The sequence below is a fragment of the Leifsonia sp. Root112D2 genome, assembly GCF_001424905.1.
Taxonomy (GTDB): Bacteria; Actinomycetota; Actinomycetes; order Actinomycetales; family Microbacteriaceae; genus Root112D2.
In genome coordinates, this window is the sequence record NZ_LMCU01000001.1 from 514,620 (window position 1) to 628,152 (window position 113,533).

Annotated in this window: 113 protein-coding genes, 3 tRNA genes and 1 pseudogene (2 of these 117 only partly in view); 43 read left to right on the forward strand and 74 right to left on the reverse strand. The window is 65.4% G+C overall.

Annotation, left to right across the window (positions count from 1 at the left end; translation table 11 throughout):
* The 4 genes from ASC63_RS02310 to ASC63_RS02325 all read right to left on the reverse strand — a co-directional run.
* Positions 1-54: the 5' end (the start) of an ATP-binding protein gene (locus ASC63_RS02310; RefSeq protein ID WP_055809385.1), read on the reverse strand. Its footprint begins 1,212 nt before the window's first position; 54 of the gene's 1,266 nt are visible here — the first part of the coding sequence; the start codon lies at positions 52-54; its stop codon lies beyond the left edge, outside the window.
* A 287-nt stretch (positions 55-341) separates the two neighbouring features.
* A tRNA-Met gene (locus ASC63_RS02315) sits at positions 342-415 on the reverse strand.
* Between the two features lie 28 nt (positions 416-443).
* Positions 444-515, reverse strand: a tRNA-Thr gene (locus ASC63_RS02320).
* Between the two features lie 89 nt (positions 516-604).
* Positions 605-1,066, reverse strand: coding sequence for a MarR family winged helix-turn-helix transcriptional regulator (locus ASC63_RS02325; RefSeq protein WP_055809389.1), 462 nt, complete (start codon positions 1,064-1,066; stop codon positions 605-607).
* Between the two features lie 85 nt (positions 1,067-1,151).
* Between ASC63_RS02325 and ASC63_RS02330 the strand changes: the two genes are divergently transcribed.
* Positions 1,152-1,367, forward strand: coding sequence for a hypothetical protein (locus ASC63_RS02330; RefSeq protein WP_055809392.1), 216 nt, complete (start codon positions 1,152-1,154; stop codon positions 1,365-1,367).
* A 42-nt stretch (positions 1,368-1,409) separates the two neighbouring features.
* On the opposite strand, the gene mdlC is transcribed toward ASC63_RS02330, so the two are convergent.
* The 7 genes from mdlC to ASC63_RS02365 form a co-directional block, all read right to left on the reverse strand.
* The gene (gene mdlC, locus ASC63_RS02335) at positions 1,410-3,014 is read right to left on the reverse strand and encodes a benzoylformate decarboxylase (RefSeq protein WP_055809395.1); all 1,605 of its coding nucleotides are present in this window, start codon (positions 3,012-3,014) and stop codon (positions 1,410-1,412) included.
* Between the two features lie 10 nt (positions 3,015-3,024).
* Positions 3,025-3,465, reverse strand: coding sequence for an aconitase X swivel domain-containing protein (locus tag ASC63_RS02340; RefSeq protein WP_200936729.1), 441 nt, complete (start codon positions 3,463-3,465; stop codon positions 3,025-3,027).
* Positions 3,462-4,745 (reverse strand): aconitase X, encoded by a 1,284-nt coding sequence (locus ASC63_RS02345; RefSeq protein ID WP_055809401.1) that lies wholly within the window; start codon positions 4,743-4,745, stop codon positions 3,462-3,464. Before ASC63_RS02345 ends, ASC63_RS02340 begins: the two co-directional genes overlap by 4 nt.
* Positions 4,746-4,779: 34 nt before the next feature.
* Positions 4,780-6,069 carry an FAD-dependent oxidoreductase gene (locus tag ASC63_RS02350; protein ID WP_055809404.1) on the reverse strand — a complete coding sequence of 430 codons (1,290 nt, stop codon included), beginning with the start codon at positions 6,067-6,069 and terminating at the stop codon, positions 4,780-4,782.
* Between the two features lie 56 nt (positions 6,070-6,125).
* On the reverse strand, positions 6,126-6,911 hold the full coding sequence (locus ASC63_RS02355; protein WP_055809406.1) for an ABC transporter permease: 786 nt from the start codon (positions 6,909-6,911) through the stop codon (positions 6,126-6,128).
* A gap of 7 nt (positions 6,912-6,918) precedes the next feature.
* Entirely contained in the window at positions 6,919-7,740 is an 822-nt protein-coding gene (locus ASC63_RS02360; protein WP_055809409.1) for an ABC transporter ATP-binding protein, read from the reverse strand.
* A 100-nt stretch (positions 7,741-7,840) separates the two neighbouring features.
* On the reverse strand, positions 7,841-8,902 hold the full coding sequence (locus ASC63_RS02365; protein WP_055809412.1) for an ABC transporter substrate-binding protein: 1,062 nt from the start codon (positions 8,900-8,902) through the stop codon (positions 7,841-7,843).
* A 231-nt stretch (positions 8,903-9,133) separates the two neighbouring features.
* Here ASC63_RS02365 and ASC63_RS02370 point away from each other — a divergent pair, with 231 nt between their 5' ends.
* Positions 9,134-9,895, forward strand: coding sequence for an IclR family transcriptional regulator (locus ASC63_RS02370; protein ID WP_055809415.1), 762 nt, complete (start codon positions 9,134-9,136; stop codon positions 9,893-9,895).
* 40 nt (positions 9,896-9,935) lie between these two features.
* Positions 9,936-11,414, forward strand: coding sequence for an aldehyde dehydrogenase family protein (locus tag ASC63_RS02375; protein WP_055809418.1), 1,479 nt, complete (start codon positions 9,936-9,938; stop codon positions 11,412-11,414).
* Here ASC63_RS02375 and ASC63_RS02380 read toward each other — a convergent pair whose 3' ends face one another.
* From ASC63_RS02380 to ASC63_RS02410, 7 genes are all read right to left on the reverse strand, one after another.
* Entirely contained in the window at positions 11,415-12,434 is a 1,020-nt protein-coding gene (locus ASC63_RS02380) for an amidohydrolase family protein (RefSeq protein ID WP_055809421.1), read from the reverse strand.
* Positions 12,431-13,990 (reverse strand): aldehyde dehydrogenase family protein, encoded by a 1,560-nt coding sequence (locus ASC63_RS02385; RefSeq protein ID WP_055809425.1) that lies wholly within the window; start codon positions 13,988-13,990, stop codon positions 12,431-12,433. Before ASC63_RS02385 ends, ASC63_RS02380 begins: the two co-directional genes overlap by 4 nt.
* Positions 13,991-14,022: 32 nt before the next feature.
* On the reverse strand, positions 14,023-15,651 hold the full coding sequence (locus tag ASC63_RS02390; protein WP_162242865.1) for a thiamine pyrophosphate-binding protein: 1,629 nt from the start codon (positions 15,649-15,651) through the stop codon (positions 14,023-14,025).
* 42 nt (positions 15,652-15,693) lie between these two features.
* A complete protein-coding gene (locus tag ASC63_RS02395; protein ID WP_235491737.1) occupies positions 15,694-16,533 on the reverse strand; it encodes an ABC transporter ATP-binding protein in 840 nt (279 codons plus the stop codon).
* A 9-nt stretch (positions 16,534-16,542) separates the two neighbouring features.
* The gene (locus tag ASC63_RS02400) at positions 16,543-17,379 is read right to left on the reverse strand and encodes an ABC transporter permease (protein ID WP_055809431.1); all 837 of its coding nucleotides are present in this window, start codon (positions 17,377-17,379) and stop codon (positions 16,543-16,545) included.
* Between the two features lie 3 nt (positions 17,380-17,382).
* On the reverse strand, positions 17,383-18,135 hold the full coding sequence (locus tag ASC63_RS02405; RefSeq protein WP_055809433.1) for an ABC transporter permease: 753 nt from the start codon (positions 18,133-18,135) through the stop codon (positions 17,383-17,385).
* A gap of 162 nt (positions 18,136-18,297) precedes the next feature.
* Positions 18,298-19,353, reverse strand: coding sequence for an ABC transporter substrate-binding protein (locus tag ASC63_RS02410; protein WP_157487550.1), 1,056 nt, complete (start codon positions 19,351-19,353; stop codon positions 18,298-18,300).
* 110 nt (positions 19,354-19,463) lie between these two features.
* Here ASC63_RS02410 and ASC63_RS02415 point away from each other — a divergent pair, with 110 nt between their 5' ends.
* The 3 genes from ASC63_RS02415 (at position 19,464) to ASC63_RS02425 (ending at position 22,654) form a co-directional block, all read left to right on the forward strand.
* Positions 19,464-20,240, forward strand: coding sequence for an IclR family transcriptional regulator (locus ASC63_RS02415; protein ID WP_055809441.1), 777 nt, complete (start codon positions 19,464-19,466; stop codon positions 20,238-20,240).
* Positions 20,241-20,380: 140 nt separating this feature from the next.
* Positions 20,381-21,469 carry an amidohydrolase family protein gene (locus tag ASC63_RS02420; protein ID WP_055809445.1) on the forward strand — a complete coding sequence of 363 codons (1,089 nt, stop codon included), beginning with the start codon at positions 20,381-20,383 and terminating at the stop codon, positions 21,467-21,469.
* A 36-nt stretch (positions 21,470-21,505) separates the two neighbouring features.
* Positions 21,506-22,654 (forward strand): FAD-dependent oxidoreductase, encoded by a 1,149-nt coding sequence (locus ASC63_RS02425; protein WP_055809447.1) that lies wholly within the window; start codon positions 21,506-21,508, stop codon positions 22,652-22,654.
* Between the two features lie 21 nt (positions 22,655-22,675).
* Here ASC63_RS02425 and ASC63_RS02430 read toward each other — a convergent pair whose 3' ends face one another.
* Both ASC63_RS02430 and ASC63_RS02435 read right to left on the reverse strand, forming a co-directional pair.
* Complete coding sequence (locus ASC63_RS02430) at positions 22,676-23,785, reverse strand: hypothetical protein (RefSeq protein WP_157487551.1); 1,110 nt, start codon at positions 23,783-23,785, stop codon at positions 22,676-22,678.
* Between the two features lie 13 nt (positions 23,786-23,798).
* Positions 23,799-24,338, reverse strand: coding sequence for a UGSC family (seleno)protein (locus tag ASC63_RS02435; RefSeq protein ID WP_055814686.1), 540 nt, complete (start codon positions 24,336-24,338; stop codon positions 23,799-23,801).
* Between the two features lie 184 nt (positions 24,339-24,522).
* Between ASC63_RS02435 and ASC63_RS02440 the strand changes: the two genes are divergently transcribed.
* The 3 genes from ASC63_RS02440 to ASC63_RS02450 are packed head-to-tail and all read left to right on the forward strand — an operon-like array spanning position 24,523 to position 27,775.
* Positions 24,523-24,984: a MaoC family dehydratase gene (locus ASC63_RS02440; protein ID WP_055809453.1), complete on the forward strand. Its 462-nt coding sequence runs from the start codon at positions 24,523-24,525 to the stop codon at positions 24,982-24,984.
* An 8-nt stretch (positions 24,985-24,992) separates the two neighbouring features.
* Positions 24,993-26,600, forward strand: a complete 1,608-nt coding sequence (locus ASC63_RS02445) for an AMP-binding protein (RefSeq protein WP_055809456.1) — start codon at positions 24,993-24,995, stop codon at positions 26,598-26,600.
* Positions 26,597-27,775, forward strand: a complete 1,179-nt coding sequence (locus tag ASC63_RS02450) for an acyl-CoA dehydrogenase family protein (protein WP_055809458.1) — start codon at positions 26,597-26,599, stop codon at positions 27,773-27,775. Before ASC63_RS02445 ends, ASC63_RS02450 begins: the two co-directional genes overlap by 4 nt.
* 6 nt (positions 27,776-27,781) lie before the next feature.
* On the opposite strand, the gene ASC63_RS02455 is transcribed toward ASC63_RS02450, so the two are convergent.
* From ASC63_RS02455 to ASC63_RS02475, 5 genes are all read right to left on the reverse strand, one after another.
* Entirely contained in the window at positions 27,782-28,588 is an 807-nt protein-coding gene (locus ASC63_RS02455; RefSeq protein WP_055814689.1) for an IclR family transcriptional regulator, read from the reverse strand.
* Between the two features lie 28 nt (positions 28,589-28,616).
* Positions 28,617-30,509, reverse strand: a complete 1,893-nt coding sequence (locus ASC63_RS02460) for a glycoside hydrolase family 13 protein (protein ID WP_055809462.1) — start codon at positions 30,507-30,509, stop codon at positions 28,617-28,619.
* A gap of 24 nt (positions 30,510-30,533) precedes the next feature.
* On the reverse strand, positions 30,534-31,466 hold the full coding sequence (locus ASC63_RS02465) for a sugar ABC transporter permease (RefSeq protein WP_055809465.1): 933 nt from the start codon (positions 31,464-31,466) through the stop codon (positions 30,534-30,536).
* Positions 31,466-33,094 (reverse strand): ABC transporter permease subunit, encoded by a 1,629-nt coding sequence (locus ASC63_RS02470; RefSeq protein ID WP_055809469.1) that lies wholly within the window; start codon positions 33,092-33,094, stop codon positions 31,466-31,468. Before ASC63_RS02470 ends, ASC63_RS02465 begins: the two co-directional genes overlap by 1 nt.
* 113 nt (positions 33,095-33,207) lie before the next feature.
* Positions 33,208-34,473: a sugar ABC transporter substrate-binding protein gene (locus ASC63_RS02475; protein ID WP_055809472.1), complete on the reverse strand. Its 1,266-nt coding sequence runs from the start codon at positions 34,471-34,473 to the stop codon at positions 33,208-33,210.
* 321 nt (positions 34,474-34,794) lie between these two features.
* On the opposite strand from ASC63_RS02475, the gene ASC63_RS02480 reads away from it, so the two are divergent.
* Positions 34,795-36,489, forward strand: coding sequence for a glycoside hydrolase family 13 protein (locus tag ASC63_RS02480; RefSeq protein WP_055809475.1), 1,695 nt, complete (start codon positions 34,795-34,797; stop codon positions 36,487-36,489).
* A 16-nt stretch (positions 36,490-36,505) separates the two neighbouring features.
* Here the strand turns inward: ASC63_RS02480 and ASC63_RS02485 are convergent, their stop codons facing one another.
* The 4 genes from ASC63_RS02485 to ASC63_RS02500 all read right to left on the reverse strand — a co-directional run bounded on the left by ASC63_RS02485 (position 36,506) and on the right by ASC63_RS02500 (position 40,544).
* Complete coding sequence (locus ASC63_RS02485) at positions 36,506-37,576, reverse strand: M23 family metallopeptidase (RefSeq protein ID WP_157487552.1); 1,071 nt, start codon at positions 37,574-37,576, stop codon at positions 36,506-36,508.
* A gap of 155 nt (positions 37,577-37,731) precedes the next feature.
* Positions 37,732-38,547 (reverse strand): inositol monophosphatase family protein, encoded by an 816-nt coding sequence (locus ASC63_RS02490; RefSeq protein ID WP_055809481.1) that lies wholly within the window; start codon positions 38,545-38,547, stop codon positions 37,732-37,734.
* A gap of 507 nt (positions 38,548-39,054) precedes the next feature.
* Positions 39,055-39,139 (reverse strand) — tRNA-Tyr (locus tag ASC63_RS02495).
* An 82-nt stretch (positions 39,140-39,221) separates the two neighbouring features.
* On the reverse strand, positions 39,222-40,544 hold the full coding sequence (locus tag ASC63_RS02500) for a hypothetical protein (protein ID WP_157487553.1): 1,323 nt from the start codon (positions 40,542-40,544) through the stop codon (positions 39,222-39,224).
* A gap of 108 nt (positions 40,545-40,652) precedes the next feature.
* Here ASC63_RS02500 and ASC63_RS02505 point away from each other — a divergent pair, with 108 nt between their 5' ends.
* Both ASC63_RS02505 and ASC63_RS02510 read left to right on the forward strand, forming a co-directional pair.
* On the forward strand, positions 40,653-41,669 hold the full coding sequence (locus tag ASC63_RS02505) for a LacI family DNA-binding transcriptional regulator (RefSeq protein ID WP_055809486.1): 1,017 nt from the start codon (positions 40,653-40,655) through the stop codon (positions 41,667-41,669).
* A 22-nt stretch (positions 41,670-41,691) separates the two neighbouring features.
* Positions 41,692-42,180, forward strand: a complete 489-nt coding sequence (locus tag ASC63_RS02510; protein WP_055809489.1) for a YajQ family cyclic di-GMP-binding protein — start codon at positions 41,692-41,694, stop codon at positions 42,178-42,180.
* 99 nt (positions 42,181-42,279) lie between these two features.
* Here ASC63_RS02510 and ASC63_RS02515 read toward each other — a convergent pair whose 3' ends face one another.
* Genes ASC63_RS02515 through ASC63_RS02525 form a run of 3 tightly spaced genes read right to left on the reverse strand, consistent with a single transcriptional unit; the run spans position 42,280 to position 45,534 of the window.
* Entirely contained in the window at positions 42,280-43,689 is a 1,410-nt protein-coding gene (locus tag ASC63_RS02515; protein WP_055809491.1) for an FAD-dependent oxidoreductase, read from the reverse strand.
* Positions 43,690-43,711: 22 nt separating this feature from the next.
* Positions 43,712-44,788 carry a polyprenyl synthetase family protein gene (locus ASC63_RS02520; protein ID WP_055809494.1) on the reverse strand — a complete coding sequence of 359 codons (1,077 nt, stop codon included), beginning with the start codon at positions 44,786-44,788 and terminating at the stop codon, positions 43,712-43,714.
* A complete protein-coding gene (locus ASC63_RS02525; protein WP_055809497.1) occupies positions 44,788-45,534 on the reverse strand; it encodes a class I SAM-dependent methyltransferase in 747 nt (248 codons plus the stop codon). Before ASC63_RS02525 ends, ASC63_RS02520 begins: the two co-directional genes overlap by 1 nt.
* A 132-nt stretch (positions 45,535-45,666) precedes the next feature.
* Here ASC63_RS02525 and ASC63_RS02530 point away from each other — a divergent pair, with 132 nt between their 5' ends.
* Positions 45,667-46,944 carry an isochorismate synthase gene (locus ASC63_RS02530; RefSeq protein WP_235491739.1) on the forward strand — a complete coding sequence of 426 codons (1,278 nt, stop codon included), beginning with the start codon at positions 45,667-45,669 and terminating at the stop codon, positions 46,942-46,944.
* A 10-nt stretch (positions 46,945-46,954) separates the two neighbouring features.
* Here ASC63_RS02530 and ASC63_RS02535 read toward each other — a convergent pair whose 3' ends face one another.
* Genes ASC63_RS02535 through ASC63_RS02545 form a run of 3 tightly spaced genes read right to left on the reverse strand, consistent with a single transcriptional unit; the run spans position 46,955 to position 49,983 of the window.
* The gene (locus tag ASC63_RS02535) at positions 46,955-47,815 is read right to left on the reverse strand and encodes a PPK2 family polyphosphate kinase (RefSeq protein WP_055809501.1); all 861 of its coding nucleotides are present in this window, start codon (positions 47,813-47,815) and stop codon (positions 46,955-46,957) included.
* A 58-nt stretch (positions 47,816-47,873) separates the two neighbouring features.
* Positions 47,874-49,634: a 2-succinyl-5-enolpyruvyl-6-hydroxy-3-cyclohexene-1-carboxylic-acid synthase gene (gene menD / locus ASC63_RS02540; RefSeq protein WP_055809503.1), complete on the reverse strand. Its 1,761-nt coding sequence runs from the start codon at positions 49,632-49,634 to the stop codon at positions 47,874-47,876.
* Complete coding sequence (locus ASC63_RS02545) at positions 49,627-49,983, reverse strand: PLD nuclease N-terminal domain-containing protein (RefSeq protein ID WP_055809506.1); 357 nt, start codon at positions 49,981-49,983, stop codon at positions 49,627-49,629. The genes menD and ASC63_RS02545 overlap by 8 nt, the downstream gene beginning before the upstream one ends.
* 43 nt (positions 49,984-50,026) lie before the next feature.
* Here ASC63_RS02545 and ASC63_RS02550 point away from each other — a divergent pair, with 43 nt between their 5' ends.
* The gene (locus tag ASC63_RS02550) at positions 50,027-50,326 is read left to right on the forward strand and encodes a DUF4229 domain-containing protein (protein ID WP_055809509.1); all 300 of its coding nucleotides are present in this window, start codon (positions 50,027-50,029) and stop codon (positions 50,324-50,326) included.
* Positions 50,327-50,333: 7 nt separating this feature from the next.
* Here ASC63_RS02550 and ASC63_RS02555 read toward each other — a convergent pair whose 3' ends face one another.
* Both ASC63_RS02555 and ASC63_RS02560 read right to left on the reverse strand, forming a co-directional pair.
* Positions 50,334-51,302 (reverse strand): 1,4-dihydroxy-2-naphthoate polyprenyltransferase, encoded by a 969-nt coding sequence (locus tag ASC63_RS02555; RefSeq protein WP_055809512.1) that lies wholly within the window; start codon positions 51,300-51,302, stop codon positions 50,334-50,336.
* A complete protein-coding gene (locus ASC63_RS02560; RefSeq protein WP_055809516.1) occupies positions 51,302-52,468 on the reverse strand; it encodes an AMP-binding protein in 1,167 nt (388 codons plus the stop codon). The genes ASC63_RS02555 and ASC63_RS02560 overlap by 1 nt, the downstream gene beginning before the upstream one ends.
* 269 nt (positions 52,469-52,737) lie before the next feature.
* On the opposite strand from ASC63_RS02560, the gene ASC63_RS02565 reads away from it, so the two are divergent.
* The 3 genes from ASC63_RS02565 to ASC63_RS02575 are packed head-to-tail and all read left to right on the forward strand — an operon-like array spanning position 52,738 to position 55,599.
* The gene (locus ASC63_RS02565; RefSeq protein ID WP_055814695.1) at positions 52,738-53,400 is read left to right on the forward strand and encodes a helix-turn-helix transcriptional regulator; all 663 of its coding nucleotides are present in this window, start codon (positions 52,738-52,740) and stop codon (positions 53,398-53,400) included.
* A complete protein-coding gene (locus tag ASC63_RS02570) occupies positions 53,397-54,608 on the forward strand; it encodes a sensor histidine kinase (RefSeq protein ID WP_055809519.1) in 1,212 nt (403 codons plus the stop codon). Before ASC63_RS02565 ends, ASC63_RS02570 begins: the two co-directional genes overlap by 4 nt.
* A complete protein-coding gene (locus tag ASC63_RS02575; RefSeq protein ID WP_055809522.1) occupies positions 54,598-55,599 on the forward strand; it encodes a hypothetical protein in 1,002 nt (333 codons plus the stop codon). Before ASC63_RS02570 ends, ASC63_RS02575 begins: the two co-directional genes overlap by 11 nt.
* Positions 55,600-55,605: 6 nt before the next feature.
* Here ASC63_RS02575 and ASC63_RS02580 read toward each other — a convergent pair whose 3' ends face one another.
* Complete coding sequence (locus ASC63_RS02580) at positions 55,606-56,607, reverse strand: 1,4-dihydroxy-2-naphthoyl-CoA synthase (RefSeq protein WP_055809526.1); 1,002 nt, start codon at positions 56,605-56,607, stop codon at positions 55,606-55,608.
* 72 nt (positions 56,608-56,679) lie between these two features.
* Here ASC63_RS02580 and ASC63_RS02585 point away from each other — a divergent pair, with 72 nt between their 5' ends.
* Positions 56,680-57,672, forward strand: a complete 993-nt coding sequence (locus tag ASC63_RS02585) for an o-succinylbenzoate synthase (RefSeq protein WP_055809528.1) — start codon at positions 56,680-56,682, stop codon at positions 57,670-57,672.
* Here the strand turns inward: ASC63_RS02585 and ASC63_RS02590 are convergent.
* The gene (locus ASC63_RS02590) at positions 57,639-58,181 is read right to left on the reverse strand and encodes a winged helix-turn-helix transcriptional regulator (RefSeq protein ID WP_327063321.1); all 543 of its coding nucleotides are present in this window, start codon (positions 58,179-58,181) and stop codon (positions 57,639-57,641) included. The two genes, ASC63_RS02585 and ASC63_RS02590, sit on opposite strands and share 34 nt — an antisense overlap.
* 92 nt (positions 58,182-58,273) lie before the next feature.
* Here ASC63_RS02590 and ASC63_RS02595 point away from each other — a divergent pair, with 92 nt between their 5' ends.
* Positions 58,274-59,497, forward strand: coding sequence for an MFS transporter (locus ASC63_RS02595; RefSeq protein ID WP_055809531.1), 1,224 nt, complete (start codon positions 58,274-58,276; stop codon positions 59,495-59,497).
* A gap of 110 nt (positions 59,498-59,607) precedes the next feature.
* On the opposite strand, the gene ccsB is transcribed toward ASC63_RS02595, so the two are convergent.
* From ccsB to ASC63_RS02620, 5 genes are read right to left on the reverse strand one after another with little or no spacing between them, the layout of a single operon-like run.
* Positions 59,608-60,636, reverse strand: coding sequence for a c-type cytochrome biogenesis protein CcsB (ccsB, locus tag ASC63_RS02600; RefSeq protein ID WP_235491745.1), 1,029 nt, complete (start codon positions 60,634-60,636; stop codon positions 59,608-59,610).
* A 4-nt stretch (positions 60,637-60,640) separates the two neighbouring features.
* Positions 60,641-62,305, reverse strand: a complete 1,665-nt coding sequence (gene resB / locus ASC63_RS02605) for a cytochrome c biogenesis protein ResB (RefSeq protein ID WP_055809534.1) — start codon at positions 62,303-62,305, stop codon at positions 60,641-60,643.
* A complete protein-coding gene (locus ASC63_RS02610; protein ID WP_055814704.1) occupies positions 62,289-63,041 on the reverse strand; it encodes a cytochrome c biogenesis CcdA family protein in 753 nt (250 codons plus the stop codon). The genes resB and ASC63_RS02610 overlap by 17 nt, the downstream gene beginning before the upstream one ends.
* An 11-nt stretch (positions 63,042-63,052) precedes the next feature.
* On the reverse strand, positions 63,053-63,643 hold the full coding sequence (locus ASC63_RS02615; RefSeq protein ID WP_055809537.1) for a TlpA family protein disulfide reductase: 591 nt from the start codon (positions 63,641-63,643) through the stop codon (positions 63,053-63,055).
* Entirely contained in the window at positions 63,643-64,293 is a 651-nt protein-coding gene (locus ASC63_RS02620; protein ID WP_055809540.1) for a histidine phosphatase family protein, read from the reverse strand. Before ASC63_RS02620 ends, ASC63_RS02615 begins: the two co-directional genes overlap by 1 nt.
* An 82-nt stretch (positions 64,294-64,375) precedes the next feature.
* Between ASC63_RS02620 and aspS the strand changes: the two genes are divergently transcribed.
* On the forward strand, positions 64,376-65,689 hold the full coding sequence (gene aspS, locus ASC63_RS02625) for an aspartate--tRNA(Asn) ligase (RefSeq protein ID WP_082487663.1): 1,314 nt from the start codon (positions 64,376-64,378) through the stop codon (positions 65,687-65,689).
* A gap of 181 nt (positions 65,690-65,870) precedes the next feature.
* Here the strand turns inward: aspS and ASC63_RS02630 are convergent, their stop codons facing one another.
* Positions 65,871-66,260, reverse strand: a complete 390-nt coding sequence (locus tag ASC63_RS02630) for a tautomerase family protein (RefSeq protein ID WP_055809547.1) — start codon at positions 66,258-66,260, stop codon at positions 65,871-65,873.
* 45 nt (positions 66,261-66,305) lie between these two features.
* Positions 66,306-68,249 (reverse strand): hypothetical protein, encoded by a 1,944-nt coding sequence (locus ASC63_RS02635; protein WP_055809550.1) that lies wholly within the window; start codon positions 68,247-68,249, stop codon positions 66,306-66,308.
* A gap of 110 nt (positions 68,250-68,359) precedes the next feature.
* On the opposite strand from ASC63_RS02635, the gene ASC63_RS15985 reads away from it, so the two are divergent.
* On the forward strand, positions 68,360-68,536 hold the full coding sequence (locus ASC63_RS15985; RefSeq protein WP_082487084.1) for a YegP family protein: 177 nt from the start codon (positions 68,360-68,362) through the stop codon (positions 68,534-68,536).
* 34 nt (positions 68,537-68,570) lie between these two features.
* Here the strand turns inward: ASC63_RS15985 and ASC63_RS02640 are convergent, their stop codons facing one another.
* The 5 genes from ASC63_RS02640 to ASC63_RS02655 all read right to left on the reverse strand — a co-directional run bounded on the left by ASC63_RS02640 (position 68,571) and on the right by ASC63_RS02655 (position 70,156).
* On the reverse strand, positions 68,571-68,888 hold the full coding sequence (locus tag ASC63_RS02640; protein ID WP_055809553.1) for a Dabb family protein: 318 nt from the start codon (positions 68,886-68,888) through the stop codon (positions 68,571-68,573).
* Complete coding sequence (locus ASC63_RS02645) at positions 68,885-69,154, reverse strand: glutaredoxin family protein (protein ID WP_055809556.1); 270 nt, start codon at positions 69,152-69,154, stop codon at positions 68,885-68,887. The genes ASC63_RS02640 and ASC63_RS02645 overlap by 4 nt, the downstream gene beginning before the upstream one ends.
* 96 nt (positions 69,155-69,250) lie before the next feature.
* Positions 69,251-69,349: a 30S ribosomal protein bS22 gene (locus tag ASC63_RS15990; RefSeq protein WP_003792170.1), complete on the reverse strand. Its 99-nt coding sequence runs from the start codon at positions 69,347-69,349 to the stop codon at positions 69,251-69,253.
* An 82-nt stretch (positions 69,350-69,431) separates the two neighbouring features.
* Positions 69,432-69,626 (reverse strand): helix-turn-helix domain-containing protein, encoded by a 195-nt coding sequence (locus ASC63_RS02650; RefSeq protein WP_055809559.1) that lies wholly within the window; start codon positions 69,624-69,626, stop codon positions 69,432-69,434.
* A 95-nt stretch (positions 69,627-69,721) separates the two neighbouring features.
* Complete coding sequence (locus ASC63_RS02655) at positions 69,722-70,156, reverse strand: ArsR/SmtB family transcription factor (RefSeq protein ID WP_055809562.1); 435 nt, start codon at positions 70,154-70,156, stop codon at positions 69,722-69,724.
* Positions 70,157-70,268: 112 nt separating this feature from the next.
* Here ASC63_RS02655 and ASC63_RS02660 point away from each other — a divergent pair, with 112 nt between their 5' ends.
* Positions 70,269-71,705 (forward strand): TrkH family potassium uptake protein, encoded by a 1,437-nt coding sequence (locus ASC63_RS02660; protein ID WP_055809565.1) that lies wholly within the window; start codon positions 70,269-70,271, stop codon positions 71,703-71,705.
* On the forward strand, positions 71,698-72,369 hold the full coding sequence (locus ASC63_RS02665) for a potassium channel family protein (RefSeq protein WP_055809568.1): 672 nt from the start codon (positions 71,698-71,700) through the stop codon (positions 72,367-72,369). The genes ASC63_RS02660 and ASC63_RS02665 overlap by 8 nt, the downstream gene beginning before the upstream one ends.
* 105 nt (positions 72,370-72,474) lie before the next feature.
* Here ASC63_RS02665 and proC read toward each other — a convergent pair whose 3' ends face one another.
* Positions 72,475-73,323, reverse strand: coding sequence for a pyrroline-5-carboxylate reductase (proC, locus tag ASC63_RS02670; protein WP_082487086.1), 849 nt, complete (start codon positions 73,321-73,323; stop codon positions 72,475-72,477).
* Positions 73,324-73,346: 23 nt separating this feature from the next.
* Here proC and ASC63_RS02675 point away from each other — a divergent pair, with 23 nt between their 5' ends.
* Positions 73,347-74,309, forward strand: a complete 963-nt coding sequence (locus ASC63_RS02675) for a cation diffusion facilitator family transporter (RefSeq protein ID WP_055809572.1) — start codon at positions 73,347-73,349, stop codon at positions 74,307-74,309.
* Positions 74,310-74,361: 52 nt separating this feature from the next.
* Here the strand turns inward: ASC63_RS02675 and tadA are convergent, their stop codons facing one another.
* A complete protein-coding gene (tadA, locus tag ASC63_RS02680; RefSeq protein ID WP_082487089.1) occupies positions 74,362-74,814 on the reverse strand; it encodes a tRNA adenosine(34) deaminase TadA in 453 nt (150 codons plus the stop codon).
* Between the two features lie 27 nt (positions 74,815-74,841).
* Here tadA and upp point away from each other — a divergent pair, with 27 nt between their 5' ends.
* The 7 genes from upp to ASC63_RS02715 all read left to right on the forward strand — a co-directional run bounded on the left by upp (position 74,842) and on the right by ASC63_RS02715 (position 82,901).
* Positions 74,842-75,474 (forward strand): uracil phosphoribosyltransferase, encoded by a 633-nt coding sequence (gene upp / locus ASC63_RS02685; protein WP_055809576.1) that lies wholly within the window; start codon positions 74,842-74,844, stop codon positions 75,472-75,474.
* 307 nt (positions 75,475-75,781) lie between these two features.
* Complete coding sequence (locus ASC63_RS02690; RefSeq protein WP_055809578.1) at positions 75,782-76,540, forward strand: winged helix family transcriptional regulator; 759 nt, start codon at positions 75,782-75,784, stop codon at positions 76,538-76,540.
* 282 nt (positions 76,541-76,822) lie between these two features.
* Positions 76,823-79,834, forward strand: a complete 3,012-nt coding sequence (locus tag ASC63_RS02695; protein WP_055809580.1) for an MGH1-like glycoside hydrolase domain-containing protein — start codon at positions 76,823-76,825, stop codon at positions 79,832-79,834.
* Positions 79,835-80,089: 255 nt separating this feature from the next.
* Positions 80,090-80,527: a MarR family winged helix-turn-helix transcriptional regulator gene (locus ASC63_RS02700; RefSeq protein ID WP_055809584.1), complete on the forward strand. Its 438-nt coding sequence runs from the start codon at positions 80,090-80,092 to the stop codon at positions 80,525-80,527.
* Positions 80,528-80,700: 173 nt separating this feature from the next.
* Positions 80,701-81,348, forward strand: a complete 648-nt coding sequence (locus ASC63_RS02705; protein WP_055809587.1) for a hypothetical protein — start codon at positions 80,701-80,703, stop codon at positions 81,346-81,348.
* A 157-nt stretch (positions 81,349-81,505) separates the two neighbouring features.
* Positions 81,506-81,832: a hypothetical protein gene (locus ASC63_RS02710; protein WP_055809590.1), complete on the forward strand. Its 327-nt coding sequence runs from the start codon at positions 81,506-81,508 to the stop codon at positions 81,830-81,832.
* 28 nt (positions 81,833-81,860) lie between these two features.
* The gene (locus ASC63_RS02715; RefSeq protein ID WP_055809593.1) at positions 81,861-82,901 is read left to right on the forward strand and encodes a lactonase family protein; all 1,041 of its coding nucleotides are present in this window, start codon (positions 81,861-81,863) and stop codon (positions 82,899-82,901) included.
* 30 nt (positions 82,902-82,931) lie between these two features.
* On the opposite strand, the gene ASC63_RS02720 is transcribed toward ASC63_RS02715, so the two are convergent.
* The 11 genes from ASC63_RS02720 to ASC63_RS16595 all read right to left on the reverse strand — a co-directional run bounded on the left by ASC63_RS02720 (position 82,932) and on the right by ASC63_RS16595 (position 94,782).
* The gene (locus ASC63_RS02720; RefSeq protein ID WP_055809596.1) at positions 82,932-84,215 is read right to left on the reverse strand and encodes a S1C family serine protease; all 1,284 of its coding nucleotides are present in this window, start codon (positions 84,213-84,215) and stop codon (positions 82,932-82,934) included.
* A gap of 205 nt (positions 84,216-84,420) precedes the next feature.
* A complete protein-coding gene (locus ASC63_RS02725; RefSeq protein WP_055809599.1) occupies positions 84,421-85,908 on the reverse strand; it encodes an NAD-dependent succinate-semialdehyde dehydrogenase in 1,488 nt (495 codons plus the stop codon).
* Positions 85,905-87,110, reverse strand: coding sequence for an iron-containing alcohol dehydrogenase family protein (locus ASC63_RS02730; protein WP_055809603.1), 1,206 nt, complete (start codon positions 87,108-87,110; stop codon positions 85,905-85,907). Before ASC63_RS02730 ends, ASC63_RS02725 begins: the two co-directional genes overlap by 4 nt.
* Positions 87,107-88,042: an NAD(P)-dependent oxidoreductase gene (locus tag ASC63_RS02735; protein WP_055809606.1), complete on the reverse strand. Its 936-nt coding sequence runs from the start codon at positions 88,040-88,042 to the stop codon at positions 87,107-87,109. Before ASC63_RS02735 ends, ASC63_RS02730 begins: the two co-directional genes overlap by 4 nt.
* Before the next feature lie 80 nt (positions 88,043-88,122).
* On the reverse strand, positions 88,123-89,622 hold the full coding sequence (locus tag ASC63_RS02740; protein ID WP_055809609.1) for an aldehyde dehydrogenase: 1,500 nt from the start codon (positions 89,620-89,622) through the stop codon (positions 88,123-88,125).
* Between the two features lie 42 nt (positions 89,623-89,664).
* Positions 89,665-90,768 (reverse strand): mandelate racemase/muconate lactonizing enzyme family protein, encoded by a 1,104-nt coding sequence (locus ASC63_RS02745; protein WP_055809612.1) that lies wholly within the window; start codon positions 90,766-90,768, stop codon positions 89,665-89,667.
* A gap of 2 nt (positions 90,769-90,770) precedes the next feature.
* Positions 90,771-91,283: a formaldehyde-activating enzyme gene (gene fae / locus ASC63_RS02750; protein ID WP_055809614.1), complete on the reverse strand. Its 513-nt coding sequence runs from the start codon at positions 91,281-91,283 to the stop codon at positions 90,771-90,773.
* On the reverse strand, positions 91,284-92,228 hold the full coding sequence (locus ASC63_RS02755; RefSeq protein WP_055809617.1) for a glycine betaine ABC transporter substrate-binding protein: 945 nt from the start codon (positions 92,226-92,228) through the stop codon (positions 91,284-91,286). It lies immediately after the preceding gene.
* A 68-nt stretch (positions 92,229-92,296) separates the two neighbouring features.
* Positions 92,297-93,082: an ABC transporter permease gene (locus tag ASC63_RS02760; protein ID WP_055809620.1), complete on the reverse strand. Its 786-nt coding sequence runs from the start codon at positions 93,080-93,082 to the stop codon at positions 92,297-92,299.
* A 1-nt stretch (position 93,083) separates the two neighbouring features.
* On the reverse strand, positions 93,084-94,124 hold the full coding sequence (locus ASC63_RS02765) for an ABC transporter ATP-binding protein (RefSeq protein ID WP_327063323.1): 1,041 nt from the start codon (positions 94,122-94,124) through the stop codon (positions 93,084-93,086).
* The gene (locus tag ASC63_RS16595) at positions 94,117-94,782 is read right to left on the reverse strand and encodes an ABC transporter permease (RefSeq protein WP_055809623.1); all 666 of its coding nucleotides are present in this window, start codon (positions 94,780-94,782) and stop codon (positions 94,117-94,119) included. The genes ASC63_RS02765 and ASC63_RS16595 overlap by 8 nt, the downstream gene beginning before the upstream one ends.
* Positions 94,783-94,916: 134 nt before the next feature.
* On the opposite strand from ASC63_RS16595, the gene ASC63_RS02775 reads away from it, so the two are divergent.
* Complete coding sequence (locus ASC63_RS02775) at positions 94,917-95,786, forward strand: IclR family transcriptional regulator (RefSeq protein WP_055809625.1); 870 nt, start codon at positions 94,917-94,919, stop codon at positions 95,784-95,786.
* Between the two features lie 73 nt (positions 95,787-95,859).
* On the opposite strand, the gene ASC63_RS02780 is transcribed toward ASC63_RS02775, so the two are convergent.
* The gene (locus ASC63_RS02780) at positions 95,860-96,144 is read right to left on the reverse strand and encodes an iron-sulfur cluster biosynthesis family protein (protein ID WP_055809628.1); all 285 of its coding nucleotides are present in this window, start codon (positions 96,142-96,144) and stop codon (positions 95,860-95,862) included.
* A gap of 335 nt (positions 96,145-96,479) precedes the next feature.
* Here ASC63_RS02780 and ASC63_RS02785 point away from each other — a divergent pair, with 335 nt between their 5' ends.
* From ASC63_RS02785 to ASC63_RS02800, 5 genes and pseudogenes are all read left to right on the forward strand, one after another.
* Entirely contained in the window at positions 96,480-97,490 is a 1,011-nt protein-coding gene (locus tag ASC63_RS02785) for an NYN domain-containing protein (RefSeq protein WP_055814717.1), read from the forward strand.
* A gap of 135 nt (positions 97,491-97,625) precedes the next feature.
* Positions 97,626-98,003, forward strand: a complete 378-nt coding sequence (locus ASC63_RS02790; protein WP_055809631.1) for a YciI family protein — start codon at positions 97,626-97,628, stop codon at positions 98,001-98,003.
* Positions 98,000-98,167, forward strand: a pseudogene (locus ASC63_RS16600) (RNA polymerase subunit sigma-70); the annotation flags it as partial. The gene ASC63_RS02790 and the pseudogene ASC63_RS16600, both read left to right, overlap by 4 nt.
* Before the next feature lie 194 nt (positions 98,168-98,361).
* Positions 98,362-99,297, forward strand: a complete 936-nt coding sequence (locus ASC63_RS02795; RefSeq protein ID WP_235492334.1) for an RNA polymerase sigma factor — start codon at positions 98,362-98,364, stop codon at positions 99,295-99,297.
* A 21-nt stretch (positions 99,298-99,318) separates the two neighbouring features.
* On the forward strand, positions 99,319-99,873 hold the full coding sequence (locus ASC63_RS02800; protein ID WP_055809634.1) for a DUF2127 domain-containing protein: 555 nt from the start codon (positions 99,319-99,321) through the stop codon (positions 99,871-99,873).
* On the opposite strand, the gene ASC63_RS02805 is transcribed toward ASC63_RS02800, so the two are convergent.
* From ASC63_RS02805 to ASC63_RS02825, 5 genes are all read right to left on the reverse strand, one after another.
* Positions 99,870-100,640 (reverse strand): alpha/beta fold hydrolase, encoded by a 771-nt coding sequence (locus tag ASC63_RS02805; RefSeq protein ID WP_055809636.1) that lies wholly within the window; start codon positions 100,638-100,640, stop codon positions 99,870-99,872. The two genes, ASC63_RS02800 and ASC63_RS02805, sit on opposite strands and share 4 nt — an antisense overlap.
* A gap of 62 nt (positions 100,641-100,702) precedes the next feature.
* Positions 100,703-101,239, reverse strand: coding sequence for a flavin reductase family protein (locus ASC63_RS02810; RefSeq protein ID WP_055809639.1), 537 nt, complete (start codon positions 101,237-101,239; stop codon positions 100,703-100,705).
* Positions 101,240-101,269: 30 nt separating this feature from the next.
* Complete coding sequence (locus ASC63_RS02815; RefSeq protein ID WP_055809642.1) at positions 101,270-102,484, reverse strand: acetyl-CoA C-acyltransferase; 1,215 nt, start codon at positions 102,482-102,484, stop codon at positions 101,270-101,272.
* Complete coding sequence (locus ASC63_RS02820) at positions 102,481-103,122, reverse strand: CoA transferase subunit B (RefSeq protein ID WP_055809645.1); 642 nt, start codon at positions 103,120-103,122, stop codon at positions 102,481-102,483. The genes ASC63_RS02815 and ASC63_RS02820 overlap by 4 nt, the downstream gene beginning before the upstream one ends.
* A 13-nt stretch (positions 103,123-103,135) precedes the next feature.
* Positions 103,136-103,840, reverse strand: a complete 705-nt coding sequence (locus ASC63_RS02825) for a CoA transferase subunit A (RefSeq protein ID WP_082487095.1) — start codon at positions 103,838-103,840, stop codon at positions 103,136-103,138.
* Between the two features lie 159 nt (positions 103,841-103,999).
* Here ASC63_RS02825 and ASC63_RS02830 point away from each other — a divergent pair, with 159 nt between their 5' ends.
* Positions 104,000-104,806, forward strand: coding sequence for an IclR family transcriptional regulator (locus ASC63_RS02830; RefSeq protein WP_055809648.1), 807 nt, complete (start codon positions 104,000-104,002; stop codon positions 104,804-104,806).
* Here the strand turns inward: ASC63_RS02830 and ASC63_RS16200 are convergent.
* Positions 104,787-105,548: an IclR family transcriptional regulator gene (locus ASC63_RS16200; RefSeq protein WP_162242867.1), complete on the reverse strand. Its 762-nt coding sequence runs from the start codon at positions 105,546-105,548 to the stop codon at positions 104,787-104,789. The genes ASC63_RS02830 and ASC63_RS16200 overlap by 20 nt on opposite strands.
* Before the next feature lie 61 nt (positions 105,549-105,609).
* Here ASC63_RS16200 and ASC63_RS02840 point away from each other — a divergent pair, with 61 nt between their 5' ends.
* The gene (locus ASC63_RS02840; protein WP_055809652.1) at positions 105,610-106,845 is read left to right on the forward strand and encodes an iron-containing alcohol dehydrogenase; all 1,236 of its coding nucleotides are present in this window, start codon (positions 105,610-105,612) and stop codon (positions 106,843-106,845) included.
* On the forward strand, positions 106,842-108,269 hold the full coding sequence (locus ASC63_RS02845; protein ID WP_055809655.1) for an NAD-dependent succinate-semialdehyde dehydrogenase: 1,428 nt from the start codon (positions 106,842-106,844) through the stop codon (positions 108,267-108,269). The genes ASC63_RS02840 and ASC63_RS02845 overlap by 4 nt, the downstream gene beginning before the upstream one ends.
* A 45-nt stretch (positions 108,270-108,314) precedes the next feature.
* On the opposite strand, the gene ASC63_RS02850 is transcribed toward ASC63_RS02845, so the two are convergent.
* The 3 genes from ASC63_RS02850 to ASC63_RS02860 form a co-directional block, all read right to left on the reverse strand.
* Positions 108,315-109,292, reverse strand: coding sequence for a cyclase family protein (locus tag ASC63_RS02850; RefSeq protein ID WP_055809659.1), 978 nt, complete (start codon positions 109,290-109,292; stop codon positions 108,315-108,317).
* Between the two features lies 1 nt (position 109,293).
* The gene (locus ASC63_RS02855; RefSeq protein WP_055814723.1) at positions 109,294-110,061 is read right to left on the reverse strand and encodes an IclR family transcriptional regulator; all 768 of its coding nucleotides are present in this window, start codon (positions 110,059-110,061) and stop codon (positions 109,294-109,296) included.
* Between the two features lie 242 nt (positions 110,062-110,303).
* Positions 110,304-111,089: an IclR family transcriptional regulator gene (locus ASC63_RS02860; RefSeq protein WP_055809662.1), complete on the reverse strand. Its 786-nt coding sequence runs from the start codon at positions 111,087-111,089 to the stop codon at positions 110,304-110,306.
* Between the two features lie 209 nt (positions 111,090-111,298).
* Between ASC63_RS02860 and ASC63_RS02865 the strand changes: the two genes are divergently transcribed.
* The 3 genes in view from ASC63_RS02865 to ASC63_RS02875 are tightly spaced (at most 16 nt apart) and all read left to right on the forward strand, a layout consistent with a single transcriptional unit that may run on beyond the window.
* A complete protein-coding gene (locus ASC63_RS02865) occupies positions 111,299-112,240 on the forward strand; it encodes a DUF6282 family protein (protein ID WP_055809664.1) in 942 nt (313 codons plus the stop codon).
* A complete protein-coding gene (locus tag ASC63_RS02870; protein ID WP_055809667.1) occupies positions 112,240-113,172 on the forward strand; it encodes a 3-keto-5-aminohexanoate cleavage protein in 933 nt (310 codons plus the stop codon). The genes ASC63_RS02865 and ASC63_RS02870 overlap by 1 nt, the downstream gene beginning before the upstream one ends.
* A 16-nt stretch (positions 113,173-113,188) precedes the next feature.
* On the forward strand, positions 113,189-113,533 hold the 5' portion of the coding sequence (locus ASC63_RS02875; RefSeq protein WP_200936735.1) for a hypothetical protein. It continues 567 nt past the right edge of the window; 345 of the gene's 912 nt are visible here — the first part of the coding sequence; its start codon is at positions 113,189-113,191; the stop codon falls past the right edge of the window.

A 113,533-nucleotide genomic window follows, 5' to 3' on the forward strand; every position in this document is an offset into this window, starting at 1 on the left:
CTGAATCTCTGCGTCGATAATTCGAGGTCTGTAGTCGCTGTTGATGGCTGCCACGATTTGATCCCATCTTTGCTTTCTCCGGTCACTTTACCCCGCTACTGATCTTTATCGGGAGATTTGTGGAACTATTAGCGGGAGATTTATGCCTATTTTATCGGGAGATTTGTGGACTATCCATCGGGAGATTTGTAGCAACGATAACCTCAACGACGTTGCGACCCAACTCGACGATGCAGCGCGATTTTCGAGCGTGTCCAAATTGCGTCCAGTTCGGCCGGTGGAGAGTGGCCAAGGCGCGCAGAAAAGCCCCCCGAAACTGGCGAGAGTTTCGAGGGGCTTCGTAGCGGGGGCGGGACTTGAACCCGCGACACCACGATTATGAGCCGTGTGCTCTAACCACCTGAGCTACCCCGCCGCGGCCAGCCGCGACATCCGGCTGGTCGAGCCCCCTGTGGGAATCGGACCCACTACCTCTTCCTTACCAAGGAAGTGCTCTACCAATGAGCTAAGGGGGCGAAGCCGCGCGGCATGATCTGCACACGCTTTTTGGCAACCGTACGAGGATATCATCTGCGCAGGCCCCGCAAATACCCGCATGACGGCGTCAGCGGGTCGCGGCGTCGATCACGCGGTGCAGCACGCCGCGCAACGCATCCAACTCGTCGAGGCTCATGCCCAGTCGCTCCACAATGCGGGGAGGAACGGTGAGCGCCTGCTCGCGCAGGGAGCGGCCGCTCGCCGTCAACTCGACCCGCAGCATCCGCTCGTCATCGGGGTCGCGCTCGCGCCTCACGTAGCCGGTGGATTCAAGCCGCTTCAGCAGCGGCGAGAGCGTCGCCGGCTCCAGCTGCAGTTCGGCGCCGAGGTCTTTGACCGAGCGAGGGCTGCGCTCCCAGAGCGCGAGCATCACCAGATACTGCGGATGCGTGAGCCCCATCGGCTCCAGAATCGGCCGGTAGATCGAGATCACGCTGCGCGAGGCCACCGCCAGGGCATAACAGACCTGATTGCCTATCGCGAGCATGTCCACCTCGGCGGTGGTCGACTGCGCACCGGTATTCGCCATGTCGTCCCCCTTCCCACGCGATGTTACTATTGACGCTAATCATTAGTGTACTAACTAATTTCAACCAACTGATGAGGAGGCACGCGTGGCCGGTCGATTCTGGCGCATCTACGAGACGTTCAACCGCGGCGTGCGCACCTTCACGGGCCCCGCCCAGTTGGGTGCCGGCTACGACGAGGCGCCCGAGGTGCGACCGGCCGACCCGGCCTGCCCAATCTGTCACGCCCCGATGTCATCCCACCAGATTCAGCGCACCGCCGACCAGCGCACGTCCACACGGCTTATCTGCCCCAGACCGTGAACGCCACGCGCCGAGGCGGATGCCCGTCCCCGGCCAGAAGCGCTAGCTCGCGGGCGTCGACCGAATGGGAATCTCGATAAGAGTCGGGGTGTCCGCGGCCAACGCCGCAGCCAGCGACTCCCGCAAAGCCGCAGCAGAGTCCGCCACGCTGGAGCGCACGCCATAGCCGCTCGCGAGCGCGCAGAAGTCCAGCCCCGGCAGATCCATGCCCGGAATGTCGTCGGCGCCGAGCTGTTTCGCGAACGAGCGCAGCCCACCGTATGTGCCGTTCTTCACGATGAGGAAGATGGCCGGAATGCGGTACTGGGCCGCAGTCCACAGCGCGGTGATGCCGTAGTTGGCGCTGCCGTCGCCAATGATCCCGATCACCCTGCGGTGAGCGCTGGCCAGCTGGGCCCCCACGGTGGCCGGCATGCCGAAACCGAGGCCGCCTGCCGCGGGAAACAGGTAGCTGCCAGGATGCTTCATCTCGATGCGATCCCAGAACGCCTCGTTCGTGGTCGTGGCCTCACGCACGTAGATCGCATCCTCCGGCGCCACCTCGTTGACCACGTCGAACAGCGCCTCAAGGCTCAGCGCGCCATCCGCAGAAGCGGAAGCAGAAACAGCTGCCGGTGCGGGCAGCGCCCGGGCAAGCGGCATCTCGCGTGAGGAGACGGAGACGCTCGAGACCAGCGCCTGCAGGGCAAAGCCAACATCCGCTATCAGCGCGTCCCCCATCGGGGCGCGGGCGGCCTCGCCCGCATCCGAGGTGATCTGAATGAGCTCGGCGCCCGACGGCAGGTACCGTCCCGGCTGAAACTGGTGGTACCGGAACACCGGCGCACCGATGACGAGAATGAGATCGTGCCCGGCCAGCCGACCCGACAATCCGGCGATCGAGGAGGGCAGCACTCCCCGAAAGCAGGGGTGGCGAGTGGGGAACGGACAGCGGGATGCGGACGGCGCGACCCAGACCGGCATCCGTTGTCTCTCGGCGAGTTGCACGGCGAGCGCCCCGGCACCGGCCGCGTCGACATCCGCCCCGAGAATCAGCACGGGGTTAGCGGATGCCTCGACGCGGCTGACGATATCGGCGAGCTGCTGCGCAGATGGCGCGCCAGCTGTCACCACGACCCGGGAGGCGAGAAACGCGCTCGACTCCCCTGCGTCTTCGGCCCAGTCGTCCCACGGGATGGAGACGTATACCGGCCCGCGAGGCGCGGCCGTGGCGGTGTGGATGGCCTGCGAGATGGCGCGAGGCACATCGGTCGCGAGCGACGGCTCCAGGCTCACCTTGACGAGTGGACGGGGCAGCTGCGTGGCGTCGACGTTCGAGAGCATCGCCTCGGGCCCGACAAGCGACCGCGCCTGCTGCCCCGCCGAGATGACCAGCGGGCTGTGCGAGTACCAGGCGTTCGCTATCGCCCCCATCGCGTTGCCGGTTCCGGCCGCCGAATGCAGGTTCACGAACACCGGCTCGCCGGTGACCAGACTGTAGCCGTCTGCCATGCCGGCGACGACCGCCTCCTGCAGCCCGAGAATGTAGCGAAAGTCGGCCGGCATGCGGTCGAGAAACGGAAGCTCGTTGGAGCCCGGGTTGCCGAAAATGGTCGTCAACCCGTTCTGGCGCAGGATGTCGTACGTCACGTCCCTCACGGTCGCCATCTGCGACGCCTCAGCTCGCGATTTTCAGATCGGCACGCTCGGCCTTCTTGGTCACCGTCACGACGCCGCGGTCACCGTCGACCACCACCCAGTCGCCGGTCTCGATCACGGCGAGCGGGTCGTCGTCGAACTCGGTGACGGTGGGCACACGCGTCACAATGGCACCCAGAATCGCCTTGGATGTCACCGTCGTGAACACCATCGCCCGCGGGGCCGTGCCGAGCAACCTGGTGCTCTGGAAGAAGCCCGACCACCCCGAGGAACCCTTGGCGCCGGGAAAGACCAGGATCTTGTCGGTAAAACACACGCCCACGAGTTCGTGTCGGCTCTCGATGATGGTGCCCTTGGACGGGTCGATGCCGCCCCACCCGGAGATCGTCTCGTGGGTCACGAGGGCCTCGCCCTCCACAACGCCGCCGACGATGCCGCGACCGTGGAATTCGATGCTCATGCGAGGTGTCCATCCCATGTGCCGGTGACGGCCGCGTCGACACATTCCTCCAGCGTGCCGAACCAGGCCTCGATACCCATGATCGCGGCGAGGTAGTGCGCCTGCTTGGCGGAGTCGGTGGCGAACACCCGGGTGCCGTCGGGTACCGCCTTCGACATGGCCGGGCAGGAATCCGTCAGCACTTTTCCACCCGCCCTCTGGATGATCTCTGTGTAACCGTTGCGGTCGGCCACGCTGCGCAACGCGCGCGGGGTCATGATCCACAGTTCGGTGCCCGAGTTGAGGCTTCTTCCCTCGATCGCTCGGGCGAGCCGGGCAATCTGGTCGAGCGAGGCGTGCGGGCATCCGAGCAGGATGAAGTCGACGTCGGTGGAGGAACCTACGCTGTTGAGCTCCTCGTACACGGCACGACGCTCACGTTCACCGTAGACGATGGGCTCACCGATGCTCTTCCCGCCGAAGGCCGCCTCGACCGTGGGCGCCTCGGGCGTGATGCCGGGAATGTGGAAGAGTTCGACGCCTCCCGAGGTCGCTGCCGCCGCACCGAAGTGCTTGATGTCGGCGAGATCGGGTTGCTGCCAGTCGCCGCGGATGACCGGCCGCTCCTCCTGCATGGCGCCACCGACGAAATAGCCGAACATGCCCCAGTCCTGAAAGCCCTTGACCGGAATTGTCGCATCGATCAGATGCGTGCCGTAGCGGTTCTCGGGGATGTGATTGCCCCAATACGGAATCTTGCCGGTGAGGCCCGCGGCACCCGTGGAGGCCGTTCCCTCACAATTGGTGCGGGCCCCGAGCACGGAGTTGCAGTACACGACGGCGGAGGATTCCATCCAGGCACAGTGCTCGCCGCGCACCGGCAGATTGCCCACCTGGTACGGCGTGCAGGTGGCGAGAATGGTGACGCCGTGTTCGGCGTAGAACGCCTCGCCGTCCTCCTGCATTTCGACCAGATGCGGTGAATACGGCTTGACGGCATCGGCATCCGCCTGGCCGAAGCCCATCTGCAGCTGGCAGGTGGGTACGCGCATCTTCGGCAGCGTGATGTCGTCGTCGCAGTCGAGGTTGATGACGGCAAACGACTTGGTCCAGCCGCCCTCCCGAACGAGCTTCTCCTTCGCGGGCGAGGGCTGGGCCATCGTGCCGGCAACGTTGCGGGTGTCGCAAAGCCGCTCGGCGCCGAGTCCCTCGCCGTAACGGATGAGCAGATTCATGGCCGCGGCGACGGCATCACCCTCGGCGCCGTCGCGCATGGCCTTCTCGTCGTCGGCTAGCTTCATGATCCACCGTTCCTTTCTGTTCCCGGGCGTGCGCCTAGGATTCGATGTTCTCGACAATGCGCTCGCGCAGCTGTGCCGTGTTGATCTCCTGCACACTGCCCGTGCCGGCCAAATCCAGGGCGTGGGCGGCACCTTCACCCATAGCCGCGCACGGACCCATGACCCGCACGCTCGAGAGCGCAGCGGCGTCGCCGTCGACGCAGCGACCGGCGGCCACCAGGTTGTGGGCATCCTTCGGTATCAGGCTGCGCAGCGGAACGTAGTGCGTGTGCTCCGGGCCGAAGGCCTCCCAGACATAGCCCTCGATCCTGTCGTGCAGTTCGATGGGCCACGCCGTGCGGGCCACCGCATCTTCGAAGAGGTGGCCGCTGCGCACCTCGTCGAGGGCGAGCTGGTGTTCCGCCGCAATCCACCGGGTCTGCCGACGGCCGGGAAAGCCATAGAGCCTCACCCTGGCGTCACCGAAGGCCCGCGGAAACTCCGCACGCAGAAAGTCGACGACGCGATCGGCCTGTTGCCGACCGGCCAGCTGCGCGGATGCCGCCCGAACCGCCCCGAGCGGCGCCTCGACATGCGTCATATTCATCACCGCCGTGTTGCGGCCCGGATAGAAGAAGGCCAGACCGTCGCGACGCACGAGCCCGTACTGTGCCGCCTTGGCGTGCACGCGCTCGACCAGCTCACCGGCGGCGGGAGCGAACCGCTCGTCGAGCCCCTCCAGTCGAATCTGCTGGGAGCCCCACACGGTGCGCTCCGGCACGCGGCACGGCAAGCCGGCTTCCCAGGTGAGGGCAGCATCCCCGGTGGCATCCACGAAACCGGATGCTGCAACCCGCACGTCTCCGTACCGCGTCGCGAACGTCGTCGCCGCGATGACACCGTCGCTGAGTTCAACGTCATGCACCGAGGCGCCGAGCACGACCTTGATATTCAGTTCCGAGACCAGGTTCTCGATCCATCGGCCGAGAACCACTTCGTCATAGCTGACGGTCATGGTGTGCCCGCGGTTGAAGTGCACGTCACCGGTCTTGCCCAGATCGTCGAACATGCTGTCGAAGATGCCGTGGGTCAGCTGCCGGTAATCGGGGCCGTTGCCGTACACCCCGCAGAACAGTCCGATCAGTGAATTCACGCACTGTCCACCGAGTACCGGCAGGGCATCCACGAGAACCACCGAGCGGCCGAGCCGAGCCGAGGCGACCGCGGCAGAGAGCCCGGCAATTCCGGCTCCGACGACGCAGACGTCCCCGGTGAGCTGTTCGGCCGCATCCGAAGGGCGCTTGACGACGGTGTTGACAGTGAGTTCGCTCAATTCATGTGGCATTGGTCCTCCCGACCCGAACCGTGCTGACCGATCTCGACGCTGTGCTCCCTAATAACTCACTGGGTCATGTTCGTGGACTCGTGCCACGGGATGGAGATTCTCTTGGCGAACGTCACCAGCGAATAGAGAATGAGGCCGAGCGCCGCGAGCAGCAGAATCACCGCGAAGAGGCCCGGCGCATCCAGCTGATTCAGGGTGTTGACGAGCTGATAGCCCAGCCCTGAGCTGCCGCCGAGATACTCGCCCACGATGGCGCCGATCACGGAGAACACGATGCCGACCTCCATTCCCGCGAAGACGTAGGGCAGCGTGCTCTTGAGCTCCAGGTGACGGAACGTCTGCCACCTGGTTGCGTTCAGGCTGCGCATGACGTCACGCTGCCCGGGGTCGACAGACCTGACTCCGAGCTGCACGTTGAGCATGATCGGAAAGAATCCCATGAGCGCAGCGATGATGATCTTGCTGCTGATTCCAAATCCGAACCAGATGACGAACAGCGGAATGAGCGCGACCTTCGGCACCACCTGTGACGCCACGATGAGCGGTCGCATGCTGAGCTCCAACAGAGGCGACTTGCCCAGCACGACTCCGGTGATCACGCCGACTACCAGAGCGATCAGGAACCCTACGACGGCCTCAATCGTGGTGGTCTGTGCATCCATCCAGATCGAACCGGTGCCCAGCATCCTGAACAGCTTGGCGAAGATCTCCGTCGGTGCCGGCAGAATCAACGGATTGACGTTGAAGAGCTTCACCCCCAGCTCCCAGGCCACAAAAAGCACGACCAGGATGGCAGGTGTGGCGCCCCACTTGAGCACCTTTGCCAGTTTGTCATCCCTCATTTTTTACTCATTCCTCTTTATCAAGCGCTACGCGCAGATTGCCCACGATCTCGACGAATCGCGGCTCGGACTGAGCGGCGACCGATCGGGGGCGGGGGATGTCGACGGTGGTGATGTTTTGAATGCGGCCCGGTCGCGGCGTCAGATGAACCACCCGGCTGCCGAGGAAGACGGCCTCGGTGATGTCGTGGGTGACGAAAACGACGGTCGCCTTGATGGATGTCGCGATGCGCTGAAGTTCCAGGTTCATCCGTTCCCGGGTCAGCGCGTCCAATGCGCCGAAGGGCTCATCCATGAGCAACAACTGGGGGTCGTAGCTCAGGGCGCGTGCGATGGCGGCACGCTGGCGCATCCCGCCCGACAGCTCACGAGGATGCGACTTCTCGAAGCCCCCGAGCCCGACCAGCTCCATCAGCTCGCGGGCTCGCGCGTGACGCTGGGCCTTCGACACCCCTCGCAGCCGCAGCGGCAGCGAGACGTTGTCGATGATGTTGTACCAGGGAAAGAGGTTCGCATCCTGAAACACGATCCCCAGTTGGGTGATGACCGAGGAGTCGATTGTGGAACCCGACCACAACGACTTGCCCCCGATCTTCACCTCACCGGATGTGGGGCGAATCAGACCCGCCATGATGCGCAGAGCCGTCGTCTTTCCGCACCCGGACCGCCCGATCAGCGAGACGAACTCCTGCTCGTAGATGTCCAGGTTGACGTCGGAGAGGGCGCGGGTGGTTCCCCGCGCCGTCACGAAATCCCTGCTGACGCCCTTCATCTCAAGCTTGATCGCGGGCTGACTCGTGACAGCGTCGTGAACTGCACGTTCGGGCACACGATCCTGCGCCGGCGAAGGTGTATTTGCAGCCTCGATGATGGTTACCAACTTTCTGCTCGGCCTGGTGAGTTCTCTACTATTTCGTCAGTCGACGGGTTTACTTGGGAAGGAGGCTCGTGTCGACGATGCTCTCGATCTTCTTACCGCCGGGCACGATCTTCGCATCGACCAGCTCCTTGTACGCGCCCTCGAGCTGCGCCATGTCGGGCCAGCCGGTGCGCCCGTCCTTGCCCGTCCACGCCTCGACGCGTTCCTTGAACGACGCCTTCGCAATCTCTTCGTCATCGAGAGACGCAAAGGTGTATTTGGTCTTCAGCGTCTTGATGGCGTCATCGAAGTTCTTCTCAGCGATGAGACCCTTCTTGACCTCCTGAATGGCGAGGAAGTAATCCTTGAGCTCGTCACTGTGCTTGTCCATCTGCGACTTCGTCGTCATATAGATGTTGATTCCGGTGTCCGACGTCGGTACGAAGATGCGGGCATCCGCATTCTGCTTGGCGACGATCTGCGCCGTATCCGGGCTCACCATGTAGCCGGCGAGCGTGCCGTTCTGCACCAGGTTGAACGTTCCCGGTGACAGCCCGACCAGCTGGCGCTTCACGCTGGCAGGGTCGATGTTCATCTTGCGCAGCGACATGGAGAGCGTCTTGTCGCTCGTACCGTTGACCGACGGAACCCCGATGGTCTTGCCGACCCAGTCGGACGGATTCGGCGACTTGTCGGTTGTCACGATACGGATGCCGACGCGGTACGTGTCGACAGCCGGAATGACGACGGGCTGATTCTGCTCGAACGCGGCGATCAGCGCATCGATGAGACCGTTGCGTGCAACCTGTCCCTTGTCGGCGAGCAGCAGCTGCGTGGCCTGGGCCGATCCCTTGACCGTCTGCAAGGTCATGTCCAGGTGGTTCTTCTTGAAGGCTCCGGTGAGGTCACCGTACATCTCCGGAACGACCGAGAACGAGGTGAGCGGCAGGAAGCTCAGAAAGGTGAAGGGTGCGAGCGCGCCGCCCCCCTTCGCGCCGGCAGAGCCGGCCGGTGCGGGTGCATCCGTCGCGCAGGCCGCCAGGGCAGATGCGCCCAGTGCCCCCAGCAGGATGGTGCCACCCGCGCGGGTGACGAAGCTTCTGCGGCTGAAAACAGGACTGTCATTCAACATAAACCGACTCCCTTGTTGGCTTTACTGTTTCGAGGAAGACGAAGACTGCTGTCCTCCTCGCTGAAGGTAGGCAACCACATGGGTCACCACCGATCAAAGCACCTTTCCGAATATCGGAAAGCCGACCTCCTCGCGCCGCTCTCGCGCTCGAGACTGGCATTCAGGCAGTTTCAGAGGGTCTCCATGTTGGCCCTATAGCCTCGGGCAGAATCGCACACTTGGAGGATCGCCATGCCACGACTCGCAGAGAGCTCGGTCATGGAGAAGGGCTTCCGCATTCTGGGCGCATTCGACGAGAAGCACTACCAGCTCAATCTCTCGGAGATCAGCCGCCGTAGTGGGCTGCCCCTCACCACGACCCATCGCATCGCGGCTCAGCTCGTGGCAAGCGGCGCGCTGGAGCGTGTGGTAGCCAGCGGCGCCTATCAGGTGGGGCTGCGGCTCTGGGAGATCGCTTCACTTGCTCCCCGGTCGGTTGATCTGCAGCGCATCGCCATGCCCTTCATGCAGGACCTCTACGAAACAATGCATTACCCGGTGCACCTCGCGATTCGGGAGGGAAACGAGGTGGTCTTCGTCGCCCGGCTCGTCGACAAGACGCTCACCGACGCGAGGCCTCGCGTCGGTGGCCGATACGCGATCCACGCCACGGCGGTTGGCCATATTCTGCTGGCTTTCGCCCCGCCCGACGTGCAAAACGAGATTCTCGAGGCTCCGCTGAATCGCTTGACGTCGCACACGGAAACCGACCCGGCGGTGCTGCGCGTGACCCTGGGACGGGTGCGCCGTGAAGGACTGGCGATCAGCGACCGCCAGATCGACACCGATCTGGTTTCGATTGCGGCGCCGATCTACGATTCCTCCAACCGGGTGGTTGCGGCGCTGTCGATCATCGTTCCCTTCACCCAGATGCAGGGCCGGGCGTGGGGTTACCCGGTGCAGGCGAGCGCACGTGGCATCTCTCGGGCCAACAGGCCGCGGAGGGCGGAGTAACGCCCCGCAGTGAGAATGACACCGTGAGAATGGAGAAGCGTTGACGTCACCGCAATTCGGTTCAGGGCCGGTCACGACCGGTCTCTTCATCAACGGAGAGGAAATCCCCGGGCACGAGCACCTCACGGTGCGGGATCCGGCGATCCCCTCCTCGATAGTGGGCTATGCCGCCTCTGCATCGAGGCAGCAGGCCCTGGAGGCGGTCGGTGCGGCGCAGGCCGCGTTCCCACGCTGGGCAGCGCTCACCCCGGCGCAGCGTGCCGAGAAGCTCCGCGCGAGCCTCGCCGGCCTTGCCGCTTTCGCGGACGTCGACGCAACGCTCCTCAGTGCGGAGAACGGCAAGATCACGAGGGAGGCCGCGAGGGATGTCAGCGGCTTCGCCCGGCACTTCGCGCTGGCCGATACTCTCACGGATCAGGTCGCGCAAACCAAGACCATCCCCGGGCCGCCCTACGAAACCGTGGTCGGCTATCTTCCCGTCGGAGTGGTGACGATCATTGTGCCGTTCAATTGGCCGATAGGGATCCTCGCCTCAACGTTGTCGTACGCGCTACTGGCGGGAAACACCGTCATCGTGAAGCCGCCGCCCACCGCGCCCCTGGCAACGGTGCGCGTCACACAGCGCATCGCCGAACTGCTGCCTGCCGGCGTGATCAACATCATCACGGGTGAGGACTCCGAGATCGGCACGGCCCTGGTGCAGAACGAGAATGTCGCGATGGTCTCCTTCACCGGCGGCGGGGCCGGCGGGCGCCGAATCGCGTCCATGGCATCCGAGACCCTCACCCGAGTCTCACTGGAACTCGGTGGCAACGATCCCGCGCTCATCCTCGAGGATGCGCTCCTGGACGCGGATGCGACCGACCGGCTCTACCACGCCGCCTTCGACACGACGGGGCAGATCTGCATGGCGATCAAACGCCTGTACGTACACCGCTCGCGGTACACCGAGCTGGTCGAGGCGCTTTCGGCAAGGCTGCGGGAGACGGTTCTGGGGCATGGCCTCGACGAACGCACCACAATGGGCCCGCTCCATTCCGCGCGACAGCGTGAGGCCGTGGCGGGCCTCATCGATGAGGCCCGGGCCGCCGGCGCTGAGGTGCGTGAGTTCGGTGAACTCCCCCGCGATGAGGCGCTGCGCGACGGCAATTTTCTGCGGCCGGCCCTTGTGCTGGATCCGGACGCGTCGCTGCGCATCGTCACCGACGAGCAATTCGGCCCTGCCCTGCCGATCCTTCCCTTCGATACGGACGACGAGGCTGTTGCCGCGGCGAATGACACCTGGGCCGGGCTCGGCGCGTCGGTATGGACTCAGGACACCGAACGGGCACTGCGGATCGGCATGCGGATGGCATGCGGATACGTCTTCATCAACGGTCACGGCACCGCCGCCCTCGACCCGCGAGCGCCATTCGGGGGCATCAAGGGCAGCGGCTCCGGACGAGAGATGGGCATCGAAGGGGTGCGCGAGTTCATGACGACGCGCAGCATTGCGCTGCCGAGCGTTCCGGCGGACTAGCTACGCATCCAGACCGAGCAGCTTCACGACGTTGCCGTGGTAGATCGCCTCCCGCTGCGTGTCGTCGAGGTCGAGGCTCTCCAGGTTCGCGATTGTCGCCCTGGTATAGCCCGCTCCCCCCTCGGGGTCGTAGGGGGTGTCCGACGCGAAGAGCATATGATCGACCCCGAAAAACCCGATGGACGTCTGCATCGCGTCGGCAGCACCGAACAATGCGGTGTCGGAGTAGAACATCTTGAAGTAGTCGATGGGGCGCTTCGTCAACGGGTAGCCCTTGACATCCTCCTTCTGGCTCTCTGGCGTGCGGGCTCCCAACTGATCCAGCCCCGGCCCGATGCGGCCGGCGAAGTGGGGAATTCCGGCGCCACCGTGGTGCATGAGGAACTTGATCTCGGGAAAACGTTCGAATACCCCGGAGAAAACAATCCGGGCCATAAAGGTTGAGAGGTCATGCTCCCAACCGAGCGCCCACCACAATTCAAACTTGGAGCGCTCTTCCGTGGGGTAATCCGCCCAGGCCGACGTGCGGTTCGGGTGCACCTGGATCATCTTGCCGCTCTGGGCCATCTTCTCGTAGAACGGGTCGAGCCTGGCGACGTCCATGGGGGCGCCCTTGATGTGGCACGGGATCTGCACACCTACGGCGCCGAGGTCGTTGATTGCTCGGTCGACCTCTTCCAGCGCGGTGTCGACGTCATCGAGTGACACCGCGGCACAAAAGCCGACGAACCGGTCGGGATGATCCTGCACGAGCTGAGCAAGGCCGTCGTTTGCAATGCGGGCCATCTCGGCGTTGCGCTTGGCATCGCCCAGATCCTCGATCGGAGGGGTGGTGAGGTTGATGATCTGCTTGTAGTCGCCAAACTCGTCCATGGCGCGAAAGCGGATGTCCATGTCTCGCAGTGCCGGAATCCCCCCTGTTCGCTCCTGGAGGTTCTTCAACGCCGGACTATCGGCGATGGAGAAAAATCGCTGTGCGTAGGCCTCGGGCAAGACATGGCAAAACGCGTCTATTTTCATTCGTTGGGCTCCTGTATCGGTGAAGGGATAATGACGTCATCTGGTCCAAAGTCCTGCCATTCGCGAGCGCCCGGCATGTGCGAGGTGTCATCGAAATCGATGATCGCCTGCTCCTCCATGCTGTTTGTGACAGCCTGCATTCCGTGGTTTCGACCGAGCCCGCTCTGTTTCATGCCACCGAACGGCACCTGCATCGGTGACGCACCCACCCGGTGCACATTGATGAAGACATTGCCTGCCTGCACCCTGCGAGCCACGTCGCGCGCACGGTCGACATCCGACGACCAGACGGATGCGGCCAGACCGTACTCGGTGTCGTTGGCTGCCGCGATGGCATCCTCAACGTTCGAAAACGGCAGGATCGGAATGACGGGGCCGAACTGTTCGCCCGTGACCAGATCGTCACGGGCGTCGATCGAGGTGACGATGGTCGGCAGCATGAAATACCCGTCGTCCCAGCCACCGGCATCCAGCTTGTGCCCGACCGGGGTCACCGTAGCGCCGCGCGATTCCGCAGACTCCCGCAACGCGACGAGCCTGTCGAAGCCAGCCTTGGTGGTCAGGGGTCCGATCGTGGACCTCGGGTCGAGCCCGTTGCCCACCACGATCCTCGACGCCTTTTCGCTGAACGCTTCGACGAACTCCTTATATAGAGGTTGCTCCACGTAAATCCGCTTCACGTTGAAGCAAATCTGGCCGCTGGAACTGAACACGCCTGCCATGAATTCCGAGAGCAAGGGCTCCGTGATCTTGGTGTCCGCCAGCACAATCGCCGGATCGTTGCCGCCGAGCTCCATACCCAGGGTCTTGAGGTTCATCGATGCGCCGCGCATGACGCTCTTGCCCGTTTCGATGCTGCCCGTGAAAGACAGGTGTCGAATATCCGGATGCAACGCCAGGGCAGCTCCCGCCACCTCACCCAGCCCCGGCACGGCGGAGACGACGCCGGTGGGAAGCACGTCTGCGAGCAGTCTCAACGTCTCGCTCAGCGCAAGCGGCACCTCTTCCGGCAACTTGACGACGACGGTGTTGCCGGCGATCAGCGCGGGAGCGATTGCGCCGAAGGCAAGGTAGACCGGCGTGTTCCACGGGGTGATGATGCCGACCGGGCCAACCGGAACGTAGCGCAGCACCGCGTTACCGCGGGCCGTTGTCACGGCCGCCTCTGTCAGGCGGTCCGTCTCTTCAGCCAGTCCCGCGAAGTACCGCAACATCATGGGCGCGCCACCGACATCCAGCTTCGATTCCCACAGCACCTTGCCTTGTTCCCGGGTGAGCAGGGCCGCCCGGTCCTCAAGGCCAACCTCGATCAGGTCAGCCGCGCGCAGCATATATTCGGCTCGCTCGCCTGCCGTGAGAGCGGACCACTGCGGAAATGCGGCCACGGCGGCTGCGACGGCGAGGTCGATGTGGTGCGCCGTTCCGAGTGCGTATTGGCCAACAATTTCGCTCGTGCGCGCCGGATTCACAACCGGTGCGAAATCACTGGGCACCTCCTCACCCGCGATGAGAACGGGCGCGATTACCTTCGCCGCGTGGCCATCTGTTGTCGTCATCTCTATTCCTCCTGAACTGTGCGCGAATGCCGTCATGGCCTGAGCTGCTCCGTGTCGGTCATGACCTCGATCAACACCGGATGCTCGACACCGTCCGCGGCGTCGATGGCACTCCTCAAATCCTCCAGCGTGTCGACCCGTTGCCCCGGAACGCCGAAGGCCGAACTGACCTCGGCGATGTTCACACCGGCGATATCGGTACCCGGATACACCTGCCGCTCTGCTGCCTTGCCGTGGTACCGCTGCAATGCCGCACCGACCGCCGCATAGCGCTGGTTGTTGATCACGACGTAGGTGACCGGGATGTTCTGCCGCGCGGCACTCCACAGAGCGGGAATGCCGAACTGGAAGACGCCGTCGCCGAGGATGGCGGCGACCCGTCGTTGCGGCAGGCCCATTTTGATGCCCAGCGCCGCACCCATGCCCCAGCCGAGCGAACCGGAACTCGACACGAAATAGTCGTTACCGGAATGCTGGTGCGCCCGCGTCTGCAGAACTCCGCCTGCGGTGGTCGCGTCGCCGACGATTACCGCCCCGCGCAGCGCATCGGTGATGGTATCGACCACGTCCAGCGCCTTCAAGGCGCCACCATCGGTCGTGCTCGCCCGCGGCGCCGGATCCGCCTCGCGTTCCGGGAGCACGAATTCGTGCTGGGGCGGCCGCTCAGACAACGCGGCCAGCAGCTCCTGGGCAATAAGCCCCTGGTCTCCGACCAGCCCGACATCCACGCCGTGGATGAGTGCGATCTGCCGCGCATCCGTGTGGCTGTGGATGATCTTGACGCCAGCTGGCAACTGCGGACTGGTGGGCGGCTCGAACTCGTTGAACAGGCGCGCGCCCAGAAACACGAGCAGGTCGGCTCCCTGCACGAGCGGATGCGCCGGCTCGTACTGCCCGCGAAAGTTCGGATGATCGGTCGGGAATCCGGGGCGCTCCAACGCACGCCTGTCCTCGTGCAGAACCGGGACTCGCAGTGTCTCGCTGAGACGAATGACATCGTCAATCGCGCCGGACCGCGCGACCTCGCTTCCAGCAACGATGACCGGATGCCGGGACTGCGCAATCACGTCCGCCGCGGCGCGAATGGCCGAGGCGGAGGGCACCGTGCGGGAGTCGAAAGTGAATCCGTCTGCGCCTGGTGCCGGTGCACTGCTGGGCGACTCCAGCAAGTCCTGACTCAGCCCCACCCATACCGGGCCGGTCGGCTCAATCATGGCCGTGCGGAAGGCCCGATTGACGTCTTCTGCGATCGCCTCTGAGCTCAGGCACTGCCAATCATCCTTGACGTATTGGTGCACGAAGTCACGCATGCGACGAGCCGTCGTGAACCCGGCGCGAGACTGAATGGACCTCGGCTTCAGTCCGTTCAAGACGACGACCGGAGAGTAGGCAAGTTGCGCGGCCGCCAGGTTGGCCAGGCCGTTGGTGAGCCCCCCGTTGGCGTGGAGGTAGACCACACTCGGAGCACCCGTTGCCCGCGAATAGCCGTCGGCTATGGATACTGCCGCGCTCTCGTGCGTTGTCAGAAACAGCTCCATGTCGTCCCGATCCATCAAGGCATCAAGGATGGCGGCCTCCGTGCTGCCCGGACAGCTGAACACTTTCGATACACCCCAGCTGGCGAGCACGTCGAGGAGGTCGTCTGCGGCAGTTCGTTTCATGTCGTTCATCTCCTATCGAGCTCGCACTCTTGTTGTAGAGCCCTATTCCGTCACAAGCTTCAGGAGCTCTGTTCGCAGCCTTCCAAACTGCTCGCTGGAGCGGGTGACCAGCTGATTGCGTGGGCGCTCCATGGGGATATCCAGAATGGTGCGCAGCCGACTGGGCGAATTCGACAGCACGACGACACGGTCGGCCAGATACAGCGCTTCATCGATGTCGTGCGTGACCAGAACGACCGTCACGTCGTATTCCACCTTGACCTTGAGAATGAGATCCTCCAGGTCGAAACGCGTTTGTGCATCCACCGAGGCGAACGGCTCGTCCATCAACAACAATTCCGGCTGATGCGCGAGAGAGCGTGCTATCGCCACACGTTGCTGCATGCCGCCCGAGAGCTGCCACGGATATTGCCTGCCGACTGCCCCAAGGCCGACGGCGTGCAACACCTCGTCGATGCGGGCCTTACGCGCAGCATCCTTGAGTCCCGCAACCTTGAGCGGTACGGCAATGTTGCCCGCAACGGTCAGCCAGGGGAACAGCGAACGACTGTAATCCTGAAAGACGACGCTGAGCCGGTCGGGCACCTTGTCCAGGCTGCGGCCCTCGAAGAGCACCTCGCCCTCAGTCGGCCTTAAGAGTCCGCTCAGGCAGCGCAGCAAAGTGGTCTTGCCTGCGCCACTGGGCCCAACGACGCAGACGAACTCGCCCTTCTCAACAGAGAAGGAGATGTCGTGAATCGCCTCCCGTTCGGCCGGCCTCCCGACGTTGTACACCTGTCGGAGGTCCCGAACTGCCAGCACCGCACCCTGTTGCTGCGCGTCTTCGCGATTGTTGGCCACCGCTGTCATTGCTTTGTCTCCCACCCGTTGTGCCTGCACCATGGGTTGTTCCTAACTGTTCTTCTCGACGGCTCGGGACTCGATATACCAGCGGAGCACCACACGCTCGATGGCGATGAAAATCAGGGTCAACGCGCATCCAATGAGCCCGAGCACAATGACGCCGGTCCACATCTCCGTGATGGCGAAACGCTGTTGCGCATCCAGGATGAAGAACCCGATTCCGGATGTCGATGCGATCAACTCGCTCACCACCATCATGATGATGGCGACCTGAAGACTGTTGCGGAGCCCGGCCATGATTTGAGGCAGGGCATTGGGAAAGACCACCGAACGCACGGTTTGGAATCCCGACATATGCAGAACCTTCGCCGTGTCCATACGCACCGGATCGATGCTGCGCATTCCGTCGAGGGTGTTCAGCAAGGTCGGCCAGATCGCCGCGAGAACGATGATCGTCACCTTCATCTCCGCGCCGTACCCCATGAGGGCAGCAACGGCGGGGAGGATAGCTACCGCTGGAAGAACGTAAATGAAGTAGAGCAGCGGTGAGACGGCGGTGGACGTGCGCGGCAGCCGCCACAGCAGCACACCGATCAGGATGCCGCCAACACCAGAAATCGTGTATCCGATGGCGAAATGGATGAGGCTGGGAACCACGGTGCTGGCCGCGTCGCCCACGATCCAGAGAGTGTAGAACGTCGACATGATCTTGCTCAGCGGCGGAAAGAACGTCGAGGTGCTGTTCAGCGAGACGAACCACCACACGACGATGAGAGCCACGAAGAACCAGGCTCGCCACGCCGATTTGGCGATACGGGCGATTGCGAGCCCACGGTGTGAAGCAGGCCGACGCGTGCCTTGTGCGAGTACCTTCTCAGTCGTCATGATCTACGCGCCAACCTCTCTGAGGTTGCGCTGGCTCTCGTGCCAATGCAGCATCCGCCTCTCGAGCACCGTGAACAACGCCGTGACGGCAATGCCGACCAGACCTGTCATCAGGATGTACACGTACATGGAGGGCAATTCCGTCGGTCCAGCATTGACCGACACCAGAATGTTCAGCCCGAGCCCGGCGGCGCCGCCGATCATCTCGGCGATCACGGCCAGAATCATGCCGACGGCCGCCGCAACGCGCATACCTGTTGCCACATACGGCGCGGCGCTGGGTAACGTCACCGTGGTGAACAGTCGCCAGCCACGTAACTGCAGAATCCGCGCATTGTCCCGAACGACCGGGTCGACAGCGCGCACGCCGTAGATGACCTGAATCGTCAAGGCCCAGAAGATGCCCCACGCCACCAGGAAAACCTTCATCTGCATCGTCGGACCCAGCACCACTATCACCAGTGGCAAGATCGCGATTGTGGGGACTGTCTTCAAGAACTCGACTACCGGGATGCCGCTGGCGTACGCGAACCGGCTGCGCCCCAGCAGGGTGCCTACGGCGATGGCGAGAACCGCGCCGACGCCAACGCCCATGGCCCAACCCGCGAACGTCTGACCGACGGCTATCCACAGGTACGAGGACTGTATGAGTTCGACAAATTTGGTCGCGATCTCCCAAGCGGAAGGGAAGGATGTGCGCGACAGCAGGCCGGTCAGACTGGCCAGTTCCCACACAATGACTGCACCGGCGAACACCGCGATCTGAGTGGACAGCTTGAATAACCGGCTGGTCCCCCAGCGTGTGATCTGTTGTGACTTCGTACTCTCTCACCTCATCGTGTCGGAGAATAACGCCAATCCTCGGGTTCCCGCATCCGCCGATGCGGGCTCGGGAACCCGAGGACTTGCGGCGTCGGACTACTTACCGTCCCAGACCAATTCCCCAATGGGCACGGTGGTTTTGATCCAGTCCTGCTTCTTCATCTCGTCCTGAATGGCGCCGATTGATTTGTCATTGATTTCCGGCACGTAGTTGCTCGGAATGACCTGCTTTGACGCGACCTCCGGGGTCAGCTTGAGGTGCTCGACAAGAGACTTCAGCACTTCCTGTTCGTGATCCTTGGTGTAGAGGATCGATTCCTTCATCGCAGCCTGGAAGGCCGCGGCCACCTTGGCATTTTTCTGAAGGTACTGCGCGGTGGCCGCGTAGCAGTAGATCGTGCCGTTCGGCCAGGTGTCGGAACTCGGGTGCGCAAGCACCTTCGCTCCCGCGGCTATTGCGGTACCAGAGAACGGCGAGGTGATGACCGCGCCGTCGACCCTGCCGTCAGCCAGCGCCTGGGGCATCTGCGGGAATGGAATCGCGACGTACTCGACCTTCTTGACTCCCGCATCATCGAAGAGCTTCTGTGCACCGAGGCGGTTGATGCTGCCCAGTTGCACCACGGCGAATTTCTTGCCGGCGAAACCCTCCAATGAGGTGATCCCGCTCTTCTTGGAGGCGACCAACGCACTCGCATCACGGTCAGAACTGAGTTCTCCGTCGATCGGTGACACACACTTGAGGCTCGTGCCGGCGATTGCCGCATTGATCAACACCGGCGTGGTGATGAAGCCGAACTGCTGCGTTCCGCTGAGCATCGCCGCGGAGACTTCGATGGGGGAAGCCGCCGGCTGGGTCGTCACGTTCAGGCCGTGCTTCTTGAAAATTCCGCTATCCATTGCATGGAACAGGATCGCGTTCGGCGAGAACGGCACGATCCCCACCGTCACGTCGGTCAGCTTGGCCGACCCTGATGAACCAGTGTCGCTGGAGTTGCTTGCTGGTGCGGCGGTACATCCGGCCATCGCACCCACCAAGAGCCCAACCAGGCCCAATTTCACTAATGTTCGCATCCTCATAGTCCTCTCAATGACAGCATCGACTTCTGCGTCGAGCTGTTGCTGCGATATGGGTGCCTGCGTTCGGGCCACAGGCAAATTGCGTAAAACACACGTTCCGGGCCGAGTCGTTCCGAACCCGTTTCGCCGATGCTAGACCCGGAATCCCGCCATGCGGGAGGAAAATGTGAGAACGTTCTACTGTGCAGAATGAAGAGCCCGTCGGGCCCCCTCCCCCCTACCTGATCGGTTCCGTCGACAACGCGCTCCAATTGCTGCTCCTGTTGAACGAGAACAGCGAGCTTCGCGTTCGCGACGTCGCCAGGGAATTGGATGTGGCGCAATCCACGGCGCATCGCATATTGGCGACGCTGGCGTGGCGCGGCTTCGTGGTGCAGGACAGGGGCAGCAAGACCTACCGCGCGGGGCGGGTGCTGGTCGAGATCGCGCTGGAATCGATCAAGGAACTGGATGTGCGCCGTAAAGCTCGCGGACACATGGAGCGGCTCTCTCGCAAGGTGCACGAGACCGTGAACCTGATAGTGCTGGAAGACGACGGCGCCCGGTTCATCGATGGCGTCGAAGGCGACCAGATGGTGCGCGTCGCCGCGCGAACCGGAACTCTCCTGCCGGCCTACGCAACGTCGGGAGGCAAGATCCTTCTCGCCCAGCTACCGCTGGGACAACTGCGGGCGCTTTATCCGAATGGCCTTCGCAAGCTCACCAAGCACACCACGCCCGACCTGGCCACTCTTGAGGCCGAGCTGAAGACGATCCGCAAACGTGGTTACGCCGTGAACATCGGCGAAACCCAGATTGGGCTGTGGGCGGTTGCAGTGGCGATCCGGGATAAAGCCGGTCGGCCCATCGCCGGATTGGCAATCGCGACACCGACGAGCCGAATGGAACCATCGGACATCGCGGTACGAGTGCAGGCCCTGCGCGAGTCCGCCGAAGCCCTCAGCGCAGACCTGCTCTAGCCTTCCGCGTTCCGCCTCGCGGAATTATTCACGCCGATGATTGCGTATATTGCCAGCCCGGAGCCACTGTTGTCGTGCGCAGGCAGAGCCCCGTGCAATCGGGTCTCGTGCCCTGAACGGCAAGCGGAAAAGGACGAACAATGACGTTGAATACCGAAGAAGCGCCTCAGGCCGAACTGGCCACAGGAGGGGCCCAGGGATACCTCCGCATCGCCACCGAGGAGGCGTACGCACCGCCCGAGATGTTCGAGCTCTATCGCAAGCTACTGCGCGACGGCACGAACGAGAACATTGGCTTCAATGTCTTCGAGGGCTATCTGCTGAACAACACTGACCCCTGGCCACGCAGCATCGTTGAACGCATCCAGGACCTCGGCGAACGACGCCTCGCCGACATGGATGCCACGGGAATCGATCATCAGATACTCTCGCTTACCTCGCCCGGCACCCAAGTGCTCGGCATCGAAGACGCCAAACGAATCGCGACCATCGCGAACGACAATATCGCGCAGGCCTGCCGCGACCATCCGACCCGGTATTCCGGCCTCGCAGCTGTCGGCTTCGACGACGCCGACAGTGCGGTTGCCGAGTTGCACCGCGCGATAACCGGCCTCGGTCTCAAGGGACTGATCTGCAACTCCCACATCAACGGAAACTATCTTGACGACCCCCGGTACTTTCCCATCCTGGAAGCCCTCCAAGAACTGGATGTACCGCTGTACCTCCATCCCAACCTGCCCAACAACCGCATGATCGGGCCGCTCACCGAGGCGGGACTGGACGGTGCGATCTTCGGGTTCGGAGTCGAAACCGGAATGCACCTGTTGCGCATCATCACGTCTGGACTATTGGATCGCTTGCCCCGTCTCAAGATCGTGGTCGGTCATCTCGGCGAAGCCCTGCCATTCTGGCTTTCTCGTATCGACTTCATGCACGCCGGTCAGGTGCGTACCAAACGGTATGAGGCGATCAAGCCGCTGGAACTGGCGCCCAGCGAGTACTTCAAGCGCAACATCTGGTTGACCACATCGGGCATGGCCTGGGAGCCGGCCATCACGTTCTCCCGCAACGCGGTCGGCGCCGATCGAGTCATGTACGCGATGGATTATCCATACCAATACCAGGCAGACGAGGTGCGTACGCAAGACGCGTTGCCGTATTCCGCTGCCGAGAAGAAGGCGTTTTTCGAGACGATCGCGAGGGACGTGTTCAAACTGGACACCATCTGAACACCGAATTATTTCGAGGGAGCGGAAGATGCCAGCATGGACGTGATCGTCGCCGGGGGCGGGATCGGCGGCCTGGCGGCGGCCGCAGCGCTCGCGGCGCGTGGCGTGAACGTGACGGTTCACGAGCGTCGTCGCGAACTCATCGACGCTGAGGGTGGCGCGATAGTGCTGGGCGAGAACCTGCTCCTCGCCCTCGACTCACTCGGCGCTACCGATGAAGCCACGCGCAAGGGCGACGCCAAAAGCTTCTTCTCCTACGCTGACAGTCACGGCAGAGCGCACACCCCGCCGCACACGAACCTGTCGGGCGGCCGATATTTTTACGTCTCCCGGTATGAGCTCCACCACGCTTTGCTTCACACGGCGCAGCGACTGGGGGCGACGGTTGTGGCGGCGTCCGGAGTCCGATCCGCCCGAGCGGATGGAACCGTGGTGTTCGACACAGGGGACGAAGCTCACGCCGACCTGGTGATCGGAGCGGATGGCGTGGGCTCGGCCATCCGGCCCTCAATGGATATCACCGTGCACGTCACACCCCAACGCCACTTCGGCATCCTCACCGCCCTCGACTACCTGCTACCGGAAATCGATACGGGGCACATGCGGGAGAGGTGGAACGGCACGCTGCGGATGGGGTATGGCCGGCTCGGGAATGGGGCATCCGGCGTGTATCTGTCCTGCAACGAAGACGGCCTCACCGCGGACCATCGCCACCTCGACATCGAACGGTGGGTCTCTGCCTACCCCGACCAGCAGGCCGTTATCCGCGCCGTCGCCGCGTCGAATCCGAAAATCTCCCCGCTGTCCGAGGTGGTGTGTTCGTCGTGGTCCGACGGTCGAGTGGCACTGCTTGGCGACGCGGCACACGCGATGCCGCCACACCGGGGGCAGGGCGCTGCGATGGCCGTGCTCGGGGCCGTTCATCTCGGCCAGGTGCTGAGCCGGGGGCCGGACTTCCCGAAGACTGACTCTGGCGTGCACACACTACTTCGCCAGTGGGAAGCCGAAGTGCGGCCGGTCATCCGGCGCACCCAGCGCAACGCTGTTCTCTACTGCCGGGCACAATCGAGATGGCCTACCGCCCTGCTGCCGCTTCGACCCTGGTTCTTCCGGGTCACCGCCAAGCGCATCCGCCACCTCGACCTGAGCCTCCTCACAGACCTGAGCCCCGCGCCCGCCAGGTGACGGTCTGAGCCCTCCAGGGAATCATGCCTGCGGGGCGGCCTCGACCTTGCTGTAGGAGTACGGGAGCTCGCGCGGCGGGTTCAGCGTGAAGATCTCGACCACGGCAGAGACACCCGCGTTGTTGGCCCCCGCGACCATGATCTGCACCGAGGTCGGGTAGCTGAGCACCCGAACGGTGTCCGGCTCGTCAGAGCCGTTGGCGGTGTCAGGCATGGAATCGGGGTGCTCCGACGGCAGCCGCCAGCGCGTCTTGTGCGAGAGCGCATCCTTGCCGACGGCGACGAGTTCTGAACGCGGACGCGTGGCGTGCTCGAACACGAAGTTGCGCAAGTCATCCTTGCTCCAGCCCGCCGCAGCGAAGACCTCGGCGTGCTCGGGCACCAGCACCAACAGCGCGCTCGTGTACTCGTGAATCAGTGCGCCGGTGCGCCGGATGCTGTCCACGAAGTCGAGAGCGAGCTGCTCGGCATCCATCGTGTGGCGTGCCTCGATGTGCATCACCGAACGAATCACATACGCCGTCACGACGCTCTCCGACGCATCGAAGCCGTACTCGGTGTGCAGCGGAGGCCACGGAGATTGCTCCTCGTTCTCAGCGATGCACGCCGAGTACTTCGCGGGCGTGCCCTGGGTGGCCTGGTCGAGCTTGTGCGGGTGCAGGCCGAAGACGTTGATGCAGCCGAGCCGAATCGCACGCCCGATGGTGGCGTTCGCCCGAAAACCCGAGCCGAAGATGTTGCCCTGGCTGTTGAGACCTATCTCGTTGCGCACGGGGCCGTTCACGACGAGGAATGGTGCCGTGCCCGTCGTGCTCTGCCAGATGCCGCGCGCCGGGTGCGGCTCCTTGGCGATCCCCTCCCAGGCTGCCACGACGACGGGAAAGTATTCCGGTCGGCATCCTGCCATCGCCGCGTTGATCGCGGCGAGGCGAACGGTGAGGTGACGGTTCAGGTGGGTGATGGTGAAGAGCACCTCGTCGGGCTCACGATCGACCGTGGCCAGAAATTTGGCGACGTAGCCTTCCGTTGCCGGAACCACGGGAAGCCCATCGGTCCACTCCTTGTCCCAGTAGTGTTCCAAGACCTCGCGCATGCGATCGGCCTCAGCCTCGGGCAGCACTGTTTCATTCACAGTCGTTGTCATCTCAGCCCTCAACTCCCAGAATCCGCAGTACCTCGGGCAACGCTGTCAGCGCGCGCTCGCGCACCTCGTCGGCACTCAGGCTCGCCATCGGGTGCTGCACCGCGTAGAAGTCGAAGCCGGGGAAGCCCTGCACCGTGGCCATCGCCTGCCCCGACATCAGGAACGAGTCGGATGTGATGCTCACGGTCGGCATGCCGGCCCGCTCGAACAGGATGCCGTCGGCCACGGTTGCAGCGCTGCACGAGCCGCAGTCGCCCACCGCCGTGATCACCACATCGCACTCGGCGACGATCTGCTCGAGCAGCGGCTGCTTGACGGGGGTGCCGAAATAGTCTTTGGTGTACAACCGCGCTTCACCTGCGCCGTGATGCTGCTGCAGTTGCTTCGCAATCTCATCGAGCAGCATCGTTGCGTTCGGTTTGGTGTTGTCGAGAAGACCGATCGTCAGCCCTTTCAGGCTGACCGGTCGCGGAGAAAGCGTACTGTTCGTCTCCTGCTCCTCCATTCCTGTCGGATCGAGCAAGGTTGCCTGAACTGCCATCTCGAGACGCTCCTTCATCGTTAGCTCTGTCTGCGCACTCAATATGACACGCGGCGATTTGCCCGACCCAGCCCTGATTCCACTCAGCGAAAAAGCTCCTTTCTCACGTGCACGAACCGCGAGAGGCTTATCGGTATCGTCGCGGTTGACGATTCGAGGGCAACGACGCACTGGAGGAACTTGTATGACGGCTTCACCCGCGGTCTCATCGATCGAGCAGATCACCGAGCTGGTCGGCGCCGAGTTCGGCCCATCATCGTGGCGGCAGATCACGCAGGCAGACATCGAGGCTTACGCAGACATCACGGGCGATGACAATCCGATTCACGTCAACGCGGAGGTCGCCGCGAAGTCTCCGTACGGCGGCACTATCGCCCACGGGATGCTCACGCTCAGCATGGTGGTGAGGCATCTGCGGGAGATCTACCGCATCACCGGTGCCAGCATGGGCATCGTCTACGGATTCAATCGCATCCGGTTTCCACACGCGGTTCCGTCGGGCGCGCGCATCCGGGTTCGCGGGCGCGTGGCATCCGTCACCGAGGTCGAGGGAGGCTGGCAGGTTGCGCTTGCCCTGACCTTCGAGCTCGAGGGCGTCGAGAAGCCCGCCTGCATTGCCGAGCTCATCCTGCGGCACTACCGGTGAGCGCCCCCATGACGGCCGTGCATTACAGCGACCTCTGGCAGGGCATCGCCCGCGAAGACCCCGACCGGCTCGCGATCATCACCCGCGATGAGAGTGTGACCTACGGCCGTCTCGCCGCCCAGGCCGGTGCTCTGGCCCGTCACCTCGTCGAGCGCGGTCTGCGTTCGGGCGACGCGGCGGCGATGCTGCTCTACAACCGCCCCGAGTACCTCTCTTTCATGTGGGCATGCCTGTCGATCGGCGTCTCGCCGGTGGCCCTCAACTACCGGTACCGCGCCGGCGAGGTGCGCGCGCTGCTCGTCGACTCCGACTCGCGGGTGCTGCTCGCTCCGACCTCGCTCGGTGATGTTGCCCGCGAGGCCACGACGGGGCTTGAGCCGCCGGTCGAGATCATCACCGTCGATGACGGGGGCGATGCGGTACCGGATGCGACGGCATTCGCCGACGTCATTGCCGGCGGAGGAACAATACCGGCGGCGGCACCACGGGGCGCCGAACTGAGGCTCTACACGGGGGGCACAACCGGCATGCCGAAGGCCGTGGTCTGGGATCTGGACACGCTGCTCGTCGCCCGGCAGCAGTCCACCTGGGGTCTGATCAACCTCACGCCACCCGCCGATCTCGAGGGTGCGATCCGCATCGCCGTCGACCCGGCGACGCCCCGCGTCATCACCCTCCCGCTCGCCCCTCTGCTGCACGGAACGGCCCAGTCCACGACAATGGGCACCCTCGCTCTCGGGGGCACCGTCGTTCTGCATGCCTCCGCGCGTATGGACATCGACGAGGCACTTCGACTGGCGAGCCTGCACCGCGCCACCCGCCTCGTCGTCGCGGGCGACGCACTCGCGCTGCCCCTGGTGGAGGCGGCCGAGCGCGCAGGCGGAGGCCTGCCTCACGTCAACTCGATTCTCAGTTCGGGGATGCGATTCAGCGACGACGTGAAACGACGCCTGCACTTGCTGGGCACTCTCTCGATCATCGATCTGCTCGCCTCGAGCGAGGGCGGGCCTTACGCATTCGGCATCACAAACGCCGTCGAGGATCTTCCCGCCCGACTGATGATCACCCCGGGCACCGTCCTGCTCGACGAGAATCTCAACGAGATTCAGGCCGAAGCCGGAGCGCTGGGCATCCTGGCATTTCGTGGCATCCTGCCCACGGGTTACTACGGGGATCCTGAGAAGACGGCGCAGAACTTTCCCACGATTCGGGGCCAGCGCTACGTGATGCCGGGCGACTGGGCCCGTGCCCGCGGGGACGGCTCAGTCGAACTACTCGGCAGGCTCAGCGCAGTGGTGAACACCGGCGGCGAGAAGGTGTTTCCGGCCGAGGTCGAGAAGGCGCTGCTCGAGCATCCGTCGGTCGACGACGCGATCGTCTACGGCCTGCCCGATGCGCGATACGGAGAGGTGGTCAGCGCGACCCTCGCACCGACCGCCGGCATGAGCATCGATGTGCCCGAGCTGTTGAGCTACCTCGATGAGCGCCTGGCCGGCTACAAGAAGCCCCGCCACATCTTCGTGCGCGAATCGCTGCAGCGCACCCTGACCGGCAAGGTCGAACTCGACCGTGTCAAGGCGGATGCCGCACGCGAACTCGCTAGGTTGAGTGCATGACGAATCTTGCACCGACGGATCTGTTCGGGTACGCCGAGGTGCTCTCCGAGGCCGAGCGTGCCAAGCTTGAATCGCTGCGCGAGCTGCTTGAGGAGAGGGCGCGGCCGCAGCTCTCCGGCTGGTGGGAACGCGCCGAGTCGCCGGCCCATCTGCGGGCCGAGATCGCCGGCCTGCATCTCGAAGACGATCCCACCCTGCTCGACGAGACCGGCCGGTTGAGCCCCATGTACATCGGGTTCAAGCACTTCGAGATGGCCCGATTCGACATGTCCATCGGCACTCTCTACGGCGGTCAGACCGGAATGTTCCGAACCGTGGTGCGCGAGGGCGGTTCGCCCGAGCAGGTTGCCCGACTGGACCCGCTGATCTCCTCTTTCGAGCTCACCGGATGCTTCGCCCTCACCGAGCCCGACCATGGCTCCGATGTCGCCGGCGGAATGGAGACGACCGCGACGCGTGACGGGGATGGCTGGAGCATCACCGGCCACAAGAGGTGGATCGGCAACGCCGCGATCTCGGATGTCATGCTCATCGTCGCCAAAGACGCCGCGGATGGGCGCGCCAAGATCTTCATCGTTCCCCGCGACGCACCCGGGGTATCACTCACCGACATCGGCGGAAAGATCAGCCTGCGCATGGTGCGCAACGCGGACATCGTTCTCACGGATGTGCGGGTGGACGAATCGCAGCGGCTGCAGCGCATCGACTCCTTCCGCGATATCTCCGCGATCCTGGCCCAGCTGCGTTTCGTGGTGGGCTGGAACGCTGCGGGCCTGCAGGCCGGCGCGTACGAGGCCGCACTTTCTTACGCGAAGAAGCGGGAGCAGTTCGGGCGCCCCATCGCCGGTTTCCAGTTGATTCAGGAGAAGCTCACTCGCATGCTCGGCAACGCCACCGCGACCCTGGCGATGGCCGTTCGACTCACCGAACTGGCACACAGGGGCACCCTGGGCGACGAACACGCCGCACTCACCAAGACCTGGTCGGCGGATCGCGCGCGGGAGACCGTGGCACTCGGGCGCGAGATCTGCGGTGCCGAGGGCATCCGCGTCGACAATGACGTTGCGCGATTCTTCGCGGACTGCGAGGCCCTGTACACCTTCGAGGGCACCCATGAGATGAACTCGCTCATCGTGGGCCGGGCCATCACCGGGCTGAGCGCGTTCACGCGTTGATGGCGCTCACTCGCTGATTTCTCCGAAACCCGCGGCGGCGAGCGCGCGCGCAATCGAGGTGGCGGTGACGCGCACCAGGTGCACCATGTTCTTTCCGTCCACGTCCTGCCTCGTGAGGGCAACAGAGACCGCGGCAACGACCGTTCCATCAGGACCGCGCACCGGCGCGGCCACCGAAACGTGCACGTTGTCGACCTCACGGTCGCTGACGGCATAGCCGTTGTGGTGAACGGATGACAGGAGCCGATCGAGCACGTGCGGGTCGGTGACGGTGCGTGTGGTGAACGATTCGAGCGCGCCTGACAACACCTCCTCTTGAACCTCTCGAGGGGCATTGGCGAGCAGCACCTGCCCGATGGCCGTGGCGTGCATGGGGTAGCGATGACCGACCACCGGGCGTCGCGCCGAACGCCGCGGGCTCTGAAAGCGCTCGATCGACACGAGCTCGGTACCCTCGCGAATGGCCAGGTGGGTCGCGTATCCGGTCGTCTCATAGAGATCCTGCAGGTACGGTCGTGCCAGGCGCTGCAGCCCGACGGATCGGGGCGCCAGCGCCGCCGCCTCCCACAACCGAAGGCCGATGCGATACTTGCCCTCGGTGTCACGCTCGAGCGCGCCCCACGCGGTCAGGCGCTGCACAATGCGAAAACACGTGGCGATAGGCAGGCCCGTACCGCGACTGATGTCGGAGAGCGACTGCCGCAGTCGGGCGCCCCGAAAGGTACCGAGAATCGCGAAGGCGCGATCAATCACGGATCGTGACGCACCATCGTCAGGCGCGACGTCGGCGCGTTCCACCACCACATCGCCCATGATCACCGCCCGCTCGAACGGTTCAAATCTATGCGCGAAGACCGCCGGAACCAAGCTGCTCGGTGAAGTTCGGCACCGCCACACCCGCCAGCTGCCACGCGGTGAACGATGGCCCAGCGCCGGCGAGGCGGATGCCGGCATCCGTCACGGTGAGGCTCGCGTCACCGGCCAGCTGCTGAACGGCGGATGCCTCGATCGCGCCAGTCGGCAGCGTCACGTCAAACCCGCTCCTCGCCGCAACGACAAGCACGGATTCCTGCGCCGACTCGCGCACGTACACGAGCACGTCGTCGCCGACGTGCAGCCAGCGCATGCCGCCGCCGTTCAGGGCAGGATGCTCGGTGCGCAGGTGAATGAGCGAGGCATACAACTCGATCGAGCCGGGCACAGTATCCGCTGCAGCCCACGGCATCGGCGTGCGCGATGCCTCGCCATCCTCGCCGACAAGACCGAACTCATCGCCGGCGAAGACCACGGGGATTCCGGGCAGCGTCACCGACATGCCGAGCGCCACGGGCACGGTGCCCGGCAGCGCATGCGTGAGAAAGCGCGGGGTGTCATGGGTGTCGAGCGCATTCATCGTGCCGAGGCGCGTGCGCCACGGAAAGCCCGCCGCGAACGCCGTGTGCGCGCGAAAGAACTGCTCACCGGTGTACTCGGGAATCGTGCCGAACGGCAGCCCGAAATACGACGACGCGCTGCCCGGCTGCGAGAGCCAGCCCCACAGCGGCCGGGTGAAGTTCGCGTACGTCATGGCCCCGTGCCAGGCATCGCCCTGAAAGTCACTCGCGGCATCGTTGGTCGATTCGCCGAGCAGAATCGTGTCGGGGTTGACCTCCACCATCGTGCGCCGAATCGTCTGGCGCACCTCGGCGTTGAGGTCGTCCGTGAGGTGACGGCCTGTCATGTTCGCCACGTCGATGCGCCAGCCGTCCAGGTTGTACGGCGCTTTCAGCCACGTTGCGACGACCGAGTCGGCGCCCTCGATGAAGCGCCGACGCAGCTCGGTCGAGTTCCAGTTGAACTTGGGCAGGCTTGGAACTCCGAGCCACGAGGCGTAGCTCTCATTCTGCTCGTCGAGCCAGTAGTAGAAGGCGCTCTCCGGCGCATCCGGATGCCGGTGCCCGGCCAGAAACCACTCGTGGCGGTCCCCCGAATGGTTGCTTGTCAGGTCACCGATCACCTTGAGACCGCGCTTATGCGCCGCCTGCACAAGTCGCACGAGTGCCTCGTTTCCGCCGAGCAGCGGGTCGACCTCGCCGAAGCTCGAGGCATCGTAACGATGGTTGGACCGCCCGGGAAAAACCGGAGTGAGGTAGATCATGGTCACGCCGAGCCGCACGATGTGGTCGAGGTGTTCGACGATGCCGTCGAGGTCGCCACCGAAGAACTGCTGCGAGCGCCCGGGCGGCTCGGTGTCAACCGGGGCGCTCCACGCCGCCGGGATCGCCCACTCCGGGGTCGGTCGCGCATCCGCCGCCGCCGACCGCGCGAAGCGATCGGGAAACACCTGGTACAACACCGTCGAGGCAACCCACTCGGGCGGTACCTCGTAGGCGACGAGCTTGAAGTCTTCGCTATCGAGCGTCTCGGTATCGTGCAGTCCGGTGGCGTTCAGCCACAGCTGGCGGCCGCCGGCGAGGGAGATGAGAAAGCGGTAGCCGTGCACGGGGTTCTCCACCGTGACGGAAGCCTCCCACCAGTCCCACCCGTCGAGACGGCCGCCGGCGGCCTCCTCAGGGAGCGGACGGGGAACAGCCTCGGTGAACCGCGGTTCGTGGTCGGGATTCGAGCGGGTGCGCACCGCGGTGATCTCACCGAAGCCGTGCGGTATCCGCACGCGTACACGAACGGTCTCCCCCAGCGTCGGCGACTGGGTGGAGACATAGAGCGGGGATCCGTCGTGGTGCGGCTGCAGCATGGTTAGAGGCTACGCGAGCCGCGCCTACTTGACCGAGCCCGAAATGAGCCCACCCACGATGAACCGCTGCAGCGCGAGAAAGACGGCCATGACCGGAAGCGCAGCGAGCACGGCGCCCGCGGAGAAGATGGCCCAGTTGTTGGAGAACTGCTGCGAGACGAAGGTATACAGCCCGACGGCCAGCGTCTGCACACTCGGGTCGGTGAGCACGATGCTCGCAATCACGTATTCGCCCGTCGTGGCGATGAACGAGAGCAGCCCGACCACCGCCAGAACCGGGGCGACCAGACGCAGGATGATCGTGAAGAAGATCTGCGCGTGACTCGCGCCGTCGATCTTCGCGGCCTCGTCGATCGACGTCGGGATGGTGCTGAAGAAGCCGTACATCAGGTAGGTGTTCACGCCGAGCGCACCGCCGAGATATACCAGAATGAGCCCGAGCTGAGAGCCGAGCCCGAGCACGGGGAACACGTCTCCGATCGCCGAGAGCAGCAGGAAGATCGCCACAATGGCGAGAAACTGCGGAAACATCTGGATGAGCATGAGCGAGAGCAGCCCGGCCCGCCGCCCCGTGAAGCGCATGCGCGAGAAGGCATACGCCGCCATCGCCCCGAGAAAGACCGTGGCAGCCGCGGTAGTGAAACCGATGACGAGCGTGTTGATGAACCACAGGCCGAAGGGCTGGTCTGGATTCTGGAAGAGGGCAACGTAGTTGGAGAAGTCCACGGTGGCGAACAGTCGGTTCGAGCCCACGAGCGTTCCCGCCGGGTTGAGCGAGGCCGAAACCACATAGAGCAGAGGAAACACTGCGAAGACCACGAGCACAACGCCGACCACGTGTCGCCAGCCGGTGTCACGGAACCAGCGCCCGAAGCTGAAGGGTCGCTTGCGACGCGCCAGCGGGGCTGACATCCGGGCGGCGCGCGTGGATGCCTGGGTCGATTCCTGGGTGGACATCAGTTGATCTCCTCGAGTGCCTTGGTGCGCCGGAACGCAATGATCGAGATGATGGCGACGAGCACGAAGATGAGGATCGACAGTGCGCTCGCGAGGCCGTAATCTCTCGCGCCGCCCTGACCGAACGCCACCTTGTAGACCATGGTGATCAAGAGGTCGGTCGAACCGATGTCAAAGGTGGTGTCCGTGAATCTCGGCCAGCCCTTGGTGAGCATGTAGATCACGTTGAAGTTGTTGAAGTTGAAGGCGAAGGATGCGATCAGCAGCGGCGCAACCGACACCAGCAAGAGCGGCAACTTGACCGAACGGAAGATGCGCCACGGGCTGGCACCGTCAACACGGGCTGCCTCATCCACCTCTTCGGGCAACGATTGCAGCGCTCCCGTGCAGACCAGGAACATATAGGGGTAGCCGAGCCACAGGTTCACCACCAGCACGCTGATCTTCGCCAGCCAGGTGTCGGTGAGCCACGGAATCTCTGCGCCGCCGAACAACACCTGGTTGACGAAGCCGAACTGCGGGTTCAGCAGACCGGCCCAGAGCAGACCGGAGAGGAAAACCGGGAAGGCATAGGGCAGGATCACCAGCACGCGATAGATCTTCTTGCCGCGCAATCGCGGATGATTGAGCACCGTCGCCAGGAACAGCCCGAGAGCGAAGGTGGTGAGTACCGACAGGATCGCGAAGGTGAAGGTCCACAGAATCACTCGCCAGAGCGGCCCGGCCAGCTGGTCGCTGGTGAAGGCCTTGACGAAGTTGGCGACGCCGACGTTGATCTTCCAGCCCGGGCTCAGTGCCTTGCCGCCGTCGGCCGTGGCGAACTCGCCGTTGCCGTTGTCGGTGTAGACCGTGCCGTTTGTGGACGTGAAGGCGTCGCTCGTGGCGTCGTAGACGACATCCGCCTTGTAGACGTATGCGGTGCTCGCATCGTCGGTGCGCAGTTGGCCGTCGGCGGGGTTGCTGGAGACGGGCACGAGTAGGCCGGTGATGGCGGACTGGTTGTCGAGAATGGTGGAGAGATCGAGGGTCGTATAGCCGGGGAGTCCGCTGGCCAGGCCGACCGAGTTGGCCTTGAAATCCGTCACGGCCTTGAGCGGTTCACCGGTGGTTCCGACCGCGACGACGCCGTCGGGGGCGGTGGTGAGCATGTAGAAGGTGCCATCCTTCTGCAGGATGCTCAGCTGATACGCCGGTGAGTTCGGCACACGCTTCTGACCGGACTGGCTGATGGCCGCTATCGCGTCCTGCTTCGTGCTGTTGTGGCCGTCGCCGTAGTTGGTGAAGGCGATGTAGCCGCTGAACAGCACCACGAAGACCTGAAAGACAAGCAAAAAGGCGACGCCGGGGGTGAGGTATTTGGCGGGCAGGCGTTTGCCGCGGCCCAGGTAGATCCAGTTGATGACGCCGGTGATGAGCACCGTGATCACGACGGGCACCCACATGCCCAGGCCGATCATCACGATGACGGCCCACACGGCAACCGCGTCGAGCAGACCCAGCAGGATGATCTTGGCGACCAGCCCGCCGATGCCACTGCGGCTCAGAGCGGAAGACCTATCCCGCCGCGGCGAATTCTCGGGCGCCGTCTGACGTGCCGCGCGCTTCGCCGTGGATGTTTCTGGCGCCATTGTCCGGATACTCCTTCGTGCCGGTCGACCAGTCTCGACCTCATTGTGGGTCTGAGGGCTCGGAACCGACGCGTCGTACGCGCCGGCTCCGAGCCGACAAGAATCGCTGGCTGTTAGCCCTTGATCTTCGCCTGGACGTTGGCGACGGCTTTGTTCCAGACCGTGGCCGGGTCGCCGTTGCCCTTGGTGAGCTGCAATTCAGCAGCACCCCAGTCGGCCCACACGGAGCCCATCTCGGGGATGGCCGGCATCGGAACGCCGTTGAGGCCGATGTCGCCGAACGACTTGATGTCGGCATCCGTCTTGGAGACCTTGTCGTAGGCGCTGGTCAGCGCCGGCGGCCGACCGCCGACTTTGTACAACTGCTCCTGCACCGCGTCGGTGCCGAGGTAGTTGACCAGGAACTTGGTCGCGGCAAGCTTGTTCGTGCTCTTCGCGCTGATGAAGAAGGCGTTGACACCAAGGAACGGCTGGGCCTTCTCGCCACCGGCGGAAGGCAGCGGGTCGATGGCGTACTTGATGCCGGCCTTCTTGATGTTCGGGATGTTCCACGGCCCGGTCAGGTAGTACGGCGACTGGCCCTTGTCGAAAGCGTCGAGCGCGATGTCACCGGTGATGTTGGCGTTGAGCACGCCCTCCTGGCCCCACTTCTTGATGGCCGCGGCGAACTTCAGGCCGGCGGCGTCACCGAGGGTGAGCTTGGTCGAGTCATAGGTTCCGTCGGCCTTCTGCGCGAAGACGGAGGAGCCGAACGAGGTCTGCAGCGGGTACATGTGGTACGGATCGCCCTGCTTCGGGTCGAGACCCAGCAGGAAGGGGTACTTGACCGTTGCCTTGTTGGCGGCCACGGCAGCCTTGCCCTTGGCGATGACGTCGTCGAAGGAGGTGGAGGCATCCGGCACCAGCGCGGTGTTGCGAATGAGCGCCACGTTCTCGATCGAGTACGGCAGCCCGTAGACGCTGCCATCGTAGGTGACCGCCTGAACGGCCACCTTGGCGAAGTCCTTGGCCTTGTCACCGAGCTGCAGCGGGGCGACGACGCCGTTCTGCACGTAGGCGCCCAGCTTGTCGTGTGGACTCACGATCATGTCGGGGCCTTTGCCGGTCGGCACCTGGCTGATGAAGTCCTGGTCGACGGTGGCGAAGTCCTTGACGACGAGCTTGACGGTGACGCCGGTGTCCTTCTTGAACTGCGCCGCGACATCCTTGAGGGCGGGCGCCCGCTGCGTGTCAACCCACAGGGTGAGCGTCTTGCCGCCCTTGGTGAGGTCGCCACCCTTGTCACCTGAGGATGCGGAGCATCCGGCGAGGGCTGTGGCCGACAGAGCAACTGCGGCAATCGCCGCAACGGGCATCCAGGACCGTTTGGTCACCTTCATTGGTGTGCCTTTCTTATTGACGTGTGTGGAAGGGGCCGCGAATCACGCCGGAATGGTGGCGGGAGGCCCCTCTCCCCGAGCTCATGATGCAAGCGCTTTCATTTATAGCAACCGCAACCGCCCCGTGCAAGATCTGCACCCAATCGTTATATCGCGCAGATGAGCGCCCGTTAGTCGGTGGGCAAATCACCCCAGCGCACCAATTGTTGGAAGCGTTTCCATATTCGGCCTAAGGTATGGATACCGTCCTGTGCAGGCGCCCCGCCGCCGCAGACCATCGACGACGGCCGCGCCGAATCGACGACATGTGAGGATTGAACAGTGCCGCCCACCCCCACCACGCCCACGCCAGCGACGACCGTCACGCCCGAATGGTGGCGCTCCGCCGTCATTTACCAGGTGTATCCGCGCTCCTTTGCGGATGCGAATGGTGACGGTCTCGGAGACCTGCCCGGCATCACGCATCGGCTCGGCACGCTGCGCCACCTGGGCGTCGATGCCGTCTGGCTCTCCCCGTTCCAGACCTCTCCGCAGCGCGACGGCGGCTACGACGTTGCCGACTACTGCGACGTCGATCCGATCTTTGGCACCCTCGATGATTTCGCCGCGTTGCAGCAGAAAGCGCACGAGCTCGGCCTGCGCGTCATCGTCGACATCGTTCCCAATCACACCTCCAGCGATCACCTCTGGTTCCAGGAGGCGCTCGCCGCCGCCGAAGGCAGCGAGGCGCGCGACCACTACCTGTTCCGCGAGGGCAAGGGCGTCGACGGGTCGCTGCCGCCGAACAACTGGGAATCCGTCTTCGGCGGCCCCGCCTGGACGCGCGTCACGCGCCCCGACGGCACCCCCGGCCAGTGGTATCTGCACCTCTTCGACACGAGCCAGCCCGACCTCAATTGGGAGAGCGAGTGGGTGCGCGAGCAGTTCCGCGGCATCCTGCGCTTCTGGCTGGACCGTGGAGTCGACGGCTTTCGAGTGGATGTCGCACACGGCATGATCAAGGCGCCCGGCCTGCCCGACTACACGCCTCCCGCGGAGGCCGGCAGCATGGGCGGTGGAGCCGGCGCCCAGGACGCCGAGAACGAGCCGGCCAGCCCGCCGTACTGGGGCCAGGACGGCGTGCACGAGATCTACCGCGACTGGCGCAGCATCCTCAATTCTTACGAGGGCGAGCGGGTTCTCGTGGCCGAGGCCTGGGTCGAGCCGCTCTCCCGCCTGGCCGAATGGGTGCGCCCCGACGAAATGCACCAGGCCTTCAACTTCGCCTACCTCGAGACGCCATGGCAGGCCGCGCCGCTGCGTGCAGTGATCGACGAATCGCTCGCGGCATTCGCATCCGTGGGCGCCCCGAGCACGTGGGTGCTCTCCAACCACGACGTGGTGCGGCACGCCAGCCGGCTCGCGCTGACGGCCGAGAACCTGCAGGGTCACGGCCTCGGGCCGAACAGCCCCGGCAAGCCCGACCCCGTGCTCGGCCTGCGTCGCGCCCGCGCAGCGACGTCGCTCATGCTGGCCCTCCCCGGCTCGAGCTACCTCTACCAGGGCGAGGAGCTCGGCCTGCCCGAGGACATCGAATTGCCCGATTCCGCCCGACAGGATCCCACCTGGTTCCGCACGCACGGCGAACGCTACGGGCGCGACGGATGCCGCGTTCCGATTCCGTGGGAGGCATCCGCTCCCGCATTCGGATTCAATGACACGGGCGCGAGCTGGCTGCCGCAACCAGACGAATGGGCGCCGCTGTCGCGCGATGTCGAGACCGGCGTGCCGGGCTCGACGCTCTCGCTCTACCGGCGCCTGCTGGCGGTGCGCAGTGAATACGCGCTGGGCACGGGTTCGCTCGAATGGCTCGAGGGCTTCGGCACGGATGTCCTGGCACTCCGAAACGGAGCGGTCACCGTCGTCGCCAATCTGGGTGCCGAGCCGGTCGAACTGCCGGCGGGCGACATCCTGCTGTCCAGCGAAAACCTCGACGGTCGCATCCTGCCCTCAGACACGACGGCCTGGCTGGCGTAGCTCCTGGCGGTTCGCGTCAGTTGGCGTGGGCCGTCAGCCAGGCGAACGGGTCGACCGGCGTCGTGCCGCCTTGCAAAATCTCGAAGTGCAGGTGCGGCCCGGTCGAAATGCCGGTGCTGCCGACCTCGCCGACGATGTCCGCGACCTTCACCTTCTGCCCCTGCACCACTCGAATCGAGCCCGGCGCCATGTGACCATAGAGGCTCGACACGAGCTTGCCATCGATCAGGTGGTCGATGATGACGTGCACACCCAGAGCGCTGTCGTTGTACGGATGCACCTCACGCACCGTGCCGTCGGCAATGATCTGGATGGGCGTTCCATACCCGGGGTCGAAGTCGACGCCCTGATGGAAGCTCGATGCACCCTCGGTCGGAGCGGAACGGGGGCCGTAGTAATCGGCGATGGGAACGCCGACGGGGAACGGCCACTGGATCGTGCCGCGTGCGTCGTTCGTGAAGGTGTCTGCGATGCGCATGTGGCTGAGCACCACGAGTTGCTCGAGCGAGGTCACCTCGTAGCTATCGCGGGTGACGGGCGCCGCGATCACGTCTCCGCCGCTGGTGATGCTCTGCGGGTCGACCTTCGCGGCCGGCACCTCACGGGCTGCCGTGGCCTGGGCGAGAACCGTCTCATGAGAGACGAGCGCGTTGGCGGGAATGGAAGTCGCGATGGCCATTGCCACCGCAAAGGTCATGGCAAGCAGGCTTACTCCGCGGGCGAACCAGACGCGCTTGCGGTGACGGCGAGGCACGGTCGCCGGCGCCGATGCAGCTGGGCTGCCCAACGGCGGCATGCGATGGGTCAGTGCGCGCACGAGCGCGGGAGCGTCGGCGGTCGGTCTGGCCGTGGCGGGTGATGCGGCGACGGATGCGCCAGCACCGTGCGACGAAGCCGGGGGCGCGACAGCCGCGACGGGCCTAATCGCCGTGTTCGCTGCAGCTTCGGCGGCCCGCTCACGTTCGCGAAGCTCACGCCGGGTCAGCGGGCGATCCGCAGCCGCGGCATCCGGATTGACCGAAATCGGGGTCACTCGCCCGGGGTCGGCGCTAACGATGGCGTCGGACTCCACGGGGTTTTCAGGCACAGGCTGAGGGGCTTTCGGCTTCTACTTCGGGTTCGAACGTTCGTGTCGTGTTCACTTGCCGGGGGACAAATGTAACGAACTCATAAAGACTAGCGGGTGCACTCTGGGAACACCATGACCTTTTTGGGTGTCGTGGGCAGCCGTACTGTCACGCATCAGGCGTCGAGCACATTAAGCCCGTCGAGCACCGGCGCGAGCTGTTCGAACAAGCCGGGTTCGGCTGCAATTGTGAGCGCATTGCTGGCGGCTGCGCCATTGAGCCCCTGCACTCGGGCGCCCGCTTCCTGCGCAACGAGTGCGCCGGCCGCGTGATCCCACGGCTTGAGGCCCTTCTCGTAATACGCGTCGAGGCGACCGGCGGCCACCCCACACAGGTCGAGCGAAGCAGCGCCGATCCGGCGGATATCGCGCACCTGCTCGATCAGGCCCTGCACCACGGCGGCCTGCTTGCGTCGGCGGGCCGAGTTATAGGAGAAGCCTGTGCCGACCAGAGCGAGCGGCAGTTGCACCGCTGCCGCGACCTGCAGTCGGCGCTCTCCCAGAAACGCGCCGGCACCGGCTGCCGCGGTGAAGAGTTCGTCTGCTGCGGGGTTGTACACGGCCGCGGCGAGCGCGCTCCACGTGTTCGGATCGGGCTCACCCTCCACCACGGCGATGCTCACCGCGTAGGCGGGAATGCCATAGAGATAGTTGACGGTGCCGTCGATCGGATCGACAACCCAGGTGAGCCCGCTCGAGCCACTCGTCGCATCCGATTCTTCGCCGAAGAAGCCGTCGTTCGGCCGCGCTTCGGCGAGCAGCGAACGAATGAGCGCCTCCGACTCCTGGTCGGCGTGCGTGACGATGTCTTCCGGCGCGGACTTGGTCTGGGCGACCTCGACGCCCTCCGCCCGGCGCTGCTTGATCAGCGCCCCGGCACGCAGGGAGATGTCACGGGCAAGAGTCAGCAGTTCGGCATTCGCATGGGTCACCCCTCAACCCTGTCACAGCCGGGGCGGATGCCGTGCGCCCGGGTATTGCTGCCGCATCGTCTCGACGTATGATCACGTCATGCCAGAGAAGCAGCCACCACCGAGCGGGCAGACCGGGGCCGACCAGGTGCTGGGTCACCCGATCGACCCGGCAACGGCAACCGCGCCTGCCGTGGACCCCGCACCGTAACAGAGACAGGCATTTCGCTTCATTGTCAACCCCTGACCCCCACTCAAGAGGCCGTATAGCTTGTGCGCATTAGGTCGTGCGTGCGCGCTGGACTGTATGGTGCAGGCAGCTGAGCGCATCACTGATCTGATGGGGTAGGGTCGCTCGCCCGGCTTCGCGCGCGGCCCTACCTCCGGCGAGATCCTCAGCAGCTACAACATCGAGTCCACCAAAAGCTACTGACGCAACGAAATGAAAGAGCCCGGCCGATGGCCGGGCTCTTCATAAATATCAACAATGTCCCGACACATCTATCAACGATGTCCCGACTCATCACATGGTGGCGAGTGAGGGATTCGAACCCCCGAATGCTGAGCAGTCTGATTTACAGTCAGATCCCTTTGGCCGCTTGGGTAACTCGCCAGGCGCCCTCGACCACATGTATTCATCTGACCGAACGCGCTCGTCAAGGATACCGGGCCGCGGGCTCTGACGTAAATCGAAGCTAGCGGATGCGTTCGGCCGCCTGTGCTCGCGTCCTTTCCCTGCGCCGATTCAGGCCAGGAATCGCCAAAACAAGCGCCCCCAACACCACGAGAGCGGCCGCACCAAAGCCCCACGGAGCGATGTCCGCACCGGTGGCTGCGAGCGTCAGTTCCGGTGTGATTGAAGCGGTCGGTGTCGGCGACGGTGTGGTGGGAGGCGAGGTCGGCGGAGGCGTCACCACGGGCGGTGCGACCACAACGACTGGAGGCGCGGCGACCGTCGCCCTATTCGCCACCACCGTCACCGGCGCGGGCGCCGTATAGCCCGGAGGCGGGTCGATCGCGATCTGATAGCTCGGCCGCTGCTCCGTCGTAAAGGTATATGTGCCATCCGGCTGCACCGGTACGGTGACCGGCGTCTCGTCGATCGCGAGCACGGGAGTTCCATCGGCGTTGTTCAGGTCGGCGACCGTTCCCGCAGGCACCGCGGTTCCCGGGGGCGCATCCTCGATAGCAACGGTGCCGGTGATCGTCGTGGCTGCCGCCGGAGAGGCGACCCACAGTTGGTAGACCGGACTGCCCGCCAGAGCACCGTAGATGATCGTCACCTTACGGACGTTCGCATCCGGCTTGAACCAGATATAGGCGCCGGACGTGTCGTTGACGTTTCCCACGATCGTGCCGGGCGCCCAAGAGATCGCGTAACCCGCGTACGTGCGATCAAGAGTTCCCGGCCCTGGAACCCAAGTCGGCACATCGAACGGGGCGGCGGTTCCGCTACACACCGAGGGCTTCGGCGAAGCATTGTCGCAATAGTTTCCCGGCGCCTGCGCTCCAAGGACTCCGGTGGGAAGGAGCGTGCCGTTCTGGTCGTACGCCTGAATGAACGCCCAGTCTGCGTCGATGTCGCCCAGCGCGAAGCCCCATCCAGCGACCGGCTGCTGTGAGCCGAAGTCAATGGTCGTCGTTGACTGAGGCGGAGTCGACAAAGACGGGGGTGTGGGCGCCGGGCTTGCACTTTGTGGGCGAAGCGTCAGGTACGGCTGCCTGCGGGTTGAGCCGAACTCCTGCCCGAAGGCGGTCGAAGCTCCAAGATATGCGGATTCTCCACTGGGGTTCCGTACCGACACCGAGTCAGATGTGATGTCCGGGCTCGGCACGGTCGAGCTCGCGAAGCTGGCGGTGCCCGTAAATGATCCCGCGCTTCCGGCCATGGTCCACGTCGGAAAGACGCCTACCTCGTTCGCGCCGACCGCACCGGCTGCAGACGACCCCGCGAGCGCGAGCGCACTCGCAACGGCAATGGTCAGGATGGCCCCCGCGGCCCGACGAAACGCACCCACGATCACCGACGCTACCCCGATTGCACGTCCCTGAACAGAGCGAGGCCGCGTCTTACGGCCCCATCACTAGGATTGCCACGAGACGATATAAGCGGTTGCGAGGGAGCCATGGGCGGTATCGACGAGGTCGCGCGCCTTGCGGGCGTCTCCACCGCCACGGTCTCTCGCGCGCTGAGCGGCAACGGCCATGTCTCCCCCGCCACACGCATCAAGGTGACGGATGCCGCCGGTCAACTCGGGTACGTTGTCTCGTCGAATGCGTCGGGCCTGGCATCCGGTCGCACGAAGAACATCGGCGCCGTGGTGCCGTTTCTCAACCGCTGGTTCTTCGCATCCGTCATCGAGGGCGCCGAACGCGCGCTGCTGCGCCACGGCTACGACCTCACCCTCTACAACCTGTCTGGGGGCGGCGAGGAGCGTCGCAGTGTCTTCGAACACTTTCTGCTGCGCAAGCGAGTGGATGCCGTGATTGCCATTTCGCTGGAACTCACGGAAGACGAGGTGAGTCGGCTTCTTGCTCTGGGCAAGCCCATCGTGGGCGTCGGCGGCCCGCTGGCCGGGGTGCGCACCCTCACGATCGACGACGTTGCCGTGGCCAGGCTGGCCACCGAACACCTGCTCTCGCTCGGCCACACCCGCATCGGGCATATCGGTGGCGACAAGGAGAGCGACCAGGATTTCCATCTGCCCACCAACCGGCGCATCGGCTTCGAGCAGGCGCTGGCCGCGGCAGGCCTCGCGGGCACCCCGGCGCCATTCCAGGCGGCGGATTTCACTATCAAGGGCGGTTACCAGGCGGCGAAGCAACTCTTGGGTGACCCGCGCGAGCGGCCCACGGCCATCTTCGCGGCGTCCGATGAGATGGCGATCGGCAGCATTCTGGCCGCCCGCGATCTCGGGCTCGTCGTGCCGCGCGACGTCTCCATCGTCGGCATCGACGACCACGAGCTTGCCGACTTCTTCGGGCTCACGACGGTGGCACAGTATCCCAGCGGACAGGGAGAGAAGGCCGTCGAAATTCTCATGGATCTACTGCATCCCGCCACCCGCGACCAGAACGCGGAGAACATTCCGCTGCCCTACGAACTCATCGTACGTTCGAGCACGACGACCCCCACGGCCTAGCCCCGCTGGCTACACTCGAGGCATGGCAGATTCAACATTTGACGTCGTGAGCAAGGTCGATCAGATGGAGGCGGACAACGCCCTCCACCAGGCGCAGAAGGAGATTGCGCAGCGGTACGACTTCAAGAATGTCGGGGCATCCGTGGAGCAAAGCGGCGAGAAGGTGCTCATCAAGGCCAACAGCGAGGAGCGCGCGAAGGCCGTGCTCGAGGTCTACGAGTCGAAGCTGATCAAGCGCGGCATCTCCCTGCGCAGCCTCGACGCCGGCGAACCGTACGCCTCGGGCAAGGAGTACCGCATCGAAACCTCCCTGAAGAGCGGCATCGAGCAGGATGCCGCCAAGAAGATCAGCAAGCTGATCCGCGACGAGGCGCCCAAGAGCGTCAAGAGCCAGATTCAGGGCGACGAATTGCGGGTCTCATCGAAGAGCCGCGACGACCTTCAGGCCACGATGGCGCTTCTCAAGGGCGCCGATCTGGATGTCGCGCTGCAGTTCGTGAACTTGCGCTGAGTCAGGCGTTGATTGAGGAGCGGTCGAGGAACGAGGCCGTGTCTCGAAATCTGCCGCGCGGGTAGGTTTCGAGACGGACCCTCCTTCGTCGAGTCCTCCTCAACCAGCGGAGGGGCCGTCGTTGGAGACGCGCACCATCTCGTCGCGGGGCACGACCTTGATGCGGGTGCGGCCCTCGGCCTCGCCGAGCGCCAGCTCGTGCTGGTCGAGGTTGTGCCAGCCGTCGAGGTTCGTGTACTCGATGCCGCGTGAACGCAGCAGCTCCACGACCGACTCCTCCGAGGGCGACTCCGGGTTCCACCAGCTGCCCTGGCCGTTGATCACGCGCTTGATGGTCTCCATGGCATCCGATTTGGTGTGCCCGATCAGGCCGACGGGGCCGCGCTTGATCCAGCCCGTTGCGTAGACCCCCGACATGACCTCGTGGCCCTGTGACGAATCGCTCGACGACGAGCCGCGGTGCAGCACCTGGCCCTCGCGGTTGGGAATCGTGCCCCGCTTCTTGTCGAAGGGCACCCCGGGCAGCGGCGTTCCGAAGTATCCAACGGCGCGATACACGGCCTGCACGTCGACGGTGCGGGTCTCACCGGTACCGCGCACCCCACCCTCGCCATCCGGCTCGGTTCGTTCGTAGCGGATGCCCGCGACCCGGCCGTTCTCGTCGCCCACGATCTCGAGCGGCTTGGCATAGAAGTGCAGGTGCAGCCGGCGCGATGCTTGGCCGCCCTGCCCGTTGACCGAAGGGCGCTCGCGCCACTTCTGCAGCACGCGATCGATCACCATCACCTGCTTGTTGCTGGCGATGGCCGCCTTCGAGGCCTCGTCGTAGTCGAAGTCCTCGTCGTAGAGCACCATGTCCACGTCGCGCAGCTCGCCCAGCTCGCGCAGCTCCAGCGGGGTGAACTTCACCTGCGCCGGCCCGCGGCGACCGAAGACATGCACATCGGTGACGGCCGAGTTCTTGAGCACTTCATAGACATTCGCGGGAATCTCGGTGGGGAGCAGGTCGTCGGCGTGCTTGGCAAGCATGCGCGAGACATCCAGCGCCACGTTGCCGTTGCCGATCACGGCAACCGAGGCGGCCTCAAGCGGCCAGGTGCGCGGCACATCCGGATGCCCGTCGAACCAGCTCACGAAGTCGGCGGCGCCGTACGACCCCTCCAACTCGACGCCCGGGATATCGAGCCCGGCGTCACGCACCGCACCCGTGGCAAAGATGACCGCGTTGTAGTGCTTCTTCAGGTCGTCAAGAGTGATGTCCTCGCCAAAGCGCACATTGCCGAAGAGGCGAATGTCACCGCGGTCGATCACCTCGCGCAGCGCCGTGATAATGCCCTTGATGCGCGGATGGTCGGGGGCGACGCCATAGCGCACCAGCCCGTACGGCGCCGGCAACTGGTCGAACAGGTCGATGGAGACCTCGAAGCCGCGCTCGGCCTTCAGCAGGATGTCGGCGGCGTAGATGCCCGCCGGGCCCGCCCCGACGATGGCCAGTCGAAGCTTGGTCATGCGTTGTGTCCTTTCGCGCGCGTCAACTCGAGCGCTCGACGATGGTCTCTGCAAAGCGCGTGAGCGCCTTCTTCACGGGGCCGCTCGGCAGCGGGGCAAGCGCCTCCACGGCCTCGCGGGCCCAGCGGTGCGCCTCCGTGAGCGTCTGCGCGGTCACGTCGTGCTCGCGCAGCGCCGTGATCGCCGACTCCGCAGCCTGGGCATCGCCCGTGCCCTCCGCGATGCCAATCACGTCGCGTTCGAGACGGGCGAGCAAGTCAGCGGATGCGGCATCCGTCGGTGCCTGCGCCCGCAGGCGAAGCAGCGGCAGCGTCGCAACGCCCGCACGAAGGTCTGTACCGGGCGTCTTACCGGTCTGCTCGCCTGCGGCGGAGAGGTCAATCACGTCGTCGATGAGCTGAAAGGCTATGCCGATCTTCTCGCCGAAGATCACGACGGGCTGCTCGTATTCCGCCGGGGCATTCGAGAAGATGACGCCGAGCTGTGCCGCCGCCGCAATGAGCGAGCCCGTCTTGTCGGAGAGCACCTGGATGTACTGGTCGATCGGGTCTTCGTCGTCCCGCGGGCCAATAGTCTCGTGCAGCTGGCCCAGGCAGAGCCGCTCGAAGGTGTCGGTCTGCAGCTTAATGGCCCGCTCACCGAGCGACGCCACGAGCTTGCTGGCGCGGGCGAAAAGCAGGTCTCCCGTGAGCACGGCAACCGAATTTCCCCACACGTACTGGGCGCTGGGAACGCCACGGCGCATCTGCGCTTCGTCCATGACGTCATCGTGATAGAGCGAGGCAAGGTGGGTGATCTCGATGGCCTGCGCCGCGGTGATCACCTGAGGGTTGTTGCCTGTACCCAATTGCGCCGCGAGCAGGGTGAGCATGGGGCGCACACGCTTGCCGCCAGCCTCGAGCAGGTAGCGAGCCGTCACATCCGCCAGATTGTCGGCGAAGCGCATCTCGGCATGCAATCCCTCTTCGACCAGGTCGAGCCCCGCCTCGACGGCCGCGGCGAAGTGCTTGTCTTCGCTCGACGCGAAGATGCGCTCGCTGACACCGAGGTGGCTGGAGAGGGAGGCGCGCCTCGCCACGGGGACGCCGGAGGCCGCCACTAGTTCTTCTCCCTGTCAGGGGCTGCCGCGAGCGGCTTGACACCGAACGGCTTGATACCGCGGTGCAGCGCCACAATGCCGGCCGTGAGGTTGCGGTACGCCACCTGTTCGTACCCGGCCTCGCGCAGCCATGCACTCAGCCTCTGCTGGGTGGGCCAGTCGCGAATCGAGTCCATGAGGTACTCGTACGCCACCGGGTTCGAGCTGGCCAGCTTGACGAGCACGGGCATGCCATAGCGCAGATAGGCGAAATAGCCGCTGCGAATGAGGGCGAGCGGCGGCGTGGAGAACTCACAGATCACAACGCGGCCGCCGGGCCTGGTAACCCGGTAGAACTCGGCGAGCGCCTTCTCGGGGTTCACCACGTTGCGCAGGCCGAACGAGATGGTAACGGCGTCGAAGTGAGCGTCGTCGAAAGGCAGCTTCGTGGCATCCGCCTCAACGAACTCCACGAAGGCGTTGTCGGCGTTGCGCTTTCTGCCCACCTCGATCATGCCGGCGGAGAAATCGGCGGCCACAACGCGCGCGCCCGTCTTGGTGAGAGCAACGCTTGAGGTGCCCGTGCCGGCCGCGACGTCGAGAATGCGCTCACCGGATGCGGGGTCGACCGCACGGGTCGTCGCGATTCGCCACAGTGTCGAATTTCCCATCGACAGCACCGTGTTGGTGCGGTCGTAATGAGTGGACACGTCGTCGAACATCGCGGCGACCTGATCAGGTTGCTTGGTCAGATCGGCCTTGCTCACATCTCAAGTCTATTCGGCGTTGCTTACGATCGGAGCCAGAGGGCTGCGATCGTCGAGTAACGAGAAACGAGAAACGAGCGTATCGAGACCTCCGTGCAGCATGCTCTCACCCGCGCGAAGTAGGCTGATGAAGTGACTGCAACAGCAACCGCGGTTCGCACGAGCGGCATCACCGCGCTGCACGTTGAAACCGTTCCTCTCGACGACGTCGGCCGACTCATCCCCCTGCTCGATTCGCGTACTCCCCTGCTCTGGGTGCGCCGCGGCGAGGGCATCGCCGGCATCGGCGAGGCGGTGCGCCTCGAATTCTCCGGCCCCACCCGGATCACGGATGCCGCCGCCGCGTGGCAGCAGCTCGTCGCCGCCGCAGACGTCACAGACCCCATCTCCGCCCCGGGCACCGGCCTCGTCGCCTTCGGCGCCTTCTCCTTCTCACCCGCGAGCGCTGTCACCAGCGTTCTCATCGTTCCCGAGATCATCGTGGGCCGACACAACGGTCGCAGCTGGATCACACGCGTCTCCCGCAAGCAGGGTGACGGCGGCGCCACTCCCGCGCCCCACCCCACCCCGCGCCCCACCCCGCTCGGCGCCGAGTACCGGCTCTCACTGTTGCCCGGTGCGATGCCGCCCGACGCGTACCGCGAGGCCGTCGCGAAGGCGGTGGAACGCATCCGCCATCAGGAGCTGAACAAGGTGGTGCTCGCCCGCGACCTCGTGGGCCACCTGCCGCAGGAGTCCGACCTACGCCGTGCGCTCATGGAGCTCGCGCTCGGCTACCCCGAATGCTGGACGTATGCCGTCGACGGCCTTATCGGCTCCAGCCCTGAGACGCTCGTGCGCGTGCACGACGGCGAGGTGAGTGCCCGAGTGCTGGCCGGCACCATCTCTCGGGGGCCGGATGCCGCATCCGACCACGATCACGCTGTCACCCTCGCCGCGAACCCCAAAGACCAGAACGAGCACGCCCTGGCCGTGACCAGCGTGCTCGACGCGCTGCGGCCGCACAGCCCCAACCTCGCCAGCAGCGAGATTCCGTTCACGCTCAAGCTGCCCAACCTGTGGCATCTGGCCACGGATGTTGCCGGCACGCTCAGCGACGGATCGACCTCCCTTGATCTCGTGGCCGCGCTGCACCCCACGGCCGCCGTCGCCGGCACCCCCACCGCGGATGCGCTGCGCCTCATCGCCGAACTCGAACCGTTCGACCGCGGTCGCTATGCCGGGCCTGTCGGCTGGGTGGGCGCCGATGGCGACGGCGAGTGGGCCATCGCGCTGCGTGGCGCGCAGGTGTCGCCGACCGGCGACATCACGGCATATGCCGGATGCGGCATAGTTGCAGACTCGGAGCCGCAGAACGAGCTTGTCGAGTCGAAGATGAAGATGCGCCCCATCGTCGAAGCCTTCGGCTGAGCGACAGGACTTATGTGGCGGAGAGCCGCTTCTTCTCGCCCTCGACGTCGTAGTCGGCCGTCGGCCAGGCCAGGTTCATGCGCTCGATCGCATCGATCACGAGGTGCTGTACGGCCAGCCGTGCGTACCACTTCCTGTCGGCCGGAACCACGAACCACGGGGCTGCCTCTGTCGAGGTGCGGTCGAAGACGGCCTGGTACGCCTCCTGGTAGTCGGCCCACAGCATCCGCTCGTCGACGTCGCCCGGCTTGTACTTCCAGTGCTTGTCCGGCTCATCCAGCCGAGCCTGCAGTCTGGCCTTCTGCTCGGCCGAACTGATGTGCAGCATCACCTTGACGATGCTGGTTCCGGATGCCGCCAGCTCGGTCTCGAAATCGTTGATGGCGCCATAGCGGCGCTCGATTTCCTGCGCATCGGCGAGCGAGCGCACCTTGCCGATGAGCACGTCTTCGTAGTGCGAGCGATCGAAGACGCCGATCATGCCAGCGCCAGGTACCGCGGAACGCACCCGCCACAGAAAATCGTGCGCGAGCTCTTCTTTTGTGGGCTTCTTGAACGCTGTGTAATGCACGCCCTGCGGGTTGACCGCGCCCACGACGTGGCCGACAATGCCGCCCTTGCCCGCCGTGTCCATCGCCTGCAGCACGAGCAGCACGCTTCGGGTGTCGCCCGCCGTGCTCGCGGCGAAGAGGCGCTCCTGCTGCTCGGCGAGAATGCCGGCGCCGACGGCCAGCGCGCGCCGGCCGTCTTTCTTGTCGCCGTCGAAACCCGGATGCGCATCCGTCTGCTGATCGGCGAGGACGAAGCCGCTGCCCGCCCGCAACAGCGCGGCGGGATCTTCTGCCCAGAATCCTTCGTGACCGGCCACAATGCCTCCCCCTCAACGCGTACCCTCATCTTGGCACGCGCGCGCCTCCGCAGGTTGAGGATCAGCGGGTGAGGGACACCTCGACGATGCTGGGGCCTTCCGCCGGCGCCGACAGCGCCTGGTCGAGCTCGCCGTGAGTGGTGGCCTTCGTGTAGCCCCAGCCGTATGCGGATGCCAGCGCCGCGACATCCGCCCGCTGCGGTGTGAACATGACCCGGTCGAAAGCGGCGGGGGACGCCGTGAAGGCGACCTCGAGGGCGTCGAAGATGGTGCCGCCGCCATCGTTGCCGACGACCACCTGGATGTTGGGGCGAGCCTCGCCCTCGCCGAACAGCAGCGCACCCGCGTCGTGCAGCAGGGCGAGGTCGCCGAGCAGAACGCGGGTAACCCCGGGCGCGGCGGCGCCATCCAGGGAATTCTGGCTGGCGAGCGCGATGCCTATCGCGGTGGAGACCGTGCCGTCGATGCCGGCAAGTCCCCGGTTGGAGTGCACGCGGATCTTCTTGCCCGGCACGGCACGGTCGGCGTCACGAATGAGCCGGGATGCCCCGAACACGAGCCTGTCGTGCGGCCAGGTGAAGCGCCAGAGCGCCTCCACGAGCATGTCGCGGGTGACGGCCGCGCGCACGGCGGCGAACTCGGCACGGGCGAAAGCGATGCGGTCGGCGGGTACGTGCGAGCGGGAGGCATCGACGTCGGGAGCGATGTGGTCGGGGCCGGCCGCGGCATCCGCCTTCTCGCGAAGCGATCTGCTGGTGAGAACCCAGCTGCCGAGCCAGGCGCGCGCGTCGTCGGGCGCCGGCGAATCGGGGTCGATCGAGACCGCGCTCACGGCCGCGGCGACACGGCGGCCGGGATTGTAGAACTCGGCACCGCTCGGCGCCACGACCATCACCTCGACGTCGTCGCGTGTGAGCAGGGCAGGTATTTCGCGGCTGAGCGTCGGATGCCCGAACACTATTGCGCGCTCGACGCGGCCCCCGAATTGCGGGTCGGCCAGCAGTTCGCGGTAGGCCACGATGAGGTTGCGGCCGAAGCGGGCGCCGCTGGAGACCTCGGCGATGAGCGGCCAGCCGCCCATGTGCGCGAGCTCTTCGGCGTCGGGACCGGCCCCATGGCCCGCGATGACGACGGTGCGCGGGCCGCGCGGAATGGAAATGCTGGTTGAGGAGCGAGGAACGAGCGTCTCGAAACCGAGACCGCGCGCAGCTGGTTTCGAGACGCTCGTTCCTCGCTCCTCAACCAGCGAGATCACGGAAGACAGCGGCTCACGGAACGCGAGGTTCAGCTGCACCGGGCCGGGCTCGTGTGACACGGTGCCGAGCGCCGCATCCAGCGCCCGGCGCGCGAGCTCGACCGCGGCATCCGCCTCACGGGCATCACCGACGGGTGCGGGCACGTCCTCGCAGAGCCGCACAGCCTCGCCATACATGCCGGGCTGCACGGTGGTCTGATTCGAGCGGATGCCTCGCAATTCGGTCGGCCGGTCGGCCGTCAGCAGGATCATGGGCACACCCGAGTGGTGCGCCTCGAGCACGGCGGGGTGCAGATTGGCGGTGGCGGTGCCACTCGTCGTGATGACGAGGGCAGGCAGGCGTGATTCGACGGCGAGTCCAAGGGCAAGAAAGCCTGCGACCCGTTCGTCGATGCGTACATGCAGACGCACGGCGCCGGCACTTTCCAGCTCGGCGGCCACGAGGGCGAGCGCCTGCGAGCGCGAACCCGGGCTGAGCACGATGTCGTGCACACCGAGGCGAACGAAACTCGTCAGCAGCGCCGCGGAGAAGTCAGAAGCGGGGCTCACAGCTGGGGCGTCAGGCATCCTTGCGGCCGGGTTTGTCGGGGTCGCCGCCCTTGTCGTCCAGCTCGGCGAGTTCGCGCTCAAGGCGGCGGATGCGCTCCTCCTGCTGCGTGTCACGACCGAGGCTGCCCAGGAACGCGGGGTCGTCATCCGGAGCAATCGTGCGCGCTCCGCCCCGGTCGTTGCCGCGGCGGGCCCGACCGAAGAAGAACCAGAGAAGCCCACCGAGAACCGGGATGAGAACTATCAGCACCCAACTGGTCTTGGAGAGTGTGCGCACCCGATTGCCGTCGGAGAGTGCGCAGTCCACTATCGAGAAGACGTAGAAGGCGACTGCTGCGACGACCAGCACCACCAATAACCGAGGCATACAGTCATCTTAATCCCAGCAAGCCGTGCCTAGACTGAAGACCGTGAAACCCCGCTCCCCCTTCCTCTTGTTCACGGTGCTGCGCCTGTTGCTTTTCGTGCTGCCGCTCGTGGCCCTGATGCTGCTCGGAGTGATCTATTGGGTGGCGATCATCGCCGCGGCGGTCATCGGCATGTGTCTCTCGTTCCTGCTGCTGGGCAAGCCGCGCGACGCCGTGGCCCGTGACATCTACGACCGCCGACACCGCGAGAAGCCCCTGCCGAACGATGACGACGAGGCCGAAGACGCGGCGACGGATGCGACGGCTCCGGTCGAGCCCGCCCGTCACGATCCGACGGCCTGACCCCGCGCTAGAAGTTCAGCGCGAAGGCCACGCCCAGGAAGACTCCGACCGCGAGGCCGACGAGACTCGTCAGCTGCAGCACCAGAATCAACTCTTTCGACGTCTTCGCCGTGATCATGATCAGCACGGCAGGCACCGCAGCGAGCAGGGTGAAGAAACCCAGCCACGCGAAGGGATAGAACAGCGCGAAAAAGGCCAGAATCAGGTAGGCCAAAACCAGCAGCACGCAGTACAGCACGCGGGTTGCGGTGGCACCGATCAGCACCGTGAGGGTACGTTTGCCCGATTGGCGGTCTGAATCGATGTCGCGCAGGTTGTTCGCCAGCAGCACCGCGCAGGCGATGAAGCCGGCGGCCACCCCGCCCAGCCAACCCTCCAGGTTGACCCGGCCGGCTATCACGAAGGTGGTACCGGCGGTGGCGACGAGCCCGAAGAAGACGAAGACGAAGAGCTCACCGAGCGCGTTGTAGCCGTAGGGGCGCTTGCCGCCCGTGTAGAACCAGGCGGCCAGAATGGCGGCGGCACCCACCGCCAGCAGCCACCACTGCTGCGTGCGGATCACCAGCGCCAGCCCCGCGAGCGCCGCGAGAGCGAAGAACACGAGGGCGACGATCAAGACGGTGCGCGCCTTCGCCTTGCCCGAGCCGGTGAGGCGGGAGGGGCCCACGCGCGCGGCATCCGTGCCGCGCACGCCGTCGGAGTAGTCGTTGGCATAGTTCACGCCGACCTGCAGAAACAGCGCGACGGCCAGACAGGCAAGCCCGAGCACCCAGTGCAACTTTCCACCGCCGACGGCCACGACGGATGCGCCCGTGCCTATGACGACGGGGGCTATCGCCAGCGGCAGCGTGCGCAGACGCGCCCCGGCGATCCAGTCGGATGCCGTGGCCGGCTTCACCTTCGCCTTCGGGGGGACGGGGCGACCTCGCCGGGCGCCCGATCGTGCCGAAGAGCGCTTCGTGCGGTTCTGACTCATCACAGCCGCATTCTATCGAGGCCCGCGAGCGCGGCGATCGCCAGACGGTCGGGCTTGCCCGATGGCAGCTGCGGCAGCTCGGGCACGGTCACGATGCGCGCGGGGGCCGCGGCTCGGCCCAGCACCGCCGTCACTCGGGCGCGCAGTTCAGCCAGAGACACGGATGCTTCGCCCGCCGTCACGACGACCGGCACCTGCCCCCACTCGTCGCTGACCGCGCCGACGACCACCGCCTCCTCGAAACCCGCACGCTCCCGCACCGCCCGCTCGACGGCATCGAGCAGCACCTTCTCGCCGCCGGAGATGATCACATTATCGGCGCGACCGAGCACGCTCACGGTGCCATCGTCAGCAACGGCGCCGAGGTCACCCGTGCGGTACCAGCGGGTTCCGTCTGCGTCGTGGAAGGCGGCATCCGTGCGTTCGGGGTCGCCCAGATAGCCCTCGGCCAGCATCGGTCCGCCGAGCTCGAGCTGCCCGTCGGCCAGCCGCGCGCGGGCGGTGCCGATGGGCACGCCGTCGTACACGCATCCGCCGCAGGTCTCGCTGGAACCGTAGGTGCGCGTGACCCGCACCCCGGCGGCGAGCGAGCGCTCCCGCAGCGTGGGCGGCAGCGCCTGGCCCCCCACGAGAATGCCGTCGAAGCGTTGCAGCGTCGCCCGCAGTGCCGCATCGTTCACTGCGGCGTCCAGCAGCCGGGCGAGTTGCACCGGAACCAGCGAGACGAAGCGGGCGTCGCCGGTCATCGCCTGCGCCGCCCGGGCGAAGGCGGTCGGGTCGAAATGACCAGCTGGCAGCAGCACCGGCTCTGTGCCGGCAACGATGGAACGCACGAGCACCTGAACTCCGGCAATGTAGTGCGCGGGCAGCGCGAGCAGCCATTGGCCCTGCCCGCCCAGTGCGCCCGCGGATGCCGCGGCGCTGGCCAGCAGCGCATCCGTCGACAGCGCAACCCGCTTGGGCACCCCGGTCGATCCGGATGTCTCGATCACGAGCGAGACGCCCGCGCTCACCTCGGCGGGCAGCGGCGCTGCGAATGCCTCGGCGCTCGTGGGCGACGCCTGCCGCGGCAGCAACGCCGGGCCGTCACCGGAGAGCGCCGCGCGCAGTCGGGGAACGAGGGCGGCAGCATCCATCGCCGCAATCGCTTCGAGCCGCCGAGTCATGACTCAACTCTACGAGCCGGAAAGGTGCCACACCGGCGACGGCCGACCACGAGACCGACCTCGAAGACGACGGGGGTGAGCGCGCTAGGTGTGTCTCCCCCGCCGTCCGCTCGGGCACGAGGCGGATCGTGGTTCTGTTGTCACTTACGGCCACAGTGCCACGCGAGGCGACGGTACCGCTATTATCACTTGTGCTGACGCCCGGCAAGGGGTCAACTCTCACGCATCGTCCCGGGATGCGTGTTTTGCGGATCGTCAAAGGAGCGCACGTGGCCACGGTCGACACGAGCAAGGCCCCGAACGACCCCCTGCGCATCGCGCTCGTGGAGGACCACAAGCTCGTGGCTCTCGGCTTCGCCGATCTGGTCTCGGCGAGCGCCGAACTGCGCCTGGTGTGCAGCGTCGGGGCCGTCTCCGAGATTGCGGATGACGCGTGGCCGCTTGATCTTGTCGTGCTCGATCTGCGCCTGGAAGACGGCTCGTCCCCCGCCGAGAACGTTCGCGCCATCCATGCCCACGGCAGCGCGGTGCTCGTGCTGACCGGCGGCGAGAATGCCGCCCTTGCACGCTCGGCGGCGGCGGCTGGCGTGCTCGGCATTGTGCGCAAGTCGGAGCCACTTCCCACCATCATGCAGGCCATCGTCGCGGCGGCGCGCGGCGAGACGATACCCACCACCGAGTGGGCCGCCGCGCTCGATGCGGACGAACATCTGGGCGATGCCGGACTGAGTGCCCGGGAGCGTCAGATTCTCGCCCTCTATGCCTCGGGTGAGAAGGCGCAGGCCGTGGCGTTTCAGACCGGCTTGTCCCGGGCGACCGTCAGCCAGTATGTGAGCCGCATCCGCACCAAGTATTCGCGGGTGGGCCGGCCTGCCCCGACCAAGATCGAGTTGAACGCGCGGGCTCGCGAAGACGGTCTGCTTCTCGAATGAGCACGTCACGGCACGAGCGCGCCCCCCTGGCGTCGGAACGCATCGACCGCGTGCTCTACATCGCCGTCGGTTTCGGCGGCCTGATCTTCATCGCACTCGCGCTCGGTACCGCAACGTCCCAGTACCCGCTGCTGCATGTGGCCGAGGGCGCTCCCCTGCTTGTGCTGCTCGCGGTGATCTGCGCGATGTTCGTGGTGATCCCCTCTTTCTTGCCGATTCCCGTGCTGCGCGTGGTCGCATCCGTGTATATCGTGATCTTCACGGTGGCTCTCGCCGCCTGGCTGCCGCTGCAGACCTCGACGACGCTGCCCAATCAGGCCTCGCCGTGGCTGCTCACGATCATCGCCGTCGCCACCTCATGCGCGGCCATCGCCTGGAGCCAGCGCTGGGCCTGGAGCTACATCATCGCCGTGTGCGTGGGGGCCGCCTTCGTGCGCTTTTTCGCCGATGCAAAGGTCACCGTCATCGTGGCGACCGAGGAATTCTTTTACATGCTGCTGATCTGCACCGTGTTCGCCTCGCTGATCCAGGTGATACGCACGGCTGGCAGACGACAGGATGTCGCGGCCCGCGCCGCTCACGCCGACGCGGCCCTCGCCGGCGAATCCCGCGCTCGAATCGAGCAGCGTGCCCGCTTCGGCGCGCTTGTGCACGACGACGTGATTTCCACCCTTCTCGTCGCCTCCCGCGGCGAACCGGGCATGCGCGAGAGTGTGCGCGAGTACGCGAAGCGAGCCCTCACCCGCATCGCCGCCATCCGCGAACCGCAGGCACCCAACGAAGACGTGCCGCCCTCCGAATGCGCGGCCCGGTTGCGTGCGGCGTCTGATCTGCCCGGCGCGCCCGCACTTGCTGTGACCATCAAGACAACACGTCCCGTGCCCGCCTCCGTGGTGCAGTCGCTGGGCGAGGCGCTCGGCGAGGCGCTGCGCAACAGCATGCGGCACGCGGCACCTGACGGGCGGCAGGTGCACCGCACGGCAAGCGCGATCATCGATCGGGACGGCATCCTCATCGATATCGGCGACGACGGTGTCGGCTTTTCCCTGCAGCGCATTCCCCCCGAGCGGCTGGGCCTGCGCGTGAGCGTGATAGGCCGCATGACGGCGGTCTCGGGTGGCAGCGCACGCGTGACATCGCGGCCACACGAGGGCACACAGGTCACGCTCGTCTGGTCACGCCCGAGGGAGGCCGCTCGTGCGCGTTAGAGCCTCGGATGCGACGGACCTGCTTCAGCTCACCAGCTTTCGCGCGCGTCTCGTGCTGCTGCTCTTCATCGCCACCCAGGTTCTGCTCACCATCGTGGCTCTGAATCTGGTGACGACGCCATGGCGCTCGATTCTCGCACTCGTTCTCGTCTCGTTCGCTGCCGCCCTGCTCACCGTGCGGGTTGCGGATGCCTACCCGCTGTCCCTGGTACTGGTGATCTTCGCGATAGTGGTTACGAGCACGCTGCTCGTCACTTGGAATCTGCCCGACAGCGGCCCGTTGGGCTACGCGGGCTGGCACTGGGGCGCCATCACCTTCGTGCTCTTCGTACTGGCTCTGCGCGAGCGCATCCTCTGGGCCTGGGCCAGCTTCGCCGCCATGGCCGCCCTGTCAATTGCGTGGGCCGTTTCCGTCGGTCGCGGTCTTGGCGGGGGAATCGATCTCATCGACCGTCACGCCGGGCTGCTGCTGATCGCCACGCTCTTCGCCCTCGCGCTGCGCCGCACGAGCCGGCGCATCGATGCGCTCGCCGCAACCCAGATCGAGGTTGCCGAACGCGAGGCCGCCTCGCGCACCATCCTCGCGGAGCAGGCCGAGCAGACCGCCACTCTCGATACCCTCGCCCGGCCGGCGCTCGAGGCCATCGCCTCGGATGCGCCGCTCACCGAGTCGGACCGCCGCGACTTCGTGCTGCTGGAGGCGCTGCTGCGTGACCGGCTGCGCGCCGCGGCCCTGTTGACACCCGCCATCACCAGGGCAGTTCAGGATGCCCGGCGCAACGGCGTGGAGGTCGTGCTGCTCGACGACCGCGGAGACGTCGAGATCTCTGCCGGTGCGCTCGGCGAGGTGGAGGCTGCGGTGCTCGACGCAGTACGGCAGCCGCATATCGAGGGACTCACCGTGCGGCTGCTGCCCGCGGGGCGAGAGGATGTCGCAACCGTCGTTGCCCAACACCGCGGCGAAACCCGTCGAACGACGATCGTCGCCTAGCGAACGTCAGTACTGCCAGGGAAACGGCGACCAGTCCGGCTCACGCTTTTCGAGGAATGCTTCCTTGCCCTCGACCGCCTCATCGGTGCCGTAGGCGAGGCGCGTCGCCTCCCCAGCGAACAGTTGTTGGCCCACCAGGCCGTCGTCCACCGCGTTGAAGGCGTACTTAAGCATGCGGATGGCCGTTGGCGACTTCGTGAGAATCGTGCGGGCCCATTCGAGCGCCGTCGCCTCGAGCTCGGCGTGCGGCACCACCGCGTTCACGGCGCCCATCTCGTAGGCGCGCTCGGCGCTGTACTCCTGCGCGAGAAAGAAGACCTCGCGCGCGAACTTCTGCCCGATCTGGCGGGCGAAGTACGCGCTGCCGTAACCGGCGTCGAAGGAGCCGACATCGGCATCCGTCTGCTTGAAGCGCCCGTGCTCGGCGGATGCGATGCTCAGGTCACACACGACGTGCAGCGAGTGCCCGCCGCCGGCCGCCCAGCCGGGAACGACGGCTATGACCACCTTCGGCATGAAACGAATGAGCCGCTGCACCTCGAGGATGTGGAGGCGCCCGAGGCTTGCACCCACTCCCGCACCCGTAGGTTGAGGAGAGGTCGAGGAACGAGGCCTCGTCTCGAAACCCCCGGCCGCGTCTGGTTTCGAGACGCTCGTTCCTCGCTCCTCAATCAGCGAGGGGGTCGCCTCGTACTGGTACCCATCGCGCCCGCGGATGCGCTGGTCGCCGCCCGAGCAGAACGCCCAGCCGCCGTCTTTCGGGCTCGGGCCATTACCCGTGAGCAGCACCACGCCGATGCGCGGGTTGGTGCGCGCATTCTCGAGCACCGCATAGAGCTCGTCGACCGTGTGTGGCCGAAACGCGTTGCGCACTTCGGGCCGGTTGAAGGCCACACGCGCGATGCGGCCGTCGAGACTGTGGTGGTAGGTGACGTCGCTCAGGGCTTCATAGCCGGCAACATCCGCCCATTGACTCGCATCGAAGATCTCGGAAACCTGTGTGGTCATGAAGCAAGCCTATGACCGCCGGGCCGCCCGATTCGCGGCGACGACGATCGGGGCGGGTGACAGACTGGGGGCATGCTGCCACCACTGGATGCCCTGCTCGAGACCGCGCACGTCGTCGCGCTGCCCCTCGTCACGCGGTTTCGCGGCATCGAGACGCGCGAGGCGCTCGTGATGCAGGGGCCGCAGGGCTGGACCGAGTTCTCGCCGTTCACCGAATACGACGACGAGGAGGCGAGCGCCTGGCTGCGTGCCGCGATCGACTTCGGCTGGCACCAACTGCCGGCGCCGCTGCGCACCTCGATTCCCGTCAACGCCACGGTGCCTGCGGTGAACGCCGATCAGGTCGCCGGAATACTCGGCCGCTTTCCTGGCTGCCGCACCGCCAAGGTAAAGGTGGCCGACCCCGGCCAGAGTCTCGCCGACGACGTCGCCCGTGTGCGCGCCGTGCGCGATGCGCTCGGACCGGAGGGGCGCATCCGCGTCGATGCGAATGGGCTCTGGAATGTCGACGAGGCCGAGCACGCGATTCACGCGCTGGCCGAGTTCGACCTCGAGTACGTGGAACAGCCGTGCGCCACCGTCGACGAGCTGGCCGAGATTCGCAGGCGGGTCAAATACATGAGCGTTCCGATCGCCGCCGACGAGAGCGTGCGCAAGGCCGAAGATCCGCTCGCGGTGGCTCGAGCGAAGGCGGCAGACCTGCTCGTCATCAAGACACAGCCGCTCGGCGGAATCACCGCCGCAGCGCGGATCGTCGCGCAGGCCGGGCTGCCGGTAGTGGTCTCCAGCGCGCTCGACACCTCCATCGGGCTCTCGATGGGGGCCTACCTTGCCGCGTCCATTCCCGAATTGGAATATGACTGCGGGCTCGGCACGGCCGCGCTGCTCGCCGCCGATGTCACAAACGACCGGATGCTGCCGGAAGCCGGAGCCGTCACGGTGCGCCGCGTGGACGCCGACCCCGCGCTGCTGAGCGAACACGCCGCCGACACCGCGCGCCGCGACTGGTGGCTGGCGCGGCTGGCCCGCTGCTATGCGCTCGTTGAGGCCAACCCGGGTCTGTAAGGCTCCACCAACTCGGGCTCGCCCGGACCCGCCGTCACCTCGACGTCGGCGTCGGCAACCACCTCGCCGGATTCCGTGACGAACGCCACCCGGAGGGGTTCGCCCGTTGCCGCATTGCGATAGATACGGGACGGGCCGAATTCGCTCGCCCGATAGCTGTCCCCCCACTGCACGAGTGCCCCCAGCACGGGCAGAAGCGCGCGCCCCGCCTCCGTGAGGTGATACCCGAAACGCTCCCGGCCGCCCTCGTCACGATACGGGCGACGTTCGAACACGTTCGAATCGACGAGCTTCGTCAAACGCGTCGTCAGAATGTCGGAGGGTATCCCTAACCTCGACTTGAAGTCGGAGAAGCGGGTCACGCCGCGAAACGCGTCGCGCACTATTAGCACCGACCACCTGTCCGCCAGTATTCGCGCGCTACGGGCAATAGAACAACGCAGCTCAGACTGAGCCCCGCGAGTCACTTCGACTTTTTCTGCCACAAACGCAGTGTACCTCAAGATCACTTTGATAATCCAACTCAGCGTGCTACGGTGGTCACTTCACGCGGGAGCAACGGCGCTTTCGGAACGAAAGCATTCTCCGAAAGGCCGTTCTCATGAGAACACTCAGCAACCGTGCCAGCTTTCTGACCGCTGCAGCGATCGTCGTCATAGCGCTCTGGGCCAGTGGTTCGCCGGCAATGGTCTACCCGCTGTACGAACAGGCATGGTCACTCACCGCCACCACCATCACCGAGGTCTTCGCCGTCTACCCCGTCGTGATGGTGCTCACACTCGTTATCTTCGGCAGCCTCTCCGACTCGATCGGCCGTCGAGCGGCCATGCTCGCGGGTCTGGTCTCGATCATTGTCGGCGTGCTGGTCTTCGCCATCGCCCCGGATGTCACGTGGCTCTTCATCGGTCGCTTCTTTCAGGGGCTCGGCGTCGGGCTCGCACTGAGCCCGGCCGGCGCTGCCCTGGTGGAGTACGGCGGCAGCCAGTCTCGGGCGAGTTCGGCCAACACCGTGGCGATCTCCATCGGGCTCTCGCTGGCCACGATCGTCGGCGGCGGGTTGCTGGAATATGCTCCGTGGCCGCGCGAACTCACCTTTTGGGTGCTCATCGTCGCGGCGGCCGTTGTCACCGCGTTCGCCGTCTTCCTTCCCCGCCAGCCACGAGCCGCCGCGTCAACCGAGCGGTGGCGCCCCCGCCCGATACGCGTACCGCGTGAGTTGCGTGTAACCGTCATCACCGCGGCGCTCGGCATCACGTCAACGTTCGCACTTGGCGCCGTTCTCATCTCGCTCGGCTCACAGTTGGTGAAAGACGTGCTGCACACTGACAATGCATTCCTTGCCGGGCTCGTGCTTGCCATCGGCACCGTCGCCAGCGCCGTGGTTTCGCTTGTCGCAGGGCGCATCGGTCTGCGCAGTGCCGTCTCGATCGGCGGGCTTGTCAGCGCGCTCGCGGTCGCACTCCTTGTCGTCTCGGCCTCTCTGTCGTCGCTGCCGATCTTCGTTCTCGCATCCGTGGCATTCGGCGCCTCCTCCGGGCTGCTGTTTCTTGGCAGCTTCGGTCTGGTCAACCGCAATGCTCCGGCACATCACCGCGCGGCAACGCTCTCGGTGGTCTATCTGGTCGCATACGTCGGCCAGGGCGTCGTGGCCGTTGGGCTCGGCCTTCTTACGACGGCACTCGGGCTGCGCGTCGCCCTCGATCTCGTAGGCCCGATACTCGTGCTGCTCGCCCTGACCACGACGACCTTCGCGCTCAGCACGGGGCGGATGCGCCGCGTCGCGGTCACGGATGCCTCGCCCGAGCTCGTCACGGCCGGCAAATAGCCGCCCCCACGCAGGTTGAGGAGCGACGAAGGAGCGTCTCGAAACCCGCCTGTGCGGCCTCTGGTTTCGAGACGCGCTCGTTCCTCGCGCTCCTCAACCAGCGGAAGGGCTTACAGCCCCGAGTACGCGTGCAGGCCGTGGAAGAAGACGTTGACGATGCCGAAGTTGAACAGCACCGCGGCGAAGCCGATCACGGCGAGCCAGGCCGAACGCGAGCCGCGCCATCCGCGGGTCGCCCGGGCGTGAATGTAGCCGGCATAGATCACCCAGATGATGAAGGTCCACACCTCTTTGGTGTCCCAGCCCCAGTAGCGGCCCCACGCCTTCTCGGCCCAGATCGAGCCAGCCATGAGCGTGAAGGTCCACAAAATGAAGCCCACGATGTTCACCCGGTAGGCCAGGTTCTCCAGCGTCGTGGCGCTCGGCAGCGTGGTGAGGAAGGCCAGCATTCCCCGCTTTCCCTTCGCCACCCGGCCGTCGCGCCAGCCCCTCGCCAGCTGCGCGGCCGACAACGCGAATCCGAGCGCGAAGAATCCGGTGGCGATCGTCGCCACCAGCACATGGATGACCAGCCAGTATGACTGCAGCGCCGGCGGAAGCGGCACGACCGCCACGTAGTAGCGCACCGTGGAGATGCCCAGCAGAATCAGAATAAGACCGGTCACGAAAGAACCGAGGAATCGCAGGTCATAGCGCAGGTTCACAATGAGGAACACGGCGACGATGAACAGCGAACCCGTCATCGAGAACTCGTACATATTGGCCCACGGCACACGCCCGGCCGCAACGCCGCGCAGCACATCGGCCACGATGTGCAACGCGAACGCAAACAGGGTCAGTCCGAATCCGACTCGCAGGCTTCTCGAGGTTCCGATGCGTTGCACGCCCTCCTCGACCCGGGTCGTCAGGCGGCTCAGCGTGGCCGTCGCCCGGCCCGAACCCGCGGCTCCGGCGACCGCGGCATCCGCACCAGACGCCACCTCCGCACGTCGCTCCACGGCGCTGGGCACCGCAACGGCGGCCCCGGCCTGACCGGCCCGGTGGGCAAGGTCGAGCGCGAACGCGACGAAGGCGGCGGCATAGAGGGCCATGGCGCCAAAGAGGAAGAACACGGAAATTTGCGACAATGTCTCGGTCACGGGGTCAGCCTACGCTTTTCTCTGTCATGCTCGACTCGCCTGAGGAGGTGAGCTCGGTGTGATGCGCCTCGGCCAGCGCCGCAACGGCGGCATCGAGCGCGGGATCGTCGCCGCGGGCCAGACCCGCGTACTGCAGCAGCAGCGTGCCATCCGGCTGCTCAACGGCCTTCACCCAGAGCCGACGACGCGGCACGAACAGCGAGGTGAGCAGGCCACCGAGCACGCAGAGAGCGAAGAGCAGCACCCAGCCCTGGGCCGGGTCGTGGTTGACCGTGAATGACGCGAAGCGCTTGACGCTGTCGAAGCTGATGGTGCCCAGGCCGTTGGGCAGCGTGACCGTCTGCCCCAGCGACAACTGCAGTGCCTTGTCGTTGGTTCCCATGCCGTCAAGCTGTTTCAGCTTGTCGGTGTTGAGCGAATAGACGGATGTCGGCACGCCGTCGTTGATACCCAGGTCACCCGAGTACACGATGAGCGAAACCATCGGATCTCTCAACCCCGGGAACGACGAGGTGTACGCACCGGTGCTGAGTTTCTGCTTCGTCGGGTAGAGGAAACCGCGCATGCCCAGCTGGGTGGAGAGACCGTCTGTCACCTTGACGACACCCAGCGAGGTGAGGTTGGCATCCTGCGGCAAAAACGGCACCGGCTCGTCGAAGACGACCTTGCCCTGCGGGTCGCGCACCGTGATCTCTGGGGCGTACCCATTACCGAGCAGGTACACATTCGTTCCGCCTATCGCGAGCGGCTCGTTCACCTTGATGGTGGTCTTCTCGGTCTTCTGAGACGAGCCGTCGGGGGTGCGCGTGGTGACGTGTGCCGTGTAATCGAGCGGCAGGCCGAGCGCGTTCTGGTTCTTCGTCTCGTAGTTGACGTCGAGCGAATCGAGACTGATCGAGAACGGAGTGAGCTGGTTACCGGTGGCGAAGCGACCGGGGTTGAACGAGTCGTAGTTGATGAGTCCGTTCACCAACGTCTGGCCTGTCACCACGACCTTCTGCCCCATGTATCCGAACCCGCCACCCATGCCGACGGCAAGCAGGATGCCGAGCAGCGCGATGTGGAAGACCAGGTTGCCGGTCTCACGCAGGTATCCCCGCTCGGCCGACACCGAGATCGAGCGCGCATCGTCGAACACCGCAACCCGATAGCGCCCCTTGCGCAGGAGGCGACGCGCGGACTCGATCGCTGCGCCCGCACCGGCGGGCCCTTCGGCAAGCTCAGGGACCGAGATGGTGCGCGTCGTGAACCCGGCCATCCGCTCAAGGCGGGCGGGGGTGCGCGGCGGCTTGGCGCGCAGGGCGTCGAGGTGATGTTTGGTGCGCGGAATGACGCATCCGACGAGCGAGACGAACAGCAGCAGGTAGATGGCCGAGAACCACACCGAGCTGTAGACGTCGAAGAGTTGCAACTTGTCGAGAACGGGGAAGATATCGGGGTTGGCCGCCTTGTATGCGACCACGCCGTTCGGGTCGGCGCCGCGCTGTGGAAAGAGCGAGCCTGGCACCGCGGCGACGGCGAGCAGCAGCAGCAGGAACAGCGCCGTGCGCATGCTCGTGAGCTGACGCCAGAACCAGCGCAGCCAACCGAGAAGGCCAAGCTGCGGTTGGTTGATGGTGTCGTCACGCTTCGGCGGGGCCGAATCGTAGTGATCAGACGGGCGAGACAAAGTTCGGGATCACCCCCTGCAGGGCCAGCATCCACATGCTCCAGATACCGGAGACCATGAGCAGGCCGATGACGATGAGCACGAGACCACCGACGATGTTGATCGCCCGCGTATGCCGCTTCAGGAATGCAACAGCACCCGTGGCCCAGGCGAGCCCCCAGGCAATGAGAATGAACGGCACGCCGATGCCGAGCGCATACACGAAGGCAAGCAACGCACCCTGCAGCGGCGAGCCCCAACTCATGGCCGAGATGGCGCCGAGCGTCGGGCCGCTGCACGGGCTCCAGCCGATGGCGAAGATGGCACCGAGCAGGGGCGCGCCTGCAAGCCCCGTGGCCGGCTTCCAGCTCGGCTTGATGGTGCGCTGGAAGAAGCGGAATTGGCCGATGAAGACCAGACCGAGACCGATCACTATCACCCCGGCGATGCGCGTGACGATGTCATTCCACTGGATCAGCCAGATGCCGGCCGAGGTGATCACGAACGTCGTGAGCACGTAGACCAACGCGAAGCCCAGCACGAAAAGACCCACGCCGAGAGCGAGCCGGTTGCGGCCCTTCGTATCTCCGGCGGCGGCGCCGGAGCGGCCATCCGTGAACCCGCCGATATAGGCCAGGTAGCCGGGCACGAGCGGCAGGATGCACGGGGAGGCGAACGAGACGATGCCGGCTAAGAGGGCGATGGGAACGGCGACCCACAGCTGCCCGCCCGAGACCAGACCACCGAGATCGCCCACAGATCCCACGACTAGTTGCTCTCGGCTATCGCGTCACCGATGAGCGTGTCGAGTGTCGACGGCTGGTCGGTGATAGGCCCCTCGATGCGCGCCGCGACGCGCCCCTGCTTGTCGAGAACGATCGTCGTCGGGGTGGCATTAGGGTGAATCGAGCCGCTGAAAGCGAGCTGCACCGAGCCGCTGTCAACGTCGAGGATCGAGGGATAGGTGACCCCGTAACTCTTCTCGAACGACGTCGCCGTGCCCGCCGCATCGTGCGTGTTGACACCGACGAACAGCGCCCCCTTGCCGTTGTACTGCTCGCTCAGCTTCTGCAGTGCGGATGCCTCCACCCGGCAGGGCGCACAGCCCGCGTACCAGAAGTTCACGACGAGCACCTCGCCGAGGTGATCCTTCGAGGAGAAGGTCGCCCCGCCTGCTGTCGGGCCGGAGAAAGTCACGGCCTTGTCGCGGTGCGCGGCCGCGACCTCGGTGACGCCGCTGCCGGCGATGTAGTTCTTGCCGCTGCCGTCTTTGTACTGCTGGGCCAGCGGATCGCTGGTGCAGCCGGTGAGCACGAGGGCGCCGGCGATCAACACGACGGCAAGAGAACGGATGCGCATCAGACGGCACCCACGTCGCTCGCGTTTGCCTGCAGCGCAAGAGCGGGTTCGGCGTAACCGACCTCGACGAGCTCGCCGTCGCGCCGCTCGAAGCTCGTGATGCTCGAGAGCATGCAGCGCCGCTTGCGCGGGTCATGCAGGTACCGCTCACCCGCGACAGAGAGGTGCAGAGTCCAGATGGGCAACTGGTGGCTGAGCAGAACGACGTCGCCGCCGGCATCCGCATCGCCCTCGACGGAGTCGAAGGCGTCGTTCACGGCCGCGCGCATGCGTGCGGCGATGCTCGCGTACGCCTCGCCCCAACTGGGTCGCCAGGGGTTGATCAGCCACGGCCAGTTCGTGGGGACTCGCACGGCGCGACTCATCACGGTGCCCTCGAAGTGATTGGTGGGCTCGATGATGCGCTCGTCAACGCCCGGCTCAAGGCCGAATGCCGCGGCGATCGGCGCGATTGATTCGCGGGTCCGCTGCAGCGGCGAGGAGGCCAAACTGGCGATGCTGCGGTTGCGCGCCACCAGATCGTCGGCGGCGGACTGCGCCATCCGGTGCCCCAATTTGGAGAGGCCAAAGCCCGACAACCTGCCGTACAGGATGCCATCGGGGTTGAACACCTCTCCATGACGGACGAGGTGCACCTGGCTCACTACCACGGCATCCAGTCTACGGAGGGCTTTGCCCTGAATTTACCGTGAACGCTCCTCGTCTAAACTCAGGGTTGTGACTTCACGCATCCTGATCAAGAACCTGGCCGCCCTCGACGACGGCACCGTCTCGGTGTCGGGTTGGGTGGAGACGGTGCGCGATCAGAAGAAGGTGCAGTTCGTCGTGCTGCGCGACGAGACCGGCGCGGTGCAGCTGGTGAACCCTCGCAACTCGGATGCCGATGGCGTCGTCATCGCGGACGAACCGGCCACCACCATCTCCGGCCTCGCACAGGGCACCTTCGTCACCGCGACCGGCGAGCTCAAGCATGACGAGCGGGTGAAGCTCGGCGGCATCGAGATCAAGCTGGCGAGCATGAGCGTCGCGACGGAGGCCATCGCCGAGACGCCGATTGCCGCAGACAGCTCGCTCGACAAGCGCATGGACTGGCGCTTCCTCGACCTGCGCAACCCGAAGCAGAACCTGATCTTCCGCATTCAGACCACCTTCGAACACGCGCTGCGCACGTACTGGATCGACAACGACTTCGTCGAACTGCACACGCCGAAGCTGATGGCGAGCGCGAGCGAGTCGCGTGCCGAACTGTTCTCGCTCGATTACTTCGAGACCACTGCATATCTGGCCCAGAGCCCGCAGAACTTCAAACAAATGGCGCAGGCTGCCGGCTTCGGCAAGATCTTCGAGGTCGGCCCCGCTTTCCGTGCCGACCACTCGTTCACGAGCCGGCACGCCACCGAGTTCACGAGCATCGACAGCGAGATCAGCTGGATCGACAGTCACGAAGATGTCATGAAACTGCACGAGGAACTGCTCGCTGCTGGCTTCACGGCGGTGAAGGAGAAGCACGGCGCCGAGATCAAGGCGCTCTTCGATGTCGAGGTCACCGTGCCGACGACGCCGTTCCCGCGCATTCCGCTGGCCGAGGCTAAGGAGATCGTGAAGAGCCGCGGCTACGAGGTTCCGCGCGATGACGACGACATGGACCCGGAGGGCGAGCGGCAGATCTCGGCCTACGTGAAAGAGACGTACGGGCACGAGTTCGTGTTTCTCACGGACTACGCGTCAAGCATCCGCCCGTATTACCACATGCGCCAGGACGACGACCCGAGCCTGACCAGGAGCTACGACCTGATCTTCAACGGCACCGAGATCTCCACCGGCGCCCAGCGTGAGCACCGCGTGGATATTCTCGAGGCGCAGGCCGTCGAGAAGGGGCTCGACCCGGCCGAGCTCACCGACTACCTCAACTTCTTCCGCTACGGCGTGCCGCCGCATGGCGGCTTCGGCATGGGACTCGCGCGCGTACTCATGCTCATGCTGCACGAGGCGTCGATCCGCGAGGTCACCTACCTGTTCCGCGGCCCCGCCCGCCTCACCCCGTAGGCTTCCCTCCGCTGGTTGAGGAGCGAGGAACGAGCGTCTCGAAACCAGGGCGCCACGCCGGTTTCGAGACGGCCGCTTCGCGCAGGTCCTCGCTCGCAAGCTCGCTCGGCGCTGGGGTCGCGAATCGCTGACGCGATTCCCCAAGCTCCACCGCGCTCCTCAACCAGCGTTTGTAGCGCGATTAGACCTCGACGGTGTAGTTCAGCTGCAACTCGTCGGCGGGCAGCCCGCGGATGCCCCAGTCGTGTTTCGGCGTCTCGGTGATGGCGATCTCGAGATCGACGGGAGCGATGCCGAGCTCACGCTCGAACGCCGCATACAACGCTCGATACAGGGCCTTCTTCGTCTCAACACTGCGCCCGGCGAACATCGCGATCTCGATGATCGTGTACCGCTCGCTGCGGCCGTCGGGCGTCGGAAAGTTCTCGGCCGTCATCGGAAAGAAGCGGTGGAAGCGTTTGGTGGCGGGCAGCTGGAGAACGGTCACCGCGCAGTCGTGAATGACCCGGGACATCCGCTCGCGTGCCGGTTCGAGGGCCGCTGCCTGCCCGTAGATCTTGAACTGTGCCATGAGCAGACCCTACTGGAGCGTGGGTCTCGATACGCTCGTTCCTCGCTACTCGACCACCGGGAGCGGGCCGAAGGCATCCGCGGGGTAGTAGGTGATGGTAGACGCCCAGCCGTCGGGCAGCAGAAGCGGCAGCCACTCGGCCTCGGCCGCATCCGTGTCAAAGGTCACGTCGAGCTGCTCACGCCAGCGGCCGTCGGTCATGCGCTGCACGGTCGCCTCCCACGTGACGCCGGGAGATTCCTTGGCCTGCAGCCGAAAGTGGATGCCGATGGCCCGCCGCCGTTTCAGCAACGACAGCAGGCCCCGATACACGACCGCGCGTTCCACCCCTTCGAACCAGGGGCGCAGGCTGCGCACGAGCACGTCGGCATTCCAGAGGATGGTGGTCGGAAAGCCGGTGCGCGACTGGTAGATGTCGACGGCGATGACCCCGGCGACGCGACGCAGCGCGGTTTTCAGCGTCGTGCGCGTGATGCCGTCTTGCACGGTCGAGTGCAGGTACACGGGCACGGCGGCCTGAGGCGTGGAGAAGCCGGCGCGGGTTGCGGCGAAGTCTCGCAGGCTCTGGCCCGGCCCGAAGAAGGACAGCGCGCCGTGTGCACCATGCAGATAGCGTTCGAGCTGCTCATCGGGCGGGTCGTCCTCCACGAGACCCGCGGTCTCGGCGTAGCTGGGCGAATGGTGCAGCATCGAGATGCGATACCCGAGAGGCAGCGGCGGCCCGGCCTTGATGGTGATCCACGCGCCGCCGGCCGAACCCGCATCCTGCCGGAACGGACGCACGGGGTTCTCCCGCCCGTCCACGCGCGGCACCGGGTCGAGCAGGTGCTCCAGTGACAGCACGCGAATGTGTGGCGAGACGGCGTATCGCCCGATCGGTGCCCCCGCCGTCACCAGGTGGGTCACCGTGAATCCGTTCTCCAGGCAGCGCTCCGCCAGCTGGGCCGCGACAAGCCCGCCCAGGCTGAATCCGGCGAGCATCACGTGATCGTCGGGGCCGATGGCCGCCAGCTTCATGGCGGCGAGCGCCGCGCGCGTGAGCGTGGTCTCCCGCATCGAGAGAGCCACCAGATCGGCCGTCAGGTCATTCGGCGCCTGGCCCGATCGCGGATGCCACACCTGCGTGCTCGGCAGCTGCACAACCCACAGCCGGATGCCGTTCTCCCCCATCCGAGACACCACCCGAATCACCGCGACGTCACCGCGGTCGTCGAGATCGGGGTCGCCCAGGTCGTCGATTTCGCGCTGGCTGATCAGCAGTTCGCGCAGCCCGCGAATCTCTCGGCGGCGCATCGCCGTCGCGGCGAGTCCGGGGACTCCGAACGGGTCGGGCGGAGCTCCCATCGTGAGGCCCGCGAACGTGGAGTCGACCAGCCAGCCACGGCGGCCGGGCGTGTAGCGGCGCGGCGCATCCGGATCTCTCCACCACTGGATGAAACGCGAAATCTGTGGAAATGACGCCTGCAGAAACGCGTCATAGTCCACGACGACGGCCTTGTTCCCGTCGGCAAAATAGCCACGGCGCCGACCGAGGCCGATGAGCTTGACCACGAGTGCAGGGGTCGAGAACACCGCCAGGTACGGTCGCGCGCGCCAGACCGGCAGCACCGTTCCCACCAGGCTCGCGAGTAGGGCGAGCGGCGAGAACAGCCAGGCAGCCGTGCGGGCGATGAGGCCGACCGCTTCGGCAAACAATCGCAGAAACGAGCCGTTGAGCACGAGCGAGCGCGAGCCGGCGGTGATCGGCGCACGGAGCGCAAACGGGTAGATGATCGACGAGAGGCGACGAATGCCGAACCACAGCCACGCCCACACGAACAGCACAAGCCACACGGCTCCGCGCACGATCCAGGCAGCAACGGCCACCACGAGCAGCACAATTCCGAGTGCGAGCATGAGCACGGCGGCGATCGAGAGCCCCAGAACGAGGCCTATCCAGCCGGCGACCCCACGACCGCCCCTCACCCGGGGCGGGAGCTGCGGCATCATGCCCTCAGCCTAACGATGGCCGCCGACGCTCTAGCGCTGGCGGCAGTTGCTTCGTATATTGAGCACAGGTGGCCATCGGGCCACCCTCCGTTTGGGGAAAGTGAGTTGACATGGCTGGCAAGTTCGAACTCTACGAAGACAAATCGGGCCACTACCGGTTTCGGCTGAAGGCCGGCAACGGCGAAGTGATTGCGGTGTCAGAGGCGTACAACTCGAAGGCGAGTGCGCAGAACGGCATCGAGTCCGTCAAGAAGAACGCGCCCGATGCGGCGGTCGTCGAGGTCTAGTCACACCGCGGGTCGAGTGACGCCGCCTGCGGCGTTACTCGACCCGCCGAACAACGACGAAGTCGACGGAGGAACGTTCCGAGACCACGGAGCGAATGTAGCCAGCCACCTTCTGATGCTCAGGGTGCTCCACATAGCGTGCCAGCGCATCCGCATCGTCATAATCGGCGATCAGCACGACATCCCAATTCTGGGCCGGGGCCACATCATTCACCCCGACTTCGAGCGTGCGAATCTCGCTCACGAGGGCGGGCAACGATTCAAGCCCCGAGCGGATGCGCGCAATCTGCTCGGCCTTCACCGTCGCGTCGGTCTCGGCGAGCTTCCAGGTGACGACGTGGCGCAGGGTCATTTTTCCTCCAGGAGTGCGGCGCGCAGACGCGCCGGGTCGACGCGCCAATAGGTGTGCACCTTACCGTCGATCATGAGCACCGGAATGTCCTCGACATAGCGATCGAAGAGTTCGGTGTCGTCGAGTATTGAGAGCTCGTTGAGCGCCAGGCACGGCGCCGCTGCATCCGTATTCAACTCGGTCATCACGCCCGTCACGACGGCCAGCGCGTCTTCGCAGAGGTGACAATCAGGCTTGCCGATGAGGGTGAGTTGCGTGGGGGGCACTCCGCAAGCCTAATCCGACGAAGAACTCTTAAGCGCGCAGCAAAAAGCGCCGGGGCTCGTGAAGAGTCCGGCGCTCGCCAGTAGACCTGTTAAGGCCTACTTCTTGTTGCGACGCTGGTGACGAGTCTTACGAAGCAGCTTGCGGTGCTTCTTCTTCGCCATACGCTTGCGGCGCTTCTTAATTACAGAACCCACACAGACCTCACAAAGTTCAGGGGTTTGCCGCATGATACGCGGCTGACACAAGGAGTAAGTCTAGCGTACGCGCGAGGGCACCCTACGCCGAGTCCGCGACGTGGTTGCCTATCGCGGCCGTGACGGCCGACTCGGGCACGCGAAACGACCGTCCGAAGCGGATGGCCGGAAGTTCGCCGGAATGCACCATTCGGTACACGGTCATGCGCGACACCCGCATCATGTCTGCCACTTCGGCAACCGTCAGAAAACGAACCTCAGAGAGATCGTGCGCCATCGGGTGTCCTTTGTGACTCAAGTGACTTGAAGTGACTGGTGTGTGTAGCGAAACTCTAGGGGCTGCTGTGGCCCCTGTAAAGACCCCGTAAAGAGCTACTCGCGGCGCCACTTTCTGGGAGTGACCTTCTCCACGGCCGTCGTGACGCGGTAACTCGTGTCGGCGAAGACCTTGCCGACGGCCCCGGCGAACTCGCGAGCCTCGCCGCCGAGCAGATCGGCCTCGGAGGAATAGCTCACCCCCTTCGAAACGTCCAGCAGGGGCATCAGCCAGTCTTCGAGCGGCTCCAGCGGGGCGGTATCGAGGCGGTAATAGCGGTGCTGGCCCTCTTCGCGCACGTGAACCAGCCCGGCTTCGCGCAAGACCTTCAGATGTTTAGAGACCGTCGGCTGGCTCAGCTCCAGCTTTCCCACGATCTCGGAGACGCTGATCTCCCGCGTCTCGTTCACCGCGGCCGCGCTCCGCTCGTGCAGCACCTGCAGGATGTCGCGACGCGTCGCATCCGCTACTACGTCAAAGATGTCGGCCATGCCTCAAGGGTAGCGCGGCAGGGCGCGCACGGCCGTGTTGCAATTCGTAGGATGCGGAGCCGCAGACAGCTACGCTGCCGAGGAAGGCAATTCTCGCCGAAGGGGGAATCGGATGCGTGCACAGCCGGTCTCGCGGCTGACCCCGACAACGTGGTCGGGCCAGCTGCGTGAGTCGCTGAATGATTTTGCCGGCCGCAGCCCCTCGCGTTTCGCGATCATCGTGTTCGCCGGGCTCATCCTGATCTTCACGCTGCTGCTCTCGCTGCCCGTCTCGAGCACCTCACACAGCGTCACTCCTCTGGCCGACGCCCTGTTCACGGCCGTCTCGGTGATCTGCGTCACCGGTCTCTCCACGGTCGACATGGCCACGCACTGGTCGGGATTCGGCCACGTGATCATCTATCTGGGCGTGCAGATCGGCGGCATCGGCGTGCTCACGCTGGCATCCATTCTCGGCATGATCATCTCGCGCCGCCTTGGCCTGCGCGCCAAGCTGATGGCCGCGAGCGACAGCAACCCGTTGCGCATTCACAGCGGGCCCGTCGCCGAGGGGCAGGCCGTGCGCCTCGGCGAGATCGGCAGCCTGCTGCTCACCGTGGCGATGAGCGCCGTCGTGATCGAGGGCGCGGTCGCGGTGCTGCTGTTTCCGCGCATCCTGGCCCACGGGGTACCGCTCGGCGAGGCCATCACGAACAGTTTCTACTTCTCGGCGATGGCCTTCACCAACACCGGTTTCGCCCCGGATGCGGCGGGGCTGACCCCCTATGCCACCGACTACTGGTTTCTCACCGTCCTGGCCATCGGTGTGTTCCTCGGCGCCATCGGCTTTCCCGTGATCTACGCGCTCGCGAAGAATCTGAGGCACAGGAAGCGACGCTGGTCGGTGCACGTGAAGATGACGCTTCTCATGTTCGTCATTCTGATCATCGCCGGCGCGATCATGTACTACATTCTCGAGCGCGACAACGGCAAGACCTTCGGCGCTCTCTCGCCAGGAGACGCCGCGTTCCAGTCGTTCTTCCTGTCGGTGATGACCCGCTCGGGCGGTTTCTCCACCTTCGACATCGGCCAGCTGCACAACTCGAGCCTGCTCGTCAGCGACATGCTCATGTTCATCGGTGGCGGGTCGGCCTCCACGGCAGGCGGCATCAAGGTGACGACGCTCGCCGTGCTGTTCCTCGCCGCGTTCGCGGAGGCACGGGGAGTCGAGACGATGGATGCGTTCAGCCGGCGCATCCCGCACGACGTGCTGCGCCTGGCCGTCAGCGTCGTGCTGTGGGGCGCGACGACCGTCGCGGTGTCCACGATCCTGCTCCTGAATTTCTCGAAGCAGTCGCTGGACCACGTGCTCTTCGATGTGATCAGTGCCTTCGCCACCTGCGGGCTCTCCAGCGGCCTCACCCAGAACCTCTCGGATCCGGGAGTCTATGTGCTGGCCGCCACCATGTTCATGGGCCGCGTTGGTACAGTGACACTCGCGGCAGCACTGGCCCAGAGCCAACGCAAGCAATTGTTCCAACGTCCGGAAGAGAGGCCCATCGTTGGTTGATCGCATCAAGCACGATGCCCCGGTGCTCATCATCGGTCTGGGGCGATTCGGCGCCGGAACGGCCGGCCAGCTCGACCGCCTTGACCGGGAGGTACTGGCGGTCGACGAAGACCCGATCCTCGTGCAGAAATGGGCAGACCGCATCACCCACACCGTGCAGGCGGATGCACGCAACATCGACGCGCTGCGGCAGGTCGGCGCGGAGGACTTCTCCATTGCCGTGGTGGCGGTGGGCTCCTCCATCGAGGCGAGCGTGCTCATCACCGCCAACCTCGTGGACCTCAAGGTGCCGCAGATCTGGGCGAAGGCCATCAGCCAGTCGCACGGCAAGATCCTGGAACGCATCGGCGCCAACCACGTGATCTACCCCGAAGCGGAGGCCGGCGAGCGCGTCGCGCACCTGGTCTCGGGCCGCATGCTCGACTTCATCGAGTTCGACGACGACTTCGCGTTGGTCAAGATGTACCCGCCGAAGCCGATCCGCGGCATCGCGCTGTCGGAATCCGGCGTTCGTGGCAAATATCGCATCACGGTTGTCGGCGTGAAGTCTCCGGGCAAGCCGTTCACCTATGCCACGCCGGAGACCGTGGTCTCCAACCACGACCTCATCATCGTCTCGGGCAACTCGGTCGACATCGAGCGCTTCGCCGCCCTCGACAACTAGGTTCCGCTGGTTGAGGAGCGAGGAACGAGCGTCTCGAAACCTGCGGGGCGCCACGCGGGTTTCGAGACGAGGCCTCCTTCGTCGACCTCTCCTCAACCAGCGGGATCAGCCGGCGGCGAGCTCGCGCGCGCGGGCGAGCGCGGCATCCGTCGCCCGATCGAAGAGCTCCTGCAGTCTTGCGGTCTCAAGCACCTGCACCGCGCGCTCCGTCGTGCCTTTCGGGCTCGTGACGCGCCGACGAAGCTCGGCAGGATCCTCGCCCGACTGCACGAGAAGCTCCACAGCGCCCCGGAACGTGCCGTTCACCAGCACCGCCGCCTGCTCGGCGCTGAACCCCTTGTCGACCGCCGTCGCCGTCAGCTGCTCGATGAGATAGAACACGTAGGCCGGGCCCGACCCCGAGATCGTGCTGAGCGCATCCAGCTGCTCTTCGGGCACCTCGACGACCTCGCCCACGGTCTCGAACAGGCTGCGCACCAGCGCCCGATCGGCGTCACTCGAGCGCGTTCCCGCGCTGATACCGGTGACGGCAAGCCCCACGACGGCCGGGGTGTTGGGCATCGATCGCAGCACCGAGACGGATGCCGGCAGCAGCGACTCGAACGTCGCCACCGTCACCCCCGCGGCCACGCTCACGACTATCGTGCCGGGCTCGAGGGCATCGGCGATCTCGGTGAGCAGCTCCGGCACCATGGCGGGCTTCACCGCGACGAGCACGATGTCGGCGCCGGCGACCGCGGTGCGATTCGCCGCCGCGTCGGTATCGGTGGAGTACGCCGTCACGCCGGGCGTCCCGGCCAGTTCGGCGGCCCGGGCCGCGGTGCGATTTGTCACGCGGATGCCGCCGCTCACGTGCACGCCCGGCTTGACGAGCCCGCTCAGAATGGCCCGGCCCATCGAGCCTGCGCCGAGAATTGCGATGGACGGGAACGTGGTTTCGGCGCTGTCGGTCACGTCACCATTCTAGGATTGACCGCATGAGCGCATCCGGCGGAAACAAGGCCATCATCGCGGCGTTCAGCGCCAACCTCGGCATCGCTGTCACCAAGTTCATTGCGTGGGCCTTCTCCGGCTCGTCCTCGATGCTCGCCGAAGGAGTGCACTCGCTGGCAGACTCCGGCAACCAGCTTCTGCTGCTGTTCGGCGGCCGGCAGGCGCGCAAGCGGGCCGACAGCGAGCATCCATTCGGTTACGGCCGTGAGCGTTTCGTCTATGCGTTCGTCGTCTCGATCGTGCTGTTCTCGGTCGGCGGCGTCTTCTCCATCTACGAGGGCATCGACAAGCTCACGCATCCGCACGCCCTCGAGGTGTGGTGGCTGCCGCTTCTCGTGCTCGTGCTCGCCATTTGTATGGAGAGCTACTCGCTGCGCACCGCCGTGCACGAATCCAGGCCGCACAAGGGCGAGCAGTCCTGGTTCAGCTTCATTCGCCGGGCCAAGGCGCCCGAGCTGCCGATTGTGCTGCTCGAAGACGTGGCCGCACTCACCGGCCTGGTCTTCGCGCTTCTCGGGGTGGGGCTCACCATTCTCACCGGCAACCCCATGTGGGATGCAATAGGCACCCTCGCGATCGGCGCGCTGCTGGTGGCGGTGGCGGTCATTCTCGGCATCGAGACCAAGAGCCTGCTCGTGGGCGAGGGGGCCAGCGATGCGGATGCCGCCGCCATCGAGGCCGCCATCGAAAGCGGCAGCGAGGCCGAGCGCATCATCCACCTCAAGACGCTGTATCTCGGGCCCGACGAGCTGCTCGTCGCGGCCAAGCTGGCGATGCCCGGCAACAGACGTCTGGCGGAGGTCGCCGCCGCGACAGACATCATCGAGCAGCGCATCCGTGCGGCGGTGCCGGCGGCCCGGGTCATCTACATCGAACCGGATGTCTGGATCGACCCGAACGAGAAGCACCCGGCCACCGACGCCATCATTCTCAAGGGACTGGAGTAACTCCTCCCGCTGGTTGAGGAGCGAGGAACGAGCGTCCCGAAACCTGCAGAAGCTAGCGGCGGTCGGCGAAGAACTCCTCGAGAAGCCGGGCACAGGCATCCGCCTCGACGCCGGCGAAGACCTCGACGCGGTGCGGCAGCCTGCGATCGCGCAGCACGTCGTAGACGCTGCCTGCCGCGCCCGCCTTCTCGTCCCAGGCGCCGAAGATCACGCGCGGCACACGAGCGGCGAGAATGGCGCCGGCGCACATGACGCAGGGCTCGAGCGTGACCACGAGCGTGGCGTCCTCCAGATGCCAGTCCCCGGTCGCCTGGGCCGCGGCCCGCAACGCGAGCACCTCGGCGTGCGCGGTCGGATCGCGGCGCAGCTCGCGTTCGTTGCGGCCGGTGCCGATGACCGCGCCGGTGGCATCCAGCACCATTGCAGAGACGGGGACGTCGCCCGTCGCCAGGGCGAGCCGCGCGTCGGCGATGGCCTCGCGCATCCATTCCGCGTGCTGCTTCACGTGCCCCTCCTCGACTAGATTGAGCCTATGCGAGTCCACGTTGCCGACCACCCCCTGATCACCCACAAGCTCACGGTGTTGCGCGACAAGAACACGCCGTCGCCCGTGTTCCGGGCGCTCACCGAGGAGCTCGTCACGCTGCTCGCCTACGAGGCGACGCGCGCCGTGCGGGTGGAGCCGCGCCAGATCGAGACACCGGTCACCACCACGACGGGCGTCGCCATCAGCAAGCCGAAGCCGCTCGTCGTGCCGATTCTTCGCGCCGGTCTGGGCATGCTCGAGGGCATGGTGAAGCTGATGCCTACCGCCGAGGTCGGCTTTCTCGGCATGGTGCGCGACGAAGAGACTCTGCAGCCCACGACCTACGCCGAGCGTCTGCCCGACGATCTCTCCGACCGCCAGTGCTTCGTGCTCGATCCGATGCTCGCCACCGGCGGCTCGCTCGGCACAGCGATCGACTTTCTGTTCAAACGCGGGGCGGTGGATGTCACGGCCATCTGTATTCTCGGCGCCCCGGAGGGCATTGCCGCCGTTGAGAAGCTCGTCGATGGTCGCGATGTGACGCTCGTGCTGGGCGCCCTCGACGAGCGGCTCAACGAGAACGGCTACATTGTGCCGGGCCTCGGCGACGCCGGCGACCGCCTCTATGGCACCGTCTGAGACTTGACGCGCGCGGCATCCGTCGGCGATACTCGAATCTATGACTATGAACGCGCACGCCCTGACCTCTCGTGAGGCTCGTGGGACTGCTGGCATGATGATGCCGAGCAGCGCTGTCATGTGTTGTCGAATGTGTGCCTAAACGGCCCAATCCTCGCCGAACCGTTCTCTGAGATTTTCTGCAGAACAGCGGTTCTCGGGCGCAGACCCTCATAACGATCTGCCTCCGCTACGTAGTACTGAAGTTTTCGAAGGATCACACCCTCCCCATTAGAGGCCTTCACTCCTTACTGAGGATCCGACACAAATGTCTCTCGCAACCATCGATATCGACCGTCCCCGCCGCACCGCTTTCGCTCCGACGCTGACGCCCGCACTGACCCTGACCGCCGCACCGGATGCCGCTCCCGCGGTACCGACAGCGGCTCCCGCCCCAGCGGCGCCGCGCATCCGCGCCGTTCCCGAAGGCACCGAGGCCCGCGGCTTCGTGCTCTACGTGGGAATCGACGAGGCCAAGGCGCTCGCTGCAGGAACCGACCTCGGCCACATCGTCGAGGAACTCAAGCGCCTCACCGCCCAGCTCGCTCCCGCGGCGGAGACCTACGCCGCCGTCGCTCTCGCCCCGCGCAGCGCCGGCGGCCGTGATGTGGACGTCGTGCGCCTCGCCCTGCAGGACCCGTCGGCGGTGGCCGCGCACCGCCAGGCGTCCGACGAAGAAACGGATGCGGCATCCGGCGGCGTGATCGTCGACATCTCACGCAAGCGGCTTGTGCTCGACGGTGAGACCGTCGCTCTCACCTACAAGGAGTTCGAGCTGCTGCAGTACCTGGTGCTGCGCGAGGGCCGAACCATCGAACGTGCCGAGCTCATCGCCTCACTGTGGAACGCCCACGACGATGAGATTCCCAACGAGCGCACCATTGACGTGCACGTGCGCCGTCTGCGCGCCAAGCTCGGCCGCTACGAAGACATCGTGCGCACCGTGCGGGGCATCGGCTACCGCTTCGACCGGCACGCGGATGTCTCGATCCGCTACGCGAGCGCCCCCAGCCCCGACATGTTCTGACTCTTCACCGCCTCGATATCACCCTGTTTTCGCGTCGCACCCCTTCCACACCGGGAGTGCGCTGCGAAAACAGGGTGATATTTCTTTGTCCGCGCCCTCGTGCGGGAACGCGGCCATCCGTCAGGGAAAGTGCTTGACAGTCGTGAAGGTCTCGTGGATACTCTGTGTTTGAAACCTTTCATTTTTAAACCGGGATGGCCGTCGTAGTCGACGGCACCGGCCTCACACTGCATTTCTGGAGGCTTCGCTTCCGGGCCACGATCGAGTCATTGGAGACTTTCGATGAGCATCAGCAGCCGTTTCACCACAAGCCGACGATCCTTTCTCAAGGGAGCCGGACTCGTGGCAGCCGCCACCACCCTGACGCAGCCCGCCCGTGCGGCTGCCGCCGCCGCGACCGAGGCTGCGACGTATCGATTGAAGAACGGGTACATCAGCATTTCGGGTGCATACGGCAAGATCACCGAGTTGAGATGTGACCCGAGCGGCAACGGCCACTACGAGAAGACGGCATTCAGTTCGATCTTTCTCGGCAAGACCGACTACTTCGACGCCGCGTTCAACGACGGGGTCACCTTCACCGCGAGCGGGAGCACACTGAGCCTGGCCGGCATCCAGATGCCGTCATCCGTTGACCTCAAGCAGGGCCAACAAAACGCCCCCGTTCAGCTGCTTCAGGGGCGCACGCTCGGCCAGTCGTTCACGGCGACGGCCTACCGCTTCACGCGGGTCGGCGGCGAATTTCCAACGTGGAGCAGTTCGACCTCGTCCATGAAGCTGACCTTGTACTCGGGCACTCCCGCGACGGGGCTCACCGAGATCGGCAGCAGCGAGGTGAATCCGATGAAAGACAACGGCTGGGCGTATGTCGATGTGGATCCGCAACCGGCCGGGGTCTACTACCTGGAGGCATCCGATGGCGCGGGCACACCGGGCTGGTGGGCATTCAGCGGCACCTCGAACGTGGACGTGAAAGGTGCCTCATATGCCGACCGCCAGGCGCTAACGGGCCGCACCATGACGCTCGACGTCGTGGGCTTCAACGTCGACGGTGTCGCTTCGCTGGAGCTGAACCTCAGCGGCCCGAAGCTCGGCCTCTCCTACGATCTGCACTGGCAGGGCGATGCGCGCGCCGACATCGGCCTGTCGCTGAACACGTCATGGGTCAAAGACGGCTACTCCATCGACTACGCGGATGGCGTGTTGTTCAGCCGCTTCGTCGGCGACAACGGCGACTACATACCGTCGCAGCAATTGAAACGCCGCTCGTCGTGGACAAATACCGTGTCGGGCACGAAGTGGGTAGCGGCCACAGGCACCGGCCCGTACGACCTTCAGATCGCGGCGCCCCAGCCGATTCTCACGGGAGCGATGACCAGCGACACGCTCGCGCTGACCCTGAATACCGGCGACACCGCCAAGGCCCCGGTCATCTCGCGGTCGCTCACCTTCGGTGTTCAGCCCCACTCGGATGCCTTGCCCGAGATTTTCCCGGTCTTCCTCGCATCCGATCACGTGAGGGCCGAGCAGCTCTCGACCTTCTACTGGGAGCGCGCACTGAGCTTCCGGTTCGACGGGCACGCGATGGCCTGGGCCGACTGGAACGGTCGCATCCTGGACTGGACAGGCACCGCGGGCAGGCAGGCGCAGGCGGACAGTCTGCTGAGCACGAAGCAGGACGACGACGGCTATGTGTGGGCATGGCCCGATTCGCAGGGCTGGCCGTTCCCCGATCCGAAGGTCTACGACGCCCGGCACTTCTCGTCGAACGCCATGTACATTCTTGGCGCGTGGCGCTACTACTCATGGACCGGCGACTCGGCGTTCCTCACCACGATGCTGCCCCGTCTCAGAAAGGCGATGGACTTCTATCTCGACACGCTCGGCGGCAGCACCGGGATCGTCACGATCACCTCACCCGACCACAGCGGACGCGACGGGGCGGTGCCCTCGAACTACTGGGACATCACCTCATTCGGCCACCTCGACGCGTTCCTCAACGCGTATTTCTACGGTGCACTCGAGGCGATGGCGCAGCTCGAGGAATACGTGCACAAGGTGCCGCGGGCGAAACAACTGCGAGCAGTACGCTCCTCTGTTCTGAACCGTTATAACGAACTCTTCTGGAACGAGGACGCGGGCCGGTACGTGCAATCCGTCGATGTGGATGGCGTCCCCCACGACTACGGCTCGACCTACGTCAACCTTGAGGCGGCATCCTTCGGTCTGCCGTCAGCCGCCCAGGCGACGCGCATCTTCGACTGGCTCGACAACGGCAACACCGAGTTGCAGAACTCCGTGGTGCTGATCGAGGGCGGCGGCCTCGCGCCGAAAATCGCGCCCGGGCACACCATGGGCACGACCTTCACGGCCAACGCCGCGTTCACGAGCGCGGCGGCGCGCTTTCCCACCTATGGTGTTCGCGGCGCGGAATTCACCATGACGCTATACAAGGGCGCGCCCGGCGACACGGCTCCCGTCAAGATCAAAGAGCAGCAGTTCAGCGATTGGAGCGATGGTTCGATCGCCCACATCGACGTGGACAAGCAGGCGCCGGGCGTCTATTACCTCGAGGTCTCGAACGTCACCGGCACCCTCGCGTGGTGGTCGTCGATGACCGTCGCGCCGGGTGCGCTGGCATACGTCGACGGCGCTCCCGACCCCGCAGCCCGGTCGCGGTTCGTTGTTGCGGTCGGCGACTACTTCGACGGCCCTGCAGACATCTACTCGAAGTGGGTATACGCCCCGCGCTCCACGACCCGCCGCAACAACTACTGGTTCTTTCTGGAAAACGTCACGATTCCGTGGGGACAGCAGGTGCAGGACGGCGGGGCGATTCTCTACACCTCGGGCTTCGATGTGATGGCCCGCGCCCGCTACCAGGGCGCAGACGATGCATGGGGGCGCATGACCGCGATCCTGGACCGCTGGAAGGACCCCGACCACCTGTGCGGCGGCACGCCACTCTTCCGCGGTGAGAGCACCGTCGACAGCGGCACGAAGAGCACGTCGGTCGGAACCGATATTCCATTCCCCGAGAGTGGGCTGGCGCCGGCCAGCTTCCTCTACGCCTTCGTGGGCGTCGAGGCAGAACCGGATGCCCTGGTCATCACGCCCAAGCTGCCCTCGACCCTCAACGAGGTCGGAGTGCGTAACCTCTTCTGGCACGGCAAGAAATTCGAACTGCGCGTGACGAGCAATCGGATCAACCTGAACGGCAGCGGGGTCTCCATCTCGCGGCCATACAAGGCCGGTAAATCGGTGCGCTTGAACTCCCACCAGCTCTCACACTGAAAACTCATTCGAAAATAACGGTTTGGTAACCTTGTGCCCCGTTACCTGTTCGTTATATAGTTCAAGAGCGGAAGTTGTTTGCTGTGGCAGCTTCCGCGGAATGTGATTGCAGGACACTCTTGGTGCAAGGGAGAGGGCCCGTCGCTAGCCTCTGCGACGGGCCCTCAATCATTTAATGTCCGGGCCCGTTTCCCTCCTGATCGCCCAGTCCCTATCCTTGGAAACCAGAGGGTTCGGGCCACGAAAGGGGCAACGGTGAGCACCAAGGCGGATGCCGTCTCCACATGGGAATCCCTGTTCCGCGCCCAGGTGTCGGTGATGCGTGCACTCGCATCCGAGTTTCCCACCGGCGAGATCTCCTTCAACGAGTACGACGTGCTCTTCACGCTCTCGCAGCAGCCCGATCGAAGCCTGCGCCTGCGCGACCTCAACAAGCACGTGCTGCTCACCCAGCCGAGCGTCAGCAGGCTCATCGACCGGCTGCTTGCCCGCGACTACGTGGCCAAGTGCCCCGAACCGACGGATGGCCGCGGCACGATCATCCGCCTCACCGACGCGGGATTCGAGATCTTTCGTCGCGTCGCCGTCGACCATATGGCATCCATCACCAAGCGGGTCGGCGGGGCACTCAGCCCCGCGGAGATGGCGCAGCTCGCGGCCCTCAGCAACAAACTGCGCGACTACGCCGAGTGAACTGAAGCCGCCGCCAGCGCCACGATCCCTGTCGCGGCCGTGTAGAGCATCGGCCAGACATCCCCCAATTGGGTGACAGATATCCAAACCGATTCGCCGAGGGCTCCGGATCCCTCTATAGCGGCCGGGATCTCCCCAACCGCTGAAGTACCGTATCGATTGGAGTTCAGAATATGAACAACTTCGCTAAGCGCACCGGAATCATCGGAGCAACGGGAGTGGCCGCCTCCGCCCTTCTCATGGTGGGTCTTGCAGCACCCGCCAACGCCGCAACGCCGAATGACGGCGGAGGATGGACGCCACAGAGCAGTTCCTCCAGCGAGAGCTCAATGACCGACGCCACCGCGTACCTGTTGCGCGATCTGAGCACGAGCATCCCGCTGCTCGTCACACCGACGACCAGCACTTCGGTGGGTGACGGCGGCCTGTTGAACGGCGGCACCGCAAACGGCGGCCTCGTCAATGGCCCGCTGGTCGGAGACATCGGCAGCGGCAACCAGGTCGGTGACGTAGCCAGTGGCAACCCGATCGGCAGCGGCAACACGACGGCAAGCGGTAATGACGTACCCGTGGCTTCGGGCAACGACGTTCCTGTAGCTTCAGGCAACGAGACCAGCGCCGGCAACGGCAACACCACGCCGGTGGCTTCGGGCAACGACACAAGCGCGCCCGTCGGCTCGGGCAACGACGTGAGCACCACGACCGGAACCGACGTCAGCCACATCGGCGCCAACGTTTCGGATGCGGTGAAGGGCACCGTGGATGACGCGCTGAGCGGCATCACCAGCGGCGTCGACCTGGGAGCGATCCTCGGTCGTTAGGACCAACTGGTTCTCACGCCACGTGAATCCTGCGGGTCCCCCGAAAGGGGGGCCCGCATTGCGTTGTTATCCCACCGAGTCGCGTCATAAACGCCCCGCCCGCGCATCTCTTTCGATGAGACACACCTCCCCCGACCCGAAAAAGAGGGAACGACCCGTGTACGTCAATTCACTACCCGAGCGCGCCTCCCTGTGGGATGATGCCGAAGCCGCCGGGCAATCCCCGCATGCCGTGCTTTTCGCCTTCGCCACCGACATGCGCGACCGCCTCGCCGAAGGCATCGGGCTGCCGACACAGCCCGATGTCGGCGCGAGTGCACGCGCCCGAGACCGCCTGTCGCACGGGTTGGGCATCGAGGTGACGGCCGACGGCTTTCGGCTGCTTGCCGGCCCCATTGCGTATGCGCAGTTCGTCGACGGCGAGCCGCTCGGCGACGCCGCCTTGCACCAGCTCATCACCGGCTGGCTCGCGCTGCTGCCGTGACCCTGCCGCGGGCGGTAGCGTCGAACGCATGACCGACACCACTCCGGCCCTGCCCACACTCGACCTCTGGGTCGGCTCGTACACGGCGGATGCCGGCGGCAAGGGTGAGGGAATCGGCACGCTCCGCGTCGCATCCGGACGCCCCGAACGTGCCGGGCTCGCGACCGCTGCGCCCTCGCCATCGTTCCTGGCAAAGCACCCGACACTACCCCTCGTGTATGCGGTGGGCGAGAGCGCCGAGACGGTGCGCGCGTTTCGCGTGACCGCGCCCGGCACGCTCGAAGCCGCCGGCGAGGCATGGCCGGCAGGCGCCGCCGCCTGCCACGTGGCCGTCGACCCCGCCGGCCGCTTTCTCGTCGTCTCGTGCTGGGGAGACGGCCAGGTTTTGCTCTACGAGCTCGACGACGCCGGCGCTATCACGAACCGGCTCGCCGCGGCTGCCGCCGTCGACCCGCATGGCGCGAGCGGTCGGCCCACCCGCGCGCATGCCGCGCTCATGCTGCCCGACGGTCGTGTCGCCACGACCGACCTCGGCTTCGATCTGCTGCGCGTGTGGCGATACGAGGCGGGCACCGGCCTCGTCGCCGACCACGAGGTTGTCTTCCCGAAGAGTTCCGAGCCGAGACATCTGGTGCGGCATCCGAGCGGACGCATTCTCGTGATTGGCGAGGTCTCCGTGACGGTGTTCGTGCTTGCGGCGAACGGAGACGGTCGCTTCGCGATCGAGAGCAGCACGCCGGCGAGCCGGGCGGGCGCGCGGCCGGGAGACACGGCATCCGAGATCTCAGTGGATGCCTCGGGCGGTTTCGCGCAGGTCAGCGTGCGTGGCTCCGATTACATTTCGACGCTCGCCGTGCACGATGACGGTGCACGGCTCGAGCCGATCGCCGATGTGCCCTGCGGCGGATCCGTACCCCGCCACCACCTGCAGATCGGGCGCATGCTGCTCGTCGCCAATCAGGCCTCGAGCACGGTGACCGCGTTTCGGCTGGATGCCCACACCGGAGTTCCCGAGCACCTGATCGCGACGTTCGCTGTCGGCTCCCCCACCTGCCTGGTGCCCGCATAGGCGAGCCCGCCCGCTTCGCCGTCTGCGGTGCTATGCGACCGGGCCGCGAGCCAGGGTGAGCGTGGCCGTGTGAGAAGCGCCCGTCGCATCCACCCACGTGACGCTCACGCTCTGACCGGGCGCATGGGCGGCGAGCGCCGCCGTCGACTCGGAAGCCGAAGTGACGTTCACGCCGCCGAGCGCCGTGATCGTGTCCCCCGCCTCCAGGCCGGCTGCGGCGGCCGGGGTGCCGTCGATGACACCGCCGACGGCTGCACCCGTGCTCGCGGCCTGCGTGTCGCCGCCGTTCGCGCTGCCGAAAGCGGCGCCGTAACCGGATGCCGTGGCATCCGCCGTCTGCGCAACCTCAATTCCCAGAAACGCCGGGTAGCCGAGCGAGATGGTGGACGAGGAATTGCCCGCCTCGATATCGCCGGCGATGGTGAGTGCGGTGCCGATCGGAATCGCGTAGCCGGCGGTCGTCGTTCCGCCCTGCTCGGCAGCGGTGTCGATGCCGATGACCTCATCACTCGCGTTGAAGAGCGGGCCACCCGAATCGCCGGGCTGGATGTCGGCGTCCGTCTCGATGAGGCCGTGCAACGTCTCGGAAACGGCGGTCTGCTCGGCCTGCGTCGTGATGCTTTGGTCGAGCGCCGTCACCTGACCCGGTGAGGCTGATGGCATGCCACCCGTTCCACCCGCGTTGCCGACACCGGTGACCGCGTCGCCGACGGCGGCGGCATCAGCGCTAGTGATGTGGGCCGTGCTGAGACCAGATGCGCCGCTCAGCTGAAGCACGGCGATGTCGTCTGTGGCGTCGGTTCCCACGACGGAGGCCGTGTAGCTGGCCCCGGTCGCCGCGACAGTGACGCTGATGCTCGTCGAGCCCTCAACCACGTGGTTGTTCGTGAGAATTTCGCCGTTCGAGCTGAGCACGAGACCGGTTCCCGCGCTCTCGGCGCTGTCGTAGGTGAGCTGCGAGTTGATGTCGACGACCCCGATCTCCTGAGCCGAGGTCGCGCTGGCCAGCGCGGCGCTGGTCGAGGAGCCGGACGAGCCGACGCCTGCTTGACCGTACCCATACTGGCTGTATCCGCCCTGGCCGTATCCGTCTGAGCCATACCCATTCATGCCGTAGCCAGACCGACCGTAGCCGTTGCCGAGCTGTAAGGCGTTATGAATTGTGGATACGCTCGGCGTCGATGCGGCGGGCGTCGATCCGAATGCCCCGTGGGTTGCAGCGAGGCCGAATGCCGAGCCGACGACGACCGTCGCCGCCACCGCGGTTGAGACGATCGCTACACGCCGCCGCGTGCGCTTGCTGTTGATGTCCATCGCTCTGGTTCCTCTCGGCGTGATCCGTTCGTTAGCTGAAGACCACACCCCGATCTTGCGGATGCGTTATGTCAGCGTTTTGAACGCGCTGTGAGATACCCAGAGTTTGCTGTGAGCAGTGGAGGGGAAAGAATCGCGCCAGCGTTTCCACGACGCCAGTGCCGAGGGAGCCTGCGCCCGAGGGACTTGAGGGATAGACCTGCACTCAGTCGGCGAAGGGGTTTGCAATTCCGATGTAGCGTGTCTCCAGGTACTCCTCGATGCCCTCGAAGCCGCCCTCTCGGCCGAGACCAGACTGCTTGACTCCGCCGAACGGCGCTGCCGGGTTTGAGATGACTCCCGCGTTGAGCCCGAGCATGCCCGTCTCCAGCTCCTCCGCGAGTCGCAGCCCACGATTGAGGTCACGAGTGAATGCGTAGGCGACGAGCCCGTATTCGGTGTCGTTGGCCAGCCGGACGGCCTCCTCCTCGGTAGCGAAAGTGACGATGGGCGCGACGGGGCCGAAAATCTCCTCGCGCAGTATGCGCGCGTCCGCCGGCACATTCGTCAGCACGGTGGGTTCGTAGAAGTAGCCGGGGCCATCGAGCGCGTGCCCACCGAGCGTGAGCGTCGCGCCCTCCGCGAGAGTGGCACTGACGAGCTCGTGCACCTTGTCTCGTGTGGTCTCGTCGACGAGAGGACCGATCTTCGCGCTCGGGTCTGTGCCGCGGGCCACGGTGTGGGCGCGCATCCGCTCGGTGAGCTTCTCCGTGAACTCCGCAGCGACACTCTCGTGAACGAGAAGGCGGTTGGCCGCCGTGCAGGCCTCTCCTCCGTTGCGCAATTTGGCGAGCATCGCTCCGTCGACCGCTGCATCGACGTCCGCGTCGTCGAACACGAGAAACGGCGCGTTTCCGCCGAGCTCCATCGAGACGCGCAGAACCTGGTCGGCCGCATCAGCGATGAGTCGGCGCCCCACCTCGGTGGAACCGGTGAACGAGAGCTTGCGCAGGCGCGAATCCTTGATCAGCGGGCCGGTGACCCGCCCTGCGCTCGTCGTGGGGATGACATTGAGCACGCCCGCAGGCAGCCCCGCCTGCTCGAGCACCTGCGTAAACAGCAACGCGGTCAGCGGCGTGAGCGCGGCGGGCTTGAGCACCATCGTGCAGCCTGCCGCGATGGCCGGCGCGATCTTGCGGGTGGCCATGGCGAGCGGAAAGTTCCACGGCGTGATGAACAGGCTCGGTCCGACAGGACGTTTGTTCACGAGCAGCCGGTTCGCGCCATCGGGTGCCGTCGCGTAGCGTCCGCTGACGCGCGGTGCTTCCTCTGAGAACCAGCGCAGAAACTCGGCCCCGTACGCAACCTCACCCTTCGACTCAGCCAGGGTCTTTCCCATCTCCAGCGTCATCAGCAGTGCGAAGGCGTCGGCACGCGCGGTGACCGCCTCGAATGCACCACGCAGAATCTCCCCCCGGGCGCGGGGCGCCGTGCGTGCCCAGTCTCGTTGAGCAGATGCCGCGGCATCGAGCGCGGCGAGTCCGTCGGCGGGGGTTGCGTCCGCGACACTCAACAGAACCTCGCCGTTCGACGGATCGAGCACGTCGAAGGTACCGCCGTCGCTCGCCGGCCGCCATGCGCCGCCGATGTAAAGGCCGGTCGGGATGCTCGCAAGCAAAGTCTTCTCGTCTGCGTCGGTGACAGTGGTGCTCATAGTGACTCCTTGAGAATACGAACGACATCAGCGGCCGTCGGGGTGAGCGGATTGTTGGCGGTGACCGAGTCTGCAAGCGTGTCCGCGGCGAGCGAGGCGAGCGAGGCATCCGTCACCCCGAATTTCGAGAGCGGACCGACCATGCCGACTTGGCGGGCCAACGCGGCAACGGCCGTGATGGCTGCCTCGGCATTATCTGCGGTCGTCGCAGCTGTATCGCCGACACTGAGCGCGAAGGAGATGCGGGCGATGCGTTCCTCACGGGCGCTGAGGTTGAAGCGCAGTACGCCCTCCATCACGACGCACAGTGCCAATCCATGCGGAATGTTGAACTGCCCGCCGAGTGGATGCGCGATGCCATGCACGAGACCGAGCCCCGTGTGTGAGAACCCGACACCCGCCACATGACTGGCGAGCAGCAGTTGCGAGCGCGCCTCGATGTCGCTGCCGTCGGCGACGGCTCGCGGAAGGTACTCGGCGACGGTCGCAATGACCTGCAGGGCGATCCCGTCGGAATACGGGTTCGCACGAATCGAAAGGTACGACTCAAGGGCGTGGGTGAGAGCATCCATGCCGGTGGCCGCCGTAGCGCCGGCGGGCAGCCCGACGGTGAGTTCCGGGTCGAGCACGGCGGCACGCGCGAGGGCGCTCGTGTGGCCGACGTAGAACTTGCGGTGGCTTTCGACATCCGTGATCACACCGAACGCATTGACCTCCGCGCCGGTTCCCGCCGTCGTCGGCACCGCGATGATCGGCAACGCCGCGTGAGCGAACTCGGTCGTGTAATCCAGCCCAATGCCGCGTTCGGGGTTGACGGCGCCGAGGGAGACCCCCTTCGCCGCATCCATCGACGAGCCACCGCCGACGGCGACCAGCACGTCTGCCGAGACGGATGCCGCGAGGTCGCTGCCCTCATCGACGCACGTCGTCGTGGGGTTCGGGGTGACGCCCCCGAACACCGTTACGGCCAACCCCGCCAGTTCAAGGGAGGTACGCACCGCCTCGACAACCGGCGAGGTTGCCAAGAACGGATCGGTCACAACAAGAGCGCTGTGCGCGCCCGTCGACGCGGCAATCGCGCCGACTTCGGCCACCCTGCCGCGGCCGAAGTACGCGATGGGCTTGGGATCCAGCGTGAGTTCGCTCTCTGACAGTGGAGCGGGCAGCGGTGCAAGCCCCGTTGTGGCGGTCGACGTCGTCATGCGGATGCCCCTTCCAGGCGCAGATCGGAACCAATCAGTTCTTCGTAGAGTTTCACCGGTGTCATCTCGCCAGCCCGGTCACCGTAACGCGCCTTTGCCCGGCGGTAGATCTGCTCGACGAGCGCCGAGAGCTCAGTGGAGACGCCAACGGAGCGGCCGAGATCGATGGAGAGGCCGAGGTCTTTGCAGGCCAGAGCGATCGCAAATCCCTCGTCGTAGTCGCTGTGTTCGAGAATCGATAGCACGTCGTTCTCGACGAAGTTGCTGTTGGCAGGGCTGGCCACGAGAGCGTTGCGCAGCACCGCAAGGTCGACACCCGCCTTCACACCCACGCTGAGCACCTCGGCGGTGGCCACCAGGTGTGAGAACCACAGCTGGTTGATCATCAGCTTCACCGCATATCCGGTGCCGGCAGCACCGACGTGCAGAATACGTTGTGGGTCACCCATCGCCTCAAAGACCGTGCGCAACCGCTCCACATCGATCGCGTCGCCGCCAATGAAGATCTGAAGCATCCCATTCGCCGCGCCAACCGACATGCCGCTCACCGGGGCATCGAGTATCCGCAGCCCTCGCGCCGCGTACTCGGTCCTCACTCGTTCAGCCACCTCTGGAACGGAGGTGGACATGTCGACCCAGGTGCCGCCATCCGCTATACCGGCGAGGATGCCGTTCGGCCCGTGCACTACCGCATCGACGTGCCGGGGCGTCGGCAGCATCGTGATGACCACGTCGCTTCGGGCGGCAAGCTCGGCCGGAGTATCAGCCCACGCGGCGCCGCCGGTGAGGAGTTCGCCAGCGGCCTCACGACGGATGTCGTTGACGACCAACGGGAACCCCGCGGCCTGCAGGTTGTGGGTCATCCCGGAACCCATGTTGCCCAGCCCGATGAAGCCGACGGTGGTCGATCGGTTGGCGTGCGGTAGAGACATTTCTCCCCATCAGTGTCGTAGCGAATACAGCTTGATAAATGTGACGTGGTTGTGATTCTTGGAGCTTCGGTGCAGGTGATTCAGTCGAGCGGGCCGTCGCCCAGGTTGATCCAGGTGGTCTTCAGCGCCGAGTACGAATCGAGCGCGTGCAGTGAGCGGTCCCGACCCGAGCCCGAGCTCTTGAAGCCGCCGAATGGCGTGATCACATCGGCCACATCGAAGGTGTTCACCCAGACCGTGCCGGCGCGCAGTTCGCGGGCGACGCGATGCGCGGTCGTCACGTTACCCGTCCACACGCTCGCGGCAAGCCCGTACGCACTGTCGTTGGCAACGCAGATGCCTTCCTCGGCTCCGCGTACCGTGGTCACCGCGAGAGCGGGACCGAAGATCTCCTCCTGGCCGATGCGGCCGGCGTTGTCCACACCGTCGAACACCGTCGGTTGCACGTAGTAGCCACCCTCGAGCGCCGGTGGACGCACCTGCGCGCCGCCGATGACTGTGGCGCCCTCCGCGTGGGCGACGCCGATGTAGTCGAGCACACGATCAAGCTGCTTCTCGCTGGCGATCGTGCCGATCTGGGTTGCCTCGTCGAGCGGGTCGCCCAGCACGAGCGAGTTGCCCACCTGCACAACCGCGTCCACCAGCTCGTCATGCACACGCTCGTCCACAATGAGTCTGCTGCCGCCGTGACAGGTCTGACCGGCGTTGTAGAAAATGCCCCACGCGATCGAGGATGCCGCGGCGGCGATGTCCTCGACATCCGCGAGCACGAGCTGTGGCGACTTGCCGCCGAGTTCCAGGGAGACCTGCTTGCCGTTGGAGTCTCCCGCGTAGCGCAGGAATGCGTGCCCGATAGCCGGCGAGCCCGTGAAGGCGACCTTGTCGACGAGCGGATGCCGGCCCAACGCCTGCCCCGCCACGGCGCCCAATCCAGGCACCACGTTGAAGACACCGTCGGGAATTCCGGCCTCGGCGGCGAGTTCGGCGAGTTTAAGTGCGGAGAGGCTTGTCAGCTCTGCCGGCTTGAGCACCACCGAGTTACCCATCGCGAGCGCCGGTGCGATCTTCCAGGCAGTAATGATGAGCGGGTAATTCCACGGCACCACGGCGCCGACGACGCCGAGTGCCTCCCTCGTTACGAGCGCGAGCGCGTTGCGCGGTGTCGGCGCAATTTCGTCGTAGACCTTGTCGATGGCTTCCGCGTACCAGCGCATGGTGCGGGCCGCGTTCGGCACATCGACACCACGCGCATCGCCGATAGGGTGCCCCGAGTCGATCGCCTCGAGTAGGGCCAGTTCGTCCAGGTTCTCGAGCATCAGTTCAGAAAGCCGCAGCAGCACGGCCTGTCTGTGCCTGCGATCGGCTCGTGACCAGGCGCCGCTCTCGAAGGCGCTGGCCGCCGCGCGCACCGCGAGGTCGACATCCGCCTCGCCGCCCGAGCTCACTCGAGCCAGCAGCGAACCGTCGCGCGGCGCGATGGTATCGAAGGTCCCGCCGTCGAGCGCCGGCCGAAAAGCGCCATCGATGAAGAGCCCTGTCTGCGGCATGAGGGCGGATGCCCGCTCGATCCAGTTCGTCATGCTGTCTGTGTACTCCGTGCTTCTTAACGTCGAATGGGAAAGTTAGACGGCGTATCGCGCGACCGCATCGCGGTCGATCTCTGCACCGAGACCCGGCCGGGTGGGTACCACGAGGTCACCGGAGGCATCGATGGTGAGCGGGGTCATGAAGAAGTCCCGACGTTCGGGCGTCCATCCGGGCGGGTCGAACGGAAACTCGAGATATGGACCGGCATCGACGCCCGCGGCGACGTGCAGATTTGCCAGGAGCCCGAGGCCGTTGCTCCACGTGTGCGGGGTGAAGGAGCGGTGCCGCAGATTCGCGGATTCCGCGACCTGGCGCGCGCGGTACATGCCGACGGCGAGCGCGACATCCGGCTGGTAGATGTCGAAGGCATCCGCCTCGATGAGAGCGTTGAGCTCGGGAAGACTGCGCACCATCTCGCCGCCGGCGATCTGGATGCCGGTCTCGGCTCGCACCCGTTTAGCCCCCGAGATGTCCACCTGCGGGAGCGGCTCCTCCAGCCACAGCACGCCCAGCTCATTGAGCTCCACCGCCACACGCTGCACCCGGGCGAGAGGCAGCGCCGCCTCGATGTCGCCGCTCATGCGCCACATCTGGTTGAGGTCGACCATGAGATCGAAATCGGGTCCGACCGCCTCCCGCGTGGCGCGAACAGCAGCAATGCCCTCGTCGAGGTGATCGCGGGCGATGCGTATCTTCATGGCCCGGAACCCGAGCTCGCGTGCGGCAAGCGCAGCCTCGGCGCGCGCCTCGGGCGACTTCAGCTCGCCACTTGATGCGTATGCGGCGAGGCGATCCCGGGCTCCGCCGAAGAGGATGCTCACCGGCAGCCCGGCCACCTGGCCGATGATGTCCCACAGTGCCGCCTCCAGCGGCCAATAGCGCCCGCCATGAAAGTTGATGGTCTCGATGCGGCGCACCTGGTTGAGAATCTGCAGCGGATCGGTGCCGAGGAACAGGTGCTCGAACGCCTCGAAGCCGTCCATGGTGTCGCCGGATCCGACGCCGGTGACACCGTCATCGGTTTCGACCTCCACGAGCGTGGCGGCGAAGCTCGTGCGCGGCGTGGGGTCCCAGGCGGCCCTGAACGGCGGATCGAGCGGCAGGCTCATTCGCGTGAGGCGAATGGCGGTGATCTTCATGGTTAGGCCTTTGGAGTGTAGAAGGGGTTGGACGGCGAGTTCCGCGCGTCAATGACGTCGTTCGTATTCGGAAGATGGCGCACGCCGTTCTCCAAGGCTGTGCGCGCCGACTCTCGGTTGTTCGTGTAAACGAGTTCGGCGTCGTTCGCCCCGGGGTTGACCCACACCGCCGCGATCACGACATGGGAGTCTGCCTGTTCAGGGGAGATGATGCCGTCGGCGAGCGCGTCAGCGACCCCGGCGGCCACACCGGCCTGGGCCGGCCCCCAGATCAGCAGTCCGTGCGCAGCACTTTCCGGCGCCGACTTGGTAACGAAGAGCGTCAGCGGTTTGACGGGAAGGGAGGGCCGGAGCACGGCGACGAACGGCACGTGACCGGCGCTGGGGGTGGCCAGGGCGCTCGCCCAGGCGAGTCCCGCAGGCCCTTCGCGATGACCGAACACCACGTTGATATGCGCGGCATTCACGCCGTCGCCGATGAAACTCTCACCGATGAGAAGGGCCTGCGTGGACACTTAGATCAATCCCTCTTTCTTCAGCCAGTCGCTCGCGATCTTCGCCGGTTCACGGCCGTCGACATCCGCTTCGGCATTCAGCGACTGCATGACCTCGGTGGTCAGCTTCGGCGACAGCAGGGCCATCACCTTGGCGATGCCCGGGTACTTGTCGAGAGTGCTCTGCTTGAGGGTGAGCGCACCCTGGTAGACGGGGAAGAAGTCCTGATCGTCTTTCATCACAGTCAGGTCGAGCGCCTTGATTCGGCCATCCGTCGTGAAGACCTCGCCGAAGTTGCAGTCCGTGCCCTTCTGGGTGGCGGTGTAAATGACGCCCGTGTCCAGCAGCGCCACGTTCGAGTCCGGAACGGTGATTCCGTATGCCTTCTTCAGACCGGGCCAGCCGTCGTCGCGTGTCGAGAACTCGCTCTCGATGCAGAACGTTTGATCTTTCACCGGCAGCTTGGCGATGTCGCTCAGCGACTTCACGCCGAGCTTCTTCGCCTCGGAGGTTCGGATGGCGAAGGCGTATGTGTTGTTGAGCGGCGCCGGATCGAGCCAGGCGATGCCATTCTTGGCATCCGCCTCCTTGGTCGCCTTGAACTGCGCCTCGGCGCCCTTCACCGGTGTGGTGTTCTTGTTGTAGGTGATCCACGAGGTGCCGGTGTACTCCCAGTAGCCCATGAACTGGTCACTCTCCAGGGCCTGGCGCACATTGGCGGAGCCGACCACCTTGGTGTTCGTCGTGGTCTTCGCCCCGTGGGCGTTGAGCAGGTCGCTCGTGAGGTAGGCCAGAATGTACTGCTCTGAGAAGTCCTTTGCGCCGACGACGCCGGTGAGGCCCTTGACCTCGTCGCCCTTTGACGCGCCGCCCGAGCCCCCGCTGCTCGACGAGCAGCCCGTGAGCACGAGTGCACTGGCCGCCGCGATGGCGAACAGGGCCGTGGTTGCCTTGCGTAACTTCATTGTTCCTCCAGGTGATGGGATGTGTTGCGGTGCATGCGATGTAGAGATGAAGCGGATCGTGCACGGCACTATGTGCCCTTGGGGCGCAGCAGGTCTTCGCAGATGCCGGCGATCCAGTCGATGAGCAGGGCGATGCAGGCAACCAGCACGGCGCCGGTGACCAGCACGGGGTACCGCTGAAGCTTGAGCCCGTTGACGATCATGTCGCCGAGACCACCCGCGTTGATGAACGTCGCGACGGTCGCGACGCCGACAGCGAAGACGAGGGATGTGCGCAGCCCGGCCGCGATGACCGGAACGGCGAGAGGCAACTCAATGCGCCGCAGCACCTGATTGCGCGTCATCCCCATCCCCTTGGCAGATTCACGCACATCGGAGTCAACCTGCTGCAGGCCGATCATCGTATTGCGCAGCACCGGCAGAATCGAATACGCGACGAGCGCCACTATCGCCGTCGCGAATCCGGTCTGCCACACGATGGCGAGCAGAATGATCACGCCGATGGCCGGCGTGGCCTGACCGATGTTCGCAATGCCCAGGATGATGGCACGCGCGACGCGAGACCGCGTGCGACTCAGCAGAATTCCCACCGGGATGGCGATGACGGCCACCAGGGCCGAGGCGACAACGACGAGGAGGAGATGTTCCCTCGTGCGATCGATGATGTACGTCCAGTTGAGTGTGCGCTGCTCGATGGAATCAAGCTTCATGGTCGCGACCCACCAGTACAGCAGCGCAAGAACGACGATCACGACGATCGGAGTCGCAACCCGCCTCAGGGTGAAGACGCTGCCCCGACGCTTGGGGGCTTCTATTGCCGCAATCGATTCGGTGACACTCGCCTGAATTGTCATCTCAGGCTCCCGTTCCCGTTTCGCTCGAGGCCAGAACGTCGGTGCCCAGCACCTCGGAGATGCGCTCGAGTGTGATGGAGCCGACAGCGCGGCCCCCCTCGACGACGGCAAGCACTGGCAAACCGCTGAGCACGAGCGCATCGAGCGCATCGCGCAGCGAGTCGCCGATATCCACCGTGATCGGCGAGCGCGGAGCATCGGATGCCGCACCCAGCGTCGCCTCGGTCACCGGGATCAGCGCGAGACGTTTGATAGCGGCACCGCGCCCAATGAAGGAAGCGACATAGTCGTTGGCCGGTGTCGCGAGGATATTCGCGGGAGTGTCGAACTGCTCGATCTGGCTGCGGTCGGAGAGCACCGCGATGCGATCGCCGAGCCGCACCGCCTCATCGAAGTCATGGGTGACGAACACGATGGTCTTGCCGAGAGACTCCTGCAACCGCAGAAACTCGGCCTGCAGCTTCTCTCGGGTGATCGGGTCTGTCGCGCCGAACGGTTCGTCCATCAGCATGACGGGTGGATCTGCCGCCAGCGCGCGAGCGACGCCGACCCGCTGCTGCTGGCCACCCGAGAGCTGCTTCGGGTAACGGTGCGCGAAGAGTGCCGGGTCGAGTTGCACCGTCTCAAGCAGTTCATCGATGCGACTCTTCGTCTTCTCCTTGCTCCACCCGAGGAGTTTCGGCACGACGCCGATGTTCTCGGCAATAGTCATGTGCGGAAAGAGGCCGATCTGTTGGATCACGTAGCCGATGTGCCGGCGCAATTCATTGGGGTTCAATGAGAGCACGTCCCGACCGTCGATACTGATGCTTCCGTTTGACGGCTCGATGATGCGATTGATCATCTTCATGGTCGTGGTCTTGCCGCATCCGCTTGGCCCGACGAACATGATCAATTCGCCGGGTTCGACGTTCATGCTGAAGTTCTCGACAGCGGCGACGGGCTGGTTCGGATAGGTTTTCGTCACGCCGTCGAGAACGATGGATGCCCCGCTGGTGTTGTTGGCGATCGCGTTGATTCCGGTGTTGCTTGACTCAGGCACGGAGCCCCCTTGAGGTTGTGAAGCGGGTGATAAGAACGAAGAGGCCGTCAACCAGCAGCGCGAGGATGACCACGCAGACGGTGCCGACGAGGGCGTAGTTGAGGGCGTTGACGGAGCCGAGAGACGAAAGGCCCTGGAAAATATACGTGCCCAGTCCGGGCCCGGCAACATAGGCGGCGATGGCTGCGATGCCGATGGCCATCTGGGCCGAGACCCGCACGCCGGTGAGAATGATCGGCCAGGCGATGGGCAGCTGGATCGTGAACAGGATGCGCGCGCCGCCCATTCCCATTCCCTTGGCCGATTCCATGACGGCGGAGGGCACCTCCCGCAGGCCGACCACTGTATTGCGCACGATGGGCAGCAGCGAGTAGAAGGAGAGAGCGATGACGGTTGGCGTCCAACCCAGTCCGAACGGCCTGATCAGCACCGCGAGCAGGGCCAGCGACGGGATGGTCAGCGCGATACCGGCCGCGGTGACGGCCAGCGAACGGGGAATCGGTCGGTTCCAGGTAAGCATTCCGATGCCCATTGCCACGATCATGGCAATGATCAGCGAGATGGCGACGACGCCGATGTGCTGCAGCGCCAGATCGACGATCTCTTCCGACCGATCGCTGAGGAACTGAATCAATCTCGCGAAGCTGAACTGGGTCACTGCGAGTACCTCCTCACTCGTCCTTGAGCAAACCGCCGGTGCCGGGTGGCGACTGACAAGCCGAGACTACGAGAGAGTTCCTATTTGCACAACATGCGTTGTGCAAATGACAACTATGAGTCTATGTTGACACCATGACCGTTGATGAGGATGCCGCACCTGCCGCGCCCAGGCGCAACTCCGCCGGGCTTCGTCGTGACCTCGAAATTCTGGAAGTACTCGGGTCGCCGGAGGCATACGCATCCGGTGGTCTCGGCGTATCGCGGGTCGCGCAGCTCGTTGGGCGCGACAAGGGCCAGGTCTCTCGCACGCTGGCGACACTGGCCGAAAGCGGGCTGGCTGCGCGTGATCCGGAGACGCAGAATTACCGCTTGGGCTATCAGCTCTATGCACTTGCAGCCCGCACGATCGAATCACGGCTGGTACGCGAGGCCGTGCCCTACCTCCGGCGGGCGGTTGCCGCTATCCACGAGACAACTCACCTGTGCGTGTTACGCGGCGGAAGTGTGTTGACGCTGCTGAGCCAGGAGAGCGACTATGCGTTTCGCGGGTTGGGCTGGGAGGGAGTCAGTGTGGCGGCCTGGCAGACATCCTCCGGGCGCGTACTGCTGAGCGACTGGGACGAGCCGGCCCTGCGAGATTGGTACGAACGACACGGACACGACAGGCCCGTCACCGGCCCCGTTCCTGCAGAACTGCTCGCCGCCGGCGCGCTTCCCGACCCGCCGGGCGCAACGGGTAAGCGACTCGTGACAGACTTCGAGAGCCTGATGTCGGAGATCGGCCGCATTCGCAAACGGGGCTATGCGACGGTTGACGAAGAATTCGAGAGGGGGGTCGTCGGCGTTTCAGCCCCTGTCTACGACTTTCGACGCAGCATCGTCGGCGCGATCAACGTGAGCGCCCCCAAAGCACGGCTTGGAGGCCACCTCGACCAGGCTGGCGTGTTGGCTGCGAAGATCGCGGCCGAGCTCTCCGCGCAGCTCGGCGCCATGCGCATCTGAATACTGCCGATACACACGAATGGCGCGGCAGCGGGTTGCCCACTGCCGCGCCATTCGCGCGAAATCTCTGCTGTTATGCGGCGGCGCCGATGGCGAAGCGCACCGAGCCCTCGGCATCCACTTGCGCGTCGAGCACCTTGTCGTCGAGTGCAACGGCTGCGTTCTCCTCCAGGAAGACTCGCGCACCGGCGTTCTCGATGACCTTGTCTGTCGGTTCCGGGGTCGAGGTGAAGTCGACCGTGAAATTGGTGGACTCGGCATCCGTGGTGCTGATGCGAAGCCCGGCATCATCTGCAACGGGCGTCTGCTCGGCGAGATTCTTGATGAGGCTGCTTGCGTTTTCGGTGAGGGTGAGCATGCGCTCTCCTTCCGGTAGCGGTTGGAAGTAGGCCACGATTCCGCATCGCGCGCCCATCTTCAACCCTGTTCGCGGCATTCGGAGGGAGTTCACACGTGCACAGTCGCGCCCTGCCCGATGCGGATGCCGATGCGGATGCCGGCGCGCGCATAACTCATGCAGAACGCGGAACCCCGCCCAGACATCCGCGGGAATTCAGCAGCCGGATGAGCGCTCCCGTCAATCTGCATGCGTTATGCGCGCGACGCTGGTGCACTGAAATGCTGGCGGCGGCGGATGCGTACGCACCAGACTGGCTGTACCGCACCTTTCCAATGCACGCAGAGGGAGCCAGAATGACCGAACCGACCGAGGGCCGCGTTGCCGTCTACATCGACTTCGACAACATCGTGATCTCCCGTTACGACCAGCTGCACGGCGGCGGCCAGTTTCACAAGGACAAGGCCCGGCGCTTCACTGCAACCCCCGCGAAGGCGGGCACGGAGGTCGCGAAGCGGCTGGCCGAGGCCACCGTCGACGTGGGCGCGATACTCGACTTCGCCTCGTCGTTCGGCACCATCGTGCTCAGTCGGGCCTACGCCGACTGGTCGGTACCGGTGAATGCCGGCTACCAGAAGCAGTTGATCGACAAGGCCGTCGACCTCACGCAGCTCTTTCCCACGGTGGCGTCGATGAAGAACGGCGCAGACATCCGCCTCGCCGTGGATGTGGTGGAGGATCTGTTTCGGCTGCCCGACCTCACCCATGTGGTGATCGTGGCGGGTGACTCCGATTACATCGCGCTCGCCCAACGCGCCAAACGGCTCGGGCGCTACGTCGTGGGAATCGGCGTGGCCGGGGGAACGAGCAAGGCGCTGGCTGCGGCATGCGATGAGTTCTCCGACTACGACGCACTGCTCAAGCTCGATGTCGACCTGACGCCTGAGCTCATCGAATCCGCCGACACAGCACCGGCAACGGCGGGGACGGGCGCACAATCCCCTCCCGCACAATCGCCCTCTCGGGCGGTGAGTGGCGGCAAGAAACAGCGAGCGACACCGGCAGCCGATCCATCAGAAACGGACGCGAAAAACTCCGCACCATCCGCACCATCCGTACCCAAGCGCGGTCCGAGCGGCCTGCTGGTACGCGCTCTTCGCCTGGGCCAGGCGAAAGGCGACGTCGAGTGGCTGAGCAGTTCCGCGGTCAAGAATCAGATGTTGCGGATGGATCCCTCGTTCAATGAAGGCGCACTCGGCTTCAGCAAGTTCACCGATTTTGTGAAGTCCCGGGAGAACCTGGTGGAGTTCAAGGAAGACGGCCAGGCGCGCCTCATCCGGCTGCGCCCGGCCTACAAGAACGAGTAGGAGGCGGCCTCACCGCACCATTGTCTTGCGCACTCGACGGCATCCGTGTCGATTGGGCGGAGCGTGAATCGTCAGAGAAGTATGTCGACCGCAGCGGCGGGCGCCTACCGTACCACTCAGCGAAAGGGAACTCCCATGCGATACTCACTTCTTCTTCACTACCCCGAAATGACCGAGGCCGATCTGGGCAACGAAGCCATCTCCGAAGGCCAGGCGGCATTCGATGCCTACGCCAAGGCCCTCGAATCGGCAGGTGTGCTGGTCTCTGCCGAGGTGCTGCAACCCAGTTCGGTGACAACGACCGTCACGTCTCGCGACGGCGCATTGACGGTACAGGATGGCCCATTCGCCGACACCAAGGAGCAACTCGGCGGCACCTTCGTGATCGACGTGCCCGACCTGGATGCGGCGCTCGCCTGGGCCGAGAAGGCACCTTCGGTGCACTGGGGTGTCATCGAGGTGCGGCCCTCGGCGACCTTCTACCGAGACGGGCAGTGGCGCAGCGCGATGTGACCGCGAAGGCGCGGGCAGAGCAGGTCGCCCGCGCCTCTTACGGGCGCCTGCTTGCACTGCTCGCCGCCCCGAGCGGCGACATTCCCACTGCCGAGGACGCGCTGGCAGACGCGTTCGTGCAGGCGCTGTCGAGGTGGCCGAGCAGCGGCGTGCCCGACAATCCGCAAGGATGGCTGCTCACCGTGGCGCGCAACAGGCTGCGCGATCTGTATCGCTCGGCGGCCCATCGCACATCCGCCCCTCTCGATGAAGCGGATGTGCACGGCAGCACACAGGGCCGAATCGCCCCCGGCGTTCTGCGCCCCGACGAACTCGACCTCGACGCAATCGGCGACAAGCGACTCGAACTGCTGTTCGTGTGCGCGCACCCGGCCATCGAGGCGAGCATTCGCACCCCGCTCATGCTGCAAACGGGCTCGGTTTCGAGGCCGCGCAGATCGCGGCCGCGTTCGCGATGCCCGCGCCCGCGATGGCGCAACGGCTGGTACGTGCCAAGCGGCGCATCCGGGACGCACGCATTCCCTTCGCCGTGCCGTCGCGGCAGGATATGCCTGGCCGCCTGCCCGCGGTGCTCGAGGCGATCTACGGCGCATATGCGATCGACTGGATGCCGACGTCCGGTTCCGCGGTGCAGATTCGCACCTCACTGGCAGCAGAGTCGCTGTATCTAGCCTCCACGCTGGCCGCGCTGCTCGGCGACGAAGGGGAGGCCTTCGGTCTTGCCGCGCTGATCGCGCTGTCGCTCTCCCGAGCGGATGCCCGACACGATTCCCACGATCGCCCCGTGCCGCTCGACGAGCAGGACACCGCACTGTGGGATGCCTCGCTCATCGCCTCGGGCGAGGCCTGGCTGCGCCGCGCCCATGCGCTCGGTGGCATCGGCCGCTTTCAGCTTGAGGCCGCAATCCAGTCGGTGCACTGCGCCCGAGCCGTCTCCGGCAGCACAGACTGGGCCACGCTGCGCGTGCTGTACGAAGCGCTCGTGCGCGTCGCGCCGACGCTCGGGGCGCGCGTCTCGCTTGCGGCCACGATCGGCCGGCTCGACGGGGCGGATGCCGGCCTCGCCGCTCTCGATCGGATCACGGACGCAGCGCTGACTCGCTTCCAGCCGGCGTGGGCGACACGCGCCCACCTGCTCGCCGCATCCGGACGCGTGAATGAGGCGCGTCGCGCCTACGAGAAGACGATTTCCCTCACCACCGATCCGGGCACCCGACAATACCTGTCGACGCGCGCCGCTGCGCTCGGTTCCGATCGGCATAGTCCGGATGTGCGGCAGGAAGCATCCACATAAGGCCCGACGTACACTCTGTTCATGTGCGCGGACCGACTCGGCAAGGGAGCGCACCCGACAGGTTGGCAGCCACGTTCGAAGCGGCGGTGGACGCTGCTCGACAAGTTCTACGAGGTCGGCGTCATTGTCAAGGGCATCGACGGCGCGATAGAACTCGCCGTGGGTATCGTGCTCCTCGTTGCTCCGAGCATGCCGCACCACGCCCTGGTGGCGGTCGCCGCCGAGGCGGGCGAGGGCATGGATCCGTTCCGCCAATTCATCGCGAACTACCTCGAAAACCTCGATGACCAGCTCGCACACACCGGGCTTGGCTTTCTGATTGCATTCCTGCTCGTGCACGGGCTCGTCAAACTCGCACTCGTGTACTTTCTGCTGCGACGCATCCACAGGGCCTATCCCTATGCGCTCGCCGTGCTCACGGCGTTCCTGCTCTACCAGCTGTACACGCTGGCGACGGCGCCGACCGTCGGCATGGCCGTGCTCACCGTCATCGACCTGGCCATCATCGTGCTCGTCTACAAGGAGTATCGAGAGATCAAGCCGCCCGGGTCGAAAACGGGCGCGCTCGCGAATTAGGCGAAGAACTCGATCAGCAACGGAGCGAGTACGGCCGGGTCGACGCCGTGATCCTGACCCGCAACGGCCAGCTGTCGCGCATCGGGCACCGCCTGAACGATCGCTGCGGCGGATCGGGCCGCCCACGCCGGGCTCGCTCCCCCGTGCATCACCAGGGTCGGAACGGCAATCGCTTCGAGCCTGTGTGCCGGCACTGCCCCGTCGCCGCTCAGGGCAAGATCGTATGGCAGCGTATGGGCGATGGCGAGCATGCCCGGCCAGAACGGCGCCTGGGTAACGCCATCAATCGCCTGCTGCGGCATTCCCGTCAGCCGCATGAAATTCGTTACCGCAAGTGCACGATCCCCCGCATCGAGGGTGGCCTGCACCCCGCCGTCGGATGCCGGCTGCGGGTTATCGGGGTCGAAGGTGTACGGCGGCTCGTAGGCGGAGACCCTGCTGAGAGGAAGCCCGCGCGACGCGGCCTCCAGCGCGAGGATCGCCCCGGAGGAGTGACCGTAGACGAACGCAGACCCTCCTGCCGCCTCGATGAGCGCGGCAAGATCCTCCACCTCGCGCTCGATCGCGTACGGCTGAGTGTCGCCACTGTCACCGCGACCGCGCCGGTCATAGGCGATCACCGTGAACCGCGACGCAAGCAATCCGAGCAGCTCGCCGGGCGACTGACGGGTGTTGAGCGCTCCTCCCACGATGATGAGCGCGGGCCCGTCGCCCTGCCGGTCGTAGGCGATGACGGTGCCATCGGCGGATGTGACGGTCTCGGTCATGATTCGCTCTCTGTGCGGATGCTGCGGCTGCGTCTCTCGCCGCTGATACTACGCGCGCGAACTCAACGCAGGTAGCCCGACTGGAATCTCACCAGCGGCTTCGCGCCGAATTCGCGCGCACGGCCCATCGCCGTCACCTCGCCCACGACGAGGGTGTGGGTGGCCGCCTCGTGAGTAGCCACGGTACGCAGCTCAAACCAGCAGAGCGCTCCGGCTATGAGGGCCGGGCCGTCGGGGTCTCGCCGAACGTGCGGGGTCTGGCGCAGCAACGCATCCAGCGGGGCGCCCTGCTCGCCGAACCGCTCCGCAACCGAGCGCTGATCGGACGCGAGCAGGCTCAGCCCCCAGCGCCCGGCCCCGGCAACCGCCTCGACGATGCGCGACAGCGAATACAGGCTCACGAGCATGGTCGGTGGATCGTATGTCACCGACAGATAGTCGGAGACGGTGACCGCATGATCCCAGCCTCGATGGGCCGCCGTGACCACGGCGATGCCCTTGGCCGCGTTGCCGGAGAGAGCGCGGTAGGCGTCTCCATCGGCGTCGGTCGCGGGCGCGCCGACCGTGTGCTCACTCCATGTCGACGGGTTCGCGTCCATGGCCTTCACCTTAGCGATCGGCTGCGTGGCTCAGATCGCCTCGAGCACCACGCCCGAACCCTGGCCACCACCTCCACAGATGCCCGCGGCGCCGATACTTCCCGGGCCGGCCGCCGCCAGTCTGCGGGCCAGATGACCCACAATGCGCGCACCCGATGCACCGATTGGATGCCCGAGGGCAATAGCTCCGCCGTCGGCGTTGACGATGGCCGCATCCACGCCGAGTTCGGCCGTCGAGTGCACCGCGACGGCCGCGAACGCCTCGTTGATCTCGACCGCCGCCAGATCGCCGACGCCCAAATCGCCGACGCCCAAATCACCCGTACCACGATCGGCGGCAGAAGACGCCGCCTCCAGTGCCGCGGTGATGGCGTTCGAGGGCTGGGCGTGCAGCGAGACATCCGGCCCGCTCACCAAGGCGTGCGACAGTATTCGCGCAATGCCATGGATGCCATGCTCCTCTGCCCATCTCGGGCTGACGAGCACGACCGCAGCGGCGCCATCCGAAATCTGCGAAGAATTGCCCGCGGTGACAGTGCCGCCCTCCACGAATGCGGCTCGCAGCGCACCGAGCGACTCAGTGGTCGTGTCAGCACGAAGGCCATCGTCGGCGGAGACCGTCACGACACCGCGACGCCCCGCAACATCCACCGCAACGATCTCCTGGGCCTGAATTGCGGATGACGCGGCCAGCCGCGCGTGGGAGCTTGCCGCCCACGCATCCTGCGCATCGCGCTCGATGCCTAGCGGAGTATTGAATTCCTCCGTGCTCAGCCCCATCGAGCGGCGCTCGAAGGCGTCGGTGAGACCGTCGTACTCCATCGTGTCGACGAGTTCGACGGGGCCGAACTTCGTGCCCGAGCGCGACCCGACCCACGCGTGCGGTGCACGAGTCATCGATTCCTGGCCGACCGCCACCACAACATCCGCCTCGCCGGCGGTGATCAGTCGATCGGCCTGCACCACGGCCTCCATGCCCGAGAGACAAACCGCGTTCAGCGTGAGCGCCGGCACCGTCAGCGGAATGCCTGCGCCGACGGCCGACTGCCGGCCCGGGTTCTGCCCCGCGCCTGCCTGCAGCACCTGGCCGGCGATGACGAACTGTACGTCGCTCGCCGCGACCCCGGCGCTGTGCAGGGCGGCCGTGATGGCGCACGCCCCCAGCTCGGTCGCCGGCACCGTTGCGAACTGGCCGTTGGCCTTGACGAATGGGGTGCGCATGTACCCCGCGATGATGGCGCTCATGCCGTCACCGCCGTCTCGAACGGCGCACCGGTTTTCTCGCGCAGCTCATCGATTGTCACGCCCGGCGCCATCTGCACCAGCCGGAGCCCATCATCCGTCACATCGAACACGGCGAGATCGCTGATGATGCGGTTGACGGCTCGCACGCCGGTGAGGGGCAAGGTGCACTCCGTCACGATCTTCGGCGTTCCGTCGCGCGAAACGTGATCGGTCAGCACCACGATGCGGGCCGCGCTCGCCACGAGATCCATCGCGCCGCCCATGCCCTTGACGAGCTTGCCCGGAATCGTCCAATTGGCGAGATCGCCGTTCGCCGCAACCTGCAACGCTCCGAGCACCGCGACGTCGACATGGCCGCCGCGGATCATTGCGAACGAGGTCGCAGAGTCGAAGAAACTCGCGCCGGGCAGCGCGGTGACCGTCTGCTTACCCGCGTTGATGAGATCGGCGTCTTCCTCGCCCTGCCACGGGAACGGCCCGATGCCGAGCAGCCCGTTCTCGCTCTGCAGGGTCACGGAAATACCCGCAGGTATGAAGTTCGCAACGAGGGTCGGGATGCCGATCCCCAGGTTCACATACGCACCATCGGTGAGTTCGGCGGCCACTATCGCCGCCATCTCCTCGCGTGTCCAGGCCATGATGCTCTCCTTTTCAGCGCTCGTCGCGGGTGCGCACGGTGCGCTGCTCGATGAACTTCTCCCGCGTGGTGTGCACGAGACGATGAACGAAGATTCCCGGGGTAACGACGTGGTCGGGATCCAGGAATTCCCCGTCGAGCACCGTCTCCGCCTCTGCGATGGTCACACGCCCGGCCATCGCGACGAGCGGGTTGAAATTGCGGGCCGTGTGCCGATATTCGAGGTTGCCCTCGGCATCCGCTCGCCAGGCGTGCACGAGACTCACGTCGGCGACGATGCCGCGCTCGAGCAGGTAGGTCTTTCCGTCGAATTCGGCGGTCGGCTTGCCCTCGGCGATGGGGGTTCCCACCCCGGTCGGGGTGTAGAAGGCCGGGATGCCGGAGCCACCCGCCCGCAGTCGCTCGGCGAGCGTTCCCTGTGGCACGAACTCGACCTCGAGATCGCCGTCGAGGTAGCGCGTGGCGAACAGCTTGTTCTCACCGACGTAGGAAGAGAGCACCCGGCGAACCTGGTTGTTATCGAGCAGAACTCCGAGCCCCTTGCCGTCTACGCCCATGTTGTTGGAGACGACCGTGAGGTCGGTCACCCCCGAATCGCGCACCGCATCGATGAGATCGGAGGGGATTCCGCTGAGCCCGAAGCCCCCGACCGCGAGGGTCATGCCGTTCTGGAGCAACCCGGAAAGGGCGTCGCCGGCGCTGGACCGCAGTTTCACAATTCGTCCTCTCCGTTGAAGTCACCGTCGACGTCACCGTCGACGTCACACCACCATGTGGTCACTTCGGTTATATCCATAGAGTCTGAGCCGCTGCAATCATCCGCACCCAATCTCTCGGATCGTGAACACTCGCGCATGCAATGTCCATATGCTGGACAGATGGATGCGATCAAAGGAGCACAGGTCGTCTCGCGCGTCGGCCTGTTGCTGCGCACCGTGAGCGGCGGGCCCGTGACCGGCATGACCAGCGCCGAGATCGTGGCATCAACCGACCTCACCCGGCCGACCACCCACCGGCTGCTCGCCGCCCTCGCCGCCGAAGGACTTGTCGATCAGGACCGCCGTTCAGGCCGGTGGTTTCCCGGCCCCGAGCTGTACCTCATGGGCTCGGTCTCCGCCTCACGCTACGACGTCACGGAGACCGCTCGCGAGACCGTGCGCTCCATCGCTGCCCGCACGGGCGAGAGCGCCTTCTTCTCCGCTCGCCGAGGCGACGAGACGGTGTGCCTCATCGACGAGGAGGGAAGTTTTCCGCTCCGCTCCTTTGTTCTGCACGAGGGCATCCGCTTTCCCCTCGGCGTTGCCTCCGCCGGGCTGGTGATCCTCGCCTTCCTGCCGGAGGGGCAGGCCGAGTCCTACTTTCGCAGGCATCCTGAGCTCTCTGAGAAGTGGGGAGGCCAGCACTCCGAGCCTGCCGTGACCCAACGCGCCGCAGAGACGAGACGCCGCGGCTATTCGGTGAATCCGGGGCTGGTCGTCGAGGGCAGTTATGGCATGGCCGCGGCCGTCTTCGGGCGAAACGGCGAGCCATCCTGGGCGCTCAGCATCACGGGTGTCGAGTCGCGTTTTCCTGCTGCGCGCCGGGCAGAACTCGGTGCTCTCCTGCTCGACCAGGCACACGAACTCGGCAAGCGGCTGCAGGATGACGCGGCCTCTGCGCGGGCGATCACGCCTCCAGCGAGCTGAGGCGATGCTCAATCGCCCGCGCGGTGGCTATCACCGTGGGGCTGAATCGCTCGGCCTGCGAACGGGCCGTGGCCCCGGTCACGGAGACTGCCGCTATTGCCGTTCCCCGCGCATCACGAATCGGCGCGGCGACACAGAACAGGCCGAGCAGCGATTCCTCAACGTCGAGTGCAACGCCAGTGCGCCGGATGCCCGCCAGCTCGCGCGTGAGCACCGTCTCGTCGGTGATGGTCTTCGAGGTGATGGCCGCCAGCGGGGCGGTGGCGTATTCTGCGATCTCCGCCGGCGGGGAGAAGGCGAGTATCGCCTTGCCGAGGCCCGTCGCGTGCAGCGCCCCGCGACCGCCCAGCCTCGAGTGCGGCACCCGTAGGGTGCGGGAGCCGATCTTCTCGAGATACACGATGTGAGCGCCCTCACGAATGGCGAGATTGGCCGTCAGGTGAGTCACCTCGTTCAGCGTGTGCAGAAACGGTGATGCCGCCTCCCGCATCGTGCCCTGTGTCGGCGCCATGGCACCGAGCTCAAACAACTTGATGCCGAGGCGCACGCCACGCTTGCCACGCTCCAGGGCGCCCCACTCGAGAAGTTCGGTGACGAGTCGATGCGTTGTCGATCTCGAGACTCCCGAGCGCGCGGCGAGTTCGCGCATCGTGAGTTCCGTGGCATCCGGAGAAAACGCATCGAGCAGGTCAAGAGCACGACGCAGAGACGATCGCGTGTCCTGCACAGTGGGACGGGCCATGGTCGCCATGGTAACGGTCTGCGACTCTGGCCTCAACCGCACAGAAGTTCACAGGAGAACCATGATCACCTCCCCACCGACGGGTACGCTGCGGCTGCCCAGTCGCATCCACTTCGGGTACGGCGTGCGCGCCCAGCTCCCCGAACTGCTGGGCGCCCACGGCCGCCGAGTGCTCGCCGTCATCGACCCGTTCCTCACCGGCACAGATCTCGTTCTCGAGGTGCTTGGGGGGCTGAAAGCTGCCGGGCTTGAGGTGCAGGTATACAGCGACATTCAGCCCGAACTGCCGGTTGAGTCGCTGGATGCCGCGGGGGCCTTCGCACGCGACTTCGCACCGGATGCCGTACTCGCCATAGGAGGCGGAAGCGCGATAGATGCCGCGAAGCTCATCAGCCTGCTCGTCTCGCACCCGGGCCCGCTGTCGCGCTACTACGGGGAGAATGCGGTGCCCGGGCCTGTCCTTCCCATCGTCGCGGTGCCCACTACGGCCGGAACCGGTTCCGAGGTGACGCCCGTGGCGGTGGTGTCGGACCCCAGCAAGGCGCTCAAGGTGGGCATCTCGAGCCCGCACCTCATCCCGGTGGCGGCCGTTGTGGATCCCGAGTTCACGCTCGGTGCCCCGCCCTCGGTGACGGCGTTCTCGGGCATCGACGCCCTCGTGCACTCGGTGGAGTCGTACACGGCCGCGGCGCTGCATCCGGATTGGTCGGCCACTCTTCCGGTCTTCACCGGGCTCAACTCGTTTTCTGAGATGCTCGCCCTGCACGCCGTCGAAATGCTCGGCGGCTGGCTTGCCACTGCTGTCGCCGAGCCGGGCAATCGCGAGGCGCGGCAACAGGTGGCGCTTGGAAGCCTGCTCGCCGGCATGTCGTTCGGGCCGACGGGAACCCACCTCTCCCACGCGCTGCAGTACCCGATCGGCGCCATGACCAAGACTCCGCATGGGCTCGGCACGGGCTTGATGCTGCCCTACGTGGTCGATGCCATGCGGGCGGATGCGGCCAGCGCCGAGCGCGTGGCCCGGATCGGCACCGCGCTCGGCTCCTCAGCCACGCAGAAGTCAGAGCAGGCCCAGGATGCCGTCACGGCGATCGTCGAGCTCAATCGAAAGATAGGGGTCCCCTCCACGCTTGCCGAAATCGGAATCGCCCGCGACCAGCTTGGCCACATCGCCGAACTGGGGCTCGCTTCCGGCCGACTCATCGCCATCGCCCCCATCCAGACAACCCAACAGTCCCTCGTGGACATCCTCGACAACGCCTACAGCGGGCACCTTCGCACCGGGAGCAATTCATGACATACATCGCAGACCTCTTCATCGATGGCGAATGGCGGGCCGGCAGCTCGGGCGAGAGATTCGATGTCATCGACCCCTCCGACCTGTCGGTGATAGCTCGCTTCGCCGTGGCGAGCGAAGCCGATTGCATGGCCGCCGTCGACGCGGCCGCGAGCGCCCAGGCGGCCTGGGCCGCGACCGCCGCGCGCGAACGCAGCGAACTGCTTCGCGCCGCCTATGACATCTTCACGGACGAACTCGAGCAGTTCGCCGAAATCATGGTGCGCGAGAACGGCAAGGCCTGGAGTGATGCGATAGGCGAGGCCAACTATGCCAAGGAGTTCTTCCGCTGGTTCTCCGAGGAGGCGGTGCGCATACCCGGCGACTTTCGGCTCTCCCCCAGCGGCGACAAGCGCATTCTCGTCGACCGCCAGCCGATCGGGGTCTCGCTGCTGATCACTCCGTGGAATTTTCCTGCCGCGATGGCGACGAGAAAGATCGCGCCCGCACTGGCGGCAGGATGCACGACCATTCTCAAGCCGGCTCGGGAGACCCCGCTCACCGCCGCGTACGTCGTCGACGTTCTGCGCCGCGCCGGGGTGCCGTCCGGCGTCGTCAACCTCGTCACGCCGGTGCCGACCGGTCCGAACGTCGCGAAGATGATCGACCGCCCCGAGGTGAGAAAGCTCTCCTTCACCGGATCGACCGAGGTCGGCCGCGATCTGCTGCGCGCCTGTGCCGACAGCGTCGTGAGCGCATCCATGGAGCTGGGCGGCAACGCCCCGGTCATCGTGCTGCCGGGCGCCGACATGGACGTCACGATCGAGGGGGCGGTGCTTGCGAAGATGCGCAACGGCGGCTCCGCGTGCACCGCGGCGAATCGCTTCTATGTGCATGCGTCGCTGCACGACGAGTTCGTGGAGCGCATGAACGTGGCCCTCGGAGAATTCACGACCGGACCCGGACTGGACCGCTCCAACCAGCTCGGTGCCATGGTCTCGGTCACCGAACGCGACAAGGTCGCGGGCCTCGTCGATGCCGCCGTCGCCGACGGCGCGACGGTGGTGCGCGGCGGAAAGGCGTCGGAGGCGGGCGCCTTCTACGACGCGACGCTGGTCACGGGGGTGCAGCACGGCTCCCGCATCACGATGAACGAGATCTTCGGCCCGGTGACGGCGGTCGTGCGCTACGACGACGTGGACGAGGCCGTGCGCATGGCCAACGACACGATCTACGGGCTCATGGCCTACGTCTTCGGTGAGGAGCGCGAGGCCATGGCCGTCGCGCATCGTCTCGAGGCGGGAATGATCGCGATCAACCGTGGAGTCGTGAGCGATCCTGCCGCCCCGTTCGGAGGAGTCAAGCAGAGCGGGCTCGGCCGAGAGGGCAGCTCAGAGGGCATCCTCGAGTATCTCGAGGAGAAGTACATCGCCGTGACCGCGTGAGGGTGGATCGCCCGGGCGCTGGCCGCCCGGGCGCGGCGGCCGCTGCTACTTGATGGCCATGGCGTTCGGTGGCGAGCCGACGCCACCGACGATGTTGAGCGGCTTGCAGGTGAGGAAGAACTCGTAGACGCCATCGGCCGCGCAGTCGGCGGCGAGGTCGTCAACCTTCCAGAGCTCGCCGACCGCCATGCCGAGCAGCGCTATGAGCGGGCGGTGCAGCATGCCGCTGTGGTTCACTCCACGCTCGGGAACCTTCTCGTCGGCAAGCCGAAAATCTGAATCGATGACCGGATCGGCCTCGACGGCCGGGGTGTCGCTGGCAACGAGCGCGATCTCCCTGTCCCACAGCCACCGCAGGATCTCCTCCCGCTGGGCGAGACCCGGCGACTTATTGCGCGAGTTGAACTCGATGCGCTCGTCGCGGGACTTCGCGACATAATTCTCCGACCAGCCCGTTCGCAGCAGCAGCATGTCCCCGCCGCTCCACGAGACGTTCTGCGACTCGGCGATCTCATCCAGCGTGGATGCGTCGAGAACGACGGTCTGCTCACAGTCGAATGGGCGGCCTTCGTTCTCGAAGAAGCGCTGGACATCCAGCAGAACGCCCCGGCCCGCGATGCCCGAGTCGGACCAGTTATGGATGCCCAGCTGGGTCGAGCCCTGGTTGTTGTCGGCGGCGGGGAGCCCATTGTAGAAACCATGCTCCGGGTGGCCGATGTGACGCAGCGAGTCGAGCTGGGAGGTGGACTGCAGGTAGAACGAATCCAGCCAGTCGTCACGATGGAACTCGTTGTTGGCGAAGACATGGTGCTCGGTTGCCGGTCGCGTGCCTGTCGGGTAGGGGTCGAAGGCGTTGAGCGCGTAGTCCAGGCTGAAGCGACGGCCGGTGCGAATCAAGCGCGCAGCATCGGCAACGCGTTCGGGCGTCAGAAAATTGACGGTTCCCAGCTGATCGTCGCGTCCGAAGACGTTCCAGCTCGAGCCGGGAGGCTGCGCGGTGGCGAGCTCGTCGTATGTTGGCACTTCATTGTCCTTCGTGACCGCCGAGCTCCCTGCTGAGCACGGCCGCCGTGTCGATGAGTTGAGCGAACGCAGGAGAATCTGCTGAAAGGCTGCTGGCCTCGCCGGCGCCGAGCAGCGCAACCGTCGCACAGATGCCGTGCTCGTCGAACACGGGAACGGCAACACCAAAGACGCCCCCCGCGTGACTGACGAAAGAATGCCCGGTGCGACGCGCGGTGTAGACCGCGGCCTCGAGGTCGGCTCGCTCGCTCGGCGACGCATCCGCCACCATGCGATCGAAACCGGTCTGGTCCTTCTGGTGTGCGAGAAAAACATGCGCCTGGGAGGCGGTGCGGTCAAGCTGGGATCCGGCCTTCACCGTCACGAACACCGTGCGGGTGGAGTCCTCCCGCACGACCGCCGTGACGGGGCCGTGTGCGCCCCAGATGCTGAGCACGGCGGTCATGTGTGCGGCCGTGGCGAGCTTCTCGAGGTAGGGCGGCGCGATCTCCACGACCCGATTGCGCCCGAGGGCGTGAATGCCGAGCTGCATCATGAGGCCACCCAGAATGAAGGTGCCCCGGCGCGGCCCGCGATCGAGTATCTCGGCGGTGACGAGCGACGCGCAATAGCGGTACGCGGTCGTTCGGTTCAGACCGAGCCGTTCGGCAACATCCGCCGCCGTCAGTTCGGTCGTATCAGGACCGAACAGGGAACAGATCTGGCCCACACGGGAGACGGCCTGAATGTCGGAGGAGGATACCTCGCTGGCCTTGTCATTGTTCGTCATTCCAGAATCGTAGTTCAGATGGGGAACGGTATCGGTGCGACTCGGCATCGACGTGGACGTCGATGTCACAGCCCCGCCCAGCGGGTGCCTCTGGTCATCACCTCGTCAGTGCCCTTTCGTCAGAGCGGATCACGATTCGTTCACATTACGAATATTTAACCCGTTATGTGAACATAGCAGTACCGCGTGGTCCACGACAAGCACGCGACGAACGTCGTGACACAGACGCGCCCAAGCGGGGCTCAGGATCCTCCCACTGCGCCGAGTCGTTCGGCGGCCGACTGCAGCAATTGCACGCGCCCAGCCGACTCGGCATCCTCCGGGGAGAGCATCGCTGTGGTGCCGATGAGTGCCATTGCCGCCTGCACGTCGCGGCCGCCGAAAATCGGCGCGGCAACCGATGCGAGCCCCACGCGACCGAGATCGCCCCAGGAGAGGCGATCACGCCGCGCGGTGACGAACTGCGCCTGCTCCGCCCGCGCGTCGGCGGAGCTGAGTGTGACGAGAAGTTTGTCGACCACACTCGGGTCCGCTTGGAACGCGAGCAACACGCGCGATTGCGCCGCCTTCACTTCGAGCACGGTGCCGACACGCACCGTCAGAATGATCGTGCCCTCGTGGGCCTCTTCGACAAGGGTCACTATGGCACCGGAGCGGCCCAGGAAGCTCAGAACCGCGGTGAGCCCGGTGCGGTCGGAGAGCTGGCGCATGACGGAGGGCGCCAGGGCGAGCAGCTGCTGCCGTTCGGAGACGAGACCGGACAGCTGGTCCAGCAGGGGCCCTGGCCCGTGACCGGCACTGAGAAATCCCGAGACCTGCAGCGATTGAAGATAGCGATGTGCCGTCGTGCGATTGAGCCCGAGTCGCTCCGAAACGATGACCGGCGTCAGCACGCGCGTGTCCTGGTCGAAAAGTGAGAGCACCATCGCCGCACGTTCGATCGACTGGATCGATCCCCGCTCGCCGTCGGGACGCGCAACCACGACCCCGCCTGTCTCCTCGGCCGGCGAGAACGGTTCACCGCTCATCTCTCACCCCACGACCCCGGCGCCGGATAGCGCCGTCTGAGCACTAAGTAGACCAATCAATTGTTCAAAGTGCAATCCATACTTTCGGAATATGAACAGGTTTGGCGCAATCGTGAGTCCAATCTCGATCGCGACCCAACTAGACAAGCCTGCCAAAAATCCGTATTCTGAACAGAAATTGCACAATACGAACACAAGGAGGTACCCGGATGTCTGTCGCCGAAGACGCACCGGTCCTGTCACCCACGCCCTCGCCTGCGCTGCTCAAGGTTCTGAACGGAGCCGTCGACCTGCACGTGCACTCGGGTCCGAGCCCGTTCCCCCGGCGGTTGAACCACGTGGAGGCCTCCTACGATGCCGCGCGCATCGGAATGCGGGCGATCCTGATCAAGTCCCACCACCACAACACCGTGATGGATCTTCTCGCGATGCAGGATCTGCTGAAGGATGCGCCGACGCCGGCATACGGCGGCGTCGCGTTGAATTCCGAGGTCGGAGGCATTAACCCCTCCGCCGTGGCCGTGGCCATTCAGATGGGCGGGCGGGCGGTGTGGGGGCCGACCGTCTCGGCCGGCCAGCACATCCGGGCGCACAATCATGACGACGGCTTCCCCACCGCCGGATCGAACCTGGAGGAGAAGGAAGTCTCCATCTTCGACGCTTCCGGTGCCGTCTCGGCCGAGACCGTGCGGGTGACGCAACTGATCGCCGAGGCGAACATCATGCTCACCGGCGGCCACCTCGACGGCGAATCCATGAAGGCGTTCTTCGCCACCGCCAAAGCCAACGGCGTGCACCGGCTGCTGCTGCACCACCCCGACTTCATCGTGAACGCCAGCGAGACCGACGTGGAAGAAATGGTGGGCTACGGCGCCTTCGTCGAACACGAGATGTCGATGTATCACCCCGGTGTCGAGGCGCCCGGTTTTCCGATCCAGCAACTCGTGGACTGGATCGAGAAGATCGGCCCCGAGCGCACCATCATCGACTCCGACCTCGGCCAAAAGGGCAACCCGCTCCCCGTTGACGGCTACATCTACGTCATTCAGCAGTTGCTCGACCACGGCATCTCCGAAAAGGATGTGCGTCAAATGATCTGCTACAACACCGCCTACCTGCTCGGTCTCGAGCAAACGAACAAAGCGCACTGATGCGCACCGCCGACAAGGTCATCATCAGCACGGCCATCACCGGGTCTGTCAACATTCCCTCGCAGAGCGACTACCTGCCGCTCTCGGCTGACCAGGTCGTGGCCGCCTCGCTGGAGGCGGTCGAAGCGGGCTCCGCCATCATCCATCTGCATGCGCGCCACCCCGACGGGCGGCCTGCCTTCGAGCCGGAGGTGTTCGAGCAGATCATTCCGCGCATCCTCGAGCAGACGGATGCCGTGATCAACATCTCCACGGGCGGTGCGTCATCGATGACCATGGACGAACGCCTTGCGGCGGCGGTGCGCTTCAGCCCGGAGCTCGCCTCGCTCAACATGGGGTCGATGAACTTCGTGTATTCCGGCATCGCCGACAAGATCACGAACTGGAAGTTCGACTGGGAGAAGCAGTACGTTCTCAACACCTACTCCAATCCCTTCGTCAATTCATTCGACAAGATCGAGTACACCCTGCGTGAGCTGGGCGAGAAACGCGGCACCCGGTTCGAATACGAGTGCTACGACATCGGTCACCTCTACACGCTCGCGTACTTCGTCGAGAAGGGCCTCGCGAAGCCACCGTTCCTCATTCAGGGCGTGTTCGGCATTCTCGGAGGTATCGGCGCCGATCACGAGAACCTGACGCACATGGTCGCTATCGCCGACAAGCTTTTCGGTGACGACTACTCTTTCTCCGCCTTCGCCGCCGGCCGCAACCAGATGCAGTTCGGCACGCACAGCGCGTGGCTCGGCGGGCACGTGAGGGTAGGTCTGGAGGACAACCTCTGGATCGGCAAGGGCGAACTCGCCACGAGCAACGCACAACAGGTGACGAAGATTCGCGCGATGGTCGAAGACCTCGGCAAGGAGATTGCCACCCCTGACGATGCCCGGCGCATGCTCGCGCTCAAGGGCGTCGACAAAGTCACCCTATAAGGAGGAACGAACCGTCATGACGATGTACGCCAAAGATGACATTCGATCGAAGCTCGCGACTGCAACGCCCGCGAAAGCGGTGGATCCCTCGACTCCGATCAAGGCCTCGCAGTGGATCGGGTTCCACGCTTACGAACCCACCGAGACAGGACCGAAGGGGAGCCGCACCTGGACGGCGCGCGCGGCCAACCTGGTGATCTCGTACACGGAAGCGAAAGCCGGCGAGACCTTCACCCGCGTCGGGCAGCCCGACGAGTACACGGTGCTCATGTACTCCGACAGTGCCGCCATCCGCGTCACCGCTGGCGACGCGACCGCCGAGGTGTCCGAAGAAGCGTTCGTGGTTGTTCCCCCGGGTGAC

Excerpts from the sequence above, each read along its gene's own strand:
- ASC63_RS02325 (WP_055809389.1), bottom strand. The coding sequence starts at position 1,066 with ATGGCGAATACCGGTGCGCAGTCGACCACCGCCGAGGTGGACATGCTC.
- mdlC (WP_055809395.1), bottom strand. The coding sequence starts at position 3,014 with ATGGCGACCGTGAGGGACGTGACGTACGACATCCTGCGCCAGAACGGG.
- ASC63_RS02340 (WP_200936729.1), bottom strand. The coding sequence starts at position 3,465 with ATGAGCATCGAATTCCACGGTCGCGGCATCGTCGGCGGCGTTGTGGAG.
- ASC63_RS02345 (WP_055809401.1), bottom strand. The coding sequence starts at position 4,745 with ATGAAGCTAGCCGACGACGAGAAGGCCATGCGCGACGGCGCCGAGGGT.
- ASC63_RS02350 (WP_055809404.1), bottom strand. The coding sequence starts at position 6,069 with ATGCCACATGAATTGAGCGAACTCACTGTCAACACCGTCGTCAAGCGC.
- ASC63_RS02355 (WP_055809406.1), bottom strand. The coding sequence starts at position 6,911 with ATGAGGGATGACAAACTGGCAAAGGTGCTCAAGTGGGGCGCCACACCT.
- ASC63_RS02365 (WP_055809412.1), bottom strand. The coding sequence starts at position 8,902 with ATGTTGAATGACAGTCCTGTTTTCAGCCGCAGAAGCTTCGTCACCCGC.
- ASC63_RS02370 (WP_055809415.1), top strand. The coding sequence starts at position 9,134 with ATGCCACGACTCGCAGAGAGCTCGGTCATGGAGAAGGGCTTCCGCATT.
- ASC63_RS02380 (WP_055809421.1), bottom strand. The coding sequence starts at position 12,434 with ATGAAAATAGACGCGTTTTGCCATGTCTTGCCCGAGGCCTACGCACAG.
- ASC63_RS02385 (WP_055809425.1), bottom strand. The coding sequence starts at position 13,990 with ATGACGACAACAGATGGCCACGCGGCGAAGGTAATCGCGCCCGTTCTC.
- ASC63_RS02390 (WP_162242865.1), bottom strand. The coding sequence starts at position 15,651 with ATGAAACGAACTGCCGCAGACGACCTCCTCGACGTGCTCGCCAGCTGG.
- ASC63_RS02395 (WP_235491737.1), bottom strand. The coding sequence starts at position 16,533 with ATGGTGCAGGCACAACGGGTGGGAGACAAAGCAATGACAGCGGTGGCC.
- ASC63_RS02400 (WP_055809431.1), bottom strand. The coding sequence starts at position 17,379 with ATGACGACTGAGAAGGTACTCGCACAAGGCACGCGTCGGCCTGCTTCA.
- ASC63_RS02420 (WP_055809445.1), top strand. The coding sequence starts at position 20,381 with ATGACGTTGAATACCGAAGAAGCGCCTCAGGCCGAACTGGCCACAGGA.
- ASC63_RS02425 (WP_055809447.1), top strand. The coding sequence starts at position 21,506 with ATGGACGTGATCGTCGCCGGGGGCGGGATCGGCGGCCTGGCGGCGGCC.
- ASC63_RS02435 (WP_055814686.1), bottom strand. The coding sequence starts at position 24,338 with ATGGCAGTTCAGGCAACCTTGCTCGATCCGACAGGAATGGAGGAGCAG.
- ASC63_RS02440 (WP_055809453.1), top strand. The coding sequence starts at position 24,523 with ATGACGGCTTCACCCGCGGTCTCATCGATCGAGCAGATCACCGAGCTG.
- ASC63_RS02445 (WP_055809456.1), top strand. The coding sequence starts at position 24,993 with ATGACGGCCGTGCATTACAGCGACCTCTGGCAGGGCATCGCCCGCGAA.
- ASC63_RS02450 (WP_055809458.1), top strand. The coding sequence starts at position 26,597 with ATGACGAATCTTGCACCGACGGATCTGTTCGGGTACGCCGAGGTGCTC.
- ASC63_RS02455 (WP_055814689.1), bottom strand. The coding sequence starts at position 28,588 with ATGGGCGATGTGGTGGTGGAACGCGCCGACGTCGCGCCTGACGATGGT.
- ASC63_RS02460 (WP_055809462.1), bottom strand. The coding sequence starts at position 30,509 with ATGCTGCAGCCGCACCACGACGGATCCCCGCTCTATGTCTCCACCCAG.
- ASC63_RS02465 (WP_055809465.1), bottom strand. The coding sequence starts at position 31,466 with ATGTCCACCCAGGAATCGACCCAGGCATCCACGCGCGCCGCCCGGATG.
- ASC63_RS02470 (WP_055809469.1), bottom strand. The coding sequence starts at position 33,094 with ATGGCGCCAGAAACATCCACGGCGAAGCGCGCGGCACGTCAGACGGCG.
- ASC63_RS02475 (WP_055809472.1), bottom strand. The coding sequence starts at position 34,473 with ATGAAGGTGACCAAACGGTCCTGGATGCCCGTTGCGGCGATTGCCGCA.
- ASC63_RS02505 (WP_055809486.1), top strand. The coding sequence starts at position 40,653 with ATGGGCGGTATCGACGAGGTCGCGCGCCTTGCGGGCGTCTCCACCGCC.
- ASC63_RS02510 (WP_055809489.1), top strand. The coding sequence starts at position 41,692 with ATGGCAGATTCAACATTTGACGTCGTGAGCAAGGTCGATCAGATGGAG.
- ASC63_RS02515 (WP_055809491.1), bottom strand. The coding sequence starts at position 43,689 with ATGACCAAGCTTCGACTGGCCATCGTCGGGGCGGGCCCGGCGGGCATC.
- menD (WP_055809503.1), bottom strand. The coding sequence starts at position 49,634 with ATGCCTGACGCCCCAGCTGTGAGCCCCGCTTCTGACTTCTCCGCGGCG.
- ASC63_RS02545 (WP_055809506.1), bottom strand. The coding sequence starts at position 49,983 with ATGCCTCGGTTATTGGTGGTGCTGGTCGTCGCAGCAGTCGCCTTCTAC.
- ASC63_RS02555 (WP_055809512.1), bottom strand. The coding sequence starts at position 51,302 with ATGAGTCAGAACCGCACGAAGCGCTCTTCGGCACGATCGGGCGCCCGG.
- ASC63_RS02560 (WP_055809516.1), bottom strand. The coding sequence starts at position 52,468 with ATGACTCGGCGGCTCGAAGCGATTGCGGCGATGGATGCTGCCGCCCTC.
- ASC63_RS02570 (WP_055809519.1), top strand. The coding sequence starts at position 53,397 with ATGAGCACGTCACGGCACGAGCGCGCCCCCCTGGCGTCGGAACGCATC.
- ASC63_RS02580 (WP_055809526.1), bottom strand. The coding sequence starts at position 56,607 with ATGACCACACAGGTTTCCGAGATCTTCGATGCGAGTCAATGGGCGGAT.
- ASC63_RS02585 (WP_055809528.1), top strand. The coding sequence starts at position 56,680 with ATGCTGCCACCACTGGATGCCCTGCTCGAGACCGCGCACGTCGTCGCG.
- ASC63_RS02595 (WP_055809531.1), top strand. The coding sequence starts at position 58,274 with ATGAGAACACTCAGCAACCGTGCCAGCTTTCTGACCGCTGCAGCGATC.
- ASC63_RS02615 (WP_055809537.1), bottom strand. The coding sequence starts at position 63,643 with ATGCGCATCCGTTCTCTTGCCGTCGTGTTGATCGCCGGCGCCCTCGTG.
- ASC63_RS02630 (WP_055809547.1), bottom strand. The coding sequence starts at position 66,260 with ATGGCACAGTTCAAGATCTACGGGCAGGCAGCGGCCCTCGAACCGGCA.
- ASC63_RS02635 (WP_055809550.1), bottom strand. The coding sequence starts at position 68,249 with ATGATGCCGCAGCTCCCGCCCCGGGTGAGGGGCGGTCGTGGGGTCGCC.
- ASC63_RS15985 (WP_082487084.1), top strand. The coding sequence starts at position 68,360 with ATGGCTGGCAAGTTCGAACTCTACGAAGACAAATCGGGCCACTACCGG.
- ASC63_RS02640 (WP_055809553.1), bottom strand. The coding sequence starts at position 68,888 with ATGACCCTGCGCCACGTCGTCACCTGGAAGCTCGCCGAGACCGACGCG.
- ASC63_RS02650 (WP_055809559.1), bottom strand. The coding sequence starts at position 69,626 with ATGGCGCACGATCTCTCTGAGGTTCGTTTTCTGACGGTTGCCGAAGTG.
- ASC63_RS02655 (WP_055809562.1), bottom strand. The coding sequence starts at position 70,156 with ATGGCCGACATCTTTGACGTAGTAGCGGATGCGACGCGTCGCGACATC.
- ASC63_RS02660 (WP_055809565.1), top strand. The coding sequence starts at position 70,269 with ATGCGTGCACAGCCGGTCTCGCGGCTGACCCCGACAACGTGGTCGGGC.
- ASC63_RS02675 (WP_055809572.1), top strand. The coding sequence starts at position 73,347 with ATGAGCGCATCCGGCGGAAACAAGGCCATCATCGCGGCGTTCAGCGCC.
- upp (WP_055809576.1), top strand. The coding sequence starts at position 74,842 with ATGCGAGTCCACGTTGCCGACCACCCCCTGATCACCCACAAGCTCACG.
- ASC63_RS02690 (WP_055809578.1), top strand. The coding sequence starts at position 75,782 with ATGTCTCTCGCAACCATCGATATCGACCGTCCCCGCCGCACCGCTTTC.
- ASC63_RS02695 (WP_055809580.1), top strand. The coding sequence starts at position 76,823 with ATGAGCATCAGCAGCCGTTTCACCACAAGCCGACGATCCTTTCTCAAG.
- ASC63_RS02705 (WP_055809587.1), top strand. The coding sequence starts at position 80,701 with ATGAACAACTTCGCTAAGCGCACCGGAATCATCGGAGCAACGGGAGTG.
- ASC63_RS02715 (WP_055809593.1), top strand. The coding sequence starts at position 81,861 with ATGACCGACACCACTCCGGCCCTGCCCACACTCGACCTCTGGGTCGGC.
- ASC63_RS02720 (WP_055809596.1), bottom strand. The coding sequence starts at position 84,215 with ATGGACATCAACAGCAAGCGCACGCGGCGGCGTGTAGCGATCGTCTCA.
- ASC63_RS02725 (WP_055809599.1), bottom strand. The coding sequence starts at position 85,908 with ATGAGCACCACTGTCACCGACGCAGACGAGAAGACTTTGCTTGCGAGC.
- ASC63_RS02730 (WP_055809603.1), bottom strand. The coding sequence starts at position 87,110 with ATGACGACGTCGACCGCCACAACGGGGCTTGCACCGCTGCCCGCTCCA.
- ASC63_RS02735 (WP_055809606.1), bottom strand. The coding sequence starts at position 88,042 with ATGTCTCTACCGCACGCCAACCGATCGACCACCGTCGGCTTCATCGGG.
- ASC63_RS02740 (WP_055809609.1), bottom strand. The coding sequence starts at position 89,622 with ATGACGAACTGGATCGAGCGGGCATCCGCCCTCATGCCGCAGACAGGG.
- ASC63_RS02745 (WP_055809612.1), bottom strand. The coding sequence starts at position 90,768 with ATGAAGATCACCGCCATTCGCCTCACGCGAATGAGCCTGCCGCTCGAT.
- ASC63_RS02755 (WP_055809617.1), bottom strand. The coding sequence starts at position 92,228 with ATGAAGTTACGCAAGGCAACCACGGCCCTGTTCGCCATCGCGGCGGCC.
- ASC63_RS02760 (WP_055809620.1), bottom strand. The coding sequence starts at position 93,082 with ATGACAATTCAGGCGAGTGTCACCGAATCGATTGCGGCAATAGAAGCC.
- ASC63_RS02775 (WP_055809625.1), top strand. The coding sequence starts at position 94,917 with ATGACCGTTGATGAGGATGCCGCACCTGCCGCGCCCAGGCGCAACTCC.
- ASC63_RS02780 (WP_055809628.1), bottom strand. The coding sequence starts at position 96,144 with ATGCTCACCCTCACCGAAAACGCAAGCAGCCTCATCAAGAATCTCGCC.
- ASC63_RS02785 (WP_055814717.1), top strand. The coding sequence starts at position 96,480 with ATGACCGAACCGACCGAGGGCCGCGTTGCCGTCTACATCGACTTCGAC.
- ASC63_RS02790 (WP_055809631.1), top strand. The coding sequence starts at position 97,626 with ATGCGATACTCACTTCTTCTTCACTACCCCGAAATGACCGAGGCCGAT.
- ASC63_RS02800 (WP_055809634.1), top strand. The coding sequence starts at position 99,319 with ATGTGCGCGGACCGACTCGGCAAGGGAGCGCACCCGACAGGTTGGCAG.
- ASC63_RS02805 (WP_055809636.1), bottom strand. The coding sequence starts at position 100,640 with ATGACCGAGACCGTCACATCCGCCGATGGCACCGTCATCGCCTACGAC.
- ASC63_RS02810 (WP_055809639.1), bottom strand. The coding sequence starts at position 101,239 with ATGGACGCGAACCCGTCGACATGGAGTGAGCACACGGTCGGCGCGCCC.
- ASC63_RS02815 (WP_055809642.1), bottom strand. The coding sequence starts at position 102,484 with ATGAGCGCCATCATCGCGGGGTACATGCGCACCCCATTCGTCAAGGCC.
- ASC63_RS02820 (WP_055809645.1), bottom strand. The coding sequence starts at position 103,122 with ATGGCCTGGACACGCGAGGAGATGGCGGCGATAGTGGCCGCCGAACTC.
- ASC63_RS02830 (WP_055809648.1), top strand. The coding sequence starts at position 104,000 with ATGGATGCGATCAAAGGAGCACAGGTCGTCTCGCGCGTCGGCCTGTTG.
- ASC63_RS16200 (WP_162242867.1), bottom strand. The coding sequence starts at position 105,548 with ATGGCCCGTCCCACTGTGCAGGACACGCGATCGTCTCTGCGTCGTGCT.
- ASC63_RS02840 (WP_055809652.1), top strand. The coding sequence starts at position 105,610 with ATGATCACCTCCCCACCGACGGGTACGCTGCGGCTGCCCAGTCGCATC.
- ASC63_RS02845 (WP_055809655.1), top strand. The coding sequence starts at position 106,842 with ATGACATACATCGCAGACCTCTTCATCGATGGCGAATGGCGGGCCGGC.
- ASC63_RS02855 (WP_055814723.1), bottom strand. The coding sequence starts at position 110,061 with ATGACGAACAATGACAAGGCCAGCGAGGTATCCTCCTCCGACATTCAG.
- ASC63_RS02860 (WP_055809662.1), bottom strand. The coding sequence starts at position 111,089 with ATGAGCGGTGAACCGTTCTCGCCGGCCGAGGAGACAGGCGGGGTCGTG.
- ASC63_RS02865 (WP_055809664.1), top strand. The coding sequence starts at position 111,299 with ATGTCTGTCGCCGAAGACGCACCGGTCCTGTCACCCACGCCCTCGCCT.
- ASC63_RS02870 (WP_055809667.1), top strand. The coding sequence starts at position 112,240 with ATGCGCACCGCCGACAAGGTCATCATCAGCACGGCCATCACCGGGTCT.